Genomic DNA, 113,583 nt, shown 5'->3' on the forward strand with positions numbered 1-113,583 from the left:
ACGTCATCCTGATCGCCACCGGCTCCGAAGTGGGCATCACGGTGGAGGCGGCGGACAAACTGACCGCGGCGGGCCGCAAGGTGCGCGTGGTGTCGATGCCGTCGACCGACGCGTTCGACAAGCAGGATGCGGCGTACCGCGAGTCGGTGCTGCCGGCGGCGGTAACGGCGCGCGTGGCGGTGGAAGCGGGTATCGCGGACTACTGGTACAAGTACGTGGGCCTGAACGGCGCCATCGTGGGCATGACCACCTTCGGTGAGTCGGCGCCGGCGGAGCAGCTGTTCGCCGAGTTCGGCTTCACCGTGGACAACGTGGTGGCGAAGGCGCAGGCGCTGCTGAAGTAAGCCGCCGGGCGCAAGCCGATAAAAAAGCCGGTCATCATGACCGGCTTTTTTTATGGGCGGAAATCGCGCTTACGACGCGGCCTTGACGCTTTCGGCGCTGCGCAACCGGTCGTAAGCCGCCGCCAGCAACAGCACCAACAGCGTAGGCTGCAGCCAGACCAGACCCTGCTCGGCCAGCGGCAGCTTATCGAACCAGGCGGGCAGCAGGCCGCTGAAGCTTGAAGCCTTCAGGCCATCGGCCAGGCCGAACACCAGGCTGGTGGCGATCACCGGCGCGAAGACGCGCCTGGCGCTGCGCCAGCGGTTCTGGCTGAAGCTGAGCAACACCAGCGCGATGCAGGGCGGGTAGATCGCCGTCAGCACCGGCAGTGAGACGCGGATCAGATTGGCCAGCCCCATGTTGGAAACCAGCATGGCGAAGAGGGCGAGGATGACCACCAGCGCGCGATAAGAGAGCGGCAGGTAGCGTGAGAAAAAGTCCGCGCAGGCGCAGGTCATGCCAACCGCCGTTACCAGGCAGGCGATGAACATCAGCACCGCCATAAAGACGCTGCCCAGATCGCCGAAGGTGTGCTGTACATAGGCGTGCAGGATTGCCGCGCCATCCTGAGCGCCATTCTCGATCAGGCTGCCGCTGCCGGCGCCGAGTTTGAACATGCAGATATAGACCAGCGTCAGGCCGACGCCGGCGATCAGGCTGGCCCACAGCGTATAACGCAGCAGCAACCCGCTGTCGCTGACGCCGCGCGAGCGGGCGGCGGTAACGATAATCGAACCGAACATCAGCGCCGACAGCGTGTCCATGGTTTGATAACCCTGCACGAAGCCGGTGGAAAACGCCGCGGCCTGATAGCTGCCGACGGCGGAGAGCGGCGCGCCTGCGGGCCAGATCAGGGCGGCGATGCCGAGCGCGGCCAGCGCCAGAATTTTCAGCGGCGCCAGAATATGGCCGACGTTATCGAGCAAGCGGCCGGGATACAGCGACACGAGCATCGCCAGGGTAAAGAACAGCAGGCTGTAGATGAACTGCGGCAGGGCGCCGTCGCCGGTGAAAGGCGCAATGCCGAGGGCGAAAGAGACATTGGCGGTTCGCGGCGTGGCGAACAGCGGGCCGAGCGCCAGATAGCAGACGGTCGCCAGCAGCAGGCCGGCGGTGCGGCCGATGGGGCCGGTAAGCAGGCTGATGCTGCCGCCGACGCGCGCCAACGCGATCACGGCGATCACCGGCAGGGCGACGGCGGTCACCATAAACCCGAGGGCGGCCGGCCACAGATGTTCGCCGGACTGCAGCCCCACCAGCGGCGGGAAAATGATGTTGCCGGCGCCGACAAACAGGGCAAAGGTCATAAAGCCCAGGGCGATAATGTCTTTCGGGGATAAACTCTTGGTCATAACGGTATGGCACTGCCTGTATTCATGAAATAAACGGCCCGCCTGCAGAGGGCTGGCGCGTGGGGCAGCGAGCGCCCGCAAAAATTTTCGTCCGGCAGGATATAATAATTCGGCGACAAAAACCTGATTAATCCAGCGCTGTTTATCCTGGCGTGAACCGGCCGCACAGAGGGATCATGGCGGCCGGCCCGGCAGCGCGTTAGCTCGCGCGCGCCACCATGTCTATCGACAGCGGGATTTCGATATGCGGCTTGAAAGAGTCATACGCGAAGGAGACGTGGCCGTCTTCGACCGGTTTGCGGGTGAAAAAGATCAGCATATCGCGGGTTGAATCCTTACGTTTGTCCTGCGCTTTCACCGGAGAGAGGCTGTGTTTGCGCTCGTGGTCGACAATCAGCAGGGTGTCGAGGAAATGCCGATGCTGTATTTCGCCCAAAATCCATTCCGGCCGGGCCCGATCGAATTTGATCCCGCTGGTTTCGCGCATATCGTGAATAAAGGTCTTGGCGCTGTCGTCGGTCATGTTGTCGCAGCCGAGGAAGGTTGTCATGGTGTGGTCGACGCCGTCGCTGTGCACGCCTTCCAGCGCCGGTTCGCCCAGCATCTGCGGCGTGGTGACGGTGCGCAGGTTGAATACGGTGCAGACGAACTTGTTGATCTTCTGATTAAGCCGGGGGCGCGGCGTCACGCCCACGCCATCGATCACGTAGGCTTTGAATTTCATCAGCGCCTGAAAGGCCGTATTCAACTGCAGATCGTCGTTGATGCCGCGGAAATGGCGCACCTTTCCTGAATCGTAGCGGATGAAGTCTTCCTCGACCGAGAGCACGAAAGGTTGGAACTCCAGCCGCTCAATCCGGGCGCGATCGAAGTCGAAACAGAAGCGGCCGTTTCTGGACTTGCGGAAAGGCAGCGTGGGATCATCCGCCAGATTGGCGCTGACCTGCTGCAGCCTGGCGAAATCTTCCGGCCGCGCGCCCAGCGCCAGCAGGATTGCCTGCATGGTAGCGCCGGGGATAAAGGCTGAACGGTGTTCCTGGTATGCCTTCTTAACTTCATCAAGCAGAGATAACTGTCGCATTTCTCGGTGGCCTCACGAATGATGGGGCGGTTATAAAATCTTGCTGCCGATCTCCACGTCGAAATCGGGTTTCAGCAAGACGGTGCCTTGATCCCTGGTGACCGCGGCAAGAACCAGCACTTCGGATTTAAATCCGGCAACCCGCCTGGCGGGGAAATTAACGACGGAGATGACTTTTCTGCCAAGCAGGTCATCTTCCTGATAGTTTTCGCATAATTGTGCCGAGCTGTTTTTAATGCCAATTTCCTCGCCGAAATCAATGCGCAGCTTATAGGCGGGTTTTAACGCCTTGTCGTTATATTCCACGGAAATAATTTCGCCAATACGCATATCCAGTTTCATAAAGTCAGTGATTTCGGCCATGAGTCAGTCCCGTTAATTAAATGGCTTCAGAAAGGCTAGCAAAGGGGAATTATCCCGACAATGTCGCCAAGAGGGGAATATTTACACCCGATGTAGCAATTAATTTACATTGTCGTAACGTAGCGTAATTAATTATAAGCTTGATGAATTATATGAAATTGAAACTTCATTATTCACCGGTAATTATGTGCACCATCTGAACTTGGGCGTCCGCTCGGCACTGTTAAGCCCGTGTTAAATTGGTTAGTATGCCTTTATTCATCAACCGCATTTTTTCAGGTAGTGATATGGAAATAACCCCGCGTGAAAAACGCGATCGGCGAAAGGCATTTATCGCGCCGTTTTTCCTGATATTAATTTGGTCGACGGGTTTTATTGCCGCGCGGGCGGTGGCGGATCATGCCGATCCCAACCTTTTCCTGACCTTTCGCTTTTTGATCGCCGCCGCGGTATTCGCTTTGCTGGCATTGCATTGCGCCTGGCCCAAGGGGCGGCAGTTCGTGATGCACCTGCTGACCGGCATGTTGATGAATGGCGTTTATCTCGCTGCAAGCTGGTGGGCGGTAGCGAACGGCCTGGCGGCCGGGGTGATGTCGCTGATCGGCGGCTTGCAGCCGCTGTTCACCGCGCTGATTTTCGCGTTGGTGCTGCGCAAATCGATAGGGTTGCGCTCCTGGGCCGGGCTGGCGATCGGCTTTATCGGCGTTGCGCTGGTGCTTTCTCCCCGGCTGACCGGCATTGATGTCGGCAATATGGCGCTGTTGCCGATCCTGATGGGGTTTGGCAGCATCGTCGCGCTGACGATCGGCATCATGGTGCAGAAGTCTTCGCTGGCGGCGGCCGATCTGCGGGCGGCGGGCGCCATTCAGCACCTCGGCGCGGCGATCGTGACCGGCGCGTTGGCGGCCGTGATGGGCTCCGGCGCCTGGGACAATTCGCCGACGCTGTGGTTCTCGCTGCTGTGGTCGGCCGGCGTGTTGTCGCTGGGCGGCACCGCGCTGTTCATCTGGATGGTGCGCCACGGCGATTTGACTCGCATTACCGCGCTGATGCTGCTGGTGCCGCCGGCGGCAGCGCTGCAGGCTTATGCGCTGTTTGGCGAGGCGCTGTCGCTGGTGCAGTTGGCGGGGTTTGCCCTGACCCTGCTGGGGGTCGCCATCGTACAGCGAATTCGCCTGCTGCGGCGTTCTCGCCTGGCCGAATAGTTTGCGACTGGAAGCGCCGTAAAGCCCGCGCTGCCGGGCTTTTTATTGGCTGAAAAACGTCCAACCTCACAAAACCGAAAGATAACAAAGCAACGCCGTTGCCTCGTCACAGTTATTAACTATATGTTAATTTTTAGTTTATTAAATGTGATCAGGGGATGGATGATGATGATGAAAAAAATCAGCGCGACCGTAGCGGCAATCACCTTGCTGGGCTCCGTTTCCGCCTATGCGGCCTTCCCGGCGGGCTACCCCGCCGACTATCAGAAACTGGTCGACGGCGCGAAGAAAGAAGGCAAGGTGGTGATTTACTCGACCACCGACACCAAGGCGGCGGCGCCGTTGATCCAGGGGTTTGAGGCGTTGTATCCGGGCATCAAGGTCGAATACAACGACATGAACAGCACCGAACTGTATAACCGCTTTATCAGCGAGCAGGCGGCCGGCGGCACCAGTGGCGACGTGGTGTGGAGCTCGTCGATGGACACCATTTTGAAACTGGCGGGCGATTACGCGCAGGAATATGCCTCCCCCGAGCAGGCTCAGCTGCCGAAATGGGCGGTATGGCAAGAGAAGGTGTATGGCACCACCTACGAGCCGGTGGTGTTTATCTATAACAAACGCCTGATCCCGCAAGGCGATGTGCCGGATTCGCATGCGGCGCTGGCCAAGCTGATCGCCGGCCAGACGGACAAATTCAAGAAGAAAGTCACCACCTACGACATCGAAAAATCCGGCGTCGGCTTCATGCTGTCGGTGCAGGACTTCAAGGCCGATCCTAACTACTTCAAAACGCTGGCCGATGTGGCCAAGGGCGGGTTGGCGGTGCAATCCTCCACCGGCACCATGATGGAACGCGTTTCCTCCGGTGAAAACCTGATCGGCTTCAATATCCTCGGTTCATACGCCGAGGCCCGCGCCAAGAGCGACCCGTCGCTCGGCATTGTCTATCCGAAAGACTATACCCTGGTGCTGTCGCGCGTGAGCTTCATCAGCAAAGAGGCCGGCAACCCTAACGCCGCCAAGCTGTGGTTCGACTACGTGCTGTCGGAGAAAGGGCAAAATATTCTCGCCAATCAGGCGGATATCCCCTCGATCCGCAACGACATCGAAGGCAAGAACGACATCGATGGCATGACCAAGCTGTTGGGTAACGCGCTCAAGCCGATCCCGGTCGATGACAGCCTGCTGGAATATCTGCAGCCGGCCAAGCGTCTCGACTACATCAAACAATGGCGCGCCGCCGCGGCGAAATAACAGGGACTGCATTCGGACGCGCGCCTGTCGCACGGGCGTGCGCCCTTTGGTCGTCGTTTACAACCATAGGGAGCATTTATGCAAGCATGGCGCAGAAAGTGGCAGAGCCTGCCGCGCGGCCTGGTGGTGTTGATAACCGCGCTGGTTATCTATGTCCCCCTGTCGTTTATCATCATTCAAAGCTTCCTCTCGGCACCGTTTTTCTCTCCTTCCAAGGTCTTCAGCCTTGAGGCCTTCGAGTTCATCTTTACCGACCCGGATTTCTACAAGGCGCTGAAAAGCGGTTTTATTCTGGCATTCGGCCTGGTGATTATCGCCATCCCGCTCGGTGGTATTTTGGCCTTCCTGATGGTGCGCACCGATCTGCCGGGGCGGCGAATCATCGAACCGCTGATTCTGGTGCCGATCTTCGTGTCGCCGATGGTGCTGGGTTTCGGTTACGTGGTGGCGGCGGGGCCGGTAGGCTTCTTCTCGCTGTGGGCGGAGGCGCTGCTGGGCTTCGTGCCGTGGAACATCTACTCAATGGCCAGCATCGTGGTGATAGCCGGATTGACGCACGTGCCCCACGCGTATCTGTACATCTCCTCGGCGCTGCGCAGCGTGGGCTCCGACGTTGAAGAAGCGGCGCGCACCGCCGGCGCCACGCCGCTGCAGGTGATGACCGCCGTCAGTCTGCCGATGGTGCGGCCGTCTATCTTGTACGCCGGGGTGCTGCTGTTCTTCCTCGGGCTGGAAGTGTTCGGCCTGATGCTGGTGCTGGGCGATCCGGAAGGCAACCTGGTGCTGGCGACCTACCTGTACCAGTTGACCAACAAGCTGGGCACGCCGTCTTACCATCTGATGGCGGCGGTGGCGGTGGTGCTGATTTGCATCACTATTCCGTTGGTGATGCTGCAGCGCCGGCTGATGCGCACTGCCAACCGCTTTGTCACCGTCAAGGGCAAAGCCTCGCAGGCCCGCGCTCTGCCGCTGGGTAAATGGCGCTGGGTGGCCGGCGCGGTGGTGGTGTTCTGGCTGACCGTGACCATCGGCGTGCCGCTGATCGGCGTGGTGCTGCGCGCCTTTATCTCCAACTGGGGCGTGGGCGTGTCTGTCTGGGACGAACTGTCGATCAACACCTTTCGCACTATCTGGGCGCAGCCCAACCTGCTGCGCGCCATCGTCAACTCGATGGCGATCGGGGTGATCGGCGGAGCGCTGGCGGTGGCGTGCTACCTGTTTATCGGCATCGCGATGCACCGCAAGCCGGATGGCGCCACGCGCTTCCTCGACTACAGCGTGCTGGTGCCGCGCGCGGTGCCGGGGCTGCTGGCCGGTCTGGCATTCCTGTGGGTGTTCCTGTTCCTGCCGATGTGGCTGGACAAATCGCTCAAGGAAGGCTGGCTGTCGGCGTTGCCGATGGCCGAATGGCTGCGTGCTAACTGGATTGTCTGGCTGCGTTCGCTGCGCAGCACCATATTCAGCGTCTGGCTGGCCTACACCGTGGTGTGGATGGCCTACGGCCTGCGGCTGATCTCTTCCACGTTGCTGCAGGTGGGGCCGGAGCTGGAAGAGGCGGCGCGCAGCGCCGGCGCCAGCCGCGGCCAGATCACCCGCCACGTCACCATTCCGCTGTCGCGCTATGGCCTGATCGGCTCCTGGCTGCTGATGTTCCTGATTTTTGAACGCGAATATTCCACCGGGGTGTATCTGCTGTCTCCGGGCACGGAAACCATCGGCTCGATGCTGGTTTCTCTGTGGGCCGCGGGCGCTATCGATATCGTCGCCGCGCTGTCGTTCATCAATATTCTGCTGGTGGTGCTGGGGCTGGGGATCGCCTTGCGCTTTGGAGTGAAATTACATGATTGAACTTTCGGTAGAGAATCTGCATTTGACCTATGGCGACAACCCGGTGCTGAAAGGGGTGTCGATGGATCTGAAACGGGGCGAAGTGGTCTCGCTGCTGGGCCCGTCGGGCAGTGGCAAAACCACGCTGCTGCGGGCGGTGGCCGGGCTGGAGAAACCGAGCCAGGGGCGGATCGTCATCGGCAACAGCGCGGTGTACAACGGCAGCGCGCGCAGCGAAATTCCCGCCGAAGAGCGCAACCTGGGGCTGGTGTTTCAGTCCTATGCCCTGTGGCCGCATAAAACGGTGTTTGAGAACGTCGCTTACCCGCTGAAGCTGCGTAAGACCGGCTCGGCGGAAATCGCCCAGCGGGTACAGGCGGTGCTGGATCAGCTCGGGCTGGGGCATTTAGCCAAGCGGCACCCGCACCAGCTTTCCGGCGGCCAGCAGCAGCGCGTGGCGATCGGGCGTGCGCTGGTCTACAACCCGCCGGTGATCCTGCTGGATGAGCCGCTGTCCAATCTCGACGCCAAGCTGCGCGAAGAGGCACGGGTATTCCTGCGCGAGCTGATCATCAAGCTCGGTCTGTCGGCGCTGATGGTGACCCACGATCAGAACGAGGCGATGGCCATTTCCGATCGCATCCTGCTGCTCAATAACGGCAAAATCGAACAGCAGGGCACGCCGCAGGAGATGTACGGCTCGCCCACCACGCTGTTCACCGCCGAGTTCATGGGCAGCAACAACCGCTTGCCGGGCAAGGTTGTCGCGCTGGAAGGCGACCGGGCGCGCATCGAAGGCAAGGATTGGGCTCTGTGGGGCAAAGCGGGCGCAGGCGTGCAGGTCGGGCAGGAGGGCACGGCGGTGATCCGCGTGGAGCGCGTGCAGTTGGGCGAAGATCCGCAGGGCAACCAGCTTGAGCTGCCGTTGTTGACCAGCATGTATCTCGGCGATCGCTGGGAATACCTGTTCCGCACCGTGGCCGAAGACTTCGTGGTACGCGCCTATGGCCACGAGGCGCGCGATCGGGCGCTGTGCCGGCTCTCCCTGCCGGCCGAGCATCTGTGGATATTCCCGAAAGCCTAACCAGGACGCCCGCCGATGCGGGCGCTTCGTTTACAGAGTTAAACCGCTAGCGGTATACGTTTCCCGGCTGGCAACGTCGGCGAAAGTGCGGGTGACGGTCGAATTTTTGCGCGACTATTTTCGTGAGCACTATGGCGAAACGGGGCCGGCGAGCGAAAATCCGTCGCGGTCTTGAGGCCAAAAATGTGCGCCAGATCATCTTATGCTCGTAAAACTCCCCTCCGTTACCTGAGGAACTGTTGCACCTGTTCCTTTTGCCAAAACTTTGGTTTATGCTCAGCTGAAGCGTTTCAGTTGGAGCACTCTTCAACAGAAATGCCGATGTGACGGCGGTGAAAAACCGCTGAAGCGCGGGAATAATGCAAACTCGGCGATTCACAGCGGGCGGTACGATCCACTACTCTATGCGGGTTAGTGAGACAACCAGTCAGCGCCGGGCGGCGCCGGTGAGTCACCCGGCGTGGACGGCCCTTTTTCAGGAGCAGCATGACCATCCGCATAGCGATAAACGGCTTTGGCCGCATCGGCCGCAGCGTATTGCGCGCACTGTACGAATCGGGACGACGGGCGGAAATCTCCGTGGTGGCGATCAACGAGCTGGCGAACGCCGAAGGCATGGCCCATCTGCTGAAGTACGATTCCAGCCACGGCCGCTTCGCCTGGGATGTGCGGCAGGAGTGCGACACGCTGAGCGTCGGAGACGACGCGATTCGCCTGTTGCACCAGCCGGCGGTGGAGCAGTTGCCCTGGGGCGAGCTGGGCGTCGACGTGGTGCTGGACTGCAGCGGCGTGTACGGCAGCCGGGCGGATGGCGAAGCCCATCTGGCGGCGGGGGCGAAGAAAGTGCTGTTCGCCCACCCGGGCGGCAACGATCTGGACGCCACCATCGTGTTCGGCGTCAACCATCAGACGCTGCTGGCGGAACATCGCATCGTGTCCAACGCCTCGTGCACCACCAACTGCATTATTCCGGTGATCAAGCTGCTGGATGACGCCTACAGCATCGAATCCGGCACCGTGACCACCATTCACTCGGCGATGAACGATCAGCCGGTGATCGACGCGTATCACGCGGATTTGCGGCGCACCCGCGCGGCGAGCCAGTCGATCATTCCGGTCGATACCAAGCTGGCCGCGGGCATCACCCGTATCTTCCCGCAGTTTTGCGATCGCTTCGAGGCTATCTCGGTGCGCGTGCCGACCATCAACGTGACGGCTATCGATCTGAGCGTCAGCGTGAGCGCCGCGGTGAAGGTGGCGGAGGTCAACCAGCTGTTGCAAAAGGCCGCACGGGAATCATTTCGTGGTATAGTTGACTACACGGAATTACCATTGGTCTCGATCGATTTTAACCATGACCCGCACAGCGCTATCGTCGACGGTACGCAGACCCGGGTCAGCGGGCAGCACCTGATAAAGACCTTGGTCTGGTGCGACAATGAATGGGGCTTTGCCAATCGGATGTTGGATACAACACGGGCAATGGCCGCCAGCGGTTTCTAGTACGGCGGCGCCGGCGTGATTGGCGCGCTGCTCAGGCAATTTTATAGAGATTCAATAAAGAGGGTTCACCATGTCTGTAATTAAGATGACCGATCTGGATCTGGCGGGTAAACGCGTACTGATCCGCTCCGATCTGAACGTGCCGGTAAAAGACGGTAAAGTGACTTCCGACGCGCGTATCCGCGCTTCCCTGCCGACTATCGAAGCTGCGCTGAAGCAAGGCGCCCGCGTGATGGTAACCTCCCACCTGGGTCGTCCTACCGAAGGCGAGTACAACGAAGAATTCTCCCTGCTGCCTGTGGTCAACTACCTGAAAGACCACCTGAAATCCCCAGTGCGTCTGGCGAAGGATTATCTGGATGGCGTCGACGTCGCCGAAGGCGAACTGGTGGTGCTGGAAAACGTCCGCTTCAATAAGGGCGAGAAGAAAGACGACGAAACCCTGTCCAAGAAATACGCGGCGCTGTGCGACGTGTACGTGATGGACGCATTCGGCACCGCGCACCGCGCGCAGGCTTCCACCCACGGCGTGGGCAAGTTCGCGCCTGTCGCCTGTGCCGGCCCGCTGCTGTCCGCCGAACTGGAAGCGCTGGGCAAAGCGCTGGGCAACCCGGCCCGTCCGATGGTCGCCATCGTGGGCGGTTCTAAAGTGTCCACCAAACTGACCGTGCTGGATTCCCTGTCCAAAATCGCCGATCAGCTGATCGTCGGCGGCGGCATCGCCAACACCTTCGTGGCGGCGCAGGGCAACAACGTGGGCCAGTCCCTGTACGAACCTGACCTGATCCCGAACGCGCAGAAACTGCTGGAAACCTGCGACATTCCGGTGCCGACCGATGTGCGCGTAGCGACCGAGTTCTCCGAAACCGCAACCGCGACCGTGAAGCCGGCGAGCGAGATCCAGGACAACGAGCAAATTCTGGATATGGGCGACGTCTCTGCCGAGCGTCTGGCTGTTATCCTGAAGAACGCCAAGACCATTCTGTGGAATGGCCCGGTTGGCGTATTCGAGTTCCCTAACTTCCGTAAGGGCACCGAAATTGTCGCCCGCGCGATCGCCGATAGCGACGCTTTCTCTATCGCTGGCGGCGGCGACACTCTGGCAGCCATCGATCTGTTCGGTATCGCTGACAAAATTTCCTACATCTCCACCGGCGGTGGCGCATTCCTGGAATTCGTTGAAGGGAAACCGCTGCCTGCAGTCGTGATGCTGGAAGAGCGCGCTAAGCAGTAATTCAGACAACGGGAGGCGAAAGCCGCCCGTTTGTTTTATACCGCGCGGCTAACGCTGCGCGGCGTGAAAACATCGATTTACATCCATCTACGGCCGACGAAACAGGACAAAGTAACATGTCTAAAATTTTTGATTTCGTAAAACCGGGTGTCATCACGGGTGATGACGTTCAGAAAGTCTTCGCAGTTGCTAAAGAGAACAACTTTGCGCTGCCAGCGGTAAACTGCGTGGGTACCGACTCCATCAACGCAGTGCTGGAAGCCGCGGCTAAAGTGCGCGCGCCGGTCATCGTTCAGTTCTCCAACGGCGGCGCAGCGTTTATCGCCGGCAAAGGCGTGAAGACCGATGTGCCTCAGGGCGCTGCGATTCTGGGCGCTATCTCCGGCGCACACCACGTTCACCAGATGGCTGAACACTACGGCGTGCCGGTGATCCTGCACACCGACCACTGCGCGAAGAAACTGCTGCCATGGCTGGACGGCCTGCTGGACGCCGGCGAGAAGCACTTCGCCGCTACCGGCAAACCGCTGTTCTCTTCCCACATGATCGATCTGTCTGAAGAATCTCTGGAAGAAAACATCGAGATCTGCAGCGCCTACCTGAAGCGCATGGCCAAAATCGGCATGACGCTGGAAATCGAACTGGGCTGCACCGGCGGTGAAGAAGACGGCGTGGACAACAGCCATATGGACGCTTCCGCGCTGTACACCCAGCCGGAAGACGTGGCTTACGCGTACGAAAAACTGAACGCCATCAGCCCACGCTTCACCATCGCAGCCTCGTTCGGTAACGTGCACGGCGTGTACAAGCCAGGTAACGTTAAGCTGACTCCGACCATCCTGCGCGATTCTCAGAAATACGTTTCCGAGAAATTCAACCTGCCGCATAACAGCCTGAACTTCGTGTTCCACGGCGGTTCCGGTTCCAGCGATGCGGAAATCAAAGAGTCCGTCAGCTACGGCGTGATCAAGATGAACATCGACACCGACACCCAATGGGCGACCTGGGACGGCATCCTGCAGTACTACAAAGCGAACGAAGCTTACCTGCAGGGCCAGCTGGGCAACCCGAAAGGCGCCGATCAGCCGAACAAGAAATACTACGATCCACGCGTCTGGCTGCGCGCAGCGCAGACCAGTATGGTGACGCGTCTGGAGCAGGCCTTCAAAGATCTGAACGCGGTAGACGTTCTGTAATCTTCGCCAGCTGTTGCACTATGCAAAAGGCTCCCTGCGGGGAGCCTTGTTGTTTATGACAAGCCTGATGGCGTTGCCTGGCTCGCCGTTGGCAAAATATAAAAAATAAGGAAAATCAATTTATTGATTTTCGGCTGATGATCACAAAGGAGGAAAAACCACGTTTTTTCCTCCTTTGTTTGTGATTAACAGGCTCCCTGCGGGGAGCCTTTTTCGTTTTCAGCTCAGCAAGCCGGCGCCGACGTTGATAGACAGGCCCAGGATCAGCATGTTGAACGCGAAGGAGATCACCGACTGCAACAGGGTGATCTTGCGCACCTCTGCCGCGCCGACCGCCACATCGGCGGTCTGCGACGCGACCGCGATAGTGAAGGAGAAGTAGGCGAAGTCCAGATAGGTCGGCTCGGTAAGGTTGCCGGGGAACAGCAGCGGCAAAGGATCCTGCTGTGCGCCCTGGCGATAAAACTGATGAGCATAGTGCATGGTGAAGGCGGTCGGCAGCAGCAGCCAGGAAACCGCCAGCGTTCCGCCGGTTAGTGCCAGATGCAGGGTTTTCAGCGAGTCGCTGGCCTGTTTGGCGCTGCTCAATTCGAACAGGATCGCCAGAATGCTCACCAGACAACCGAAACTGACCAGCGCCAACACCGTGCTGGCGCTTTCGTCCTGCCGCCGGGCGATCTGGCGAATGTGCTGCGGCGTGCTGACCAACATCAGCCGCCAGAGAAACAGCAGATAGAGCCAGGCCAGCGTATTCCAGCCGATCATCAAACGCTGCAACAACGAGAGCTGGGCGGGCAGCAGCAGGAAGCACAACAGCCCGGCGCCGACGGAAAACAGCAGCCTGGGCCGCACTTGCCAATAGTGTTTAAGCGAAGAGCGAATGTGCATGAAGAACGGATCTCTTGTCGTGAAATGGCCAACGCGCTGTTTTCAGCATAGAAGAAGCGGCGGGCGGTTTCGGCTATTTTTAACGCTGACGGTTGGCATGAGCCTTTAATGTTGGTTACCCTTAGGCGGTGGTTTCCTACTGGCTGCCGAAGCCAGTGTATTTTTGCGAGTTTCTCCCGTTAGGGACTGAGTTAGGACGACACGAATGAAAGATTTGAATGTAGTAGACGGCATCAACGGTGCCGGCGACTGGTTGGTGAAGAACCAGGATCTGTTGATCCAGTATGCGGTGAATATTGTCGCCGCCATCGTTATCCTGATCATCGGTTCGATCGTGGCCCGCGTGGTCGGCAATGCGCTGAACCGCGTAATGAAGCTGCGCGGCATCGACGCCACGGTGGCGGACTTCCTGTCGGCGATCGTACGTTACGGCGTGCTGGCGTTCACCTTCATCGCGGTGCTGGGGCGCGTCGGCGTGCAGACCACCTCGGTGATCGCCGTGCTGGGTGCCGCCGGTTTGGCCGTCGGCCTGGCGCTGCAAGGCTCGCTGTCCAACTTCGCCGCCGGCGTGCTGCTGGTGATCTTCCGCCCGCTGCGCGTGGGTGAGTATGTCGATCTGGGCGGCGTGGCCGGTACCGTCGATCAGGTGCAGATTTTCTCCACCACCCTGCGTACCGCAGACAACAAAACCATCGTGGTGCCGAACGGTAAAATCATCGCCGGCAACATCATCAACTATTCCCGCGAACCGAACCGCCGCGTGGACATCGTGGTAGGCGTGGCCTACAACGCCGATATCGACGTGGTGAAGAAGGTGTTGGGCGACGTGATCGCCGCCGACAAGCGCATCATGCACGCCAAAGGCGTAACCGTGCGTCTGAACGAGATGGCGCCGTCCTCTCTGAACTTCGTGACCCGTTCCTGGACCACCAACGCGGAATACTGGAATGTGTACTTCGATCTGATGGAAAACTTCAAGCGCGCGCTGGATGCCCACAACATCGGCATTCCGTTCCCGCAAATGGACGTGCACCTGTATCGCACCGAAGACGCTTCCGCCAAGGCGGAATAACGCAGAAGGGGGCCTTGGCCCCCTTTTTGATTGCAGGCCGAGACGTCACTGATGGCGTCTCGGCCTTTTATTTTCCGCGAGTTCAGATGCCGGCCGCCGGTTCGGTGAGCGGCGCGCGGCGGCGCAGGCTGAGGCGATAAAGCAGGAAGATGGCGGCTGCGCCCAGCAGCGCCGGCAGCGCCAGCCAGAGGAAGAACACTTCCGGCGAACCGGCGGCGGTCATCATCCAGGCGCCGAGCATCGAGCCGACGATCGAGCCGAAGCGGCCATTGGCCATGGCCCAGCTGACGCCGGTCACGCGGGCTGCGGTCGGGTAAAGGGTGGCGGAAACCAGATTCAGGCCGTTTTGCGCGCCGGCCACGCCGAAGCCTATCAGGAACACGACGGCGGCCAGCGTGTATGCGTCGCCCATCAGGTAACCGGTAGCGCCGATCACCAGCGCGGCGCCCAGGTAGGAGAAGGCCAGCACGCGATAGGGCCCGACCCGATCCATCAGCAGCGCCATCAGGATGGCGCCCAGGGTGCCGCCGAGCGGCACCATCGCGCCGATGCGCGAGGCGTGGGCGATATCGAAACCGGCGTCTTTGAGGATCGTCGGCAGCCAACTGGTGAGCAGGTAGAACACGAACAGCGAACAGAAGAATGCCGCCCACAGCAGCAGGGTGCGCACGGCGCGCCCTTCGATAAACAGGTGCGAGATCGGCGACCTGGCCTGCGCCGGGCGCTCGTCATCGACAATGGGTCCCCCCGTCCAACGCTGGCCGGTGATACGCTCGACCACCCGGCGCAGCCGATCGGCATGTTTGGCGCTGGCGGCCATAAAGCGCACCGACTCGGGCATCTGCCAGGCCAACAGCGGCAGCAGCGCCAACGGTGCAATGCCGCCGACCAGCAGCAGGCCGCGCCAGCCGAACGCCGGGATGATCTGCCCGGCCAGCAGGCCGCCCAGGGCCAGCCCGGCGGTAAAGCCGCTCCAGCTGAGGGTGACCAGCAGCATGCGCCGGCGCGCCGGTGAGTACTCAGAGCTGAGGGTGATGCAGGTCGGTATCGCGCCCCCGAGGCCAATGCCGGTGATAAAGCGCAACCAGGTCAGGGATTCGATCGAATGCGCATAGGCTGAAGCCAGGGTGCAGCCGCCAAACACCAGCACCGCGACGAGCAGCACGCGTTTGCGGCCGATGGCGTCGGCGATCGGCCCGAACAGCAGGCTGCCGATCAGCAGACCGAACAATCCCGCACCGAAGGCGGGGGAGAGCTGCGCTGGCTGCAGACCCCACTCTTCGCGCAGCGCCGGGGCGATATAGCCGATGATGGCGGTATCGAACCCGTCCAGCAGGGCGATCAGGAAACACAGGGCGAGGATGAGGATTTGATAAGGCGAGATCTTGGCGCGATCGATAATTTCGCTGATGCGAGCGGTATCTGGGCTCATGAGGGTTCCACTGTTATTAAGCTGGTGTGGGCTGGCTGAGGGGCCGTTCAGGCCGCTGTGGCTGGCATCGCGTAGAAATCCGAGTATACACCAGCGCGGGGGCGTTGCGGGGAGGAGGAGTCGATTGATAATCGCCCGCCGCAGGAGGCTACTGCGGCGGGCGCTGGCGCGGTTATTTGGCCAACAGTTCCCGGCGCACGATCTCGGCGCCTGCACTTAAGGCATTCAGCTTGCCGCGGGCGACCTGACGGGGCAGAGGAGCCATGCCGCAGTTGGTCGACGGATAGAGCTTGTCGGCATCGACAAACTGCAGCGCTTTGCGCAGCGTAGCGGCCACTTCTTCCGGCGTCTCAACGGCATGATTCGCCACATCAATGGCGCCGACCATCACTTTCTTACCGCGAATCAGTTCAAGCAGATCCATCGGCACGTGCGAGTTATGGCACTCCAACGAGATAATATCGATAGTCGACGTTTGCAGCTTGGGAAACGCCTCTTCATATTGCCGCCACTCAGAGCCCAGCGTCTTTTTCCAGTCGGTATTGGCCTTAATGCCGTATCCATAGCAGATATGTACGGCCGTTTCACACTTAAGCCCTTCAACGGCTCTTTCCAGGGCGGCGATGCCCCAGTCATTCACCTCGTCAAAGAACACGTTAAATGCGGGCTCATCAAACTGAATAATGTCGACGCCGGCGGCCTCAAGCTCTTTGGCTTCCTGATTGAGGATCTTGGCGAACTCCCAGGCCAATTTCTCGCGGCTTTTATAGTGGTTGTCATAGAGCGTGTCGATCATGGTCATCGGCCCCGGCAGGGCCCATTTAATCGGCTGCTGGGTCAGCTGGCGTAAAAATTTGGCGTCTTCAACGAAAACGGGCTTTTGACGCGAGACCGCCCCCACCACGGTTGGCACGCTCGCCTCATAGCGATTGCGGATTTTAACCACTTCGCGTTTCTCGAAATCGACGCCGCTGAGGTGCTCGATAAACGTCGTGACGAAGTGCTGGCGCGTTTGCTCGCCATCGCTGACGATATCGATGCCGGCCTGTTGTTGCTCTGCCAGCGACAAACGCAGAGCGTCCTGTTTCCCTTCGATTAATTCTTCATTCTGCAATTTCCAGGGCGACCACAGGGTTTCCGGCTGGGCCAGCCAGGAAGGTTTAGGCAAGCTGCCGGCGGTCGAGGTAGGGAGCAATATTTTCATAATAGATGACCTGTATTTAAGTGAATCAAAGCGCGTAGTGAGCAGACCATTGCTCAAGAATGGGCTTGTAGGGCTTGATAAATTGCTCTTCCGTAAATTTCCCCTGCTCAATCGCTAACCGGCTACGCTCTTCGCGATCGTAAACAATCTTGGTTAATGAATGATCCTGGTTATTCAGGCTTGGCTGATAGCATTGCCCTGCCGCCGAGTTGGCATTGTAAATTTCAGGCCGATAGATTTTTTGGAAGGTCTCCATCGTGCTGATGGTGCCAATCAGCTCCAGATCGGTGTAATCGCTCAGCAAATCCCCAGGGAAATAAAACGCCAGGGGCGCGACGCTATTTTTCGGCATGAAATAGCGCACCTGCAGGCCCATTTTTTTAAAATACCGGTCGGTCAGCGAAGCGCCGTCTTGCCGATACTCGTCGCCCAAGACCGGGTGTTGATTGCCCGTCCGATGATAGGTGTCTTTGCTGGACACGCTGAGGCAGATCACCGGCGGTTTGCTGAAATTCTCATGGTATTCGTTTGAATTGACGAAGTGCTTAAAGATATTGCCGTGCAAATCGCCGAAATCATCCGGAATGGTAAATTCCGCCGTGTTTTTATTGTGCGCCGGCAGCAAGACGCTAAAGTCGTAATCGCGCACGTAAGAGGAGAAATTGTTCCCGACGATGCCCTCGATACGCGTTTGCGTTTTTTTATCAAGGATGTTGGTTTTCAGGATTTCTATTACCGGGAAGCTGGCGCTGTGATCTTCAATGCGCATCTCAACCGAAATGATTTCAAGCTCGACCGCATAGCGATCGGCCTTGGGGTTATCCCAATGCGCCAACGAATTGAAGCGGTTGTTAATCATCACCAGCGTGTTGCGCAGGTTCTCCCGGCGGTTTTCCCCTCTGGCCAAATTGGCGAAGTTGGTGGTGATACGCGTATTTTCAGAAGGGTTATAATCTTCATCGAAAGAACTGCTCTTAATCGTAAAGGTAAAGTCTCTATTCATCGTCTTATAGCATCCTGTTATATGATATGAGGGCTGGGTTTATCCATTTATTTCAATGGCTTGTTTTTCTATTTTTTCATTCAGCCGATTTCATATTGTCTGTCGTTAATGAGGTCTATTTTTGCCAGAGTCTCGGTGGGAGTGAAAGAGACTTAATTTCATTACCACATGAGCCACATTCATGATCTGGGGTTCAGGTGGGGTTGCCGCCGTTGCCCTGCGTTGCAAGCCGCCCGGCAAGCTGGTGCAGCCTGAAAAATTACGGGTATAATCCCACCATGACCCCACGGCTTCAGACACGAACATGACAAAACTCACCTTACAAGAGCAGATGCTCAAAGCGGGCTTGGTAACCAGCAAGAAAATGGCCAAAGTCCAGAGAACGGCTAAAAAATCACGCGTTCAGGCGCGCGAGGCCAGAGAGGCGGTGGAAGAGAATAAAAAGGCGCAGCTTGAGCGCGATAAGCAATTGAGCGAGCAGCAAAAGCAGGCCGCGCTGTCCAAAGAATACAAGGCGCAGGTGAAGCAACTGATCGAGATGAACCGCATCGTCCTGGCGAAAGGCGATATCGGTTTCAACTTCACCGACGGTAACCTGATCAAGAAAATCCTGGTGGATAAAGCGACCCAGACGCAGCTGATCAATGGCCGCCTCGCCATTGCCCGCTTGGTTGTCGAGAGCCGCGAAGAGTGTGAATACGCGATTATCCCCGCGAGCGTCGCCGATAAAATCGCGCAGCGCGATGCGGCCAGCATAGTGCTGCACAGTGCGCTGAGTCAGGAAGAGCAGGATGAAGACGATCCGTACGCCGACTTTAAAGTGCCCGACGATTTGATGTGGTAAGCCGCGTTCAGAACGGCGCGGCGTGACGAGCGGCTATCCGCTCTCCGCTGATGGGGTGCACAAAGTCCAGCTCGCTGGCGTGCAGCATCAGCCGCGGCGTCTGCTCGGTACCCGGCAGCAGGCGCCCGCCATACAGATCGCAACCTAAAATAGGATGGCCCAATTGCCGGCTGTGAATACGCAGCTGGTGGGTGCGTCCGGTCTCCGGGGTGAGCTGCACCCGCGTCAGCGGCAGCGAGATCCCGCCTTCCGTTTCACGATAAAAACGTTCGACGACCCGATAGCGGGAGCGGGCGGGCTTGCCGTGGAGGGCGCAAATCGACATCAGCGGGAACAGCGCCGGGTTTTTGGCGATCGCCGCGTCTATTACCCCTTCGTTATCCGCCAGATGGCCGCAGAGCAGCGCGCTGTACACTTTGCCGACGGTGCGTTCGCTGAACTGCCGGCAGAGCGCGGCGTTGACGGCCTTGTTGCGGGCCACCACCATCAAACCGGACGTGCCGAAATCCAGGCGGTGCGCCAGGGCGCAGCCGGGTAACAGCTGTACCAGCCGGTGGTGTACCGAATCGAGATTCTGCGGATTCTTGCCCGAGAGACTGAGCAGCCCGGCCGGCTTATTGATCAGCGCCAGATGATCGTCCTGATAGAGGATCTCTATCTGGTCATGGCATGGCGGGGCGATAAAGGTATCGGTGATCGTAGACATCGGGTGGCCGGCTGGAGGGTGGGGGCGGATGATAGCGAATTTCGCGTCGATGAGCGAATTTGACGGCGCAATCCCGCCGCTTGGAGTATTAGTGCTTCTGATACTGGATTAGAAACATCAATTTCACCTAATGATCGCTTCCTCGTATGATGCGCGTGTTGACCGATACGCGCCCACGTCCGGCGCCTTTTATCATTCGAGGAATTTCCCATGTTAGCCGTCTTCCTGCAGGGTTTTGCCCTGAGCGCCGCCATGATCCTGCCGCTGGGCCCGCAGAACGTATTCGTGATGAATCAGGGCATTCGCCGTCAGTACCATTTGATGATCGCCTCATTGTGCGCACTGAGCGATATCGTGCTGATCTGCGCCGGTATTTTCGGCGGCAGCGCGTTGCTGACCCGCTCGCCGCTGCTGTTGGCGTTAGTCACCTGGGGCGGTGTGGCGTTTCTGCTTTGGTACGGCTGGGGCGCGTTCCGTTCCGCCTTCAGCCCGCAACCGGCGCAGGCCGCGGCGCAGGAGCTGGCGCAGAGCCGCTGGCGCATCGTGGTCACCATGCTGGCGGTCACCTGGCTGAATCCGCACGTCTATCTGGACACTTTCGTGGTGCTCGGCAGCCTGGGCGGACAGCTGACGGCGGACGTGCGTTCCTGGTTCGCGCTTGGCGCGGTCAGCGCGTCGGCGGTGTGGTTCTTCGGCCTGGCGCTGCTGGCCTCCTGGCTGGCGCCGTGGCTGAATACGCAGCGGGCGCAGCGCATCATCAATGCGCTGGTCGGTCTGGTGATGTGGGGCATCGCGCTGCAGCTGGCCTGGCAGGGGGCAAATTTATAAGAATTTGTCACTAATCCGAATTCAAAACGCCGTGCGATATGCTACGTTTGATGCCAGGAATCCGGCGGTTCTCGCAGGGAAAAGCCGGCGATCAGAGACAGCCTGTCATTAAGGAGACACTGTGAAGCTAAAAGCATTGGCTATGGCCGCAATGGTCGGATTAGGGACGCTACCGATGGCGCTGCAGGCGGCTGAATTGCCTGAAGGGCCGCACGTCGTCACCTCCGGCACCGCCAGCGTGGACGCCACGCCGGATATCGCCACCCTGGCGATCGAGGTAAGCGTTTCCTCCAAAGACGCCGCCCAGGCGAAGAAGCAGGTAGACGAGCGCGTGGCGCAGTACTTTGATTTCCTGCAGAAAAACAACATCGAGAAGAAAGACATCAGCGCCGCCAACCTGCGCACTCAGCCGGAATACGACTACCTGAAAACCGGCGAGTCGGTGCTGAAGGGCTACCGGGCGGTGCGCCAGGTGCAGGTCACCCTGCGCCAGTTGGACAAGCTGAACGAGCTGCTGGACGGCGCGCTGAAATCCGGCCTGAACGAGATCCGCGCGGTGGAGCTGGGCGTCGCCAAGCCGGACGTGTATCGCGAGCAGGCGCGGCAAAAAGCGATCGAGAACGCGACTCAGCAGGCAGAATCCCTGGCCAAGGGCTTCCACGCCAAGCTGGGGCCGGTGTACAGCATTCGCTACCGGGTCGCCAACTACCAGCCGATGCCGGTGGCGCGGATGTATAAGGCGGCCGGCGCGGCGGCGGAAAACGACGCGGCGCAAACCTATGAACAGCAAAGCATTCACTTCGACGATCAGGTGGATGTGGTGTTCGAGCTGCAGCGTAACGCCGCGCAGTAAGGGTGTGGTATTGAAGAAAAGGTTCGCCGCGGGCGAACCTTTTTTCGTTTTAATCCTGGCGCAGCACCTGGTGACCGTGCTCCAGCAACGCGTCGGTCACTTTACGCATCATGCGGCTCTCCGGCGCGAAGCGGTGCCAGTACAGCATGCGGCGCTGGTACAGCCCCGGCGTCAGATCGATCAGTTCACCGGATGCCAGCTCCTTTTCGATCTGCAGATGCGGGATCATACAGCAGGTGGTGCCCTGACGCGCCAGCTGCACGAAGGCTTCCGATGAGTTCACGATGTGGCAGGGCACGCTGCCCGGCGACAGATCGAAGTTCTGCTGCAGGAATGCCTGGTGCATGTCGTCGAGATGGTCGAAGGCCACCGCCGGCGCTTTCAGCAGTGCGGAACGGGTGACGCCGTTCGGGAAATAGCGCTCGGCGAAGCCGCTGGAGGCCACAAACAGGTAGTCCAGCGCCCCCAGCCGATCCACCAGGCAGCTCGGCAGCGGCTGCGGCTGAATACTCACCGCGCCCACCACTTCACCGCGGCGCAGCCGCTCCTGGGTGCGGGTTTCATCTTCCACCTGCAGATTCAGGCGAATGGGGGAGTCCGCCAGCACCGGTTTCAGCGCCGGCAGCAGCCAGGTCGCCAGACTGTCGGCGTTGACCGCCAGCGACAGCAGCAGCGGCGTATCGACGCCGGTGTCGTTGCCCAGCCACTCTTCTTCCAGCAGCTCCACCTGATGCAGCAACGCCAGCAGCTTTTGCCCCTGTTCGGTCGGGCGCGGCGGCACGGTGCGGACCAGCAGCGGTTGGCCGAACAGGTTTTCCAGCTGTTTGATGCGTTGGGATACCGCCGATTGCGTGATGCAGAGTTTTTGCGCGGCGCGCTCGAAGCCGCGCTCACGGATCACCGCGTCCAGCGCTTGCAGCGTACGATAGTCTGGGCGTTTCATCGGAAAGATATCCCTTAAATTAGAATGATACCGGCACTATGCCACATTTTGCGCGCGGCGCAGGTGGAAAAATCACGCCACCAACTCGCCGCCAAGCGGGTAAAAATGCGGGCTGCGGTAAATAAGTGTGATCCTGCCGGCGTGAAAAACAGCGTTTTACCCTATAATACGCACACGTTTTCGTACAGAGGCAAGGGACATATTATGACGCAGGACGAACTGAAAAAAGCGGTAGGCTGGGCGGCGCTGGAATACGTGACGCCGGGCACCATCGTCGGGGTCGGCACCGGCTCTACCGCTGCCCACTTTATTGACGCGCTGGGCTCCATCAAGCACCAGATTGAAGGCGCGGTGTCCAGCTCCGACGCCTCCACCGCCAAGCTGAAAAGCCTCGGCATCCATGTGTTCGACAGCAACGAAGTGGACTCGCTCGATATCTACGTGGACGGCGCGGACGAAATCAACGGCCACATGCAGATGATCAAAGGCGGCGGCGCGGCGCTGACGCGCGAGAAGATCATCGCCGCCATCGCCAAGAAATTCATCTGCATCGTCGACGCCAGCAAGCAGGTGGATGTGCTGGGCAAGTTCCCGCTGCCGGTGGAAGTGATCCCGATGGCCCGCTCCTATGTGGCGCGCGAGCTGGTGAAACTCGGCGGCCTGCCGGAGTATCGCCAGAACGTGGTGACCGACAACGGCAACGTGATCCTCGATGTGCATAACCTGAGCATCACCGACGCCATCGCTTTGGAGAACAAGATCAACGGCATCGCCGGCGTGGTGACCGTGGGGCTGTTCGCCAACCGTGGCGCGGACGTGGCGCTGGTCGGCACCCCGGAAGGCGTGAAAGTGGTCAAATAAGCTTCTGCCGTTTGTGGCCCGGCGGTGCCGGGCCGCATAATTCTTCGGTTAAAATATCTTTTCTGAAAAACGGCAAATTTGGTGACTTATGTCACATTGTGAAAACTGACTCCCCAAAGCTTCTGCCGAAAACTTTCCCTATGGCATTTTCTGCCGTAAACCGCCATCAACGCTGCGCCTTGTCCTGCCGGGCAGGCAATCGTTTGTATTGCCGCCCGCGTTATTTTTGTTATGTTGGATGGGAGCTGTGTCGTCACAGCCGCTTCTGAAGTCTGAACATAGGGTCGGGTAAATGGCAAAAGTATCATTGGAGAAAGACAGGATTAAATTCCTGTTGGTGGAAGGGGTTCATCAGAGCACGGTCGATAATTTGCGTGCCGCCGGTTATACCAACATCGAATACCACAAGGGTGCGTTAGACACCGAATCGTTGAAGGCATCCATCCGCGATGCACACTTCGTCGGCATCCGATCGCGTACGCATCTGACTGAAGAGGTGTTCGCCGCCGCAGAAAAACTGGTGGCGGTGGGCTGCTTCTGCATCGGCACCAACCAGGTTGATCTGAAAGCGGCGACCAAACGCGGTATTCCGGTCTTCAACGCCCCCTTCTCCAATACCCGATCCGTGGCCGAAATGGTGCTGGGCGAGCTGCTGTTGATGCTGCGCGGCATTCCGGCCGCCAACGCCAAGGCGCACCGCGGCGTGTGGCACAAACTGGCCGTGGGCTCCTATGAGGCGCGCGGCAAAAAGCTGGGCATCATCGGCTACGGCCATATCGGCACCCAACTGGGCATTCTGGCCGAAGGGCTGGGCATGAAGGTGTTCTTCTACGACATCGAGAACAAGCTGCCGCTGGGCAATGCGCAGCAGGTGCGCCATCTGTCCGATCTGCTCAATATGAGCGACGTGGTGACGCTGCACGTGCCGGAAACGCCATCGACCAAAAATATGATGGGGGCGGAAGAACTGGCGCTGATGAAACCGGGCGCCATTCTGATCAACGCCTCGCGCGGCACCGTGGTGGATATTCCCGCGCTGTGCGACGCGCTGGCCAGCAATCACCTGGCGGGCGCGGCGATCGACGTCTTCCCGGAAGAGCCGGCGACCAACAGCGATCCGTTCAACTCGCCGCTGTGTGAGTTCGACAACGTGCTGCTGACGCCGCACATCGGCGGTTCCACTCAGGAAGCGCAAGAGAACATCGGCGACGAAGTGGCCGGCAAGCTGGCGAAATACTCCGACAACGGATCGACTCTGTCCGCCGTCAACTTCCCGGAAGTGTCGCTGCCGGCGCATGGCCCGAACGCCAGCCGCCTGCTGCACATCCACGAAAACCGTCCGGGCGTGCTGACGCAGATTAACCAGATCTTTGCCGAAGAGGGAGTTAACATCGCCGCACAGTATCTGCAAACCGGGCCGGAAATCGGCTATGTGGTGATCGACATCGAAGCGGAAACCGCGCGCGCCGACGCCGCGCTGCAGCGTATGAAAGCCATCGACGGCACCATCCGCGCCCGCCTGCTGTTCTGATTCGGCGGCATGCCGCAACGAAAAAGGCCGGAGCGATCCGGCCTTTTGCTATTTTGGCTCGTGCCACGCCCAGCTGCAGAGCGGGGTGAGGATTTCCGGCAGCGGGATATCCCAGTGTTCGGTCGGCAGATGCTCCACCTGCTGGCAATCATGGGCCAGGCCGATGGGATAGGGGCCGCCGCTGCGCCAGTTTTGCAGGGTGCGATCGTAAAAGCCGCCGCCCATGCCCAGACGCTGCCCGGTATGATCGAACGCCACCAGCGGTGTCAGCACCACCTCCAGTTCACCCTGCGGCAACACCTTGCGCACATCGAGGCGCGGTTCGAGAATATTGAAGCGATTGCGCACCAGCGGCGTTTCCGGCGCATAGCGCAGGAACAGCAGGTGGCCCGGGCTGAACGGATGCAGCACCGGCAGGTAAACCCGTTTGCCGAGCGTCCACAGCCGCTCGATCAGCGGTCCGGTATCGAGTTCGCCGTCAAACGACAAAAACACCGCGATGCTGTGCGCCGCCTGAATGCGTTCATGCGTGACGAGGCGTTCGGCTATCTTTTCTGCGGCAAAGCGTTGCTGGCCCGGCGTAAGCTCGCGCCGACGTTGGCGAATGAGTTGACGAATGGTTTGGCGCTGCTGCGCGAATTGGGGTTGAAAAGGCATCGTATCAGGCTTGCTCTGTGTGGTGTTCAGCACACATAAACCGCTGAGAAGGGGAATCTCCGAGATGCCGTCGCAGGCTGTAACCCTTGAACCCATGGTTCAAGGTGAACGTGCCGTCGCAATCTTAAGGCTTCTCGGCGCACCGAGCGTGCTCACCGATCGCGGAGCAACACATTCTGTTTGTACTAAATATCGGCTCAGGGGACTGGCCCGCTGGCGAACATCTCAGAGAAATTTTGTACTCGTTGCCGAAACTTTGATTTCAACAACTTAAGTTATTCGAATTGTGCATCCTGACGTTCAGAGATGCGACCTTGTTCAAGCAGCGCTTGTTCAATGGTCTGCTGCAGCATCCGTATGCGTTGTTCCATATTGGACGCGTAGTCACGGGTTTTCAACCGTTCTTGAGCAAGTTCGTGACAGACGTTCAATGCCGCGATGAAAACCAGTTGCTCAGTATTGGAGACTCTAGTGCGAACTTTAAGATCTTGCAACCGTTGGTTAAGATCGTCCGCCGCCATATTCAACGCATCTTGTTGTTCTGGCGGGCAATTGACTCTTAACGAGCGGCCAAAAATTTGAATATCTACCGGTTGTGCAGACATGCCACCTTCCTGCCTAAATTTCGCGCCAGCCTTGTCCGCCCTGGCCGGGCCGTCAAAGCGGGCGCCACTATATATACCTCGGTACCAAGATACAACCCCTTTTTCAGTACCTGGTTGTAATCTACTGTGGCGCACATTGCCAGTCAAAAAAGGGTTTCAAAATGCGTATTTACCGCACTTCCGTCACCCGCCGGCGCAGTGTGAAACCTGCCACATCGCGATTATAACTAGCCACTGAGGTGTCGCGCTTATCTGGTATAGCGACGGACCTTGGTGGTAGCATAACACGAACTTATCCTGCCAACGATGACGAATGCGCATGTCTATACAGAATACATTTCCAAGTTACCAATCTTTAACCGTGGCCCTCAACCAGCAGTCGGTGGCGTTGACCGCGGCAGAAATGCACGGCCTGATCAGCGGCCTGCTGTGTGGCGGCAGCCGTGACGCCGGCTGGCAGGCGCTGGTGCACGATCTGACCAACGAAGGCGTCGCCTTCCCACAGGCGCTCAGCCAACCGTTGCAGCAGCTGTATGAAGCGACGCGTGACACGCTGGAAGATGACGAATTCCTGTTCCAACTGATGCTGCCTGAAGGGGAGATCGTCAGCGTGTTCGATCGCGCCGACGCGCTGGCCGGTTGGGTCAACCACTTCCTGCTCGGTCTGGGCATGATGCAGCCGAAGCTGGCTCAGGTGAAAGACGAAGTCGGTGAAGCGATCGACGATCTGCGCAACATCGCGCAACTGGGCTACGACGAAGACGAAGATCAGGAAGAATTGGAACAGTCGTTGGAAGAAGTGGCGGAGTATGTGCGGGTCGCCGCCATCATGTGCCACGGCGAATTCACCCGTCACAAACCGACGGCGCCGGAAAATATCAAACCGACGCTGCACTAAACGTTCTATCGCCCCTCCGCCGGCGGTGCGGATGGCAATGATTTCAGGAGAAGGTAATGACTCAGCAGGAATTCAACAACCGCCGCCAGGCGCTGTTGGCGAAAATGGCGCCGGCCAGCGCGGCGGTTATTTTCTCTGCGCCGGAAACGACGCGCAGTGCAGATTCAGACTATCCCTACCGGCAGAACAGTGATTTTTGGTACCTGACCGGCTTCAATGAGCCGGAAGCGGTGCTGGTGCTGATTAAAAGCGACGAAACGCACAACCACAGCGTGTTGTTCAACCGGGTGCGCGATTTGACGGCGGAAATCTGGTTTGGCCGCCGCCTGGGGCAAGACGCCGCACCGGCAAAGCTGGGTGTGGATCGCGCGCTGCCGTTCGATGAAATCAATGACCAACTGCACCTGCTGCTCAACGGCCTGGATGTGGTCTACCACGCGGAGGGCGAATACGCCTATGCCGATCAGATCCTGTTCGGCGCGTTGGACAAGCTGCGCAAGGGGTTCCGCCAGAACCTGCAGGCGCCTGCCACCGTGACCGACTGGCGGCCGTGGCTGCACGATATGCGCCTGTTCAAATCGCCGGAAGAGCTGGCGGTGATGCGCCGCGCCGGCGAGATCAGCGCGTTGGCGCATACTCGCGCGATGGAAAAATGCCGCCCGGGCATGTTCGAATACCAGCTGGAAGCGGAAATTCATCATGAGTTCACCCGCCTCGGCGCCCGTTACCCGTCTTACAACACCATCGTCGGCAGCGGCGAAAACGGCTGTATCCTGCACTACACCGAGAACGAGAGCCAGATGCGCGACGGCGATCTGGTGTTGATCGACGCCGGTTGCGAGTACCAGGGGTACGCCGGCGACATCACCCGCACCTTCCCGGTCAACGGCAAGTTCAGCCGGCCGCAGCGCGCGGTGTACGACATTGTGCTGGCGTCGCTGCAGCGCGCTTTGGAACTGTTCAAACCCGGCACCAGCATTCGCGAAGTCAATGACGAAGTGGTGCGCATCATGGTGGTCGGGCTGGTGGAGCTGGGCGTATTGAAAGGTGAAGTCGACCAGTTGATCGCCGAGCAGGCCCACCGTCAGTTCTTTATGCACGGGCTGAGCCACTGGCTGGGTCTCGACGTGCACGACGTTGGCCACTACGGCACGCCGAGCCGCGATCGGCTGCTGGAGCCGGGCATGGTGCTGACCGTGGAACCGGGGCTGTATATCGCGCCGGATGCGGACGTGCCGGCGGAGTACCGCGGCATCGGCATCCGCATCGAGGACGACATCGTGATCACCGCCGACGGCAATGAAAACCTGACCGCCACCGTGGTGAAAGACGCCGATGCCATCGAGGCCTTGATGGCGGCGGCAAGGTCATAGCATGAGCGTCATTATCGTTGGTGGCGGTATGGCGGGCGCGACGCTGGCGCTGGCTATCTCGTCGCTTACTCAGGGAAGAATGGCGGTGGATTTGGTCGAGGCGACCCGGCCGGACGACCGCAGCCATCCTGGCTTTGACGCCCGCGCCATCGCTTTGGCGCAGGGCACCTGCCAACAGCTGGCGCGCATCGGCGTTTGGCCGGCGCTGCGCGACTGCGCCACGCCGATCACTCAGGTGCACGTCAGCGATCGCGGTCACGCCGGTTTCGTTAATCTGCAGGCGCAGGATTATCAGGTCGATGCGCTCGGCCAGGTGATCGAACTGCACGACGCCGGGCAGCGGCTGTTCGCGCTGCTGGCGAAGGCGCCGGGCGTCACGCTGCACTGCCCCGCGCGGGTGGTGGACGTGATTCGCACCGCGGAGCGGGCGGAAGTGCTGCTGGACAACGGCCAGCGTCTGCGCGGGCAGCTGCTGGTGGCGGCCGACGGCTCGCGTTCGGCGCTGGCGCAGGCCTGCAACGTGCAGTGGCGGCAGGAGGACTATCCGCAGTTCGCCACCATCGCCAACGTCACCACGGCGGAAGATCCGCAGGGGCGCGCCTTTGAACGCTTTACCCGTTATGGGCCGCTGGCGCTGTTGCCGATGTCGCAGGGGCGCAGTTCGCTGGTGTGGTGCCATGCGCGCGAAGATCGCGCCCGGGTGGATGCCTGGGACGACGCGCGTTTTATCGCCGAGCTGCAACAGGCCTTCGGCTGGCGGCTGGGGCGCTTCCTCAAGGCCGGTAAGCGGCACAGTTATCCACTTAGCCTGCTAACCGCCGATCGTCATGTCAGCCACCGGCTGGCGCTGGTGGGCAACGCGGCGCAGACGCTGCATCCGATCGCCGGGCAGGGGTTCAACCTTGGTCTGCGCGATGTGATGTCGCTGGCGGAAACGCTGGCGGAAGCGATGAACAGCGGCGAAGACGCCGGCGGTTATGCGCTGCTGAGCCGCTATCAGCAGCGGCGGCAAAACGATCAGCAGGCGACGATCGGCGTGACCGACGGATTGATTCGCCTGTTCGCCAACCGTTATGCCCCGCTGGTGGTCGGCCGCAATCTGGGGCTGATGGCGATGGCGCGTTTGCCGGCGGTGCGCGACGCCTTCGCCAAGCGCACATTGGGCTGGGTGGAACGTTAGACACAGAATCGGGCGCCCTGTGGCGCGCCCAAAAACGCGGCGTGGCAAGGCGTCGCGCGTTATTTAAGGAAATCGAGCAGCATGCAATCATTTGACGTGATTATCGCCGGTGGCGGTATGGTGGGGCTGGCGTTGGCCTGCGGCCTGCAGGGCAGCGGGCTGCGCGTGGCGGTGTTGGAGCAGCGCCAGCCGGATATGGCGCCGCCGTCGGAGCAGCCTGCGCTGCGCGTTTCCGCCATCAATGCCGCCAGCGAGCGTTTGCTGCAGCATATCGGCGTGTGGGACGACATCCTCCAGCAGCGCGCCAGCGCCTACAACGCGATGGAAGTGTGGGATCGCGACAGCTTCGGCAAAATCGCCTTCCGCGGCGACGAGTGCGGTTTCAGCCATCTCGGCCACATCATCGAAAATTCGGTGATCCAGAAGGCGCTGTGGAAGCGCGCCGAAAGCCTGTCGGACATCACGCTGATTACCCCGGCCGCGCTCAAGCAGGTGGCGTGGGGCGAGAATGACGCCTTCATCACGCTGGAGGACGGCCGTATGCTGACCGCCCGGTTGGTGATTGGCGCCGACGGCGCCCAGTCGTGGCTGCGCCAGCATGCCGATATCCCGCTGACCTTCTGGGACTATCGCCACCACGCGTTGGTGGCCACCATCCGCACCGAAGAGCCGCATCAGGCCACGGCGCGGCAAATTTTCCACGGCGACGGCATTCTGGCGTTCCTGCCGTTCAGCGATCCGCATTTGAGCTCCATCGTCTGGTCGGTCGCGCCGGAAGACGCTGAGCGTCTCAAGCAGCAGGAGCCGGAACAATTCAACCGCGAACTGGCGATGGCCTTCGATATGCGTCTGGGCGCCTGCAGCCTGGAAAGCGAACGGCTGGCGTTCCCGCTGACCGGCCGCTATGCGCGCAGCTTCGCGGCGCACCGCCTGGCGCTGGTGGGCGATGCGGCGCATACCGTGCATCCGCTGGCCGGACAGGGCGTGAATCTGGGCTTTATGGACGCCGCCGAGCTGATTTCCGAACTGCGCCGCCTGCAGCGGCAGGGCAAGGATATTGGCCAGCACCTCTATCTGCGCCGCTATGAGCGCCGCCGCAAACACGGCGCGGCGGTGATGTTGGCCAGCATGCAGGGGTTCCGCGAACTGTTCGACGGCAACCACCCGGCCAAAAAGCTGCTGCGCGACGTGGGGCTGCGGCTGGCGGACAGCCTGCCTGGCGTCAAGCCTAAGCTGGTGCGTCAGGCGATGGGCCTGAACGATCTGCCCGAGTGGCTTGCCTGACACCTGCCTTCTGCGAGCCCGCAGCGGGCTCGCGCTTCTCGCCTTATGCCATCGCGTTTCCTTATATAACCCTTCATTTGAAATAATCTAATTTCAGCCGCTTTTTATCATTACTTTTTCTAATTCCATGTTCGGTTATCAAAAGTCCGGATCCCATGTGCGGCCATAGGTTTGTTATATAAGTTCGGCATTTTGCCGCTTTAATTGTTAATTTTGTGCCTTAAGGCGCATTTTTCCAGTGAAAAACTCTGCAAACTAGCCCGGCATTTTACCGCCCCGGAACAGCAATGAGCCTATTTTAACTTATGGTTAATGTGGTCGTTCGGTGATAAGTTCGGGGGAAAGGTATCGTTTGCGTCACGGCGGTTGCACGCAGTTTTCGCCCGTCCCGGCGCAGCATTTGTGTTGAGCAGTCAGTGCGCCATGGCGATCGGGCCGCGAGCCAGGCTCCGCCGCATTGCGTGGCAGCACCCTAACTTCTAGCGACGAGTGGAAAGAGGGAAAAGATGGCAAAGCAAACCCCACTGTACGACCAGCACGTGGCGTGCGGTGCGCGCATGGTAGACTTTCACGGCTGGATGATGCCGCTGCACTACGGCTCGCAGCTCGATGAGCACCACGCGGTGCGTCAGGATGCCGGCATGTTCGACGTGTCTCACATGACCATCGTGGATCTGCACGGCGCTCGCACCCGCGAGTTCCTGCGCTACCTGCTGGCGAACGACGTCGCCAAACTGACCCAACCCGGCAAGGCGCTGTACACCGGCATGCTGAATGCTTCCGGCGGCGTGATCGACGACCTGATCGTTTATTTCCTCACTGAAGACTATTTCCGCCTGGTGGTGAATTCCGCCACCCGCGACAAAGACCTGGCCTGGATCGAAGAGCACGCCGCGCCGTATGGCGTCGCGCTGACGGTGCGCGACGATCTGGCGCTGATCGCGGTGCAGGGCCCGCAGGCCAAAGAGCGCGCCGGCACCCTGTTCACCCCGGAACAAAAAAGCGCGGTCGAAGGCATGAAGCCATTCTTCGGCGTGCAGGCCGGCGAGCTGTTCATCGCCACCACCGGTTACACCGGCGAGGCCGGCTATGAGATCGCGCTGCCGAAAGAGCAGGCGGCGGATTTCTGGCAAAAATTGCTGGCAGCGGGCGTCAAGCCGGCCGGTCTGGGCGCGCGCGACACCCTGCGCCTGGAAGCGGGCATGAACCTCTACGGGCAAGAGATGGATGAAGGCGTTTCGCCGCTGGCCGCCAATATGGGCTGGACCATCGCCTGGCAGCCGGAAGATCGCCGTTTCATCGGCCGCGAAGCGCTGGAACAACAGCGCGAGCAGGGCACCGAGCAACTGGTCGGCTTGATCATGACGGAAAAAGGCGTATTACGTAATGAGCTGCCGGTGCGTTTCACCGACGCGGCGGGGCAAACCCACGAAGGCGTGATCACCAGCGGTTCGTTCTCCCCGACGCTGGGCTTCAGCATCGCGCTGGCGCGCGTGCCGGCGGGCATCGGCGAGCAGGCCATCGTGCAGATCCGCAACCGCGAGATGCCGGTCAAAGTGACCAAGCCCGGTTTCGTTCGCGCCGGCAAGCCGCTGACAAATTGATTTTTTATTGATTGATTCTTTTATTTCTTCGAAGGAGTAACCGGCGATGAGCAATGTGCCAACAGAATTGAAATACGCATCCTCTCACGAGTGGGTTCGCGCAGAAGGTAACGGCGTTTACACCGTAGGCATCACCGAACACGCGCAGGAACTGCTGGGCGATATGGTGTTTGTCGATCTGCCGGAAGTGGGCCGCACAGTCGCCGCCGGTGAAGACTGCGCCGTGGCGGAATCCGTCAAGGCGGCGTCGGACATCTACGCGCCAATCAGCGGTGAAATCGTGGCGGTGAACGCCGAGCTGGAAAGCTCCCCGGAGCTGGTGAACAGCGAACCTTACGGTGACGGCTTCCTGTTCCAGATTAAAGCCTCCGACGAAGGCGAGCTGGCGAACCTGCTGGACGCCGCGGCTTATCAGGCCTCGATCGACGAGTAATCGTGCCCACGCCCCAGGCCTTTCGGCCGGGGCGTTTTAGTTACCGTTCAAGCTATATCCCGTATCACGCAAGCATTCAGGAATTTGTAGCAATGACTCAGACACTCAGCCAACTCGAACACAGCGAAGCGTTCATCGAACGCCACATCGGCTCTTCTGCGGAACAACGCCAGGAGTTGCTGGCAGCGGTGGGCGCTCGCTCGCTCAGCGCGCTGATCCAACAGATCGTGCCGGCGGACATTCAGCTGCCGGGGCCGCCGCCGGTTGGCGACGCGGCGACCGAACACCAGGCGCTGGCTGAGCTGAAGGCGATCGCCTCGCAGAATCAGCGCTACAAATCCTACATCGGCATGGGCTACAGCGCCGTGCTGACGCCGCCGGTGATCCTGCGCAACATGCTGGAAAATCCGGGCTGGTACACCGCTTACACCCCCTATCAGCCGGAAGTGTCGCAGGGCCGTCTGGAAGCGCTGCTGAACTTCCAGACTGTGACCCTCGATCTGACCGGCCTGGATCTGGCCTCCGCATCGCTGCTGGATGAAGCCACCGCCGCCGCTGAGGCGATGGCGTTGGCCAAACGCGCCAGCAAGCTGAAAGACGCCAACCGCTTCTTCGTGGCTGACGACGTGCATCCACAGACGCTGGACGTGGTGCGCACCCGCGCCGAAACCTTCGGCTTCGACGTCATCGTCGATAAAGCGGAAAAAGTGCTGGAGCTGGACGGCGTGTTCGGCGTGTTGCTGCAGCAGGTGGGCACCACCGGTGAACTGCACGACTACAGCGCGCTGCTGGCCGAACTGAAATCGCGCAAAATCATCACCAGCGTGGCTGCCGACATCATGGCCCTGGTGCTGCTGACCGCGCCGGGCAAGCAGGGCGCCGACGTGGTGTTCGGCTCCGCGCAACGCTTCGGCGTGCCGATGGGCTACGGCGGCCCGCACGCCACCTTCTTCGCCTGCCGCGACGAGTTCAAGCGCTCGATGCCGGGCCGCATCATCGGCGTTTCCCGCGATGCCGCCGGCAACACCGCGCTGCGCATGGCGATGCAGACCCGCGAGCAGCATATCCGCCGCGAGAAGGCCAACTCGAATATCTGTACTTCGCAGGTGCTGCTGGCCAACATCGCCAGCCTGTATGCGGTGTATCACGGCCCGCAAGGGCTGCAGCGCATCGCCGGGCGCATCCATCGCCTGACCGACATCCTGGCTGCCGGGCTGCAGAAGGCCGGCCTGACGCTGCGCCACAACACCTGGTTCGACACCCTGACCGTTGAAGTGAAAGACAAGGCCGCCGTGCTGGAACGTGCGCTGAGCTTCGGCATCAACCTGCGTACCGACATCCACGGCGCCGTGGGCATCACGCTGGATGAAGCCACCTCGCGTGAAGACGTGCAAACGCTGTTCGCACTGCTGGCGGGCGACAATCACGGTCTGGACATCGACGCGCTGGACGCGGCGGTGAGCAAAAACAGCCAATCGATCCCGGCCGCCATGCTGCGCCAGGATCCGATCCTGACCCACCCGGTATTCAACCGCTATCACAGCGAAACCGAGATGATGCGTTACATGCATCGCTTGGAGCGTAAGGATCTGGCGCTGAACCAGGCGATGATCCCGCTGGGTTCCTGTACCATGAAATTGAACGCCGCGGCGGAAATGATCCCGATCACCTGGCCTGAATTCTCCGAACTGCACCCGTTCTGCCCGCCGGAGCAGGCTGCCGGTTACCAGCAGATGATCGGCCAACTGTCCCAGTGGCTGGTGCAGCTGACCGGCTATGATGCGGTGTGCATGCAGCCGAACTCCGGCGCGCAGGGCGAATACGCCGGCCTGCTGGCGATCCGCCGCTACCACGAAAGCCGCAACGAAGCGGGCCGTCACGTCTGCCTGATCCCGAGCTCGGCGCACGGCACCAACCCGGCCTCCGCCCAGATGGCGGGCATGAGCGTGGTCGTGGTGGCCTGCGACAAGAACGGCAACATCGATCTGCACGATCTGCGCGTCAAGGCGGAGCAGGCAGGCGAAGAACTCTCTTGCATCATGGTGACCTACCCGTCGACCCACGGCGTGTATGAAGAAACCATCCGTGAAGTGTGCCAGATCGTGCACCAGTTCGGCGGTCAGGTGTATCTGGACGGCGCCAACATGAATGCCCAGGTGGGCATCACCACGCCGGGCTACATCGGCGCGGATGTTTCGCACCTCAACCTGCATAAAACCTTCTGCATCCCGCACGGCGGCGGCGGCCCGGGCATGGGCCCTATCGGCGTGAAAGCGCACCTGGCGCCGTTTGTACCGGGCCACAGCGTGGTGCAGATCGACGGCGTAACCACCCAGCAGGGCGCGGTCTCCGCGGCGCCGTTCGGCAGCGCCTCCATCCTGCCTATCAGTTGGATGTACATCCGCATGATGGGCGCGGAAGGCCTGAAGCAGGCCAGCCAGATGGCGATCCTGAACGCCAACTACATCGCCACCCGTCTGAAAGACGCGTATCCGATTCTGTATACCGGCCGCGATCACCGCGTGGCGCACGAATGTATCCTCGACATTCGTCCGCTGAAGGAAGAGACCGGCATCAGCGAAATGGACATCGCCAAGCGCCTGATCGACTTCGGCTTCCACGCGCCGACCATGTCGTTCCCGGTAGCGGGCACGCTGATGGTCGAGCCGACCGAGTCGGAAAGCAAGGTGGAGCTGGATCGCTTTATCGATGCGATGCTGGCGATCCGCAGCGAGATCGACCGCGTCGCCAAAGGCGAATGGCCGCTGGAAGACAACCCGCTGGTGAATGCGCCGCACGTGCAGGCGGAGCTGGTCAACGACTGGCAGCACCCGTACAGCCGCGAGCTGGCGGTGTTCCCGGTGGCCGGCGTACGCGAGAACAAGTACTGGCCGAGCGTTAAGCGTCTGGACGACGTGTATGGCGACCGTAACCTGTTCTGCTCTTGCGTGCCGATGAGCGATTACGAATAACACGTTCGGCAAAGTTTGTGTTTGGGGGACACCGCATGATGCGGTGTCCCTTTTTATTTTATCGCGGCCTATTCTTTCCGGTACGTTCCCACGATTTGAGGAGTCATCATGCAAGCGGCAATCGTAACAGCGCTGGGGCAACCCCCGGTTTTCGGCACCTTTGAGGAGCCTCAGGCGCAGGCGAATGAAGTGCCGATCGACGTTCTGGCGGCCGGCATCAAGCAGCTGGATCGCGCCACCGTCGCCGGCACTCATTATTCCAGCCCGAAGCAATTGCCGATCGTGCCTGGCACCGACGGCGTAGGCCGTACGGCGGACGGGCAACGGGTGTACTTCGCCTCTTTCCGTCGCCCTTACGGCGCGATGGCAGAGCGTAGCGTCGCGTCCTGGACGGTGCCGGTGCCGGAGGCGGTGGACGACGCCACGGCGGCGGCGCTGATCAATCCGGCCTTCGCCGCCTGGCTGCCGCTGCGCTGGCGGGCGGATCTGCAGCCCGGAGAAACGGTGCTGATCATTGGCGCCACCGGCACCTCGGGCAAGCTGGCGGTCGCGGCGGCGCGTCAGGCGGGGGCCGGGCGCATCGTTGCCGCCGGTCGGCGCCTGAGCGTGCTGGAGGCGTTGGGTGTGGACGCCACGGTGGATCTGAGCCTGCAGGGCGAGGCGCTGGCGCAGGCCTTCGCGGCGGCGGCGGGGCCGGGTGGTTATCAGGTGATTGTCGATTACATCTGGGGCCCGGCGACCGAAGCGCTGCTGGCGACGCTCAATAATCACGATCTCTCGTCTTACGCCGGGGGGCGCGGCATTCGCTTGGTCAACGTCGGCTCGATGGCCGCGCCGGACATCCGGCTGCCGGCGGCGGTGCTGCGCAGCAATCAGCTGCAGATCCTCGGCAGCGGCACCGGCAACTTCCCGCCGATCCCGGAGATGCAGCGCTACGCGACCGAGATTTTGGCGCTGGCGGCGACCGGAGCGCTCACTATCGAGACGCAAGAGCACGCGCTGGCGGATATCAACGAGGTGTGGGATCTGAACAAGAAAAGCGACGTGCGTTCGGTGATACGCATCGCCCGCTAAGCCCTGGCCGCTAGCGGCAGAGGCAGACCAGGTGAATGTCCTCCGGCTCACGGGCGAACAATTCGGTATCCGGATGTTCGATGAGCCGGCAACCCTGCGCCAGATAGAAGTCTACGGTGCTTTTGTTGGGAATGGAGGAGACGTACAGCCCGGCGGCGCCTTCTTGCGCCGCCTGCCGCAGACAGAGCTGGAACAGCTGCTTGCCTAACCCCTGGCCGCGTTGGTGCGCGCTGACGTAAAAGAACAGCAGCTGGCGCAGATCTTGCCGCGGGCCGCGCGGTTCGGTGTCCAGCGCCGCCGCTGCCACGATCTCCTCGCCTTCGAACAGCGCGAAGAACGCGCCGCCGCGATCGAAGCACGCTTCGTGGATCGGCGTATAGGTTTCCCGATCGTGCGGATCCCAGCCGCGCACATCGTAGTAGTCCGGGTAGGGGTGCAGCTTGCCATCCTGCAGGCGATACAGGGTGTCGATAATTTCGCTGCGGTCGATATCCCACAGCCGGTCGAGTTGCTGCCGTTGCAGCAGTACAGGGGCGATCATGCTCGTGGTTAACTCTCAATCTGTGGCCGGTAACTTTCCGGCAAATCGATGATAAAGCCGATGCCGCGATCGTCGAGGCCTTCGGTGACGCGCAGCTGCGCGCCGATTTTGTCGGCCAGGTTGCGGGCGATGGCCAATCCCAGCCCGCTGCCGGTCTGCTGCGTGCCGGGCACGCGGTAAAAGCGCTCAAACAGGCGCGGAAGGTGCTCTTCGCTCACCCCGGGGCCGTTGTCGCGCAACGTAATATAGCAGCCGAGCGGCGCCAGCGAGCGGATATTGGCTTCGATGCGGCTGCCGGGCGGCGCGTATTTGAGCGCATTGTCCAGCAGATTGGTGAAGATGGCGATCAGCGCATGGCGGTCGGTACTCACCACCACCTCCTCGCTGCCGTCGAGCGACAGTTCGACATCTTTTTCCAGCGCATAGGGGACGTGCTGCGCGATGCATTTTCCAATTTCGGCGTAGATGTCCACCGCCTCAATCTTCAGCGGAAAATCTTCCGCCTCCAGCTTGGCCAGGTTGATCAGCTGGCGCGACAGCGACGCCGCCCGATCCAGCCCTTGCTGCATGTCGCCGATGATTTCCCGGCGCTCCTGCTGCTCGCTGACCTGGGTCAGCAAATGCAGCTGCGCCAGCACGGCGGCGATCGGCGTGCGCAGCTCATGCGCGGCGTCGGCCATAAATCGTTTCTCGCGCTGATTGGCGGCGTCGATGCGCGCCATCAGTTTGTTAACCTCCATCACCACCGGCCGGATTTCCTGATACTGCTCGCTGACGTTGATCGGCGACAGATTGCCGGGCTGACGATCGGAAATGGTTCGGGCGATCTGGCGCAGCGGCCGCAGGCTGAAATAGGCCGTAAACAGCAAAGTGATGATGATGGCCGCCAGAATGCCCAGCAGCGGTACGGCGGTGCTCTCCGCCGGGTTGCCGAACAGCGTGGTGCGATCGTTGAACGATTCGCCGACGATCACCCGGTACTGGCGATTCTCGCTCCAGCTGCCGGCGAGATGCCAGTTGGCGCCGGCGTAATTGACCGAGCCGGACAGCACCGAAGGCGGCAGGCGCAGCGGCTCTCCCTGCGTTTGCGAACTGTAAAGCACCCGGTTGTCTCGATCGTAAACCACAAACAGCGGGTGATAGTCGATTTCATCCTGCATGCCGTTATTGATGGAATCAATGTACATGCCTTCAATGGTCTTGATGATGCCGCGGTAATCGATATGGTCAGTGCCGGTTTCGTCGAGAATATTGGCGATGCCTGCAGCGACGATGCGTTGCTGGTTATCGAAATATTTCTCCATGTCGGGGTAATACCAATATTTCACCCAGGCGACGAGGATCCCCCACAATAATAAAATGGCCAGCACCTGGAAAATAATGGTGCGCATAAAGAAGGATTTGAAACCGATCATTTCGCTACTCTTTCTTCAGCAAATAACCAATGCCGCGTACGGTAATAATTCTTTCTTTACCGATCTTGCGCCGTAAATTATGCATGTGCACTTCCAGCGAGTTGCTTTCCACGCTGTCGCCGTGGCCGAACAGCCGCTGTTCCAACACCGCTTTGCGCACCACGGTGCCGGCGCAGCGCATCAGTTCGTGCAGCAGGTGATACTCTTTTTTCGACAGCATCAGCAGTTCGTTATCCAGCATGACCTGATGGTTGACCGGATCGAGATACAGCGCGCCGAGGCTCCAGGTTTGTGACGCGAAGCCCGCCATGCGCCGGTTGACCGCCTTGACGCGCGAGATGAGTTCGGGCAGCGCAAAGGGTTTGGCCAGAAAGTCGTCCGCGCCGGAATCCAGGCTGTTCACCAGGCTTTCAATGCGGTCGCGGGCGGTCAGGATGATGATCGGGATATTTTGCCCGGCGGCGCGCCAGGCGATCAGCCTCTGCAAACCGTCACCGTCCGGCAGCGTGAGATCCAGCAGCATCAAATCGAACCCGCCGGATGAAAGTTTATTTTCCGCGTCGACGAGCAGGCGCACCCAGCACAAATTAAAGCCGGCCAGCTCCAATGCTCGGCACAGCGCCTTGCCTAATTGCAGGTCGTCTTCCACCAACAGTATGTTCACGTTATTTCCGCTGAGATCCTTGAGTCGCGCTTATCTAACTATAACGCTGACGGGAAGACAACGGGGAAACCTGCGCTGCCTGCACGTTCTTAAGCAAACCTTAATCTGGCTTTAATCTCGCGTTAAGGGAACGAGGGGGGATTTCAGTTATTTTGCTGCCATTCGAAATCATGGTTGAGGGAGCGAAACATGCAGACTGACGGTTCCCCGCTCGCGGGCGCCTCGCGGCGGCTGATGTATTCAGGCGTGGCGATGCTGCTCGTGCTGTTGATGCTGTCGTTTCGCGGCGATGTGCACAGCCCTGCTCACAAAGGCCTGCATGCTTCCGGTTTGCAGCGGGGCCATCAGGTGGCGGTAACGGACGCCTCCGGCTGCGCGAAATATCGGATTAAAAAGCTGCTGCGCCGCCTGGCTCAGCTCTGAAGCGTTTTCTAGAGCGCCGCTCTATACTCTGACTGGCAAACGGGGAGCCTGTGCGCAGGCCGTTATTTTTATATCGCCAACCAGAGAAAAAATACGATGACGAAAGTGGCATTGGTGACTGGCGCAAGCCGGGGAATTGGCCGCGCGACCGCTTTGCTGCTGGCCCGGCAGGGCTATGCGGTGGGCGTGAATTACCTGCGTGACGAAAGTGCGGCGCGGCAGGTGGTGGCGGAGATTGAGACGCAGGGCGGTAAGGCGCTGGCATTGCAGGCTGACGTGGCCGACGAAGCGCAGGTGATGGCGATGTTCGGCGCACTGGATGCCGGGCTGGGCACGCTCAGTGCGCTGGTCAACAACGCCGGCATTCTGTTCCAGCAGGCGAACATTGAACAGTTGACCGCCGAGCGCATCAATCAGGTGCTCGGCACCAACGTTACCGGTTACTTCCTGTGTTGCCGCGAGGCGGTGAAGCGCATGGCGCTGCGCTATGGCGGGCGGGGCGGCGCCATCGTCAACGTTTCCTCCGCGGCGTCCCGACTGGGGGCGGCGGGAGAGTACGTCGACTATGCCGCCTCGAAAGGCGCCGTCGATACGCTGACCATCGGGTTATCGCGGGAAGTGGCGGCGCAGAGCATTCGCGTCAACGGCGTGCGGCCCGGATTCATCTATACCGAGATGCACGCCAGCGGCGGCGAGCCTGGCCGGGTGGATCGCGTGAAGGACAGTTTGCCGATGCAGCGCGGCGGCCAGCCGCAGGAAGTGGCGGAGGCGATCGCCTGGTTGCTGTCTGACGCCGCATCTTACGTGACCGGCACCTTTATCGAGGCCGCAGGCGGGCGTTGAACGCATCCGTAGGGTTTTGACATCCCTCCGGATGCGAGGTATTTTGATTAAATAACAATCAAAATGTAGTTACAAAAATGTATGTTTATTTTGAATGGAATCAGGATAAAAATCACAGTAACCAGCGCAAACACCGTGTCAGTTTTGAGATTGCGCAACGGGTTTTTCTGGATCCCAACCATTTGGCTGTGTTGGAAAGGATCGAGGTGGAGAAGAACGTTGGCAAACGATCGGCATGGTCGGATCCTGCTTGCTGTTGCTGGTGGCACATACGACGATCGAAACGGATGTCGAAGGCGATACAGTAGAGATCGTGCGTATCATTTCAGCACGCAAGGCCGATGCCAAAGAGAGGGGAAGATATGAAGCGCAAAAATTCCGCCAAAAATCTGGCCCATAGCGTACTCCCGCCGTTGACGGAGGAGCAGAAAGCGCAAATTGCTTCACTGAGTGCGTTGCCGGACGAGGACATCGATTATGCCGATGCGCCGGCACTGGATGAGGAAAAGTGGCAGGCTGCGGTTCAGGGGCGTTTTTATAAACCGATGAAAGTATCGAAAACCATCCGCATCGATGCGGATGTGTTGGCCTGGCTTCAGCGGCCAGGCAAAGGCTATCAGAAACGCCTGAACGCCGTGTTGCGTGAGGCGATGTTGAAAGAGCATGAACACGGGGAATAATGTGTGCCAGGCGGCTAACGATCCGGTGAGGTTCTCACCGGATTTTTTTTTGCTGTTTTTTCAGGTAATGCGTTATCAACGCCGGCGGTCTAATTGCGGCGCTCGGTCAAAACCACACAAACGGTCATTAACGGTCATGCTGCGGAGCGTGGAATTGTGACCGTTTACCGTTTCTCTCCTGTTTACCTCAGGCGTACGCGCATCATAACTGCCTGTTACTCCACACTTTCGTAATTATTCATTTCATTTCCTTCCCGATTTTTTTGACAACTATCACATCGCGATCGTTGACCGATCGCAGGGCGATGCGCTTTGCGTCCGCGCGCAAAACGCGACGCGGCAAATCGATATCGTAATCAACGTTGTGGAGGAGAAAAGAAACATGCTGCCTGTAGAACGTCATCGCTTTATCACCGAAGTCTTGAGCCAGCGCGGCCGCGTGATGGTGCAGGAGGTGGCGCAGCTGTGCCACATCTCTATCGAGACGGCGCGGCGTGATCTGGCCTTGCTTGAACGGCGCGGCCTGCTGCTGCGCAGCCACGGTGGCGCGGTGTTCGTCGAGCCGCCGGCGGTGGAGAAAACCTATGTGCCCGCCGAGATAGACCAGGGGGAATCTTTCCGCCAGCGCAGCAACGAGGCGCCGGAACAGAAGACGCGCATTGCCAAACGCGCGCTGGAATTTATCGCGCCGGGGGACTGCCTGCTGCTGGACAGCAGTTCCACCAGTTGGTTTTTGGCGCGCCAACTGCCGGATATCTCGCTGGTGGTGCTGACCAACTCGCTGCACATCATCCAGACGCTGGCCTGCAAGGCCAACGTGCGCACCATCGGCCTGGGGGGCGAGTATTCCGCCAAGTACGAGGATTTTATCGGCGTGCTGGCGGAGCAGATGCTGAAGGAGTTCGTGATCAACAAGCTGTTTTTCTCCTGCCACGGCATCTGCCAGGACGGCGGCATCCGCGAAAGCAATGAGCACCATGCGCGGCTGAAGCAGCAGATGCTGCTGGCGTCGGAACGCAAGTTCCTGCTGGTGGACAGCAACAAGTTCGGCCGCCGCTCGTTCGCCCGCATTTGCCATTACCGGGAAATAGACACGCTGATCACCGACAGGCTCAGCGACGACGAATTTCGTCAGGAACTGGCCTGGAACAACGTCGACGTGATTGAAGTTTCACCCGCCGCGAAAAGGGCGGCGCGATAACAACAATGAAAACCCTTATTACAGCCAACACTTGTGGAGAGAGAACAATGAAAAAATCCGTACTGGTCGGTCTGTTTGCCTCGCTGCTGCTGTCGGTCTCCGCGCAGGCGGCGGACAAGCTGAAAATGGGCGTGGTGGTGAAGATCGGCGGCATTCCCTGGTTCAACGCCATGGAGGCCGGCATCAAAAGCGAGAGCGCCAAACGCGGCATCGACGCCTGGATGGTTGGGCCGACGGCGGCGGATCCGGCGCTGCAAGTGCGCGCCATCGAGGATCTGATCGCGCAGAAGGTGGACATCATCGGCGTGGTGCCGAACGACGCCCGGGTGCTGGAGCCGGTGCTCAAGCGCGCGCAGGAGGCGGGCATCAAGGTGATCGTGCACGAATCCCCCGGCCAGAAGTACGCCGACTGGGATTTTGAGCTGGTGGACGCCTCGCAGCACGGGGTCAACCACATGAAAGCACTGGCCGCCTGCATGAAAGAGCAGGGCAAGTACGCGGTATACGTCGGCAGCCTGACGGTGCCGCTGCACATCACCTGGTCGGACTCGGCCATCAACTACCAGAAGCAGCACTACCCGAACATGCAACTGGTGGGCGACAAGTTCGGCGTGGGGGAATCGCTGGATGACAGCGTGCGCACCACCAACGATCTGATGGCCAAGTATCCCGATCTGAAAGGCGTGCTGGCGTTCGGCTCGCAGGGGCCGATCGGCGCCGGGCGCGCGGTGCTCAACCGCGGCAAAAGCAACGATATCTGCGTCATCGGGCCGTTCAGCCCGGGCCAGGGCGCTTCGCTGGTCAATCGCGGCGCCATCAAGGGCGGTTATATCTGGAATCCGATGGTGGCCGGCGAAGTGTTCGTGCGCATCGCCGACATGATGCACAAGGGGGAGAAAATCACCGACGGCATGACCATCGAAGGCATGGGCAAGGTGCAGGTGGATGCGCAGCAGCACACCATTCTCGGCAACGCCACCGAAAGCCTGGATAAGCAAAACCTGCCGAAGCTGGTGAAGATGGGGCTGTAATCATGGCGATTTCCGGCAATACGGCAACGCAGGGCGCGCCGCTTATCGAACTGCAACAGCTGTCGATGACCTTTGGCGGGCAGCGTGCGCTGAACGATATTTCATTGGCGCTGATGCCGGGGGAGGTGCACTGTCTGGCCGGCACCAACGGCTGCGGCAAGAGCACGCTGATCAAGGCGATCGCCGGCGTCTATCAACCGGACGACGGCAGCCGCATTACCCTCGATGGGCAAACCTTCGGCCGGCTGTCGCCGGATCAGGCGCGCGCCTTCGGCATTCAGGTGATCTATCAGGATCTGTCGCTGTTTCCCAACCTGACGGTGGCGGAAAACATCGCCTTCGAACACAACCTGCGCGGGTTGCTGGGTTGGCACCGCCCGGCGCGGCTGCGGCGCGCCGCCGAACGCCAGCTGCAATCGCTGAGTTTCAATCTGGATCTCGACAAACGGGTGGCGGAGCTGCCGATCGCGCAGCGCCAACAGGTGGCGATCTGCCGCGCGCTGGTGGCGCAGGCGCGGCTGGTGATCATGGACGAACCGACCGCTTCGCTGACCCGCACCGAGGTCAACCAACTGCTGCGCACGGTGGACTATCTGAAAGCGCAGGGCATCTGCGTGGTGTTCGTCAGCCACCGGCTGGACGAGGTGCTGGAGATCTCGGATCGCGTCACGGTGATCCGCGACGGCAACAAAGTCGGCACCTGGCCGGCGGCGGAGATCACCGGCGATCGTCTGACCGAGCTGATGACCGGTCTGAAGCTGGACTATCACCTGAAAGCGCCCAGCCTGAATAAGGAGCGGGTGATGCTGGAGGCGGATCGCCTGAGCCGCGCAGGGCAGTATCAGGATGTGAGCTTCCGTCTGCATCAGGGGGAGGTGCTCGGTCTGTGCGGGCTGCTCGGCTCCGGGCGTACCGAGCTGGCGCTGAGCCTGTTCGGCATGACCCGGCCGGACAGCGGCAAACTCTACCTCGACAGCAAACCGGTGCGCTTTCGCGGCCATGAGGACGCGATCAAGGCCGGCATCGGCTACGTCTCGGAGGATCGCCTGACGCTGGGTCTGGTGCAGCAACAGTCGGTGGCGGATAACGCGGTGCTGACCATTCTCGATAAGCTGCGCGGGCGTTTTCGCCTGATCGACGACTACCGCAAGAATCGCATCGTCGCGGAGTGGATCGCCAAGCTCGGCGTGCGGGTGGCGGATCCGGATCAGGCGGTTTCGACGCTGTCCGGCGGCAATCAGCAAAAGATCGTGCTGGCCAAGTGGGTGCTGACCCAGCCGCGGATCTTGATCCTCGACTCGCCGACCGTCGGTGTCGACGTCGGTGCCAAGGCCAGCATCTACCAACTGATCCATCTGCTGGCGCAGGAGGGGATCGCCATTTTGCTGATCTCCGACGAGGTGCCGGAGGTGTATTACAACTGCGATCGGGTGCTGCACTTCAGCGGCGGCAGCGTGATCGGCGAATACCTGCCGGGGCAGGTGAGCCAGCAACAGCTGGCGGAGGCGGTCAATGCGTAGATTCAGTTTGAAACCGCGCGGCAACGAAGGCTATCTGGCCTGGGTGTTGCTGCTGACGGTCATGGTCTTTTCACTGCTCAGCGATCGGTTTTTAACGGTGCAAAACCTGCTCGATCTCAGCGAAAGCTATGCGGTGAGCGGTATTTTCGCCCTCGGCCTGTTTGTAGTGCTGGTGACCGGCGGCATCGATATCTCCTTCGCCGCAGTCGCCTCGGTGGTGCAGTACCTGATCGCCACGCTGGCGACCCACTACGGCCTGGCCAGCCCGGCGGGCAGCATTCTGCTGGCGTTGGCGATCGGCGCCGTGCTGGGCATGGTCAACGCGCTGTTGATCTACTGCCTGCGCATCGTCTCGATCATCGTCACCATCAGCATGCAGGCGTTGTTGTTCGGCATGCTGATGTGGCTGACCAACGGCCGCAGCCTGTACGCATTGCCGGACTGGTGGACGCTGCCGCGCAGCGTGCTGCCGTTCCAGCTGGGTGAACAGAGCTATCAGCTCGGTTTGCCGACGCTGGTGATGCTGGCGGTGGCGCTGTTGACCTGGCTGCTGCTGAACAAAACGCACCTCGGGCGCCAGCTGTTTGCCGTGGGCGGTGATGCGGAATCGGCGCGGCGCATCGGCATCCGCGTTGGCCTGCTGCATTTGTTCGCCTATGGCTATCTGGGCGCGATGGCGGCGATCGGCGGCCTGGTGCAGGTGTATCGCATGGGGGAAGTGGTGCCCAACGCGCTGGTGGGCGGGGAGCTCGACGTGCTGGCGGCGGCGGTGCTGGGCGGCGCCAGCCTGAACGGCGGCAAGGGCAGCGTGGTCGGCACGCTGATGGGCGTCTTCCTGATCGGCGTGCTGAAAAACGGCCTCAACCTGATCGGCGTGTCCAGCTACTTCATGAACGTGGTGATCGGTCTGGTGATCGTCGCGGCGATCACCGTCACCCACTACAAAAAACGCAAAGAAACCGACGTCGGTTTCGCCTGAGGAGCGCCTGATGGGCAACAACCTGAAATTTCGTCCGGACGGGGTCGCCGTCGGTCTGCTGGCATTGCTGCTGGCGGTGGTGCTGGCCTTTAGCCTGCTGATGCCGGGACGCTTCTTCAGCGGCGCCACCTTCACCAGTGTGGCCTTCCAGCTGCCGGAGCTGGGCTTGCTGACGCTGGCGATGTTCATCCCGATCCTCAGCGGTGGCCTGAACCTGTGCATTATCGCCAGCGCCAACCTGACCAGCCTGCTGATGGCCTGGCTGTTCATCAGCTACCTGCCGGCGGATGCCGGGCTGGGTTTGCAGGCGCTGTGGCTGGCATTGGCGCTGGCGGCGGCGATGCTGTTGGCCGGGCTTATCGGCGCGGCGACCGGCGCGCTGGTGGCCTACGTCGGCGCGCATCCGATTCTGGTGACGCTGGCCACCATGACCACGGTCAACGGCATCGGCATTTACCTGACGCGCGGCGCGGCCCTGAGCGGCATGCCGGAGATCGTGCGGTTTATCGGCGCCGAGCGCGTGCTGGGCGTGCCGGTACCGCTGTGGATCTTCCTGGTGGTCGCCGCCTTGCTGGCGCTGTTCTTGCAGAAAACCCGGCTCGGCAAATGCATCTACATGAGCGGCAGCAACATCAACGCCACCCACTTCAGCGGCGTGAATACCCATCGGGTGTTGATCGCCATTTACACCCTCTCCAGCCTGCTGTGCGTCATTGCCGGGCTGGTGATGATGGCGCGCTTCAACTCGGCGCGCATGGGTTACGGCGACTCCTACCTGCTGCTCACGGTGCTGGCGATCATTCTGGGCGGCACCGATCCGTTCGGCGGTTTTGGCCGGGTCAGCGGCGTGGTGTTGGCGCTGATCGTGCTGCAGGCGATCGCGACCGGTTTGAACCTGATGAACGTCAGCCCGCATTTCAGTCTGGCGATGTGGGGCGCGGTGCTGATCGCGGTGCTGGCGCTGAAGTTTTTCCGCCATCGCTATCAGCAGCGGCGGGCGATGCGCCGCAGCGCGGCCCAGGCCAGAATCGCGGCGGGCCACTGATCCCTTTTCCCTTTTGCGCAGGATAACGCTAATGAAATACCAGATTTCACCTTCACTGATGTGCATGAACCTGATGGATATCCGGCAGCAATTGGCGGTGCTGAATCGCCGCGCCGATATGCTGCATATCGACATCATGGACGGGCACTACGTTAAAAACATCACGCTGTCGCCGTTCTTTATCGAACAGATCCGCCCGCATACCTCGTTGTTGCTGGACGTGCATTTGATGGTGGAGAACCCAACCGATTTTATTGAGCCGATCGCCCGCGCCGGGGCGGACTTTATCTGCCCGCACGCCGAAACCATCAACCGCGACGCGTTCCGTGTGATCAATCAAATCCGCGCGCTGGGCAAAAAAGTGGGGGTGGTGCTGAACCCGGCCACGCCGGTGGAGTTTATTCGCCACTACCTTCACCTGCTGGACAAGGTCACCGTCATGACCGTCGATCCGGGCTATGCCGGGCAGCCGTTCATTCCCGAAATGCTGGACAAGATCCGCCAGTTGCGCGATCTGAAAAACCAACAAAATCTGCGCTATCTGATCGAGATCGACGGATCCTGCAACCAGCGTACTTATCGCGATCTGCTGGGCGCCGGCGCGGAAGTGTTGATCGTCGGCAGCTCCGGGTTGTTCAATCTCGATCCGGATCTGGAGGCGGCATGGGAAAAAATGCTGGATCAGATGCGGCAGGCGGCCTGAGGCGGGGGACATGATGCGGCATTTTCTTGGCGTTGACGTCGGCGGCACCAATACCCGCCTGCTGTTGATGGATGATGAAGGCGAGTTTAGCGGTTACCGCAAGATGGCGACCGCCGATTGGGCACGGCAGGCCGATCCGCTGGCGGCGCTGGGCGATCTTATCGCCCGGCATTGCGAGGATCGTCAGGTGGCGCAGGTGATGCTCGGGTTGCCGGGGAGCCTCAGCCGCGATCGCTCGCGGGTGCTGTCGCTGCCGTTCATTCCGGCGCTGGATGCCCAGCCGGTGGCGGCGCTGTTGGCCGATTTGCTGGCGCTGCCGGTGCGAATGGACAAGGACGTCAACCATCTGCTGTGGTGGGATTTGCAGCAGCTGCCGGCGCTGCCGCAGGTGGCGGTAGGGCTGTATCTGGGCACCGGCATGGGCAACAGCCTGTGGCTGAACGGCGATTTTTACCACGGGGCGCATGGCGCCGCCGGCGAGTTGGGTCACATTCCCTGGCCGGGCCATCTGGGCGAGTGCCCGTGCGGCAAACGGGGCTGCGTCGAGAGTTTGACCTCCGGCCATTGGCTGACCGGCTGGGCGCGCGCCAACGCGGCGCAAACGCCGTTCGACCGGCTGTTCGAACGCCATGGCGATCATCCGGATTTGCAGCGTTTCGTTGAACGATTGGCGCAGACCATCGCCATCGAAATGAACGTGATCGACCCCCAACGGCTGATCCTGGGCGGCGGCGTGATCGCCATGAGCGGTTTTCCGTTGGCGCGGCTGGAGCAAGAGATCCGCCGTCATCTGCGCGGGCCGCAGCCGGCACAGGGATTGGCGATCTCCATCAGCCGCCTGACCGATGAAACCGGCAGCAAAGGCGCCTGTCTGGCAGCCCGGCGCCACCTCCAATTGAGCAGGGAGTACCAGCAATGAAAGGCAAAGTCTGCGTGTTCGGTTCGTTCAACCTGGATATCGTCGCCGGCATGGCGCGGTTTCCGCAGCCCGGCGAATCGCTGATCGCCCGTAACAGTATGATGGGGGCGGGCGGCAAGGGCGCCAACCAGGCCACCGCCGCGCTGCGCGCCGGGGCGCGGGTGCATTATATCGGCAAGGTGGGGCGCGACGACTTCGGCACCTTCGCCCGGCGTCATCTCGCTGCCGCCGGTTTCGATGCGGTGACGCTGTTCTCGACCGGCGATTGCCCGACCGGCAATGCGCTTATCTACGTTGCCGGCGAGGATGCGGAGAACATGATCGCCGTCGATCCCGGCGCCAACCTGACGGTCAGCGAGGACGAGGTGCGCCAGTGCCGCCCGGCGATCGCCGCGGCGGATATTCTGTTGACCCAGCTGGAGAACAACCTGCCAGCGATCGAACAAGTGATCGCCATCGCCCGCGAGGCGCGGACGTTCATCATTCTCAACCCGGCGCCGTTTCAGCCGGTGCCGGACAGCCTGCTGGCGCAGGTCGATCTGCTGACGCCCAACGCCACCGAATGCACGTTGCTGACCGGCGTGCCGGTGCGGGATGTGGCTTCGGCGCGTCAGGCGGCGCAGGTGCTGCACGCCAAGGGCATTCGTTTGCTGATCGTGACCTTGGGCACGCAGGGGGCGTTGTTCTCGGACGGGGAACACAGTGAGCTGATCCCGGCGTTTCCGGCGCAGCCGAAAGACACCACCGGCGCGGGGGATGCGTTTAACGGCGCTCTGGCGGCGCAGCTGGCGAATCAGGTGCCGTTAGCCGATGCGGCGCGCTTCGCCGCCGCCTACGCGGCGGTCTGCGTGGAACGCGCCGGGGCGGCGGGATCGATGCCGAGTTATGAGGAGGCGTTGGAACGCCAGCAGGCGTTCGCTTGACGTTGACGGGCTGCGGCGCAGAGGCGGCAGCCCGGCTCCCTTACTTCAACCAGCCTTTGCGCTGCGCGTCCCGCAGATGTTGCTCCATATGGTGCCACAGCTCGGGGTGTACGTCGGCGATCGACGCATTGCGCGCCAGCACCTGCTCCAGGCTGATGCCGTTTTCTACCCAGCTCTGGCCTTCATTGTGCAGATTCATCAGCATCGGCATGGTGCGATCCAGCAGTAAGGCAAAGCGCGCATCGGCGCTTTCGCCGTCTTCATATTCCTGCCATAAAGCGGTGAAATACTCGCGCTGAGCCTCCGGCAACATGCCGAACAGACGGCGCGCCGCCGCCACTTCCTGATCGTGGATCGCCGCGCGGGCCGCCAGATCGTAGACCAGCACGTCGCCGGCGTCGATTTCCACGATGTCATGCAGCAGCGCCATCTGGATCACGCGCTGAATGTCTACGTCATCACCGGCGTAGGGCGCCAGGCTCATGGCGGCGATGGCGAAATGCCAGCTGTGTTCGGCGGAGTTTTCCTGGCGCTGGGTGCCCAGTACCTTGGTGCGGCGTTGCACGCCTTTCAACTTATCGATTTCCATCAGGAACTGGATGGCCTGGGTCATTGAACCGAAATCTAACGCGGGTACAGCGGATGACATGGTGTAAACCTCAAGGTGGGTGGGTTGAAGCCTGACGATTGTAGACCAGCGGGCGGGGGATTTCGATGGTTACACGCGTTCACATTTTTATTTTAGCGTACACGTGTACACTGGAATTATTCTCAGTTAAGCTGCTTTGCGTTAATTTCGCACAAAGCAGGGCATTTTGAGGGGTTGCGCGTTATGGGGAAAACGGACGTAGTGAAAGCCGGGAACAATAAGATTGTCACCGCGGCTTATCCGTGGGCGGAAGAGATCGCCAACAGCATCAGCCACGGCATCGGGCTGGTGTTCGGTATTGTCGGCCTGGTGTTGCTGCTGGTGCAGGCGGTGAATACCGGCGCCGATGCGACGGCCATCACCAGTTACAGCCTGTACGGCGGCAGCATGATCCTGCTGTTTCTCGCTTCTACGCTGTACCATGCGATCCCGCATCAAAAGGCCAAGCATTGGCTGAAAAAATTTGACCACTGTGCCATTTATCTCCTGATTGCCGGCACTTACACGCCGTTCTTGCTGGTAGGGCTGGATTCGCCGCTGGCGAAGGGCTTGATGGCGGTAATCTGGGGGTTGGCGCTGCTTGGCGTACTGTTCAAGCTGGCCTTCGCCCACCGTTTTGAAGCCCTGTCGCTGGTGACCTACCTGACGATGGGCTGGCTGTCGCTGATCGTGATTTATCAGCTGGTTACGCGGCTGGAGGCCGGCGGCGTCACGCTGCTGGCGATCGGCGGGGTGGTCTACACCCTGGGCGTGATTTTCTATGCCTCCAAGCGCATTCGCTTTGGCCACGCCATCTGGCACGGCTTCGTGCTCGGCGGCAGCGCCTGCCACTTCATGGCGATCTACCTGTACGTCTAAGCGTTGCCGCTACATCTGAATGCGTATTGAACAGGCGCCTCTTTTGTTTTAAAAAAGAGGCGCTTGCTTCTTTCGGGTATCCAGCAAGCCCTGTCTTTCATTTCTGAGCCCGCATACCGTTTCTCTAACCTCTGTTCAGGACTCATCAAGATGATCGTTCGCTTATCCAAAGCGCTGCTGGTCTGCGCTATCGCCTTGTTCGCTTCGCTGGTGGCCTTCGGTAACCTCACCGACTATGGCTCCAATTTCGCCTTCGTGCGCCACGTCTTTATGATGGATACCCTTTTCCCCGACGCCACCATTGGCTACCGCTCGATACAGACGCCATGGCTGCATCACGCCGGTTATATTTTCATCATTGTGTTGGAGAGTCTGACCGCGCTGCTGTGCTGGATTGGTGGCCTGCGCCTGCTGTGCGGCCTGAAACTGCCCGCCAACGCTTTCAACGGCCGCAAAAAATGGGCGGTAGCGGGGCTGACGCTGGGCTTCCTTACCTGGCAGGTCGGTTTTATGTCGATTGGGGGGGAGTGGTTCGGCATGTGGATGTCGCAGCAATGGAACGGCGTGCCGAGCGCGTTTCGCTTCTTCGTCACCATCATCTTGGTGCTGATCTATCTGGTGCAGCGCGACGGGGAGTTGGACGAGTAACGAAGATGGCCGCAGGCAGGGGGCCTGCGGCCGACGGATTATTTCTCTTCGGCCAGCGAGTAGGGCAACGGTTTGATCGCCAGCTGGCTGGCGGCATCGTCGCGCACCCGCAGCTTGCTGTCGGCATCCAGATCGTTGTTCATCACCACCTGCACCCACAGCGTACCGTCGGCTAACTGGCTCGACGCCAGTACGGTGCCGGTGCGACGCCAGTTTTCCCCCAGCTGCAGCTCCAGATCTTCCGCCGCCTGCGGGGCGCGAGCCGCTTTACCTTCCAGCCAGTAGAGCGCACGTTTGTTGGCGCCGCGGAACTTGGCGCGCGCCACCATCTCCTGACCGGTATAGCAGCCCTTGCTGAAACTGATGCCTTCCAGCGCCTGGAGGTTGGTGGCCTGCGGGATCAGCTGCGCGCTGTTGGCGGCGTCGATAACCGGATAACCGGCTTCGATCTCCAGCGCCAGCCACTGGTTGCTGTCATTCCGTTCCGCCTGGTCATGCAGTTTGCCGATCAGCTGTTCGGCCACGGCGGGGCGGGTCACCAGCAGAAAACGCTCCGCCGGCGCATTGAAGTGCAGAATCGTGGTCTCGCCGTCCTGCACCACCGGGTGCTCAGCGCTTGGCAGCGTGGCGAACAGGCCCGCCAGCGCGGCGCGCGCCTGGAAACCGGCGACACCCAGCAATACCGCGTCATTATCGGCGGCGATGGTGACTTTGGAGAACACCGCGTATTTTTTGATTTCCGCCAGTTGGCTGTCCAGCACGCTGCGGCGCTCCAGATAGGCGAAGCCTTCGCCACGGTGGAACAGACGCAGGTTGCTCCACATTTTGCCCTTGGCGTCGCAGTGGGCGCACAGCACGTGTTGATCGGCCGCCAGCGCGTCGATGTCCGCCGTCACCTGGCCCTGGAGATATTTCACCGTGTCCGGCCCGTTCAGCGTCACCAGCGCCCAATCTTCCAGCGAGATCAGCGTCAGGGGCAGATGGGTGGAAGCGGAGGGCTGACGGGGTGGGAATGAAATGTTATGCGCCATAGTAAGTTCCTGCTCAACGTTTAGCTTACCTGAAGGGTATTGGACCCATGGTAAAAGAGGCGGCGGGCTTTGCAAACTGTTATTCGCGCCGCGGCGCCGGGGGGCGCTTTTTTTGGCATTTTGCGCTTTATTGCGTTTTCCGCCACAAAGCGCCTTCCCGGCGTGTATGTCAAATTGTTACTCTATAGACTTGCGGCCAGGGCACCCTTGCACACAGACCCCCGGCTGATGGAATTATATTGCGACGGCGTTGCCATACAGTGTGTCATTTGAACCCTGCGCTGGCGCTGCCGTGCTGAAAAGAGGTGAGTCATAACAACATGGATATTAACAACAAAGCACGTATTCACTGGGCTTGCCGCCGTGGCATGCGCGAGCTGGACATCTCCATCATGCCGTTCTTCGAATACGAATACGACAGCCTGAATGACGCGGACAAGGCGCTGTTCATCCGCCTGCTGGAGTGCGACGATCCCGACTTGTTCAACTGGCTGATGAATCATGGCGCGCCGCAGGACGGCGAGCTGCAGAGAATGGTGACCCTGATCCAAACGCGAAATAAAGACCGTGGCCCAGTGGCGATGTGATATCCGCATTTCCTGGCGCACCCAGCTGTTTTCACTGTTGACCCACGGCGTTTTGATCCTGCTGATCCTGATTTCGCCCTGGCCGGAAGGCTTTGGCCCGCTCTGGCTGGTGCTGCTGACGCTGGTGGTGTTTCAGTGCATTCGCAGCCAGAAGCGCATCGCCGCGGTGCAGGGCGAGCTGCGGCTGCTGGCGGATCGGCGTTTCAGCTGGCACGGCCGCGAGTGGCGGCTGGCGAAAAAACCGTGGATGCCGGGTTACGGCATGCTGCTGACGCTACAGCCTATGGGGGGCAAAAAGCGCCGCCGGCTGTGGCTGGCTTCCGACTGCATGAGCAAAGAGGAATGGCGCCACCTGCGGCAGCTGTTGCTGTATCCGCCGGCGGGTGACGGTGAACAAGATTGATAGGGGGCGCCGGCGCGAATCATGCCGCCGGCGCTCGGCGTTGGGGGGAACGCCCGATAGCGGCTACAGCAGCGGCTCCATTTCCAACAGGATCTGTTCGCACCATTGCTGCAGGCGCTCTTCGCTCAGATCGTATTGGTTGACCTCATCGAGCGCCAGGCCGACGAAGTGTTTGCCGTCGGCGCTCAGCGGTTTGGGGCTGGTGAACTCGAAACCCTCAGTGGGCCAGAAGCCGATGAACTGTACGCCCAGCGGCGCGATGTGATCGTGCAGCATGCCCAGCGCGTCGAGGAACCACTCACCGTAACCGAGCTGATCGCCCATGCCGTACATGGCGACGATTTTGCCTTTCAGATCCAGCGCCGCCAGCTGCGGCCAGATCGCTTCCCAATCTTCCTGCAGTTCGCCGAAATCCCAGGTCGGGATGCCGAGGATCAGAATGGAATAGTCCTCCATCAGCTTGGGCGAGACGTCTTTCAGGTTGTGCAGGTCGACCAGGTCTTCACCCAGAATCTCACGGATTTTTTCTGCCGCCATTTCGGTGTAGCAGGTGCTGGAGCCGTAAAACAGACCAATCTTCATGTGTAAACCGTTACGTTGCTGTTTAGAGAATTGCAGCGAGTATACCTGATTTGCGCCGGCTTAAGGCATAATGGCGCGGGTGGAAATGCAACAAAGAGAGGACCGCGTGCAACAGCAAGACAATGCGCTGATTGAACAATTCCTGGATGCGCTGTGGCTTGAGCGCAATCTGGCGGAAAATACGCTGGCCTCCTATCGGCTGGATTTGCAGGCCCTGGGCGCCTGGCTTGGCCAGCAGAAGACCGATTTGCTGCAGGCGCAGGCGCTGGATCTGCAGGCGTTTCTCGCCGAGCGGGTGGATGGCGGTTACAAGGCCACCAGCTCCGCGCGTTTGTTGAGCGCCATGAGGCGCCTGTTTCAATATCTGTACCGCGAAAAGCTGCGCGCCGACGATCCCACCGCGCAGCTGGCGTCTCCCAAACTGCCGCAGCGCTTGCCGAAAGATCTGAGCGAGGCGCAGGTCGATGCGTTGCTGCAGGCGCCCTGCGTCGATCAGCCGCTGGAGCTGCGCGACAAGGCGATGCTCGAAGTGTTGTACGCCACCGGGCTGCGGGTTTCCGAACTGGTGGGGCTGCACATCAGCGACGTCAGCCTGCGTCAGGGCGTGGTGCGGGTGATCGGCAAGGGCAACAAGGAGCGACTGGTGCCGCTGGGCGAAGAGGCGGTCTACTGGATCGAAAACTATCTGGAGCACGGCCGCCCATGGCTGGTCAACGGCCAGACGCTGGATGTGCTGTTCCCCAGCACCCGCTGCCAGCAAATGACCCGACAGACGTTCTGGCATCGCATCAAACACTATGCCATCCTTGCGGGCATCGACAGCGAGCGTCTGTCGCCGCACGTGTTGCGGCACGCGTTCGCTACCCATTTGCTGAACCATGGGGCCGATCTCCGTGTCGTACAGATGTTGTTAGGGCACAGCGATCTCTCGACCACGCAAATTTATACTCATGTAGCGACCGAACGACTGAAACAGCTACATCAACAGCATCACCCGCGCGCCTGAGCGGCGGGTTCGAAAGGATTGGAATAATGAAAAAAGGTTTAATGCTGCTTTCACTGCTGGTGGCCTCGGTGGCCGGCGCCGCCCATGCCGATGACGCGGCGATCAAAAAAGCGCTCGCCAGCCTGGGCATCCAGCAGGCGGACGTGCAGCCTTCACCGGTCAACGGCCTGAAAACCGTGCTGACCGACAGCGGCGTGCTGTACGCCTCCGAAGACGGCAAGCACATCCTGCAGGGCCCGCTGTTCGACGTCAGCGGCAAAGAGCCGGTCAACGTGACCAACCAACTGCTGAGCAGCAAGATGGACGCGCTGAAAGATCAGATGATCGTGTACAAGGCGCCGAAAGAGAAACACGTGATCACCGTGTTCACCGACATCACCTGCGGTTACTGTCACAAGCTGCATCAGCAGATGAAAGAGTACAACGATCTGGGTATTACCGTGCGTTACCTGGCATTCCCGCGCCAGGGGCTGGCATCCCAGGCTGAAAAAGACATGCAGTCGATCTGGTGCACCGCCGACAAGGCCAAGGCGTTCGACGCCGCCATGAAGGGCGACGCCGTTTCTCCGGCGACCTGTAAAACCGACATCAGCAAGCATTACGAGCTGGGCGTACAGTTCGGCATTCAGGGCACGCCGGCCATCATCCTGGAAAACGGCATGATGATCCCGGGCTATCAGGGGCCAAAAGAGATGGCCGCCATGCTGGATGCGCACCAGGCCGCCACCAAAGCCGGTGGTTAATCGCCGGTGAGTATCAAAACGCAACTACGCCGCCGCCCGGCGGCGGACGACACGCATCTGCCCGCCAGTTTGCCGCCGCTGCTGCGCCGGCTTTACGCCCTGCGCGGCGTGCAGGCTGAGCAAGAGCTGGAACGCAGCGTCAAGGGCATGCTGCCCTGGCAACAGCTGGACGGTATCGACGACGCCGTCAGCCTGCTGCAACAGGCGCTGGCCGACGGCCGCCGCATCATGGTGGTGGGCGATTTCGACGCCGATGGCGCCACCAGCACCGCGCTGACGGTGTTGGCGCTGCGCAGCATGGGCGGCGCAGCCGTCGATTATCTGGTGCCAAACCGCTTCGAAGACGGCTACGGCCTGAGCCCTGAAGTGGTGGAGCAGGCGGCGGCGCGCGGCGCAGAACTCATTGTCACCGTCGATAACGGCATCTCCTCCCACGCCGGCGTCGACGTGGCGCACGCCAAAGGCATGCAGGTGCTGGTGACCGATCACCACCTGCCGGGTGAGACCCTGCCGGCGGCTGAAGCGATCGTCAATCCCAACCTGCGCGGCTGCGCCTTCCCGTCCAAATCGCTGGCGGGGGTAGGCGTGGCGTTCTACCTGATGCTGGCGCTGCGCGCCCGGCTGCGGGACAGCGGCTGGTTCGAGCAGCGCGCGCTGGCGATGCCGAATCTGGCGGAACTGCTGGATCTGGTGGCGCTCGGCACCGTGGCCGACGTGGTGCCGCTGGACGCCAACAACCGCATTCTGGTGTATCAGGGGTTAAACCGCATCCGCGCCGGCAAATGCCGACCGGGCATCCGCGCGCTGCTTGAGGTGGCCAACCGCGACGCCCGCCAGCTGGCGGCCAACGATCTCGGTTTCGCCCTCGGCCCGCGCCTCAACGCCGCCGGCCGGCTGGACGACATGTCTATCGGCGTGGCGCTGCTGCTGAGCGACGACATTGCGCAGGCGCGCATGCTGGCCAACGATCTCGATGCGCTGAACCAGACGCGCCGCGAGATCGAGCAGGGCATGCAGGTGGAGGCCCTGCAGCTGTGCGATCAGCTGGAGCGCACCAGCACCGAGCTGCCTTATGGGTTGGCGATGTATCACCCGGAATGGCATCAGGGCGTGGTGGGCATCCTCGCTTCGCGCATCAAAGAGCGTTTCCACCGCCCGGTGATCGCGTTCGCGCCGGCGGGCGACGGCATCCTGAAGGGCTCCGGCCGTTCGGTGCCCGGCTTGCACATGCGCGACGCGCTGGAGCGGCTGGATATGCTGAACCCCGGGCTGATGATGAAGTTCGGCGGCCACGCAATGGCGGCCGGGCTGTCGCTGGAAGAGGCCAAATTCGACGAGTTCCGCCAGCGTTTCGGCGAGCTGGTGGGGGAATGGCTCGATCCGGCGATGCTGGAAGGGGTTATCTGGTCCGACGGCGAACTGGCGATGCAGGAGCTGTCGCTGACCACGGCGGAGCTGCTGCGCGAGGGCGGCCCGTGGGGTCAGGCGTTCCCTGAACCGACCTTCGACGGCAAGTTCCGCATTCTGCAGCAGCGGCTGGTGGGCGAGAAACACCTGAAGCTGATGGTGGAACCGCTCGGCGGCGGCCCGCTGCTCGACGGCATCGCGTTTAACGTGGATACCACGCTGTGGCCGGACAGCAGCGTGCGCGAAGTGGAACTGGCCTACAAGCTCGACGTCAACGAGTTTCGCGGCAACCGCAACGTGCAACTGCTGATCCAGCATCTTTGGCCGCGCTGAAGTGAAATTGAACACAATTCGGGGATTGGGCTCTCCAATCCCCGGCATCCTTCCCGATCGCCACAAAAACTGACCAACTCGCTATAAACTGCCGCCCGGATCCGTTAGAATTAGCGGTTCCAATGGCATTCCGCCATCGACGACATCAACGTAAAAGAACGAAACCATGTTTGAAATTAACCCGGTAAAAAACCGAATTCAGGACCTGTCCGAGCGGACTGCGGTTCTTAGGGGGTATCTTTGACTATGATGCCAAGAAGGAACGCCTAGAAGAAGTCAACGCCGAGCTGGAACAGCCGGACGTCTGGAACGAGCCGGAGCGCGCGCAGGCGCTCGGCAAAGAGCGCGCCGCGCTGGAAGCCATCGTTGAAACCATCGATCAGCTGGAGCAGGGCGGCGAAGACGTCGGCGGGCTGCTGGAACTGGCGGTGGAAGCCGACGATGAAGAGACCTTCAACGAAGCGGTCGCCGAACTGGATCAACTGATGAGCAAGCTGGATCAGTTGGAATTCCGCCGCATGTTCTCCGGCGAATACGACAGCGCCGACTGCTACCTGGATATCCAGGCCGGCTCCGGCGGCACCGAAGCGCAGGACTGGGCCAGCATGCTGCTGCGCATGTACCTGCGCTGGGCCGAAGCCAAGGGCTTCAAGACCGAAGTGATCGAAGAGTCCGACGGCGACGTCGCGGGCCTGAAATCGGCCACCATCAAGATCATCGGCGACTACGCGTTCGGCTGGTTGCGCACTGAAACCGGCGTTCATCGCCTGGTGCGCAAGAGCCCGTTCGACTCCGGCGGCCGTCGCCACACCTCGTTCAGCTCGGTGTTCATCTACCCGGAAGTCGACGACGATATCGATATCGAAATCAACCCGGCGGATCTGCGTATCGACGTGTACCGCGCCTCCGGTGCGGGCGGTCAGCACGTCAACAAAACCGAATCCGCCGTACGTATTACTCACCTGCCAACCAACATCGTGGTGCAGTGCCAGAACGATCGTTCTCAGCATAAGAACAAGGATCAAGCGTTTAAACAGCTGCGAGCCAAGCTGTACGAGTTTGAGATGCAAAAGAAAAATGCTGATAAGCAGACGATGGAAGACAACAAGTCCGACATCGGCTGGGGCAGCCAAATCCGTTCTTACGTGCTGGATGACTCCCGCATCAAGGATTTGCGCACCAACGTCGAAACGCGTAACACGCAGGCCGTACTGGATGGCGACCTGGATAAATTCATTGAGGCAAGTTTGAAAGCCGGGTTATGAGGAATAGAAATGTCTGAACAACAAGTACAGGGCGCCGATCAGGCGCTGGATCTCAATAACGAACTGCAGTCCCGCCGCGAGAAACTGGCCGGCCTGCGTGAGAACGGCATTGCGTTCCCGAACGACTTCCGTCGCGACTCCACCTCCGACAAACTGCACGCCGCGTACGGCGATAAAGACAACGAAGAGCTGGAAGCGCTGGGCGCAGAAGTGACCGTCGCCGGCCGCATGATGACCCGCCGCATTATGGGCAAGGCATCCTTCGTTACGCTGCAGGACGTGGGCGGCCGCATTCAGCTGTACGTCGCGCGCGACGATCTGGCTGAAGGCGTGTACAACGAGCAGTTCAAGAAGTGGGACCTGGGCGATATCCTCGGCGCGCGCGGCAAGCTGTTCAAAACCAAGACCGGCGAACTGTCGATCCACTGCACCGAACTGCGTCTGCTGACCAAAGCGCTGCGCCCGCTGCCGGACAAATTCCACGGCCTGGCGGATCAGGAAACCCGTTACCGCCAGCGTTACCTGGATCTGATCGCCAACGAAGAATCGCGCAACACCTTCAAGGTGCGTTCGCAGGTGATGTCCGCTATCCGTAACTTCATGGTGGAACGCGGCTTCATGGAAGTCGAAACCCCGATGATGCAGGTGATCCCGGGTGGCGCGTCCGCGCGTCCGTTCATCACCCACCACAATGCGCTGGATATCGACATGTACCTGCGCATCGCGCCGGAACTGTATCTGAAGCGTCTGGTGGTCGGCGGCTTCGAACGCGTGTTCGAAATCAACCGCAACTTCCGCAACGAAGGCGTTTCTCCGCGTCATAACCCAGAGTTCACCATGATGGAACTCTACATGGCTTACGCGGATTACAAAGACCTGATCGAGCTGACCGAGACCCTGTTCCGCACCCTGACCGAGAAAGTGCTGGGCACCTCTCAGGTGCAGTACGGCGACGAAGTGTTCGACTTCGGCAAGCCGTTCGAGAAGCTGACCATGACCGAGGCGATCAAGAAATACCGTCCGGAAACCGATTTGGCTGACCTGGCCGACATGGGCAAAGCGGTGGCCATCGCCGAATCCATCGGCGTCAAGGTTGAGAAGAGCTGGGGCCTGGGCCGCGTCGTGACCGAGATCTTCGAAGAAGTGGCGGAAAGCCATCTGATTCAGCCGACCTTCATCACCGAGTACCCGGCTGAAGTGTCGCCGCTGGCGCGCCGCAACGACGTGAACCCGGAAATCACCGACCGCTTCGAGTTCTTCATCGGCGGCCGTGAAATCGGCAACGGCTTCTCCGAGCTGAACGACGCCGAAGACCAGGCGCAACGCTTCGCCGACCAGGTGAACGCCAAAGACGCCGGCGACGACGAAGCGATGTTCTACGACGAAGACTACGTCACCGCGCTGGAGCACGGCCTGCCGCCGACCGCCGGTCTGGGCATCGGCATCGACCGCATGGTGATGCTGTTCACCAACAGCCACACCATCCGCGACGTGATTCTGTTCCCGGCGATGCGCCCACAGAAATAATCCCGTTTAGCGTGCAACAACCGGTGCAGGCAACTGCGCCGGTTTTTTTTCGTCTACGGGACTTAACCGCTTAAAACATCGACAGTTACGCGCCATCTCCGCTTGCCCGCCGCCGATAACCGGTTATAATGCCTGTCGCACACCGATGCGGGTGTAGTTCAATGGTAGAACGGCAGCTTCCCAAGCTGCATACGAGGGTTCGATTCCCTTCACCCGCTCCAATCTCCCTATGCATCACCCCATTGAGTTATAACCGTTTTTAGAAAAGCTGATTCTCAACGATTGCATCACCGTTTGGTGCGGGTTGGCTTGTGAGTCGCTCAAGCCATTGGCCTGGCATTTAACCGCGATAACACAACACGCCGCCCAATCCTGATGCGGGTGTGAGCCGCCGTTGCTGCCCACAGCGCGCCATTGCCGTTTAACTCCACTTCTGTTTAGCCCCGGATGGCAGGCGGTTGTCCGTTTCTTCGCAGGAGCGGTCGCATTCTTTCGGCAGCAGGAAGGTGATACTTCCTGCCAGCAACAGCGATGCCGCCAGCGCGCAAACCGCGACGTTCTGTCCGTACAGATAAATCATGACGCCTACCAGATAGGGGCCGCAGAACCCACCGAGGTTGCCCAGCCCGTTGATCACCCCGCGTGCGCTGCCCGCCACTTCCGCCGCCGCAATGCGTCCGGGAATTGACCAGAAGGGGCTGGTCGCCGCTTTAAGGAAGAAGCCGCACACCACCAGCGCGATATAGGCGGCCACCACGTGCTCATGCAGGATCACCGAGGCTATCAGCGCCGCCGCAAAACAGTACAGGGAGATCCTGACCCACAAACGGCGTTTACCGCTGCGATCGCTGAACATCGAAATCACATAAATCCCCGCCAGAGTGGCAACAAACGGCAGGATCGCCAATACCCCAACATTGGCCATGCTGCCACCGGCCAGGTTTTTCAAGATGGTGGGCAGCCACAACGTATACCCATAGTCTCCGGTCTGGTAAAAGAAATTCAGCACGACCAGGCGCATCAATCCCTTGTTGCGAAACACCGCTTTTAACGGCGCCTTCGCTGCCGGCACCCTCCCTTCCCGCGCTTTGCGCTCCCGGGCCAGTTCGGTCAATAAATAGTCGCGTTCCTTCGCCGGTAGCCAACGCGCCTCTTCCGGACGGTCACTGATTACCAGCCACCAAATGGTCAACACCACGACCGACAACAAGCCTTCGATAATGAACAGCCAGCGCCAGTCGAGAGTGGCAATAATCGCGCCGGAAACCGGGGCGGTCAGCATCCCCCCTAGTGGGGCAAACATCATGACGAAGGCATTGGCGCGCCCCAGTTCTTTTTCCGGGAACCAATTGCTTACCATGGTCAGCACGACGGGCAACATTCCTCCTTCGGAGATCCCGAGAATAAAACGCAGCACGAGCAGTTGATATTCATGGGTGACGAACCCGGTGGCGATAGAGACAATCGCCCAGGCCACGAGCGACCAGGCTATAAAACGTTTTCCGCTACCGTAAACCGCAAGTCGTCCGCCAGGGATTTGCAGAAATAAATAACCAATAAAAAAGATACCGCTGGCCACGCCAGCCATCTGGCTGGTAATACCTAAATCCTGTTCCATGCCACCCGGCAGAGCAAAGCTGATATTAACGCGATCCATAAATGAAATAATACAGGTGATAAGGATCGGCGCGATAACCCGCAGCCAGCGAGTTCCTGGTATTTTATCGGTCATAATAGCGTCTCGATGATATCCGCCATTCACAGAGAATATTGTGTTGGCGGATAAAAATGATTATTCGTAACTCAAACGATCATTTTTATTGAATTAACCCAGGAATATCCTGATGTGAAAAATAACCTGCCAGATTATCCAAAACGGATTGGCTCATTCCCTGACGAGTTTCTACGGTAGCGCTGGCCACATGGGGTTGAAGCAGAACATTCTCGAGAGCAAAGAACGCTGTCGGGACATGGGGTTCGTTTTCAAAGACATCCAGAGCGGCCCCGGCGATAACATGATTTTGTAACGCCTTTATCAGCGCCGCCTCATCGACCAGGCTGCCGCGGGCAATATTGATAAGCCAGGCGCGTTCGGGCATGGCGTTAAATACACTGGCATCAATAATCCCGCGGTTTTCCGCACTGCCGGATGCCGCGATCACCAGGAAATCACTCTGTGCTGCGAGCGTGTGCAGATCGGCGCACCACTGGTAATCCAGGCCGTCTTTGCGCTGGCGGTCAGTATACAGGATGGTCATATCGAAGCCTTTCGCCCGGCGGGCGATGGCTTGGCCAATATTCCCCATGCCGAAAATACCGATGCGTTTACCGCTCACTTTAGTCGCCAGCGGTGGCGGCGTCGTTTCCCAGCGGCCTTCGCGTACAAATCGGTCCCCTTGGCAGAGGCGGCGGCTGGCGGACAGCATTAGCCCCAGAGCCAGATCTGCCACATCATCGGTCAGCACGCCGGCGGTGATCCCGACGCTGATATGGCGTTCCCGGGTGTAGTTGAGGTCGATAGCGTCGGTTCCCACGCCAAAGACAGCAATCATGCCCACCTGCGGCAACTGCTCCAGCGTCTCTCGGGTTACCCCCACATCACCACGGGTGACCACCGCCTGAACGTCTGCGCCATGGCGAACCAGAAAGGCTGGAATATCTGATTGTTCATAGAGACGGAATACCCGGTAGCGGGCGTCCAACGCGGCTTGCAAAGCATCCATCACCGGCGCGATAAGTAAAATGGTAGGTTGAGTGTCAGTGTGCATCGTTGCGATCCTGTCTGAAAAATAGGGGATACCCTGTATCAGACGTTTTTTTACCGCTTATTTTTGCGATCTGCATCACGCCAAAGAGTGTTAAAAAAGCATGTTACTGCTGGCGTGATCTCGTGTGCAATTTCGTGGTTTCTGTCAGTGACTATCGGGGAAAATAACTCATTATGCCCGTAGGGGGAGAAGGCTAAATCGATCGATTTTGGTGAAAGCGGTGAATATCCAGTGATTTTCTGCCGTGGATCACAGGATAAGTAACGTCGTTTCGTAACACTTAATTAAGTGACTTTTGTCACAGTTTTAAGCGGCTAAAAACCGTGAGATAGGTCATGACTTATTTCACCATGCCGAATAGCCTTTCAGGTGGAGTTTACTCACAGTGGTGATAGGTTGTAAATATTAACAACAAAGCGGTTTGCTTTGTTGCTTATTCATAGTGGCGCCCGTAGAACGATCGAATAGCGATTCTACCGTAATTACGCCGAGATTGCCTGTTGCCATAAAAATACCCAGCCATTGTTCTTGTCGGTGAAATACCGAATCGATATCTACCAGAGAAAATATTATGATTATTGATGCCTTAACCACTGCCGTAAATAATAAATTCTATCCGGCAGCCATTCGAAAAATGCTGGCCAGCATTATTGAAAGTGAGCCGTACAATTTACCTGTCGGCCACTATCAGGTGCAGGGTAAACAGATGTTCTTTAACGTCGTTGAAGGAGAAACCAAACTGTTGGCCGACCAGAAGCCGGAGTTTCATCGCCAGTATCTGGATATCCATCTTGTCCTGGAAGGGCGAGAAGTGATTGGCGCCGGAGTTCTGGGGCTGCCTTTGCCCCTGAGTGAGCCATTTAACGAGGCGCACGACCTTGGGTTTAGCCCGGCGATCCCCGGTGAGACTCTCATCCACCTGCAACCCGGTGAACTGGCCGTTATCTTCCCGGGGGAGCTGCATCGCCCGATGAGTACCTGCACAACGCCGGCAGTTCTGCGTAAAATTGTGGCGAAAATCGACGGCGCCCTGCTGACGTAGCAAGACGTTCAGCGGCGGCTGGTATCGCTACTTCAGGCTGCCCGGCGGAAAGCCTCGTTCATCCGCCGTCTGCAGCGATTCCGAAGAATACGCCTTTCCCGTCAAAGCCATAGCCCCTAACTTTTAAAAATTGAGTTGGGTTGAATAAATTTACGGCAGAGATTACGCCGTATTATTTACAGGGATATTTGCTTCAGGTTCAGATTACATCATTAAGGCCGGAGTTTACCTCTGTAGTCGATGTAGCCAATCTCATAACGCCTTGATCTTTTAATGCGGTTCCTCCCCATTAGCACAATTTTTTATTTTGGTTTGCCTGCGTTCTGATAGATATTAAAAAAACTATATAAAAATAAATTATTTCGGAGCTAATAATGTCGTTGCAAATCGTGCTTACCCGCAGGGAGGCGCTGGGGAAAATGGTGGGCGTCATCGTCGCCGCCAGCCTGTTGCCTTATTCAAATATAACCTATGCCGAACGGACGCAAATTGCCGCCTCGCCCGTTGAATACGCGCAATTTTTGCAAATTTCGAGAAAAATTACCGAGTTTGACGATTTGGACGTCACACTCTCCGCCCGCTATTTTTCCGCACTGCGCGAACATTTTCCGCAGTTGAACTCGCAACTCAACGCCCTGTTCATCCTGAGCCAGCAAGCCACCGATGCGGAAACCTTGAACCGACATGCGATTGAACAGGGGCAGAGGGAGCTTATCCAGGCGATCGTGACCGCGTGGTATACCGGAACCGTAGATCCTTCAAACGCTGAGCAGGGTCAGTTGATTAGTTATAAAGAGGCGCTGATGTATCGCACGGTTCAGGATGCCCTGATTGTGCCGACCTGGTGCAATTTTGGCCCGCTGTGGTGGACCGGCTTGCCGCCGGGCGTTACCCGCCAACCTTCCATTCCCGCAACAGATTTGCCTGCCGTAGCCGATAAAAAATATGAGGACCGCGTGTGAAAAGCCCAATAATTAATGCTTCCGGCGATGCAGAGGCCGATGTCGTCATTGTCGGTTCCGGTATTGTGGGCGGTCTGATGGCGGATGCTTTGGTGAGCCAGGGCTACTCGGTGCTGGTGCTTGAGGCAGGCCCGCGCATTGAGCGCGCACAGGCTGTGGAAAACTGGCGCAATATGCCACTGCACAATCGTGCGGGGTCGGATTTTCAGGGGCTTTACCCGCAATCGGAGTACGCCACCGCGCCGCTCTATTTCCCGGAGAACGACTATATCAAACTGACCGGCCCCAATGGCTCAGGCTTTAAACAGGGCTATTTGCGTGTGGTGGGGGGAACTACCTGGCACTGGGCCGCTTCTTGCTGGCGCAACCATCCCAATGATTTTCGCATGAAATCCCTCTATGGCGTGGGGAGAGACTGGCCTATTTCCTACGAAGATATCGAACCGTGGTACGCGAAAGCCGAAGAGGAAATAGGCGTTGCCGGCCCGAATAATCCGGAGTGGCAGTCCCCTGCGGAACGCAGCGGGCCTTACCCGATGGACATGGTGCCCTGGGCCTACGGCGACAGACGCATTGCTGAGATTGTTAATCCTCACGGTTTTAAATCGGTGCCCATTCCGCAAGGCCGCAGCACCCGCCCCTGGAACGGACGACCCACCTGCTGCGGCAATAACAATTGCCAGCCGATTTGCCCTATAGGGGCGATGTACAACGGCATTCACCACGTTGAACGGGCCGAACACAAGGGGGCGAAGGTGATCCCCGAGGCGGTGGTGTACAAAATTGACACCGACGACAATAACCGCGTCACCGCCGTTCACTGGTACGACACGGCGCATAACTCCCATCGGGCGATCGGTAAAACGTTCGTTCTGGCCTGCAATGGGATTGAGAACCCGCGCTTGCTGCTGCTGGCGGCCAACGAAAAGAACCCGAACGGCATTGCGAACAGCTCGGATCAGGTGGGGCGCAACATGATGGATCACTCTGGCCTGCACTGCTCCTTCCTGGCGCGAGAGGCCCTGTGGGTTGGCCGCGGCCCGGCGCAGAGCAGCTGCATGGTGGGGTATCGTGACGGTGCGTTCCGCAGCGACCACTCTGCCAACAAGATCATCATCAACAACATCAACCGGGTGATCCCCTCCGCCCTTGAAGTCCTGAAAACGGGCAAGGTCGGCAAGGCGCTGCAGGATGAAGTGCGCGATCGCGCCAGCCGCTCGGTGGATCTCTCCATCAGCCTGGAACCGCTGCCGGACCCGAACAACCGTCTGACCCTGAGCCCTACCCGCAAAGACAAGCATGGCCTGGCCTGCCCGGACATCCACTACGACGTTGGCGATTACGTGCGCAAAGGGCTGGAAGTGGTCAAAACCCAGCTACGGCAGATTGGCGACTTGTTCGATGCGCAAGAGTTTGTGATTAACGACAAGCTGAATGCCAACAACCACATTATGGGCGGCACGATCATGGGCAGCGATCCCACGAACTCGGTGGTGAACGGCAATTGCCGCGCCCACGATCATGACAACCTTTGGATCCCGGGTGGAGGCGCCATGGTTTCAGCCAGCGTTGTCAACACCACGTTGACGATGGCGGCGCTTGGACTCAAGGCGGCCAATGACGTACTGCGCGCCCTGGAGAGCAAATGAATAAAATCACCCACTCGCTGGCAGCGACGCTGCTGCTGGGAAGCGGCTTCGCGGCGCATGCCCAGGACGGCGATCTGATCGCTAGAGGGCAAGCGCTGGCTATTGCCTCGGACTGCATGGCCTGCCATACGAATACGCAGCAGCAGGGCAAGCCTTTTGCCGGGGGGTACGGCATTGCTTCTCCCATGGGCACTATCTACGCCACCAATATAACCCCATCGGTAAAATACGGCATCGGCGGCTATTCTGAAGCGGCGTTTGCCGAGGTTCTGCGCTCTGGGATCCGGCAAGATGGGACGTATCTCTATCCGGCAATGCCTTACACCGCCTATACCCGTCTGAGTGATGACGAGATCCACGCGTTGTATACCTATTTCATGCATGGCGTTGCCCCGGTCGATGAGCCGGCCAAGCGCCAAACCGATCTGCCGTTTCCGTTCAACATCCGCCTCTCCATGGCGGTGTGGAACATGCTTTATTTGGACGATCGGCGTTTCACCCCGGATGTGACGAAAGGTGAGGCGTGGAACGAGGGGGCTGCGCTGGTGCAGGGCCCGGCTCACTGCGGAACCTGTCATACGCCGCGTAATGTGCTGATGGCGGAAGACAATTCGCGCTTCCTGATGGGGGCATCGTTGGGTTCTTGGTACGCGCCGAATATCACCGCCGATCGCCAGGAAGGGATCGGCGACTGGAGCGAGCAGGAGTTAGTGGACTACCTGAAAACCGGTCGGGCGGAAGGGCGCGCACAAGCTGCGGGGCCAATGGCTGAAGCCGTTGAGCACAGCTTCCAATACCTGACCGACCGGCAGCTGCGGGCGATTGCAACTTACCTGAAGACCGTGCCGTCACAGGGCGAGGGGCGCCAGGGCAATGGCCTTGGCCAGGCGCACTACAACGTTGAGCCCCATCTCCGCGGCATGAATTCGCCCAACGCCAACCACACGCTCAATAGCGGCGAGGCGCTCTACAGCGGCTACTGCGCCAGTTGCCATCAGCCGGACGGCAGCGGCAGTTTGAACCAGGCCTACCCTTCGCTATTCAACAACTCCACCACGGCCGCGAGCAATCCGTCAAACCTGATTGCCGCCATTTTGCAGGGGGTTGATCGCCGGGTTGACGGCAAGCACGTACTGATGCCGAGCTTTGGCGCCGGTTCCTATGTCGGAGAGCTGACGGATAAGCAGGTTGCCGATATCGCTAACTTCGTGCTGCAGAAATACGGCAACAGCACGCTGAGCGTGACTGAGGAGGACGTGAGTGAGGTGCGCGCCGGGGGCCCGAAACCGCTGTTGGCGCGCGCACAGCCGATGATTCTGCCTGGCATGGCCGTCGCGGCGGTCGTCATTATTCTGCTGGTCCTATTCTGGCTCCGGCGCCGCAAGGCACGTTAAGGGGGCGTTCGGTCAGGTGGGTGGCGCCATCTGGCCGAATTTCTGGTCGGGATAGCGAGTGATGTTCTTCTGGCGAAGCGGGCAATTATGGCCAGTGCTGAAGTGACTGGCGAGGAAAGCTATATTGTCTCCCCCATTGACAGGCGGAAGTGGAGATCGACACGTTCAATGGTCGGCAGCCCTTTAATTTTTTTTATTATGATTTCTGTCGCCACTTTCCCCATCTCATAGCGTGGCGTCAGTACGCTGGCTAACCGAGGGGTGATGATCTGCCCGATCTCAAGACCGTGAAATCCGGCAATGGCAATTTGCGCTGGAACGCTGATACCGTTTGCCAGGCATTCCTGTAACACGCCCACGGCCAGATCGTCGTTGGTACAGAGAATTCCATCCATATCCGGATACATTTGGCTCGCAAGCGTCATCATGCCTGTCCCAATTGAAATGGAAGAGATCTTATTGGGGGAAATACGACCGGTAGGTAAATCATGGTTAGCCATTGCCTGACAGTATCCCGTGTAACGCTGTTCATCGCGGATATCAGACATTGAACCAAAATAGATAATGCGTTTTTTACCGCTGGCCAGCAACATGGTGGTCATATCGTAGCCGGCTTTCACATTATCAAAACCCACGTTAATTCGATCTGCATTGCCTGACAGCCCCATGATTTCAGCAACGGGTATTTTTGCCGTCTTCAGGAATTTTTCCGCCCGCAGACTATGAACTGACTCGGTCAGCAGCAGCCCTTTTATCTTAAAAGCCAGGATCGCGGCAATTTGCTCCTCTTCGCGTTTGCTGTTGTAGTCATAATTGACGACCAGCGTCTGATAACCCTGTACAGACGTCACGGATTCAATGCCGGCGAGGACATCAGCAAATATCAGATTGTTAAAAGAAGGAACCAGAACGCCGATGAGGGGAGGGCTATTGGAATAGAGGGCGGGATTGTCAGGATCGGCCTGATAGCCGACTTCCTCGATCACGGCGGCGATGCGCGCAGCGGTTTCCGGTTTAACCCTGTCCGGCGTGCGCAGATAGCGGCTGACCGTCATTTTGGTGACACCAGCCAGTACAGCAATGTCATTTAACGTAATGCGCTGCGACTTCACCATTCATACTCATCTGATCCAGACCGTGTTTGTCATTATGCCCACTGCCGAGTCAAAAGAGAATGCGCGCAATGTGCTGCCTCCGTCGTATCCGGTGACAACCGCACGATGCGCCGATCCAGGTCTTTTTTCCCGTTCTGGCATTATATGTTCTTTATCTTCGCATTTCGTAACGCGGGGAAAGAAAGGCATGCATCTGTGCGCCGTGGACGCGGTGGAAGAAAAGACCGGCAGTTTGATACCTTATTCGGCCCGCCCAATAAGATGAACGGGCCGATATGGCCGGGTTAACTGAGAATATCTTCGGCGATCACGTTGAACAGCGTATCGATCTCGCCCCGAGTGTTGTAGTGCATCATGCCGATGCGCAGCACGCCGCCGTCCTGCAGCCCCAGCTGTTGTACCAAACCCAACGCATAGAAATGCCCGCTGCCGGCGCAGATGTTGTGCTGCCCCAGGCGGCGGGCGATCGCGTCAGGCGTATGGCCGCTGAAGGTCAGGGCGAAGGTCGGCGTGCGGCGCGCGCTGTCCGCCCGGGGGTTGCCATAAAGCCGCACGCCGTCGAGTTGTTGCAGCCGCTGCAGGAAGTGGCTGCACAACGCCTCTTCATGCTGGTGGTAGGCGGCGAAGCTCTCCTGCAGACGCTGCCTTAACGGCGCACCGGGCGTGCCCCACTGCGCCAGATACTCGATAGCGGCCGCGACGCCGGCCAGCGCTTCGAAGCTTTGCGTGCCGGTCTCGAAACGGCCGGGGCCGACGTCGGTGGCCGGCTCGACCTTGTAAGGGCGCAGGCGCTGCAACCACTGCGGCGCGATGTAGGCCATGCCGACGTGCGGGCCAAAGAACTTGTAGGCGGAGCACACCAGGAAGTCACAGCCCAGCGCCTGCACGTCAATCAGGTTGTGCGGCGCATAGTGCACGGCGTCGACATACACCTGCGCGCCGACCCGATGCGCGGCTTCGACGATGGTTTTGATATCGACGATGCTGCCGGTGACGTTGGAGGCGTAGCTGACCGCCACCAGACGGGTGTTGGCGTTGATGCGCTCGCACACTTTCGCGGCATCCAATGCGCAGTCGGCGCTCTCCAGCGGTATCTGATGCACCGCGGCTCCTTTGTCAGCGGCAGCCTGCTGCCAACTGGAGACGTTGGCGTAGTGATCCAGTGCGGTGACGATGACTTCATCGCCGGCCTGCCAGTCGCGGCTGATGATGCGGCTGAGATGGAAAGTCAGCGTGGTCATGTTCATGCCGAAGACGATGTTGTCGGGCGACGGCGCATTTAACAAGGCGCGCACCGATTCCCGCGCCTGGCCCATCACCTCGCCGGTGACCCGGCTCGAGAAATAGTGGCCGCCCAGGTTGGCGTTGTACCTTCCCAGGTAGTCGGTCATTTTTTCCAGCACGCCCCGTGAAACCTGCGCACCGCCGGGGCCGTCGAAAAAGATGGCCGGTTTGCCGTCGATCTGCTGTGACAGCGCGCTGAACTGGGCGCGGGCGAGCTCGGGGGTAAAGGTCATGCTTTCTCCCCCCGCGCGGTGAGGACAAAGAGATCCAAATGACCTTCTTCTTCCGGGCTCACGGCGTTGATCGGCGTGGCGTTGTGCCACAGTTTGCTGTCCGCCAGCAGCACGGCTTCACCGTCCGCCAGCGCTTTTTTAAAGAAAGGGTCGTGGTGGCTGTCGTCATACAGCATGATTTCACCGCCGACGATGTTGTGCCGGTGAATGGCGATCATCGCGATATGGTCGAAACCGTCCTGGTGAATGCCTTCCGGCGCCACCTGGGTGTCTTTCTCGATGGCGACCACGCGCATCTGGTGGATCTCTATCTCGGCGCCTTCCGGCAGTTCGTTGCTTTCTGCAAACAGGTTGCACATCTCCGCCATGCCGGCGCTCTGCAACACGGCGCTGTCGATAGGTTCGAAGCGGCGAACCACATTGCCCTGGAAGTGGTTGATCTGATCCGACTGCATGAAGGTGCGCGGCCCCACTTCGACGACGTTGGGGTTGAGGTATTTAACGACCGAATAACGGCGCAGGCGATATTTGCCGTCGGCGTGTTGCGTGTGGGGCAAGGAGGAGAACGATGGCATCAGCTGTTGGGTGGCTTGCGGGCTTAGTACAGTCATACTTATTACGTTTTCGTGTTTCTGTAACATAATCACCTCTAATAATAATAATTTCTGATGTTGTAGGGGGTAATTCGATTGAATTGTAGACGACTCTATAACCAACGCAATTTAGCGGTGGCGAGGTGTGACGGCGGTCGTAAAGTGGGGTGAACAGCAGAGAGATAAAATAGCGAAAAGTCGGCTGGCTCTACGATGAAACGGCGCGGCAGCTTGCCCGCACCGACAGGTATGAAGCGATGAGCGCGCGGCCCTTATGCTTAGAACGTCTCGAAATACAGCTCGCGCAACAGCCAGGATATTTCGTTATTGGTGCGGTTCAGGACGTCAATTCTGTGAACCCCTATCGCTTCTGCGCGCAGATCGAGCAGCAAGTTGCGAATCTGCCGGAATAACGGGGTTTGCGGGTTGGGTTTGGCCAACTGCTGGCCGCACAGTTTGATACCGGCGTCGCAACCGGTGGCGATGTCCGTCAGGCAGCACGAGCAGGTGGTATTTTGGCGCGCCATATTGCGGCATTGTTGCCCGATTACCTGATTGAAATGGCGTAATTGCAGGCAGACTTCCCGCGAGTTCAACGGGTTGGAATGGGTTGTCATCGGTTTCAGCTCCCTTGTCTGCGCCTATATTGGCACTTACCGATGAAGATAACCACGGACAAGCCGAGGGGGTATCGCCTTGTTTTGTCTGGAAGCGACAAAAACGATGAGGCCCGCGATGGCGGGCCGGTAGCGTCAGGCGCGTTTAAACAGATTCGCCGCCTGGAACAGCGCAAAGGAGCTGACCAGCATCTCGATGCCGACGATCGCCGTCACCAGCGTGACCGACGCCGCCGGGCCTGAGCCGATCAGCATCCAGGCGATGATCAAATCGAGTACGCCAATGACGAACTGCAGCCAGTTGCCCGGCAATCCGCGGCGCATATAGCCGGCCGCCAGGCGCGCGATGCCGCCGAGCGCGAACAGCACGGCAAGGTAGACCGCCAGCGCCAGAATGCCCGCCAGCGGGCTGGTGATGAACACATAACCGATAATCAGGTAGGCCACGCCCAGCAGAATGCCGCCGATCATCGGCCAGGTATTCTGCGCCCGGTTGGCGATCATGGCGATAATCAGCCCGGCGCCGCTCAACAGCAGCAGGACGCCGACCACGATGCTCAACGCCGCGCCGGAGGCGAAAGGGTTGACCAGGCACAGTATGCCGCCCGCCAGCAGCAGGAAGGCGATGATCAGCAGGGTGGTGCGTTGCTTTTTGAGCAGTTCTTCGCTCAGGAGGGGGAGATTATTGCGGTCGAGGTTCAACATGACAGTACTCCATTTCGTCGTTGGGTAATTAATCAGTCATCCTTACCTGTTTAGCATAGACCGTCTGGGGGTTTTTGACTGACCCGGCGCAAATGTTACACTGTGCGGCTGACGCGTATCAGAACCGAAAAGACGATTGGGGACAGGATTTGAGCACAGGAAGCAAGCTGGCGAGGTGGCGCCGCATCGCGGTGTGTCTGACATTGGGGCTGCTGTTGGCCGGATGTTCGGGTAAAAACACCTACAACCGCGACTACGACAAACTGCCGAAGGGCAGCTACACCGGTAAGTCCTACACCGTCAAACGGGGCGATACGCTGTATTACATCGCCTGGATCACCGACAGCGAAGTCAGCGATCTGGCCAGAATCAACAAGATACGCCCGCCTTATAGCCTGGAAGTGGGGCAAAAGCTGCGGCTGAGCGGCAGCGCGCCGACCAAAACCGCCGCCACGCGCCGTAAAACATCTTCCTCCGCGATCGCCAAGCAAACGCCGCCGCCGGGCGCCGCACGTTGCTGGCGCTGGCCGACCAGCGGCCGGATCGTGCAGGCGTACTCCAATGCCGATGGCGGCAACAAGGGCATCGACATCGCCGGTAAACGCGGCCAGCCGATCTATGCTTCCGCCAAGGGCAAAGTGGTGTACGTCGGCAACCAACTGCGCGGCTACGGCAACCTGATCATGATTAAGCACGGCGAAGACTTTATTACCGCCTACGCGCACAACGACACTACGTTGGTGCGCAACGGCCAGGATGTGAAAGCGGGGCAGAAGATTGGCACTATGGGCAGCACCGGCACCGATTCGGTGTTCCTGCATTTCCAGATCCGCTATCGCGCCACCGCGCTAGATCCGCAGCGCTATCTGCCGCCGCAGGGTTCGTCGCCATCCTGTTAACGTCAATCCGGCTCCTTGCAGAGCCGGATGTCAGCTATTTCAGCGGCAGATAAAGATCGGTCACCAGTTCATATTCCGCCACCTCGTGCACGAAGTTGTGGTAGTGGAAATAGAGCGGGAAATCGCGCAGCTCCTCGCCGCTGGCCGGCAACCACTCGCTGTAAAGATAGCGGGCGCTTTCCGAGAGCCCATCCAGCGATCCGAGATGGCGCAGCACCGCGCAGCGCCCGGCCGGCAGCGTGCCGTTCACCACGCCGAAGGCGTTGTCCTCCGGGATCGGCGCAGTGACCTCTCCGCAGATGTAGAAGCGGAAGTCCTGCGCTTCGGTGGTGGCCGGATCGTGCGGCGCGATACCGTAAGTGCGGCTGCTTCTGACCGGCGACAGGCCGCTGGTTTTGCGCCACTCGATAAAGCGTGCGGCGGTTTCGTTGACCAGCGCGGATGGGCCGCGATGTTCGATCATCGCCACCGGCGTGGCCGGGAAGTCGAGAATGTCTACCTTCATGGGTTGTTTCCTTTTGTGTTTCGGCTCGGGAAAGCGCTGTTGCCAATCGATCCAGGCCGGCCGTTTGCGAAACTGGCTTGGCGTTTGGCTGAACGCCTGTTTGAAGGCGCGGCTGAAGGACTCCGGGTTTTGAAAACCGGCGTCCAGCGCGATGTCAATCACCGGCTCCAGCGGGTTATACGCCAGGCGGTACGAGGCGCGTTTGAGCCTCATCCACTGGATATAACGCCACACCGAGATGCCACAATACGCGCTAAACTGGCGTTGAAAGTGAAAACGCGAAAAGTGGGCCACTTCGCTCAGTTTTTCGACGGTGAGCGCCTCGTCCAGGTGGCGGTCGATATAGTCAAAGACCAGCGCAAAGCGCTTTGCATACGTCTGGGTCATGTGATTGTCTCCTCCATGCCTGAACTTTGCCCGAGCCGCCGCCGCTTCTCCTGACGGATGATGCTGAGTTATCGCTGCAGGAAAAGGGAATGGTGCGGCGTTCGCCGCCGGCCAGGCCAAACTCATAACCCCCGCGCGGCTGTGCGCCGCGATCCCGACCGAGAAGATGAATATTACATGATGGATCGTTCCCGTTTGCTGAAATTCCTGCTGCCCTATCTGTGGCCGAAAGATAACCCGCGGCTGCGTTGGTATCTGGTGGTGGCCTTCGTGTTCATGGTGGCGGCCAAGGTCAGCACCACGCTGGTGCCGCTGGCCTACAAAGCGATGGTTGATGCGCTGAGCGGCGAGACGGCGAAAATGCTGGCGGTGCCGCTGGGGCTGATCGTCGCCTACGGCGTGGCGCGGGTGGGCGGCGCGCTGTTTGAGGAACTGCGCAACGTGATGTTTATCCACGTCAGCCAGAACGCCACGCGCCTGTTGGGCGTGCGGGTGTTCCGCCAGCTGCATGCGCTGAGCCTGCGTTTCCATCTGGAGCGCCAGACCGGCGGATTGTCGCTGTCCATCGAGCGCGGCACTCAGGCGGTGTCCACGGTGCTGTCGCGGCTGCTGTTCTCCATCGTGCCGATCCTGTTCGAGCTCTCGCTGGTCACGGCGATCATGTGGCATATGCTGAACGGCTGGTTCGCGCTGGCGATCCTGACGACGGTCGGCTGCTACATCTTGTTCACCGTGTTGGCGGTCAGCTGGCGCACCCGCTTTCGTCGCGAGCTCAACAAGGCCAACGCCGACGCCAACAGCAAATCCATCGACAGCCTGCTGAACTATGAGACCGTGAAGTACTTCGGCAATGAAGAGTTCGAGGCCGAGCGTTTCGACCTCTCGCGCCGGCTGTACGAATACGCCGCCATCAAGAACCAATTCAGTTTTACGGCGATCAACCTGGGGCAAACCGCCATTATCTCGATCGGACTGATCGTGATGATGACCATGGCGGCGCGGGGCATTACGCAGGGGACGATGACGGTCGGCGACTTCGTGCTGGTCAATGCCTATCTGCTGCAGCTGTATCAGCCGCTGAACTTCTTCGGCTTTATTTATTCCGAGGTGCGCCAGGCGCTGATCGACATGGAGAACATGTTCGATCTGCTGCAGGAACCGCGTGAGATCGTCGATAGCCCGGATGCGCAGCCGCTGCGCCTCGATCGCGGCGAAGTGAGGTTCGACGCGGTCAGCTTCGGTTACGACACGCGCCGGCCGATCCTCAAGCAGGTGAGTTTTACCATTCCGGCGGGCCACACGGTGGCGGTGGTCGGCGCCTCCGGCGCGGGCAAGTCCACGCTGTCGCGCCTGCTGTTCCGCTTTTACGACGTGCAGGGGGGCGCCATTACCCTCGACGGCCAGGACATTCGCCAACTGACCCAGGCCAGCCTGCGGCAGGCGATCGGCATCGTGCCGCAGGATACGGTGCTGTTCAACGATACGTTGCGTTATAACATCGGTTACGGCAAAACCGGCTCCAGCGATGAAGAAATCGAGCGGGCGGCGCGGCTGGCGCATATCCATGATTTTATCGTCGGTCTGCCCGACGGTTACGACACCCGGGTGGGCGAGCGCGGGCTGAAGCTGTCGGGCGGGGAAAAGCAGCGGGTGGCGATTGCGCGCACCATTCTGAAAAATCCGGCCATCCTGGTGTTTGACGAGGCGACCAGCGCGTTGGATACCCAGACCGAGCGCGAAATCCAGGGGCACCTGCGCGAGGTGAGCCGCAACCACACCACGCTGGTGATCGCTCATCGGCTCTCCACCGTGGTGGACGCCGATGAAATTATCGTGCTGGAGGCGGGGGAGATCGTCGAGCGCGGGGGGCACGAGGCGTTGCTGGCCGCGAACGGCCGCTACGCCGCCATGTGGCAAACCCAGTACAGTGAAGAGCAGGAACCGCACTGACGGAGCCGCCGTTCACGTTCACCCCTGCTGCTGAGCGGCGTTGAGCCGCTGAGCCACGTAGTCGCAGGCGATGCGGCAGTCCCGCTTTAGGTCGGTCTCGTCGCCGGCCAGGCTGCCGCGCAGCCAAAGCCCATCGATCATCGCCGCCAGCCCGCGCGCCGCGTCGCGCGCCTGCTGCAGCGGCAGCTCGCGGCGGAACTGGCTGCAAATATTGGAATAGAGCCGCCGATCGTTGGCGCGCTGCAGGCGGCGCAACACCGGCTGATGCATGCTGGCGGCCCAGAAGTCGAGCCAGGCGCGCATGGACACGGCGTTGGTTTGGCTGGGGTGGAAGTTGCCCTGAATGATGGCGCACAGCTGCGATTGGCTGTCGCTCGCCGCTTGCGCGCGGCACTCGGCCACCGCGTCACGCAGATCGCGCAGGATCTTGCGCATGGTGGCGCTCAGCAACCCCTCTTTATCGCCAAAATAGTGGCTGACGATGCCGGTCGACAGCCCGGCTTCTTTCGCGACCTGAGACAGGGTGACGCCGGCCAGCCCGACGACGTTTATGGTCTCGAAGGCGGCGTTAATCAACTGCTCCTTACGCTGCTCCGGAATGTCTCTTCGGTACATATTTTCCTCAACTGATAGGCCAATCACACTTTGGATTTGATTGATTGAACGGTCAATCAATACTCTATATGCTGCGAAAATGTCAAATAAATGACGATAGAATGTTAATTAAAAGTTGCATTTAAATCGTCTGTCTTTCGCATCATGGAAGCCTGCCAATGACAACAAAAACTCCTCCATCGCTTGACGAAGAACCTGTCAGATTGAATGTCCCGGTATTTTTCGGCTCGGCGGCGGTGATCTTGCTGCTGGGATCGCTGGTCGTGCTGTTTCCCGCAGCCAGCAAACAGTGGTTGAACGTCGCGCAAAGTTGGGTCGCCGACGTGTTCGGTTGGTACTACATGCTGTTGATGGTCGCCTGCATGGTGTTCGTCTTCTGGCTGGCGCTGTCGCGCTTCGGTCAGATTCGCCTCAGCCAGGATGACGAACCGCCGCAGTTCAGCTATCCCTCGTGGGTGGCGATGCTGTTCTCATCGGGCATCGGCATTGCGCTGGTGTACTACGGCGCCTATGAGCCGTTGGATCATTTTTTGTCGCCACCGGAAGGCAGCGGCGGCACCGTGCAGGCGGCGCGGCAGGCGATGGCGCTGACCTTTTTGCACTGGGGGCTGCACGGCTGGGCGCTGTATGCGCTGATCGCCACCGCGCTGGCCTATTTCGCCTATTGCCGCGGCCTGCCGCTGGCGCTGCGCTCTGCGTTATACCCGATCTTCGGCGAGCGCACCCACGGCGGCGCCGGCCATCTGGTGGACAGCTTCGGCATTCTGGTGACGGTGATTTCGATGGTAACCAACCTGGGGATCGGCGCGCTGCTGGTGAACTCGGGGCTGTTTTATCTGTTCGATATTCCGCAAAGCACCGGCGTGCTGCTGGCGCTGATCGTGGTGATGATGGTGGTGGCCACGCTGGCGGCGGTCACCGGCGTCGAGAAGGGCATTGCGATGCTGTCGAACATCAACGTCGGCTTCCTGTGCCTGTTGCTGCTGTTCGTGTTTCTGGCCGGCCCGACGCTGAATCTGCTCAACGGCATGTTGCAGAACCTCGGCGATTATCTCACTTCGCTGGTCAGCCGCAGCTTCGATATGTATCTGTACGGCAAGGCGCGCCAGTGGCAGGGCGCCTGGACGTTGTTCTATTGGGCCTGGTGGGTGGCGTGGGCGCCGTTTGTCGGGCTGTTCATCGCGCGCATTTCCAAAGGGCGCACCATTCGTGAATTGATCTTCGGCGTGTTGCTGATCCCGCTGGGCTTCACGCTGGCGTGGCTGTCGATCTTCGGCAATACCGCCATCAGCCTGGTGTTGGAAGGCGGGCAGGCGATCCTCGGGCAGGTGGCGCAAAGCGATCCGCCGATGGCGGTGTTCAAGCTGTTCGAATACCTGCCCTATACCCAGCTGACCGCCGGTTTTGTGGTGGTGATCAGTTTCGTGCTGTTCCTGACGCCGGTTGATTCCGGTACGCTGATGATAGCGAACCTCTCCTGCCAGGGCGGTTCCGCCCACGATGACGCGCCGGCCTGGCTGCGGGTATTTTGGGCGGCGGTCACCACGTTGATCTGCGCCGGGTTGCTGTACGCCGGCAGTTTCAGCGCGATGCAGACCGCGGTGGTGCTGTGCGGCCTGCCGTTCTCGGCGGTGATCGTGTTGTACATGGTCAGCCTGCGCAAGGATCTGCGCGGTTACGCCATGACGCCGGCGCTCCCTTGAGGCGGCTTATTCGTCCGCGCGCGGCCGGTGATGCACGTATTCGATAATCGTGCCGTCCGGCAGGCGCGCATTGAAACAGGCGCCGGTGGGCACTTCCACCGGGCCAAAGAAGATATCGGCCCCGGCGGCCAGCAGCCGCTGGTGGTAAGGATAAATGTCATCGACCAGCAACGTGCCGACGGTGCTGCGGAAAGGACGCAGGCTTTCTTCCGAGCCTTCCAGGATCAGAAACGGCCCCACCGCCGCCAGCACCAGCCGATGTTCGGGAAAGTCGAAACGCATATCCGCTTCCACGCCGTGCAGCCGCTCGTAAAACGCAATGACGCGGTCAATCTCGCCTTCGTCGACGTAGACCCGGATCAGCACGCGCGGCTCGCGCAGCGATGAAGAGTCGGCGGTTTTGCGCCAAAAGCCCGCTTCTGTCAGTTTTGCCGTCATTGCTCATTCCTCATGGTGGCTCGTTTCCCCGTCATCATGCCGCCGTTTGGCCGCAGGGATTAGACTGAGTTGTTATGAACTAGCAGCGGCGGAAATAAAAAAGCCCCGGTAACGGGGCAAAGACCCGCTCAGGTCGGAATAGCGGGCTAAAGCGGGCGTCAGGCGCGATGGAATTCCGGCAACACCAGTTGACCGATCTCCTGCATCGTCTCTTTCAGCGGCCGCTGGTTGCGGCGGAAATGCAGGCCGATGTGGTTGACCCCGGCGTCACGCATGGCGCTCAGTTCCTGAATCAATCCATTGCGGCCGCTCTTGATGCCGAAGCGATGGCGCTGAATCGGCGCGTCGGCGTTATCGGTGAGGTCGAGATGAATAAAGCTGACGTAGGGCTTGTCACCGGCTACGTTACGCCAGAGTTTGACTCGCGAAACGTGGTCCGCAGGCGTGCCGGGATATGACAGCCAGCCATCCATATTTTTGCCCACCCACTCGGGCGTTTGTTGCGCCAGCCCGGCGACCAGCAGCGGCGGCGGCGGCGTGGCCGGCAGCAGGCGCAATCCGGGCTGTAGCGCGCTGTCGGCTTCACCTTTGAGAATGCCGACGCTGGTGCGGAAGTTTTCACCGCGCGCGGCGTAATCGGCGCCGAACAGCGGGTACTCCACGGGGCGATCGCCGCTGGCGACGCCGAGCAGCAGACGATCGCCGCTCAGCGTTTGCAGCGTGGAAGCCGCTTTGCGCACCAGCCAAGGCTGGCGCAGCGGCAGCACCACGGCAGCGGTGCCCAGCAGAATATTACGCGTCAGGCTGGACAGGTAGCCGAGGTAGGTAAAGGTCTCAAACACCTGCGCGGCGTCGCCGAAGTCAGGATCGTACAGCGGCACGTCGCGAACCCAGGCGGCGCGAAAGCCGAGCTCATCGGCCAGCTTGATGCGCGCAGCGTGTTCACTCATGTCCGGCACGCCGAACGGCCGCCCGTCCTGCTGGCGTTTCAGCTGCCCGCTGGTGGACCAATCATTGTCCAACGGCAGCTCAATGCCGATGGAAAGCGGCTCCCGGGTTAGTCTTTCGATGCTCATGTGTCACTCCGTCTCAGGCCTTGCGGCGCGGTGTCGAACGATGGCACGAAGTGTTGCATGGCGATTAATTGAGATAAACAGCCCTAATCGCAATAGATAATTGCTGTTGCGAGCATAATTACCTTGCAGGATACGGCATGATTGCCGTGATTTACGTCACGCTCTGCGCTTTTGCTATTGTCCAGATGAAATTATGTAACCCTGCCAATAGCCTTTCCCTCATAAGAGTTAGTTTGTTGTGCGGCAATAAAATAAAACCAAATGATTCAATAGATAAAGTTCAAACTGAATATTCCCCAGCGTTCATTCAATACGGGTAAAAAATTAATAAGCCTGAAGAGTGATCGTTGAGATTATTCGCAAATGGCGTGGGAATAGGCGTTTTTAACCGAAGAAAAATACCCGTTATTATTTTATTGTCTGTAAAAACAGAGAGGTAAAATATCTTTTTGTGATAATGCGATTTTAAAATAGTACCGAACAAAAACTTCATTCGTCTCTAAGAAAGCGCCGGTTGACAGACCGCCGGCTTGCGATAATTTTATGTCATTAACATGTTAATGAGTTGTTGTCGTGACGGAGGGCCAATTTCTCTCTTGGCCGAGCGCTTAACACACTTATGCCATGGCGGGTCGCCATTCATAAGTTAACTTATGGACAAATGACGCTATGAATACATCGCCAGAGCCTCGCAGCGCATTAAGTGAAGAGAACCGGTTGCTGATTATTTTATTTTTCGTTTTCGGCTGCGTGTTTGTCGACCGTCTGACCATCTCGTTTCTGTTTCCGATGATTGCCGCCGACCTCAAGCTCAGCAACGTGCATCTCGGCACCCTGTCGGCGGTGCTGGCGTTAACCTGGGCGCTGTCTGGCGCCGGGCTGGGGGCGATAGCCGATCGTTTTAATATCCGTAAACCGATGCTGATCCTGTCGATCCTGGTGTTTTCGCTGTTCTCCGCGCTGTCGGGGTTGGTCAGCGGCTTTGCCATGCTATTGATCTTCCGGGCGTTGATGGGGATCGCCGAAGGGCCGGTATTGCCGATCGCACAGTCGTTGATGGTGGAAAAATCGCAGCCGCAGCGCCGCGGTTTCAACATGGGATTGATCCAGGGCGCGGCGCCGGGATTGTTGGGCGGTATTATCGCGCCGCCGCTGATCATCTATCTGGCGCAGAAGTGGGGCTGGAGCATGGCGTTTCACCTGACCGCCGTGCCGGGCATCATTCTGGCGTGGCTGATCTATCGCTATGTGAACGGCAAGAAGGATCCCGATTTCAGCGCCGCGCCGGCGGCCGACAAGGGGGCGAACAAAGGTGCTTACGGCGAGCTGTTCAAAATCAAGAACGTGGCGCTGTGCATTCTGATCTCCTGTGTGTTCGTCACCTGGTTCATGATCATCATTACCTTCACCCCCAACTTTTTGGTGACCGACCGCGGCTTCGGCGAAGGCACGATGGGCGGCATCATGAGCGCCATCGGCGCCGCCTGGGTGTTCTGGGGCGTGGCGGTGCCGGCGATTTCCGATCGCTTCGGCCGCAAGCCGACGCTGATCTTCTTTTCGCTGCTGGCGGTGTGCTGCCCGCTGTTTTTGAGCTACGTCGATAACCCGTGGCTGCTGGGCGTGCTGGTGTTCCTGTCTTATACCGGCCTTGGCTGTTTCACGCTGTTTATGGCCACCATCCCGTCTGAAACGGTGTCGCCGGCGCGCATCGCTACCGCGTTGGGGCTGGTGATGGGGATTGGCGAGGTGATTGGCGGCTGCCTGGCGCCGTTTATCGCCGGGCTGATCGCCGATCGCTACGGGCTGGTCAGCGTGATGTGGCTGGCGGCCGCCGGCGCCGTGTGCGCCGGCGTACTAAGTTGTTTTCTCGATGAAACTGCTCCTGCCGTGGTGAACCGCCGAGCGGTGAAACCGGCGGGCGTCGCCGATGTCTGAGGCGGTTTTCATCCCATTCAATCAAGGAGAGCGAAGATGTCAGCAGAACCATCCGTACTGAATCAAAATGCCGAACCGGACTGGAAGAATTACGACGATTTCGCGCGCGGCATCGACACCAACCGGCTGCCGGGCACTCAGGACTGGCGCGGCAAAACGTTGCAGATCGCCTTTGAAGACGGCGGGGAAATCACGCTGCGTTTCAGCGCCGATCGGCAGCGGGTGCTGTGGGCCTGGGGCGGGGAGAGCGGCGAGGACGCTTACGAAGAGGTGCAAACCTCCGCCGCGCGCTATTTCTTCAATATTCCGCTGCAGACGCCGGGCAACGAATGCCTGACGCTGGTGCTCAACCGCGACAGCGGCCGGGCGCTGCTGGTGCGCAGCACGTTGCTGCCCGAGCAAACGGTGGAAAAGGGATCCCGCCTTAAGCAAAGCTTCCACGTTGGGCAGATTGCCGGCGTCACGCCGGGCGGCGTCGCGCCGCATCTGACCCGCGAGCTGATCGGTTATCGCACGCTGAATGTCTACAGCCCCAACCACTATTACGAACACTTCTACGTCAACACCGAGCGCTACGCCTGGCAAAACCTGCGCGGCGAACAATTCGGCCACGGCGACATGGACTACGCCACTTACTACAAGTTTGAGGACGAGATGTTCCTGTTCACCTTCCGGGAAAAGATTATCCCGGTGTGCTCGGTGTTCTTCTTCGACTTTGTCTCCGGGCGCTGCACCGGCACCTTCCTCGGGTTGGACGCCGCCGGCCGGGTGTTGGTGTCACCGGCCGGGGCGTTCATCAGCAAGATGAGCTACAACGCCTACCCGGAAGGGGTACAGCCGCTTTGATTCAGGCGTTTCTGACCAGCGATCCGGCGTTGATCTCCGCAATGGTTTTCGCGCCGGTGAGCGTCATGGCGACGCGCATCTCTTTGTCGATCAGATCCAGCAAGTTAGCCACCCCGGCTTCGCCGGCCGCCGCCAGTGCATAGACGAAGGCGCGCCCCAGCAGCACGCTGTCGGCGCCCAGCGCGATCATGCGCACCACGTCCAGGCCGCTGCGGATGCCGGAGTCGGCCAGCAGAGTGATGTCGCCTTTCACCGCGTCGGCGATCGCCGGCATGGCGCGCGCGGTCGACAGCACGCCGTCCAGTTGGCGGCCGCCGTGGTTGGAGACGATGATGCCGTCGGCGCCGAAGCGCACCGCGTCTTTGGCGTCTTCCGGATCAAGAATGCCTTTGATGATCATCGGGCCGTCCCAGAATTCGCGGATCCACTCCAGATCTTTCCAGGAAATCGACGGATCGAAGTTGGCGCCCAGCCAGCCGATGTAGTCTTCCAGGCTGGTCGGTTTGCCGCGGTAGGCCGAGACGTTGCCCAGATCGTGCGGCTTGCCGAACAGGCCGACATCCCAGGCCCACTGCGGATGGGTAAACGCCTGCAGCACGCGGCGCAGGGCGGCGTTAGGGCCACTCATCCCCGAATGGGCGTCGCGATAACGGGCGCCCGGCACCGGCATGTCGACGGTGAACACCAGCGTTTTCACGCCGGCGGCCTTGGCGCGCTCCAGCGCGTTGCGCATAAAGCCGCGATCTTTCAGCACGTAGAGCTGGAACCACATCGGCCGATCGATCGCCGGCGCCACCTCTTCGATCGGGCAGACCGACACGGTGGACAACGTGAACGGAATGCCTTTTTTGGCCGCAGCGCGCGCGGCCTGCACTTCGCCGCGGCGGGCGTACATGCCGGTCAGCCCCACCGGCCCCAGCGCCACCGGCATCGCCAGCTGCTCGCCGAACAGCGTGGTCTCCAGGCTGAGTTCGGACATATTGCGCAGCACGCGCTGGCGCAAGGCAATATCGGCCAGATCCGCGGTATTGCGCTTCAGCGTATGCTCCGCGTAGGCCCCGCCGTCGATGTAGTGAAACAGAAACGGCGGCAGTTTGGCCTGGGCGGCGGCCCGGTAGTCGGTTGACGCTGAGATGATCATAGTGTTTACCTTCTTGTCTTGCTTGCGATAACGAGTTGTCGGTCAGAGCGTGAGGATCGCCGCCATACCGGCCGCAATCCCGCCGTACGCCAGCATCGGCAGTACGGTCTTTCTGATGATTTTGCCTTCGGCGTTGCCGATCCCGAGGATCGAACAGACCGCGATAATGTTGTTCAGGCACACCATGTTGCCCATGGCGCCGCCGACGGACTGCAAGGCCAGCGTCAGGTTGACGTCGAGGCCGCTGCTCTGGGCGATCGACTGCTGAATACCGCCGAACGTCAGGTTCGAAACGGTATTGGAGCCGGAGAAGAACGAGCCCAGCGCGCCGAGGAACGACGAGAACAGCAGCCAGCTGCCGCCGGTCAGCGCTGCCAGCGCTTTACCGATCAGGATCACCGGCGCGTTGTCGCCGCCCTGCATCATCAGGTTGACCATCACCAGCGCGCCGAACAGGGCGATAAAGGGCCGCGCGATGCGCCCGCCGGTTTCGCTGAACATTTGCCGCACCTGGCCGCCATTCAGACGGAACAACGGAATGCACAGCAGCACCACCAACAGGAACGGGATCAGCGCCGGGACATACAGCGTTTTGTAGCCGGCGGCGGCGGAGGTGCCCAGCACCTGCTGCAGTTCGACGATCAGCGCCCGGCTGATGCGCAGCTCTCCGAGCCAGCCGAGGTTTTCCCGCCACAGCAGCGCGGTGTTGTTGAGCAGCGCTTTGAGGCCCAGCTGGTGGACGCGCGTCACTATCAGAATAGCAATCAGCAGCAGGGTCGGGGTCATGGCCTTGACCACCTGCATGAACGGCACCGCCTGCCCGGCGCTCTGCGGTTTGTCGCCGCGGGCGAGGCCGATTCCGCCGCGCGCCAGCAGCACCGAGAGCGCCAGGCCGATTGCACCGCCGACCAGCGCCGGGAACTCATAGTTCACCTGGGCCAGCAACAGATAGGGCACAGTGCAGCTCAGCACGCTGAGCAGGATAAACGGCAGGTTGCGGCGGATATCCCGCCAGGAAACGATAAAGCGCAGCGCCAGCAGAGGAATGACGAAGCCGGCGACGAAGTGGATCAGCGCGGTTTGCCGGCCGATCTCCAGCAGGCTGGCGTCCGACAGGCCGAGATTGGCAAAGCCGAACCAGGTAGGGGTGCCCACGGCGCCGAAGGAAACCGGTACCGAGTTCATCACCAGCGTCAGCAGGGCGACGCGCAGCGGGTTGAAGCCCAGCCCGATCAGAATCGGCGCGGCGATGGCGGCCGGGGTGCCGAAGCCGCTGGCGCCCTCGATCATAAAGGCGAACGCCCAGCCGATAATCATCAGTTGGGCCACGGGATTGGGGCTGATGGTTTCCAGCCAGCGGCGCACCACGTTTTCCGCGCCGCTTACCTGCATCAGTTTGTTGAGCAGGATGGCGCCGGCAATGATGGTGATCGGCGTCAGCGTCGACACCAGCGCGGTGATGATATTGGCATGCAGCAGCCGCAGCGAGGCATCGAACCATAGGAGCTGTACGACATACACCACGGCGGCCGTCAGCGGCAGGGCGAGGTAAGAGGGCACGCCATTCCTTTTGGTCATCATCCAAATCAGCAGGACGATGGGCGCAATACTGAAAAGCAGGGGCATAAGATCCTCAGGGTTATTATTTTTATGGGCAGAGATATGTAGCTGAAAGGTTAATTACCGCAACATTTTCATTCTAATCACAACGTTGGCGACGATGCCATGCGGTAATTTTTTAACATCGGCGAACGGCGCCGGCGGTGGGAAACTGGCCGGCAGGAGGCGTTAAATTAACTGCTTTAAAATCAGTTTGATAGGAAGTAATTTTGTGTGATGAATGCGTGAGTTCACATTAATTAAGCGGTAATGTTCAATAGTTCATGTCCAAAAATGCGGTAATCCCCGCGTCTTTTTACGGCCGCAGGGAAATAATCAGAGCAGGGAACTCAAAAATAATGGCTGATATTTTGGTAGGAACCGATGATATGTTCGATCAGCAGACGGGTTTTTAACGGCAGATTGCGGGTGTAAGGATAAACGGCGTAAATGCCCAGCACTTTGCCGCAGTGGCCGGCCAGGATCTCCATCAGTTTACCGTCCTGCAAATCTTCATACACCATGCATCGCGGCACCATGGCGATGCCGTGGCCGCCGATCACCGCTTTGCGGATCGCCCGCGCATTGTTGGCCGACAGGTTGCCGTTAACCTGCAGCTCGTAGATGTCGTTGCGCCCCGGCCGCTTCATCAGCCAGTTGGCGGTGCCGCTCTCCTGGTAGGTGTAGGTCAGGCAGTTGTGGCTCAGCAGATCGTCGGCGCTGCGCGGTTCCGGGTGGCTTTCCAGGTAGCCCGGTGAGCAGACGATCACCCAGCGGGAATCGAAGATCGGCCGGGCAATCAGGCTGGAATCCGGCATGGTGCCGGTACGGATCGCCAGATCGATGCCTTCTTCCACCAGATCGACGAAGCGGTTTTCCAGCCGCATTTCGACCTTCAGGCTGGGATGCTGGGCGCAAAATTCCGCCACGCTTTCGCTCAGCAACAGCTCGCCCGAAATGGTCGGCACCGACATACGGATGGTGCCGGTCAACTCTTCGCTCTTTTCGCTGACGGCGTACAGCGCCTCCTGCACTTTGGCGCCGATCTCTTTGGCCTGCTGGTAGAGCGCCTGGCCGCTTTCGGTCAGCGTCAGGCTGCGGGTGGTGCGGTACAGCAGGCGGGCACCCAGCGATTTTTCCAGCCGCCCGATGCGTTTGCTGACCACCGAGCTGGTGATGCCGGCGCTCTCCGCGGCCTTGCTGAACGAGCCGCAGTCGACAATCAGGGCAAACAGAATCAGGTCGTTGGCGTATTCGTGAGTGGCGAGCATAATCGGCTGTTCCCTTCAGCGGCAAGTGGCGCCAGTGTAAGTCTCTCGTTTCAATAAGCAATCATCAAAATGCCCTTGGCGTCGAATTCAGAGGCTGCGCGAGCAATGAGAATTCGTCTTGATCTCATTCTCGCGCCGCTTACAATGCCTGCCAGATCGCGACTTCAGAGGTTTTTTCATGGAACTGCTACGGGTGGTTTATCACCAGTATCGTTGGCCATTTCTGGCGGTTATGGCATTGACCATGACCAGCGCCGGCTTGGGTATCGGTATCATTGCGTTTATCAATCAATACCTGATGGACGCCGGCGGCGATGCATTGGCTGTGCTGCCGATGTTTCTCGCTCTGCTGGCATTGCTGATGGCGGTCACGCTGGGATCGCAATTGGCGCTGACGACATTGGGCCATTACTTCGTCTACCGCCTGCGCGGGCAGTTAGTGAAGCGCATCCTGGATACCGATATTGAACGCCTTGAACAGTTAGGCAGCGCCTCATTGTTGGCCAGTCTCTCCAGCGATGTCCGCAATATCACCGTCGCCTTCGTGCGCTTGCCCGAACTGGTGCAAGGGGTGATTTTAACTCTGGGATCGGCGGCCTATCTGGGGTGGCTATCACCGAAAATGCTGGCGGTGACGGCGGTGTGGGTCGCGGTCACCGTGGTGGGCAGCGGTTGCCTGGTCTCGCGGGTTTATCGCCATATGGCCAGTTTGCGCGAGTCGGAAGAGCGCCTCTATCATCATTACGAATCGGTGATTGACGGTCGCAAGGAACTGACGTTAAACCGCAAGCGAGCGCAGGCGCTGTACGAACAGACCTATCAACCCGATGCGCAAGCTTACCGCCACCATATCATTCGCGCCGATACCTTCCATCTGAGTGCGCTCAACTGGTCAAATATCATGATGTTGGGGGCGATCGGACTGGTGTTCTTTATGGCTAACAGCCTGGGATGGGCGAACTCGGCGGTGGCCGCCACGTATTCCCTGACGCTGCTGTTCTTGCGCACGCCATTACTGCAGGCGGTCGGGGCGTTTCCGACGCTGGTCAGCGCCGAAGTCGCTTTCAACAAGCTGAAGACGCTGCGCCTGGCCGAGTACCAACCGGCGTTCCCTGCCGCCGTCGGCCGTTCCTGGCAGACGCTGGAGCTGCGCGACGTGGTTTTTCACTATGCCGATACGGAGCAACAGCCCGGTTTTGCCGTCGGGCCGCTTAATCTGACGCTGCGGCGTGGCGAGCTGATCTTTTTGATCGGCGGCAACGGCAGCGGCAAGTCAACGCTGGCGATGCTGTTGACCGGGTTGTACCGGCCGGTGAGCGGGCACATCGTTCTGGATGGCGTCGCGCAGAGCGCGGCGGATATGCCGGACTATCGTCGGCTGTTTTCGGCGATTTTCACCGATTTTCATCAGTTCGATCGTTTGCAAGGGCCGGAAGGCGGCGAACCCGATGCGGAACTGGTCGCCGGCTGGCTCGAGCGGTTGAATATGAAAAGCAAGCTGCAGTTCGACGGCGCCAGGGTGACCAACCCGCAACTGTCGCAGGGGCAGCGCAAGCGTCTGGCTTTGCTGCTGGCCGTGGCGGAACAGCGCGATATCTTGCTGTTGGATGAATGGGCCGCGGATCAGGATCCGCAATTCCGGCGCATTTTCTATCGCGAGCTGTTGCCAGAACTGCGCGCGCTGGGCAAAACGGTGTTTGCCATCAGCCATGACGATCACTATTTCGAACATGCCGATCGGCTGCTTGAGATGCGCTCGGGTCATTTACGTGAGCTGACCGGCAGCGAGCGTGAACACGCCAGCCGGGATTCCGTCAGCAGAATCGGTTAACTCGCGCCGGCCCGAGCGAGACCAACGCGGGCCGGTGCTTCTCTCCGTATGATCCCAGTGCGTCGCTTCATTTTATCCCCCGCCTTCAGCGCTGTCTGTTGCCGATTTGGCTTATGACCAGTCAAATAATTGATAGTTGAATTATTTACCAGTGGTTTAATTTTGACCTTTCAAGGTATGGCACATTGCACGTTCGTTCGCCTATCAATTCAAGTTATCGCCTGCCGATAACAGTGATATCCACGGTGCCGTTCTTACTGAGGCGGTGATGCAGGTCTATGGTTATCAGCTATTTTTTAAATTTCCATAGGAAAAAATGACTTTATCGATCGTTAAAACAGATCAATAATTGTTATTTGAATGGTTTAATCTATTAGTTGAGGGCGCTGTGGTGAGCAAGGATGGATCGGATATCAAACGTAGAGCATGGCTGTGTGTGTTTATCGGTAGCGGGCTGTTCTGGCTGTTAACCGTCGCCGTGATTTACTGGTTACTGAGTTAGCAGGTTAAGCAGGAAGGCGATTCGTGAACAAAAAGCAGGCTAAAAACCGTGAGGGCGCTGAGCGTCGCGCACAGTCCAAAATTCCGCCGTCATGGGAGCTTAGCGATGAGCAGTGGGCCTTTATTGAAGAATTGTGGCAGGATGCCGACTCTGAGCAGGCGCGACCCCATCGCCCAGCGGCGTTAGCCGATCACGCGGCTGCGGCCGGCCAGCGCGCCGAACAGCATTTGCAAGACGGTCAGGCCCAGCAGGGCGATCAACGGCAAGCGCCAGCCTTCCGTCAGATCGTGCAGCAGGCCGAATAGGGTGGGCCCCAGCGCCGCCAACAGATAACCGACGGATTGCGCCATACCCGACAGCAGCGTCGCCTGATGATGATGCTGACTGCGCAATCCAAAGAACGACAGCGCCAGCACCAGCGAACTCCCCGCCCCCAACCCGGCAAACGTCAGCCACACCAGTGAACTGGCGGGTTGCACCAATAATCCCCCGACGCCGATGAAGATCAGCAGCGAACTGCCCAACGCTATCGCTCGCTGATCGCGCGCCCGCGGCAAAATCACCACCATGACAAAGTTGGCGACGATCGCCACCACCTGGTAAACGAACAGTTCGAAACCCGCCTGCTGAGCGGAGGTGCCGTGGCTGGCGGCAAAAGCGCTGAACCAGCCGATGATGGTGTAGAAGGCGATCGATTGCAGCCCCATGAACATCGCCACTTGCCAACCCAGCGCGCTGCCCCAGGGAGAGCGATAGCGTTGCGGATCCGTCGGCTGCGGCCCTTTAGTGGCGGGTGTGGCGGAGCGCCGCAGCTGCGGCAACCACACCAGCAGCGCCAACAGCGCAGGCAAGCCCCAGCATAACAAGGAGAACCGCCAGCCAAGGTCGGCCAGCGAAGCCAGTGGCACGGCTAAACCGGAAGCGATGGCGGCAACCAGCGACATCACCGCCGCATAGGCGGCGATCATCGCGGCGGCGCGATGTGGGAAATCTCTTTTCACCAGCGTTGGCAGCACCACGTTGGCGAAGGCGATGGCGGCGCCGATCAGGATGCTGCCCGGCCATAGCATGACGTCTTGCGGCAGGGAGCGCAGGGCGATGCCGCAGATCAGCAGCGCGAGGGCGAGGCCCAGGGTGCGCTCGATACCGAGGCGTTTCGCCAGCGCCGGGGTCAATGGCGAGAGGATGGCGAACAGGATCAGCGGCAGCGAATTGATCAGGCCGGCGGCGGTGGCGGACAACGCCAGCTGTTGCTGGATCTGCTCCAGCAGCGGGCCGACGCTGGTCAGGGCGGCGCGCAAATTGGCCGCGATCAGCATAATGCCGACGATCAGCAGAATAGGGCGGTGTAACCGGCGACGCGGGGTCGCGGTGGACGCTGGGGGTGAAGCGGGTTGCGGCATGGGTTCCTCGCACCAGGGCATGCAGTCAATCAGTGCTGCATGGCGTGATGCGTTGATTGACGTTAACGCTTACGTACCGAAAATCGACGGTATCCGTTCGCCAGTGTAGGGAAGATGTCTCGTGCTGACAAGGGGACGGCCCGGCGGGATGGTGGCGGTTAATCCCCGCCGGCCGACGGATAATTGCCATTATGTGATCCTGGTCACTGAGTGAACTAAAAGTCATGGCGCGGGGCGCACCATGCGCCGCTTTCGCTTTCCGTGCAGCCCACGCCTCAGCGCTCCGGGGGTTATCGCCCGTCATGGCATTTCACTTTTTCCCCCTTCCGCTTTTAGGCTTTTCGATCCGTTTCGATTCGAAAGGTTTTTTGGCGGTTTTTTTGCTAAAACGGGGCTGTAAGCCCGATCACAATTTCATTGCTTTCGCTTTGCTGTAATGCCAGCGCAGTAGAGCGAAAGCCATCTTCTCCCCGGCGATGCCGGAAACCTGAGGACCGCAGCTCATGCCAGTGAATACCGCAAAGCGACGTGAACACATTATCGATCTGTTATGCGAACACGGCAGCGTGCGCGTGGAGCAGCTCAGCAAACAGTTTGCGGTATCCACGGTGACGATCCGCAACGATCTGCGCTTTCTGGAACGAAAAGGGTGTGCGCTGCGCGCTTACGGCGGCGCGATGCTCAATCAGCAATTCGCTTTCGATCGGCCGCTGCGGGACAAAGGGCGGTTGAATCGCGACGTCAAAACGCTGATCGCCAACGCGGCGGCCGGCTATGTGCGCGACGGCGATGCGCTGATCCTCGATTCCGGTTCAACCACCGCGCAGATCGTGCCGTTTCTGAAGGGACGGCGCGATCTGGTGGTGATGACCAATGCGCTGAACATTGCCTACGAGCTTTCGGGAAACGACGGGGTGGAGGTCATGGTGCTGGGGGGCAGCGTGCGCCGCAACTCTTACTCGCTCTACGGTCCGGCTGCCGAGCAGCAATTGCGTCAGTACCGCTTCGACAAACTGTTTTTGGGCGTCGACGGGTTCGATCTGAGCGCCGGCATCACCACGCCTCACCCCGGTGAGGCGCACCTCAATCGCGTAATGTGCGAGGTGGCGCGCGAGATTATCGCGGTGGCGGATGCCAGCAAATTCGGTCGCAAGAGCTTTTGCATGATTCGCGAAGCCGGACAAATCCATCGGCTGATCACCGACAGCCGTCTTCCGGACGATTACGAGCGGGCGTTAACCGAGCTGGGCGTTGAGGTCATCATCGCCGATCGGTAGCACGGCGCCTGCATGGGGGCTTCATGCAGCAGTTGTTACAGCTTGTCGAGCAGCACAAGGCCGGTATGCCGGTCGGGATTTTTTCCGTCTGTTCCGCCCATCCCTGGGTTCTGAAGGCCGCGCTGCGGCAGGCTAAAAGCCGCGGCACGCCGGTATTGGTGGAGGCGACCTCCAACCAGGTCAATCAGTTCGGCGGCTATACCGGCCAAACGGCGGCCCAGTTCCGCGATGCGCTCTGGCGTCTGGCGGATGAGGTTGGCCTGGCGCGCGAGCGCGTGTGGCTGGGCGGCGACCATCTGGGGCCCAACGCCTGGCAAGATCGTCCGGCTCAGGAAGCGATGACGCTGGCGGAAACCTTGATCGACGATTACGTTCGCGCCGGATTTCGCAAAATTCACCTCGATTGTTCCATGTCGTGCGCCGATGATCCCTCGCCCCTGGGAGATGCGGCGGTCGCCGAGCGGGCGGCGCGTTTGTGCGCGGTAGCGGAACGCGCCTGGGCGCAGAGCGGCGGCGAAGCGCCGGTCTATGTGATCGGCACCGAGGTGCCGGTGCCGGGCGGCGCGCAGGAGGCGTTGGCGGGCCTGCAGGTCACCACGCCGCAGGCGGTGGCGCAAACCCTGGAAACACACCGTATCGCCTGGCAAAAGGCCGAGCTGAACGATGCCTGGCAGCGAACCATCGCGCTGGTGGTGCAGCCGGGCGTCGAGTTCGATCACCACAGCGTCGAACGTTACCAGCCGCAGCGCGCCGACGCACTGAGCCATTTCATCGAACGGCAGCCGGGCATGATCTATGAAGCGCACTCCACGGACTACCAACCGCCGCAGGCCTATCGCCAGCTGGTGCGCGATCATTTCGCCATTCTGAAGGTGGGGCCGGCGCTGACCTTTGCGCTGCGCGAAGCGCTGTTCGCTCTCGATCGCATCGAGCGCGAATGGCTGGGGGAACGCCAGTCGGCGCAGCTGTGCGCCACGCTGGAACAGGTGATGCGCGAGCAGCCGCAGCAGTGGAGCCGCTATTACCACGGCACGCCGCACCAACAGTACCTCGATCGCCACTACAGCCTGAGCGATCGGGTGCGTTACTACTGGCCGCAGCCGCAGGTGCAGCAGGCGGTCGACGGTTTGCTGGACAACCTGCGGCGCAGCCCGGTGCCGCTGGCGCTGCTCAGCCAGTACCTGCCGGAGCAGGCGCGGGCGCTGAACGCCGGCGAATTGAGCGCCGATCCGCAGGAGTGGGTGCTGCACAAAGTGACGCAGGTGCTCGACGATTACCACGCCGCCTGCTATCCGGAGGGCCGCTGATATGCCGAACATTTTAATGACCCGCATCGATAATCGCCTGGTACATGGCCAGGTGGGCGTGACCTGGACCAACACCCTTGGTGCCAACCTGGTGGTGGTGGCCAACGACGAGGCCGCCGCCGATCCGGTGCAGCAGAACCTGATGGACATGGTGGTGGCGGAAGGGGTGCAGACTCGTTATTTCACGCTGCAGAAAACCATTGACGTGATCCACAAGGCGGCGGATCGGCAGAAGATCTTTCTGGTGTGCAAAACGCCGCAGGACGTGTTGACGCTGGTGCGCGGCGGGGTGCCGATCCGTTTCGTCAACGTCGGCAATATGCACTTCGCCGAGGGAAAGCGGCAGGTGCACAAAACGGTGTCGCTGGACGGCGGCGACGTGGCCGCGTTCCGCGCGCTGGCTGAACTGGGCGTGGAGTGCGAAGTGCGTCGGGTGCCTGATGAAGCGGGCGAGGCGATCGGCAAACTGCTCTTTTGAGCCAGGGGGAAAGCATGTTGACGGATGCGTTATTGATTGCGCTGTTGGCGGGGTTGGCGGGTGTTGACCTGTTCGACGGTCTGACCCACTTCCACCGGCCGGTAGTGATGGGGCCGCTGGTGGGGCTGATTTTGGGCGATGTCTATACCGGGTTGCTGGTGGGCGGCACGCTGGAGCTGGTGTGGATGGGGATGGTGCCGCTGGCGGGCGCCCAACCGCCGAACGTGGTGATCGGCGGGGTGATCGGCACTGCATTCGCCATTCTGACCAAAGCCGATCCTAAAGTGGCGATCGGCGTGGCGGTGCCTTTCTCGATCGCGGTGCAGGGCTGCATCACGCTGCTGTTTACACTGTTCTCGCCGATGATGCACCGCTGCGATCGCATGGTGAAAGCGCTGAACTGGCGCGGCATCGAACGGGTGAACTATCTCGGCATCGGCATTCTGTTCATCTTCTATTTCGTGGTGGCGTTCCTGCCGATTTACTTCGGCGCCGATGCGGCCAGCGCCATGGTGCAGAAAGCGCCGGGCTGGCTGCTGGACGGGCTGGCGGTGGCGGGCGGCATGATGCCGGCGATCGGTTTCTCGCTGCTGATGAAGGTGATGATGAAAAAAACCTACGTGGCCTATTTTATCCTCGGTTTCATCTCGGTCACGTTTCTCAAGCTGCCGATCCTGGCGGTGGCGCTGGGGGCTCTGGCGATCGCTCTGATCGACTTCTTCAACACGCAACGCGGCGCGGCAGAGGCGACGGCCCGGCTCGCTCCGCAGGAGGACGCCGAAGATGGCATTTAACGATTCCGACGATCTGCTGGCGCAAAAGGCCGAGCAGCGTATGGCGCAGGCGCTGGCCACCAGCCAGGTGGAGCAGGACGACTATCTGGACAGCCGGCCCGCCGAAGCGCTGACGCGCGGCGACATTAACCGCATGGCCTGGCGTTCGCTGCTGTTGCAGGCGTCGTTCAACTACGAGCGCATGCAGGCGGGCGGCTGGCTGTATCAGCTGATCCCCGCGCTGCGCAAGATCCACCGCAACCCGCAGGATCTGGCCAACTCGATGAAGATGCACATGGAATTTATCAACGTGCACCCGTTCGACGTCACCTTCCTGTCCGGTTTGGTGTTGGCGATGGAGCAGAACAAGGAGAAGATCTCCACCATTCGCGCAGTGAAAGTGGCGCTGATGGGGCCGCTCGGCGGTATCGGCGACGCGCTGTTTTGGTTGACGCTGCTGCCGATCTGCGCCGGTATAGGCGCTTCGCTGGCATTGGAGGGCAGCCTGTTCGGGCCGATCGTCTTCCTGCTGCTGTTTAACCTGTTCCACTTCGGCCTGCGCTTCGGGCTGGCGCACTACGGCTATCAGGCCGGCACCAGCGCGCTGGCGCTGTTGAAGACCCATACCCGGCGTATTTCTCACGCCGCTTCCATTGTCGGCATGACGGTGATTGGCGCGCTGGTGGCCTCGTATGTGCATCTGTCCACGCCGCTGGTGATGCATGCCGGCAAGGCCAGCGTGGCGCTGCAGACCGACGTGCTGGACAAGCTGATGCCCAACTTGTTGCCGCTGTGTTTCACGCTGCTCATTTTCTTCCTGATGAAGCGCGGATTCTCGCCGGTGAAGCTGATTGGCGTCACCGTAGTCATCGGCGTGGCGGGCAAATTTATCGGTATTCTGTGAGGAGCGGGCTATGCCAGGCATTGTGATTACCGGCCACGGCGGCTTTGCCACCGGGCTGTTGCAGGCGGTGGAACAGGTGGTGGGGCCGCAGCCGCACTGCGCGGCGGTCGATTTCCCCGAACAGATGAGTACCGCGCAGCTCAACGACGCCCTACGCTCGGCGCTGGCGGCGGTGGCGCAGCCGGACGGCGTGGTGTTCCTGACCGATATGCTCGGTGGTTCGCCGTTTCGCAGCGCCTGCGAGCTGGCGGATGCGCAGGGCGATTGTGAAGTGCTCACCGGCGTCAATATGCAGCTGGCGGCGGAAATGATGCTGGAGCGCGATGGACTGAACCTGGATGAATTTCGCGAGGTGGCGCTGGCGTGCGGTAAACGCGGCCTGACCAGCCTGTGGCATGAGCGTCGCCGGGTGAAATGCGAAGACGTGCAAACCGACGGCATCTGAACGAACGCCGTCGGTCTGCGGGTTATACCGGCAGCGGGCTCAGCGCCAGGCGCGCCGGTTGATCTTCGCTGCGGCTGAAGCGCCAACAGGTCTGGTGGTACTTCGCCACGCTGTTGCGATGCGCCACGCTGATCAGCGTCACGTCCGGCAGTTCATCCACCAGCAGGCAGTACATCAACTGTTCGGTTTCGTCGTCCAGCGCGCTGGTGGCCTCGTCGAGGAACAGGATGCTCGGGCGAATCAACAGGGCGCGGGCGAACGCCAGCCGCTGTTGCTCACCCGGCGACAGGCGATGGCTCCAGTTGGCGGCGGTATCCAGCCAGCGCTGCAGATGTTTCAGGCGGCAATTTTCCAGCACCCGCATCAGCTGCGCGTCGCTGTATTGTGTCGCCTGGCTCGGGTAGCTCAACGCTTCGCGCAGCGTGCCGATCGGAATGTAGCTGCGCTGCGGCAGGAACAGCGTGTTGGCGTTGGCCGGCAGCCCGATGACGCCCGCGCCATAAGGCCAGATACCGGCGATGGCCCGCAGCAGCGTTGACTTGCCACAGCCGGAAGGGCCGACAATCAGCAGGCGATCGCCGCGTTGCAGCGTCATCTCGGCGCCGGCCAGCAGCGGCTGGCCGTCGGGCAAGTGCAGGCTGAGGTTGCTCAGCGTCAACGGATGGGCGGCGTCTTCCCGCAGCTGAATGCCGCGCGGCTGATGATGCACCTGATCGACGGCGGCGTTGAAGCCGGCCAGACGGTTGACGCAGGCTTTCCAGGTCGCCAGATCGCTGAAGGCGTCGATAAACCACGACAGCGCACCCTGCACCTGACCGAAGGCCGAGGAGATTTGCATCAGGCCGCCCATCTGAATGGCGCCGGAGAAGTAGCGTGGCGCCGCCACCAGCAGGGGAAACACGATGGCGAACTGGCTGTAGAAGTTGGTGGCGATGTTCAGCCGCCGGGTGATGCGCATAATTGCCCACCAGTTGTTGCGAATGGTGTCGAAACGATCGCCCAGCTGCTGTGCCTCGCGAGGTTCGCCGTGGTACAGCGCGATGGCGTCGTTGTTTTCGCGGATGCGGATCAGGCCGAAACGGAAGTTCGCCTCGTACCGTTCCTGATTGAAGCCCAGCATGACCAGCGGTTTGCCGACCCACCAGATCAGCAGCGATCCCAGCACCGCATACAGCAGCGCGAACCACACCATATAACCGGGCAGCGTGATGGCGTGCTGGCCGAGCGCGAAGGTCATCGGCCCGCTGACGTGCCACAAGATGTCGATAAAGGAAAACAGCGTCACCAGGCTGGAGAGCAGCCCGAGCGACAGCGACAGGGTATATTGGGTCAATACGTTGAGATCTTCGGCGATACGCTGATCGGGGTTATCGACGATCTGCTGCTGCTCGGTGTGATAATACGCCTGGTGCGCCAGCCATTTCCCCATGAACTTTTCCGTCATCCAGCGCCGCCAGCGCATCTGCAGCCCCTGAGTCAGGTAGATCTTGTAGACCGCCAGCACGATGAAGATCAGCGCCAAATAGGTAAATCGCCACAGCTGTGCCTTGAATACCGGGTAGTTTTTGTTCTGCAGCGCATCGTAGAACACCTGGTTCCACTGGTTGATCTGCACGCTGATATAGACCAGACCGAGCGACAGGATGACGATGGCGATCAGCATCATCCAGGCGCGCCATCGCTCCTCAGACACCCAAAAGGGTTTGATCAGCTGCCACACGGCGTGTTTCTGCAAGGGGGTTGCGTTCATAACGGCTCGATAATTGCGGTATTTTGTTCAGCATGGGCTGCGGGCCGGTAACAAACAAACCGCGACTGTAAGCAGTTTTGACTCCGCTAACCGTTTGAAATAAGGCGGCTGAATCGCCAGCGGCACGCTGGCGGGCGCAATTGCGGCATACACTCCGGCGCCGGGCGGTTATACTGGCGCCGAATTTTTGCAGAAAGGATAAACGATGAAGGCTTGGTTTCCCCTGTTGCTGACCTGCGGCGTCTTCGCCAGCGCCCGGGCCTGGGCGCACATTGACGAGCCGGACATCGCCGCCGATTGCCAAAAGGTGGCGAGCTACGCCGAACTGGGAAAAAAGGCCTATCAGCGGCAAGATTACGCCAAAGCCGCCGACATCTTTCGCGATCAGGCGGCCTGGAGCGAGTTTTGCGGCCTGAGCGAGCAGGCGGTCGCCACGGCTTACAACAACGTGGCGCTGTCGCTGATGCACGCCGGCGAATTGCTCAAGGCGCAGGCCTATCTGGCGCTGGCGCCGCACGATGACAAATCGCAGCACAACCTGAGCCTGTTGCGCCAACGGCTGGCGCAGCGGCCGCAGCCGCAGGGGCCGGGCGGCGTGTACTGGCAATACGCCGGGCGAGGCGTGTGGAGCGAAGTGGCGGTGAAGCCGCAGGGCGAGCGCTGGTTGATCGATTTCTCCGGCTACGCCATGCCGCAGATGGGGCTGTATTACGGGCCGAACATGGGGGACTTCTCCGCCGAGCTGCCGATCGAACACGGCAAGGCTGTCTACCACCAGCATGAAGCGGAAAGCGCGCAGGTCTGCGACGTGACGATGGAGTTTGGCGAGCAAGCGTTGGAAATGCACACGCGGGGCGATTGCGGGTTCGGTCACAACGTGCGGGCGGAAGGGCGGTTCGTGCGGGTAGAATGACCCGCCCCGACGATCGGGGCGAGCAGGGTTATGCCAGCGCGGCGGCGCCCAGCAGGTTCTTCCAGGCTTCCACATTGCCCAGATAATTGCCGGCCGGCAGCAGATGCAGGCGGCCATCACTATCCTGCAGCGCAAAGGTCGGGAAGCCCTGGCCTTGCACTTTGGCCAGCAGCGCCCGGCTTTCCGCGATGTGTTGCGCGGTCGGCGCACCGCTGTTGAAACGCATTTCGGCGATAAACGCCGCCGAAGGCAACCCCAGCTCTTTCGCCAACGCTTCCAGCACCGGTGTATCGGCGATGCGCCGGCCTTCCTGATAGTGCGCCTGCTGAATGCGGTGCAGCATGTCCAGCCCGCGTCCCGCCAGCTTTTCCGCCGCCAGGATAGCGGTGATCGGCGGTTCGGAATCCATCACCGCCGTGGTGTCGCGCAGCAGGCCGTTGAAATAGGCTTCGCCGAACGGCTGGCCCGTCATTTCGGCGATGCGTTTGTCGTGTGGAATGACGTAGTTGCGCCATTCATCGGTGATTTGGCGGCGGTTGTTACCGGTCATCATGCCGCCAGCGTGCGGCACAACCTTCAACCCGGGGAGACTTTGAGCCGCTTTCACCAGCGGCGCGGCGCCGTAGCACCAGCCGCACAGCGGATCGAAAATGTAATGCAGAGTGGTTTCGGTCATTTTTACTCCTCGCCTGGCGCGCGGCAGTTCACCGCGGCGCCAGGGCTGGTTCAATCACGCACGGGCGCTTATTGCGGCCACTTCATCTCGCCTTTCAGCACTTTCGCGCTCAGTTCCAGGCTCGATTCGTCTTTCAGCATCGGGTAGTGCTTTTTCATCGCTTCAATCAGCGCGGCGGAATCCTTGGCTTTCGGCAGTTCGGCTTCCAGCGTGGTCAGGTATTTTTGGGTAAAGTGCACCGATGCCAGCGTCTGTGCGGCGCCCGGCAGGAAGTGGCCCGGCACGACGACCTGCGGCTTCAGCGCTTCGATGTTTTTCAGCGTCTGCTGCCAGTGCTGGCGCGATTCCACGGTCTGGTTATCGGCGATCCACGGATGGATATTGTCACCGGCGACCGCGACGCCGCCCACGACCGCTTTCAGCGCCGGGATCCAGACGAAGGTGCGATCGGGGGTCGGGCCGTTCAGGCCTTTCACTTCCACTTTCTGGCCGTCGATGGTGAAGCTGTCGCCCTGCAGCGGCTGCGGCACGATCACGGTTTTCGGCGCGTTGTCTTTCAGGATCGGGCCCCAATAGGCGACTTTGCCGTCTTTGGTGGCGTTGATGTCCTTGATGGTGCCTGGCGAAGCGATGATTTTCGCCTCCGGGAAAGCGGCCTTAATCACGTCCAGACCGAAGTAGAAATCCGGGTCTGAGTGGCTGATATAAACGGTGGTCAGCTTCTTGCCGGTCGCCTTGATCTTTTTCACCAGCTCTTCGGCATCGTTGCGCTGGAACTGTGCGTCGATCAGCGCCACTTCGTGTTGGCCGCTGATGATTTCGGAAGACACCGGGAACACGCTTTTCTCGCCCGGGTTATACACTTCCATGGTCAGGGTATCGGCAGCGGTGGCGTAGGTGCTCAGGGTGGCGACGCCGGTGAAGGCCAGAGTTAACAGTGATTTCTTAAACATGGGCAGAGGTCCTTAGGTATCGGTTAATGTTGTAATGATGTTAGGTTGCATAAAGCGATAGAAAAACCGGATAATAAGCAATTATTCGTTGCATAAATCGGACTAATCATGGATCGCATTACCGCCGCTGAGGTTTTTGTCACCATCGTCGATCGCGGCAGCATGATCGCCGCTGCGGAAACGCTGGAGATGTCGCGCGCGATGGTCACTCGCTACCTGGCGCAGATGGAGCAATGGGCCGGAGCGCGTTTACTGCACCGCACTACCCGTAAGCTTAGTCTGACCGACGCCGGTGAGCGTACTCTGGAACGTTGCCGACAAATGCTGGCGCTGGCGGGGGAGATCGACCTGGTGGAGGAAGGGCAGAGCGACGAACTGCGCGGCCTGCTGCGCATTACCTGTTCGCAGTCGCTCGGGCAAACGGCGCTGGTGGGGGCGGTCGCTCAGTATCTGAAGCGTCACCCGCAGGTGGCGGTCGATCTGCAGATGAACAACCGGGCGGTGAACCTGGTGGAAGAGCGCATCGATCTGGCGCTGCGCATCACCAACGAGCTGGATCCCAACCTGATCGCCCGTCCGCTGTCCACCTGCGCATCGGTGGTGTGCGCCGCGCCGGTGTATCTGGCGGCACACGGCACCCCGCGCCAACCGCAGGATCTGGCGTTGCACAACTGCCTGACCTACTCCTATTTCGGCAAAAGCCTGTGGCACTTCGATGCTCAGGGGGTGAAATCGGCGGTGGCGGTCAGCGGCAACCTGAGCGCCAACGAGTCGGTGGTGTTGATGGCCGGCACGGTGCAGGGCGCGGGCATTTCCATGCAGCCCTATTATTCGGCGGCCCCGCTGCTGGCCAGCGGCGAACTGGTCGAATTGTTGCCGGATTACCGGCCGCAGTCGATGGGCATCTACGGCATCTACACCTCGCGTCGCCAGATGCCCGCCACCTTACGCACCATGCTGGACTTTCTGGTGGAGTGGTTCGCCACCGATCCGCAGTGGCAGGCGACGCTGCGCTAAGGTCTCGGCAATATTCCCTGGCCGCTTTCAGCGCCTGACAGCGGCGGCCAGCCGGGCGGAGAAGCGTGCCGCCTGCTGATGCAGATGGTCGACAAAGGCCGTGACCAGCGCCGATGAAGGGCGGTGCAGCGGCCGGATCAGGCTGACGGTGAACGGCACGTCGATGCTGAACGGCCGCACGTGCACGCCGCTGCCGGCATAGTCGAGCGCCGTCAGCGGGTTAACGATCGACACCCCCACGCCGGCTCTCACCATGGCGCACACCGACGCCGCACTGTGCGTTTCCATCACCATGCGGCGCTCGACGCCCTGTTCGCCGAACAGCGCATCCAGCAAGTGACGATAGCTGTCGGTGCTCGACAGGCTGATAAAGTTCTGCCCGGCGAAGTCCTGCGGCGTCAGCTGGTCTTTTACCAGCAGCGGGTGGCCCGTCGGCAGCACGCACACTTCGTTCAACGTCATCAGCGTCACCCGTTCGGTGCCCGCCGGCGTGAGGGTGGTTTCCGTCAGCCCGAGATCGTGGCGCTGGGCAGACAGCCACTCTTCCAACAGCGGCGACTCTTGCGGGATCACGCTGAAGCTGACTTCCGGATAACGTTCGATAAAGGGCTGGCACACCGCCGGCAGCAGCGATTGGGAGAATACCGGCAGGCACACGATCGACAGCTGCGCCTGCTGAAACTGGCGGATGCCGGCGGCGGCGTTGACGATGCGATCGAGGCCGTAATAGGAGCGCTGTACCTCTTCGAACAGCCGTAACCCTTGCACGGTGGGGGACAAACGCCCGCGCACCCGGTCGAACAGCTGCAGCCGAATCAGCTTTTCAAAGCGCGCCAGCTCGCGGCTGGCGGTCGGTTGCGAGGTTTGCAGCAGGGCTGCCGCCTCGGTCAGGTTGCCGGTGGTCATCACCGCCCGAAAGATTTCGATCTGCCGCAAAGAGATACTGTGCATGGCGAGGCCGCTCGACTGTAGAGAAAGCCATATCATAAATGAATAGACTACGGCTAAATAGATATTTTCCACTCGATTCAGCGTGCGGCACTATGGCGTTATCTGCCGTCATTTTCGAATTGGGAATATCGCCATGCCACGCCCGTTGCACGACACCTCCACCGCGTTGAACGCCGCTAACCTGCTGGCCTTGCCGCAGCGTTTCGGTTGCCCGGTCTGGGCCTATGATGCCGACATCATCAGCCAGCGCATCGCTCAGCTGCGCCACTTCGACACCATTCGTTTCGCGCAGAAGGCCTGTTCGAACATTCATATTTTGCGCTTGATGCGCGAGCAGGGCGTGAAGGTGGATTCGGTGTCGCTGGGCGAGATCGAACGGGCGCTGCAGGCCGGTTTTCAACCGGGCGGCGAACCGAGCGAGATCGTGTTTACCGCGGACGTGTTGGATCATGCCACGCTGGCGCGCGTCAGCGAATTGAAGATCCCGGTTAACGCCGGTTCCATCGACATGCTGGATCAGCTCGGCCAGGTTTCTGCAGGGCACCCGGTGTGGCTGCGCGTTAACCCGGGATTTGGCCACGGCCACAGCCAGAAAACCAACACCGGCGGCGAGAACAGCAAGCACGGCATCTGGTATGCCGACCTGCCGCAGGCGGTGGAGAAAATTCGCCGCTACGGCCTGAAGCTGATCGGCGTGCATATGCATATCGGCTCCGGCGTCGATTACCAGCATCTGGAGCGCGTCTGCGATGCGATGGTGCAGCAGGTGATCGATCTCGGTCATGACATCAGCGCCATTTCCGCTGGCGGCGGCCTGTCTATCCCGTATCAGTACGGCGAAGAGGCGATCGATACCGAACATTATTTCGGTTTGTGGAACCGGGCGCGTGAACGCATCGCCGCGCATCTGGGGCATCCGGTGCAGTTGGAGATTGAACCGGGGCGTTTCCTGATGGCGGAAGCGGGCGTCTTGGTGGCCGAAGTGCGGGCGGTAAAAGACATGGGCAGCCGCCACTTCGTGCTGGTGGACGCCGGTTTTAACGATCTGATGCGCCCGGCGATGTACGGCAGTTACCACCATATTTCGCTGTTGCCGGCCGATGGGCGCGATACCTCGGGGCAAGCGCTGCGCGACACGGTGATCGCCGGGCCGCTGTGCGAATCCGGCGACGTGTTTACCCAGCAGGCGGGCGGCGGCGTGGAAACCCGTGAGCTGCCGCCGGTGCAGATCGGCGATTATCTGGTGTTCCACGATACCGGCGCCTACGGCGCGTCGATGTCCTCCAACTACAACAGCCGTCCGCTGTTGCCCGAAGTGCTGTTCGAAAACGGCGAGCCGCGTTTGATCCGCCGCCGCCAAACCATCGAAGAGCTGATCGCGCTGGAGCTTATCTGATCAGCGGGCGGGCGCCCGGCGCCCGCTTCACAGCGTCATGCGGCGGTGCTGGCCATTGGGCAATTGCACATCCAGCGACAGCGTGCCGCCCATCGCCTCGATATAGCGTTTGAGCGACGACAGTTTGATTTCGCTGCCGCGCTTTTCCAAATTGGCGACGGAGGGTTGGCTGATGCCGAGCCGCTTCGCCAATTCAACCTGAGAAACCGCCAACTCTTCCCTCAGCATCGCCAGCCGCAGCTCGAAAATCTCCTGGTCCGCTTTTTGCCTGGCGGCGGCAACGACGGCGGGATCGAGTTTATCGATCAGTTGGGATAAAGGTTTGGCCATCTGCACTACCTCCGGGTTGCCAGATAATGTGAAAACTCCATGGCGGCGATGGGCAACATGCGCTGGTAAAAGCGTTTGTCGCCGGTTTTATCGCCGCCGCACAGCAATACCGCTTGCCGCTGTGGATCAAAGGCGAAAAACACCCTGAAAGGGCGCCCGCGATGTTGAATGCGCAGCTCCTTCAACTGCCGGACTGCGTCGGAAAAATGCAGCGTATCGGCATGCGGCCGCGCCAATTGCGGGCCGAACGTCTGCAATTTGTAGATCGCCGCCAGGATGCTTGTTTGCTGGGCGTTGTTCAGCGCTAAAAACCAGTCGTCAAACCGTTCGACGGTCACCACTTGCCACATGACGCGCTCCGAATATAGCGTTTATGCTATATAGTGTAAAGGTTATTGTGCCAACAATATGCACGAACGCTGGGAGCGGAAAAAATCCAAAAGCGGGAAATGCGGCGGGTTGCGCAATCTGAGCGCATGGGTGATGGCTCACCCATGCGGCGGTGCGAATTACGGTTGTTCGTGCGCGTTGTTGAGGGTGGCGACAGAGTGGCGGCGCACCAGCGTCGGGCTGAACATGTTGGTGATTTCCGGCAGCGGTTGGCGATTGGCCAAGGCTAGGGCCAGCTCCGCCGCCTGGGTCGCCATCGCCACGATCGGGTAGCGAATGGTGGTCAGGCGCGGCCGAAGATAGCGCGAAATCAGCACGTCGTCGAAACCGATCAGCGAAATTTCCCCCGGTACGTCGACGCTGTTATCGCTCAGCACCGAAAGCGCGCCGGCGGCCATCGGATCGTTGTAGCAGGTAATGGCGGAGAACGAACGGCCGCGGCCGAGCAATTCGGTCATCGCCTGTTCGCCGCCGATCTCGTCCGGTTCGCCATAGGCGATCAGCTTTTCATCCACCGCAATGCCGTGTTCCCGCAGCGCGTCGAGATAGCCCTGCAGCCGGTCGGTGGCGTCGGAAATCTGGTGGGTGGAGCAGATGATGGCGATGCGCTGATGCCCTTGCTGGATCAGATGACGGGTTGCCAGCCAGGCGCCGTAGCGATCGTCGAGCGCCACGCAGCGCGTTTCGAAGCCCGGCAGCGTGCGGTTGATCAGCACCATGCCCGGGATCTGTTGCATCCAGCCGCAAAGTTCCTGATCGCTCAGCCTTTTGGCGTGCACCACCAGCGCTTCGCAGCGGTGCCGCACCAGCTGTTCAATCGCCTGACGCTCTTTTTCGGCGTCGTGGTAACCGTTGCCAATCAGCAGAAAATTGTGGGTGGCGTAGGCCACCTGCTCGACCGCTTTGACCATCGCGCCGAAGAAGGGATCGGAAACGTCGGAGACGATCAGCCCCAGCGTCTCGGTGGATTGCTGCGCCAGCGCCCGAGCGTTGGCGTTAGGGTGATACTGCAGCTGTTCCATCGCGGCCTGCACCGCGGTGCGCGACCCTTCGCTGGCCTTGGGGGAATTGTTTATCACGCGGGATACCGTGGCCACGGAAACCCCCGCCAGCCTGGCAACATCCTTTATCGTAGCCATATCAGTCAACACATCCTGGGTAATCGCTTACATCCCCCAGTTTTGCGGAAAAAAACCGGGGCTGCAAGCGGTCTCGTGCGCAACTTGTGGCGGCGGTTGCAGAATCTCTTCGAGTCTGTACGCATAACCAACTGCTACCGAACGATAGCGCAATTTGTACGTTGGCACCGGCGGTGGGCTTGAGGTAACGTCTGTGCATTCCGATTTGCGCCGAGAACGCCATGTCCATTAAACGCTATCCGCAGCTCGCCCATTGGGGCGCTTATACCGCCGTGGTTGAAGACGGCCGGCTTATCCGTTGTGAACCCTTCGTCGACGATCCCGACCCTTCGCCGCTGCTCGATTCCATCGCGCCGATGGTTTACTCCGACAAACGCATTCGCAAGCCGGCGGTGCGCCGCTCGTGGCTGCAAAAGCGCGAGGGCAGCGACCGTACGCTGCGCGGCAGGGAAGATTTCGTCGAGGTGGACTGGGAATTGGCGCTCGATTTGGTGGCGCAGGAGAATCGCCGGGTGCGCGAGCGCTACGGCGCCTCCGGGTTGTTTACCGGCTCTTATGGCTGGTCGTCGGCCGGGCGGCTGCACCATGCCCGCTCGCTGGTGCGGCGATTCTATTTCAGCGGCGGCGGCGGGGTCGATCAGCAGGGCAACTACAGCTGGGGCGCAGCGCAGTTCTTTCTGCCGTATGTGATCGGCACTTTCTCGCCGTTGACCGGGCGCGTCACCAGTTGGCCGAGCGTGGTGGAGCATTGCGAGCTGTTTGTGGCGTTTGGTGGGTTGGCGCTGAAAAACGCTCAGGTCTCTTCCGGCGGCGCGGCGGAACATGCGCTCAAGCCCTGGCTGCAAAAGCTGGCGCGCAAGGGCACGCCGGTGGTCAACATCAGCCCGATGCGCGATGATTGCCCCGAGTTCGTCAATGCGGAATGGATCCCGATCCGGCCGAATACCGACGTGGCGCTGATGCTGGCGCTGGCTTACGAAATCCAGCGGCTGGGCGCGCAGGATGAAGCCTTCCTGCACAGCCACTGCGTGGGTTATCAACAGTTGGCGGATTACCTGAACGGCGTGAGCGACGGCGTGGCGAAAACGCCGGCTTGGGCCAGCGCCATCACCGGCATTCCGACGGCGCGCATAGCGTTGCTGGCGCGGCAGCTGATCGGCGTGCGCAGTTTTATCACCTGTTCCTACTCCGTGCAGCGCGCGCATCGTGGCGAGCAACCGTACTGGATGATGATCGCGCTGTCGTCGATGCTGGGTCAGGTGGGGCTGCCGGGCGGCGGTTTTTCGTTCGGCCACGGCTCAATGAACGGCGTCGGCAACCCGCGCGTGGATACCCCCGCGCCGACCATGCCGGTAGGGGATAACCCGGCCGGGCTGGCGATCCCGGTGGCGCGCATCTGCGACATGCTGCTGCACCCCGGCGAAGCCTATCAATTTTGCGGCGAGACGCGGCATTATCCGGATATCCATCTGGTGCACTGGGCCGGCGGCAACCCGTTCCATCACCATCAGCAGTTGAACCGACTGGTGGAAGGTTGGCAGAAGCCGGATACGGTGATCGTCCAAGATATCTGGTGGACGGCGGCGGCCAAAATGGCGGATATCGTGCTGCCGGTCACCAGTTCGCTGGAGCGCAACGACATCGGCGGCTCGTCGCGCGATCGCTACGTGCTGGCGATGCACCAGGCCATTGCGCCGCAGCATCAGGCGCGCAACGATTTCGATATCTTCGCCGATCTGGCGGAGCGTCTCGGTTATCGCGAGCGCTTTACCGAAAACCGCGATGAGCGGGCCTGGATCGAAGCTATCTACCGGCAATGCGGCGCGGCGCAGCAGCGCGCCGGCGTCGCCTGGCCCGAGTTTGAGGCGTTCTGGCAACGGGGCTATGTCGAGCTGCCCGCGCCGGCCAAAGAGTTTGTATTTTTTGACGCATTCCGCGCCGATCCCCAGGTTAACCCGCTGCAAACGCCCAGCGGCAAGATCGAATTGTTCAGCGAGCGGATCGCCGGCTATCGCTACGAAGATTTCGCTCCGCATCCGCAGTGGCGGCCGCCGGTGGAGTGGCTGGGTGCGCCGCAGGCCAAAAACTGGCCGCTGCACCTGATCTCCATTCAGCCGAGCGATCGCCTGCATAGCCAGATGGATCCGGCGCCGCTGGCGCAGGGCAACAAGACCGCCGGGCGCGAAACCCTGTATATGCATCCGGACGATGCGGCGCCGCGCGGCGTGGCGGACGGCGCCGAAGTGCTGGTCAGCAATGCGCGCGGCAGCTGTCTGGCGGGGGTATTGCTCACCGATGGTGTGACGCGCGGCGTGGTGTTGATGGCGACCGGTGCCTGGTTCGAGCCGGGTTTCGACGCGCAGCGCCGGCCGGTCGAGCAGGCGGGCAACCCGAACGTGCTGACGCTGGATATCGGCACCTCGCCGCTGACGCAGGGGCCGAACGCCATGAGCTGCCTGGTCGAGGTCAGCGCGCGATGAGTGAAGATTTCACGTCTGGGTCACTGGCTCGTCGTTGTTATATTTATTTTCGTCGCTGTGGGAAGGTTTAAGTTTCATTGAGTTATTACAGCAGATCGCGGGAAATTTACAGCTGGTTGCATTTGGAGCAGAACTCTTGCGATTCGGCGGTAGTTTCCTGCACGCCATCTCTCTAGAGTAGGTGATCCCAGAGGTATTGATTGGTGAGAAATCAGCATACTCTGTATGTTGAAGCCATTTTCAATTGCACCAACCTACGCGGATGCGTAGGTTTTTTTTTGCCTGCCATATAGTATTCTTTTCCCTACAACGATTTACGCCTCCATGGCCAAGGGAGAAGGGCATGATCTTTTCACTGCTGCGCGCGCTGTTTCGCCTGTTGTTTCGGGTACGGGTCGAAGGGGACGTCCAGCACTTCGAACGGCAAAAACTGCTGATTACGCCGAACCACGTCTCTTTCCTCGACGGCGTACTGCTGGCGCTGTTCCTGCCGATAAAACCGGTGTTTGCGGTCTATGCCAGCATCGGCGAGAGCTGGTTTATGCGCTGGCTGCGGCCTTACATCGATTTCGTCTCGCTCGATCCCACCAAGCCGATGGCCATCAAGCAGCTGGTGCGCATGGTCGAACAGGGGCGGCCGATCGTGGTGTTCCCTGAAGGGCGCATCACCGTAACCGGCGCGCTGATGAAAATCTACGACGGCGCGGCGTTTATCGCCGCCAAATCGGGCGCCACCGTGGTGCCGGTGCGGATCGACGGCCCCGAATTCAGCCCGTTCGGCCGCATGGCCGGGGTGTTCAAGATCCGCTGGTTTCCGCAAATCAGCATCCGCATCTTGCCGCCGACCACGCTGCCGATGCCGGAGGCTCCGCGTGCGCGCGAGCGGCGGGCGCTGGCGGGCGATCGGCTGATGCAGATCATGATGCGGGCGCGCATGGAGACGCGCGAACCGCAGACGCTGTTCCATGCCTTGCTGGCGGCGCAGCAGCGCTATGGGCGGCGCAAGCCCTGCATCGAAGACATCGCTTTCAAAGAGGACAGCTACCAAACGCTGATCAAGAAATCGCTGGGCGTCAGCCGCATTCTGCAGCGCTTTACCGCCGAAGGGGAGCACGTCGGGCTGCTGTTGCCCAACGCCACCATCACCGCGGCGGCGATCTTCGGCGCTTCGCTGCGCAACCGCATTCCGGCGATGCTCAACTACACCGCCGGCGCCAACGGCCTGAACAGCGCGATGACCGCCGCCGGCATCAAGACCATCGTCACCTCGCGCCAGTTCCTGGAGAAGGGCAAGCTGACCCATCTGCCGGAGCAGGTGACGCAGGCCAACTGGGTGTATCTGGAGGATCTGAAAGACACCGTCACGCTGGCGGACAAGCTGTGGATCCTGCGGCACTTGCTGCAACCGCAGCGCGCGGCGTTGCCGCAACGCCCGGAGGATGCGGCGCTGATCTTGTTCACGTCCGGCTCCGAAGGCCACCCCAAGGGCGTGGTGCACTCGCATGCCAGCCTGCTGGCCAACGTAGAACAAATTCGCACCATCGCCGATTTCACGCCGCGCGACCGTTTCATGTCATCGCTGCCATTATTCCACTCGTTCGGCCTGACGGTGGGGCTGCTGACGCCGCTTCTCACCGGCAGCCGCATTTTCCTCTACCCCAGCCCGCTGCACTATCGCGTGGTGCCGGAGTTGGTGTATGACCGTAACTGCACGGTGCTGTTCGGCACGGCGACCTTCCTCAACAACTATGCGCGCTTCGCGCATCCGTATGATTTTGCCCGCCTGCGCTATGTCGTGGCCGGCGCGGAGAAACTGGCGGACAGCACCAAACAGATCTATCAGGATAAATACGGCATCCGCATTCTGGAAGGCTATGGCGTGACCGAGTGCGCGCCGGTGGTGTCGATCAACGTGCCGCTGGCGACCAAGGTGGGCACCGTTGGCCGCATCATGCCGCAGATGGAGGCGCGCTTGATCGCGGTGCCGGGCATCGATAACGGCGGCCGCCTGCAGCTGAAGGGGCCGAATATCATGAAAGGCTATCTGCGGGTTGAACGTCCCGGTGAGCTGGAACCGCCGGCGGCGGAAGATGCGAACGGTGTGCTGCAGCCGGGTTGGTATGATACCGGCGATATCGTCAGCCTGGATGAGCAGGGTTACTGCACCATTCGCGGGCGCGTGAAGCGCTTCGCCAAGCTGGCGGGCGAGATGGTGTCGCTGGAGAGCGTCGAACTGCTGGCGCAACGGCTGTCGCCGGAAAAACTGCATGCCGCCACGGTCAAAAGCGACAGCAGCAAAGGCGAGGCGCTGGTGCTGTTCACCACCGATCCCGCCATTACCCGCGAGGCATTGCTGCGGGTGGCGCGCGAGCTGGGCAGCCCGGAGCTGGCGGTGCCGCGCGATATTCGCCTGTTGAAAACGCTGCCGGTGCTCGGCAGCGGCAAACCTGATTTCGTCACCCTGCGTCATATGGCCGAACAGCCGGAGAGTGCCTGATGAATCCTTCGACCGAATCCCCTTTGTTGTCACGCGGCATGATCGCGGTGATCAGCGCGCAGTTCCTCTCGGCGTTCGGCGACAATGCGTTGCTGTTCGCCACGCTGGCGCTGATCAAGCAGCAGCTGTATCCGGACTGGAGCCAGCCGATCCTGCAGATGGCCTTCGTCGCCACCTACATCATCCTGGCGCCGTTTGTCGGCCAGGTGGCCGACAGCTTCGCCAAAGGGCGGGTGATGATGTTCGCCAACGCGCTGAAGCTGGCGGGGGCGTTGGTGATCTGTTTTGGGGGGAACCCGTTTCTGGGTTACAGCCTGGTCGGCGTGGGAGCCGCCGCGTATTCTCCGGCCAAATACGGCATTCTGGGCGAGATCACCAGCGGCGAGAAGCTGGTCAAGGCTAACGGCCTGATGGAGGCCTCGACCATCGCCGCCATTCTGACCGGTTCGGTGGCCGGCGGTATTCTGGCGGACTGGCACGTGGTCGCGGCGCTGGCGGCCTGCGCGTTGGTTTACGCGGGGGCGGTGGTCGCCAACCTGTATATTCCACGTCTGGCGGCGGCGCGCCCAGGGGCTTCATGGCGGCCGCGGGCCATGACGCACAGTTTCTTTACCGCCTGCGTCACATTATGGCGCGATGGGCAGACGCGTTTCTCATTGATTGGCACCAGCCTGTTTTGGGGGGCCGGCGTGACGCTGCGTTTTCTGTTGGTGCTGTGGGTGCCGGTGGCGCTTGGCATCGCCGATAACGCCACGCCGACGCTGCTGAACGCCATGGTGGCCGTCGGCATCGTGGTGGGCGCCGGCGCCGCCGCGCGCTTCGTCACGCTGAAGACGGTGAAGCGCTGCATGCCGGCCGGGATCCTTATCGGCGTCGCGGTCGCGGTGTTTGCGTTGCAAACGACCATGCTCAATGCCTACGTCTTGCTGGCGATCATCGGCATGCTGGGGGGCTTCTTCGTGGTGCCGCTCAATGCGTTGCTGCAGGAGCGGGGCAAACATTCGGTCGGCGCCGGCAATGCGATCGCGGTGCAAAACCTGGGTGAAAACGCCGCCATGTTGCTGATGCTGGGCCTGTATTCTTTGGTCGTGAAGCTGGGCGTGCCGGTGGTGGGCGTCGGCGTAGGGTTTGGCGTGGTGTTTGCGCTGGCGATTAGCGCGTTGTGGTGGTCGCAGCGGCGGTGAAACGGGGCGCAGCCTGGCTGCGCCCTCAGGGGGATTAAGGCGCCGGAATGGTAAACCGGGTGTGGATTTCTTCGAGCGCCTGCAGCACGTCCTCATCCAGAATCACGTCGAGGCTGTCGAGGTTGATTTTCAACTGCTCCACCGAGGTGGCGCCCAGCAGAGTGCTGGCGACGAACGGCTGCTGACGCACGAAGGCCAAGGCCATCTGCGAAGGATCCAGCCCGTGTTTTTTGGCCAGCGTCACGTATTCGGCGATCGCCAACTGGGTTTGCTGCCCTGAATAACGGTTGAAACGTGTGAACAGCGTATTGCGCGCGCCGGCCGGTTTTGCGCCGTTGAGGTATTTACCGCTCAGGGTGCCGAACGCCAGGCTGGAATAGGCCAGCAGTTCCACCCCTTCGTGCTGGCTGATCTCGGCCAGGCCAATCTCAAAGCTGCGGTTCAGCAGGCTGTACGGGTTTTGAATCGACACGATGCGCGGCAGCTCATGTTTCTCCGCCAGCTGCAGGTAGCGCATCACGCCCCAAGGCGTTTCATTGGAAACCCCGATATAGCGGATCTTGCCGGCGCGCACCTGCTCGGTCAGCGCTTCCAGCGTTTCCAACAGCGTGACCGTAGCTTTGTCCTCGGTGTATTGATAGTTGAGTTTGCCAAAGCAGTTGGTAGCGCGCTGCGGCCAGTGCAATTGATAAAGATCGAGATAATCGGTGTTCAGCCGCTTGAGGCTGGCGTCGAGCGCAGCGCGGATGTTTTTGCGATCCAGCGCCTGCTGCGGACGGATGCTGCTGTCGGTGCCGCGCACCGGGCCCGAAACTTTGCTGGCCAGGACGATTTTTTCGCGATTGCCGCGCGCCTTGATCCAACTGCCGATATAGCTCTCGGTCAGGCCCTGGGTTTCCGGACGAGGCGGCACCGGGTATAGTTCGGCGGTATCTATCAGGTTCACGCCTGCGGCCAATGCATAGTCCAGTTGCGCATGGGCGTCGGCTTCGCTGTTCTGTTCGCCAAAGGTCATGGTGCCCAGTCCCAGCACGCTCACTTCTAAAGAACTGTGGGGAATACGGTGGTATTGCATTAACGGCCTTCCTTTCTTGTTAGCGCTGACGGGCCGCGCGGCCCGGTGAAACAGGAGCCCAATTCAGAAGACGGCGCAAAGTCCGTCGGGCGGCGATGTCGCCTTTCCTGACTATAACCAAGCGGTGAAGATGGGGGAAGCGGATTCAGTGCGGAGACGAATGAGGGCTATCGCGCTTGAACGGGCGATAGCCGGCGAGCGGTGATTAGCGTTCGATAACCTGGGAAACCTGATCGCCGTTGATCTGGCGGTGGTTGCCTTTCTCGTCTTTATAACTGATGAGTCCGGTGTCTTCGTCGATCTCTGGCTTGCCTTGCGTCAGGATCATGTTGCCGTCTTTGGTCGCCATGACGTAGTCGCTGGAACATCCCGCCAAACCGGCCGCCATCACCAGCGCAGACACTGCCATTACCCACTTTTTCATCCTGCGGATCCTCGATTATGCAAAAACAATGTTCTTTCAAGATTAGCAAACTCTTGGCCGGGGGCGTCTCAGATAAGTCTTTATCTGATAAGAAGAAGTGAAAT

The 113,583-nt window shown here is 60.2% G+C and carries 106 protein-coding genes, 1 tRNA gene, 1 other RNA gene and 2 pseudogenes; 68 read left to right on the plus strand and 42 right to left on the minus strand.

Annotation, left to right across the window (positions count from 1 at the left end):
• A partial coding sequence (locus ACOWVD_RS20360) for a transketolase-like TK C-terminal-containing protein (protein ID WP_421105754.1) occupies positions 1-344 on the plus strand: 344 nt, incomplete at its 5' end.
• Between the two features lie 69 nt (positions 345-413).
• On the opposite strand, the gene brnQ is transcribed toward ACOWVD_RS20360, so the two are convergent.
• The 3 genes from brnQ to ACOWVD_RS20375 form a co-directional block, all read right to left on the minus strand.
• Positions 414-1,736 carry a branched-chain amino acid transport system II carrier protein gene (gene brnQ, locus ACOWVD_RS20365; protein ID WP_164095826.1) on the minus strand — a complete coding sequence of 441 codons (1,323 nt, stop codon included), beginning with the start codon at positions 1,734-1,736 and terminating at the stop codon, positions 414-416.
• 199 nt (positions 1,737-1,935) lie between these two features.
• A complete protein-coding gene (locus ACOWVD_RS20370) occupies positions 1,936-2,817 on the minus strand; it encodes a 2OG-Fe dioxygenase family protein (RefSeq protein ID WP_015379003.1) in 882 nt (293 codons plus the stop codon).
• 30 nt (positions 2,818-2,847) lie between these two features.
• Complete coding sequence (locus tag ACOWVD_RS20375; protein ID WP_004931561.1) at positions 2,848-3,180, minus strand: tRNA-binding protein; 333 nt, start codon at positions 3,178-3,180, stop codon at positions 2,848-2,850.
• A gap of 287 nt (positions 3,181-3,467) precedes the next feature.
• On the opposite strand from ACOWVD_RS20375, the gene ACOWVD_RS20380 reads away from it, so the two are divergent.
• From ACOWVD_RS20380 to fbaA, 8 genes and pseudogenes are all read left to right on the plus strand, one after another.
• Complete coding sequence (locus ACOWVD_RS20380) at positions 3,468-4,385, plus strand: DMT family transporter (protein ID WP_004931563.1); 918 nt, start codon at positions 3,468-3,470, stop codon at positions 4,383-4,385.
• A gap of 168 nt (positions 4,386-4,553) precedes the next feature.
• Positions 4,554-5,642: an ABC transporter substrate-binding protein gene (locus tag ACOWVD_RS20385; protein WP_041922370.1), complete on the plus strand. Its 1,089-nt coding sequence runs from the start codon at positions 4,554-4,556 to the stop codon at positions 5,640-5,642.
• Positions 5,643-5,720: 78 nt separating this feature from the next.
• Positions 5,721-7,490 (plus strand): ABC transporter permease, encoded by a 1,770-nt coding sequence (locus ACOWVD_RS20390; RefSeq protein WP_004931567.1) that lies wholly within the window; start codon positions 5,721-5,723, stop codon positions 7,488-7,490.
• Positions 7,483-8,553, plus strand: coding sequence for an ABC transporter ATP-binding protein (locus ACOWVD_RS20395; RefSeq protein ID WP_049240099.1), 1,071 nt, complete (start codon positions 7,483-7,485; stop codon positions 8,551-8,553). Before ACOWVD_RS20390 ends, ACOWVD_RS20395 begins: the two co-directional genes overlap by 8 nt.
• Positions 8,554-8,602: 49 nt before the next feature.
• Positions 8,603-8,728: pseudogene (locus ACOWVD_RS20400) on the plus strand (LysR family transcriptional regulator); the annotation flags it as partial.
• Positions 8,729-9,039: 311 nt separating this feature from the next.
• Complete coding sequence (gene epd / locus ACOWVD_RS20405; RefSeq protein WP_004931582.1) at positions 9,040-10,056, plus strand: erythrose-4-phosphate dehydrogenase; 1,017 nt, start codon at positions 9,040-9,042, stop codon at positions 10,054-10,056.
• Positions 10,057-10,126: 70 nt separating this feature from the next.
• Entirely contained in the window at positions 10,127-11,290 is a 1,164-nt protein-coding gene (pgk, locus tag ACOWVD_RS20410; RefSeq protein ID WP_015378994.1) for a phosphoglycerate kinase, read from the plus strand.
• A gap of 116 nt (positions 11,291-11,406) precedes the next feature.
• On the plus strand, positions 11,407-12,486 hold the full coding sequence (gene fbaA, locus ACOWVD_RS20415) for a class II fructose-bisphosphate aldolase (RefSeq protein WP_004931586.1): 1,080 nt from the start codon (positions 11,407-11,409) through the stop codon (positions 12,484-12,486).
• 219 nt (positions 12,487-12,705) lie between these two features.
• On the opposite strand, the gene ACOWVD_RS20420 is transcribed toward fbaA, so the two are convergent.
• On the minus strand, positions 12,706-13,374 hold the full coding sequence (locus tag ACOWVD_RS20420) for a DUF1345 domain-containing protein (protein WP_044030526.1): 669 nt from the start codon (positions 13,372-13,374) through the stop codon (positions 12,706-12,708).
• 205 nt (positions 13,375-13,579) lie between these two features.
• Here ACOWVD_RS20420 and mscS point away from each other — a divergent pair, with 205 nt between their 5' ends.
• On the plus strand, positions 13,580-14,446 hold the full coding sequence (mscS, locus tag ACOWVD_RS20425) for a small-conductance mechanosensitive channel MscS (RefSeq protein ID WP_015378992.1): 867 nt from the start codon (positions 13,580-13,582) through the stop codon (positions 14,444-14,446).
• A gap of 82 nt (positions 14,447-14,528) precedes the next feature.
• Here the strand turns inward: mscS and ACOWVD_RS20430 are convergent, their stop codons facing one another.
• From ACOWVD_RS20430 to ACOWVD_RS20440, 3 genes are all read right to left on the minus strand, one after another.
• Positions 14,529-15,878, minus strand: a complete 1,350-nt coding sequence (locus ACOWVD_RS20430) for an MFS transporter (RefSeq protein WP_306377670.1) — start codon at positions 15,876-15,878, stop codon at positions 14,529-14,531.
• Positions 15,879-16,050: 172 nt separating this feature from the next.
• On the minus strand, positions 16,051-17,082 hold the full coding sequence (locus ACOWVD_RS20435; protein ID WP_049240093.1) for a methionine synthase: 1,032 nt from the start codon (positions 17,080-17,082) through the stop codon (positions 16,051-16,053).
• A 25-nt stretch (positions 17,083-17,107) separates the two neighbouring features.
• Positions 17,108-18,085, minus strand: a complete 978-nt coding sequence (locus ACOWVD_RS20440; RefSeq protein ID WP_049240092.1) for a DUF1852 domain-containing protein — start codon at positions 18,083-18,085, stop codon at positions 17,108-17,110.
• A gap of 304 nt (positions 18,086-18,389) precedes the next feature.
• Here ACOWVD_RS20440 and ACOWVD_RS20445 point away from each other — a divergent pair, with 304 nt between their 5' ends.
• The gene (locus tag ACOWVD_RS20445; RefSeq protein ID WP_004931599.1) at positions 18,390-18,929 is read left to right on the plus strand and encodes a DUF2058 domain-containing protein; all 540 of its coding nucleotides are present in this window, start codon (positions 18,390-18,392) and stop codon (positions 18,927-18,929) included.
• Positions 18,930-18,936: 7 nt separating this feature from the next.
• Here the strand turns inward: ACOWVD_RS20445 and ACOWVD_RS20450 are convergent, their stop codons facing one another.
• Complete coding sequence (locus tag ACOWVD_RS20450; RefSeq protein WP_049240091.1) at positions 18,937-19,635, minus strand: RluA family pseudouridine synthase; 699 nt, start codon at positions 19,633-19,635, stop codon at positions 18,937-18,939.
• A gap of 210 nt (positions 19,636-19,845) precedes the next feature.
• On the opposite strand from ACOWVD_RS20450, the gene argO reads away from it, so the two are divergent.
• Both argO and ACOWVD_RS20460 read left to right on the plus strand, forming a co-directional pair.
• The gene (gene argO / locus ACOWVD_RS20455) at positions 19,846-20,463 is read left to right on the plus strand and encodes an arginine exporter ArgO (RefSeq protein ID WP_004931603.1); all 618 of its coding nucleotides are present in this window, start codon (positions 19,846-19,848) and stop codon (positions 20,461-20,463) included.
• A gap of 121 nt (positions 20,464-20,584) precedes the next feature.
• Complete coding sequence (locus ACOWVD_RS20460; RefSeq protein ID WP_031300626.1) at positions 20,585-21,316, plus strand: oxidative stress defense protein; 732 nt, start codon at positions 20,585-20,587, stop codon at positions 21,314-21,316.
• 49 nt (positions 21,317-21,365) lie between these two features.
• On the opposite strand, the gene ACOWVD_RS20465 is transcribed toward ACOWVD_RS20460, so the two are convergent.
• Positions 21,366-22,259 carry a LysR family transcriptional regulator ArgP gene (locus ACOWVD_RS20465; protein ID WP_004931613.1) on the minus strand — a complete coding sequence of 298 codons (894 nt, stop codon included), beginning with the start codon at positions 22,257-22,259 and terminating at the stop codon, positions 21,366-21,368.
• A gap of 204 nt (positions 22,260-22,463) precedes the next feature.
• Between ACOWVD_RS20465 and rpiA the strand changes: the two genes are divergently transcribed.
• Together rpiA and serA are read left to right on the plus strand one after the other, a co-directional pair.
• Positions 22,464-23,120 (plus strand): ribose-5-phosphate isomerase RpiA, encoded by a 657-nt coding sequence (gene rpiA, locus ACOWVD_RS20470; RefSeq protein ID WP_025304157.1) that lies wholly within the window; start codon positions 22,464-22,466, stop codon positions 23,118-23,120.
• Positions 23,121-23,412: 292 nt separating this feature from the next.
• Positions 23,413-24,651, plus strand: a complete 1,239-nt coding sequence (gene serA / locus ACOWVD_RS20475) for a phosphoglycerate dehydrogenase (RefSeq protein WP_004931617.1) — start codon at positions 23,413-23,415, stop codon at positions 24,649-24,651.
• Between the two features lie 48 nt (positions 24,652-24,699).
• Here the strand turns inward: serA and ACOWVD_RS20480 are convergent, their stop codons facing one another.
• The 3 genes from ACOWVD_RS20480 to zapA all read right to left on the minus strand — a co-directional run bounded on the left by ACOWVD_RS20480 (position 24,700) and on the right by zapA (position 25,913).
• A complete protein-coding gene (locus tag ACOWVD_RS20480; protein WP_044030530.1) occupies positions 24,700-25,308 on the minus strand; it encodes a 5-formyltetrahydrofolate cyclo-ligase in 609 nt (202 codons plus the stop codon).
• Positions 25,309-25,360: 52 nt separating this feature from the next.
• Positions 25,361-25,543, minus strand: a non-coding RNA gene (gene ssrS, locus ACOWVD_RS20485) — 6S RNA.
• Between the two features lie 40 nt (positions 25,544-25,583).
• Complete coding sequence (zapA, locus tag ACOWVD_RS20490; protein WP_004931621.1) at positions 25,584-25,913, minus strand: cell division protein ZapA; 330 nt, start codon at positions 25,911-25,913, stop codon at positions 25,584-25,586.
• Positions 25,914-26,232: 319 nt separating this feature from the next.
• Here zapA and ACOWVD_RS20495 point away from each other — a divergent pair, with 319 nt between their 5' ends.
• The 8 genes from ACOWVD_RS20495 (at position 26,233) to ACOWVD_RS20530 (ending at position 36,731) form a co-directional block, all read left to right on the plus strand.
• Positions 26,233-26,811: a YecA family protein gene (locus ACOWVD_RS20495; RefSeq protein WP_004931622.1), complete on the plus strand. Its 579-nt coding sequence runs from the start codon at positions 26,233-26,235 to the stop codon at positions 26,809-26,811.
• A gap of 56 nt (positions 26,812-26,867) precedes the next feature.
• Positions 26,868-28,184: a Xaa-Pro aminopeptidase gene (gene pepP / locus ACOWVD_RS20500; RefSeq protein WP_421105755.1), complete on the plus strand. Its 1,317-nt coding sequence runs from the start codon at positions 26,868-26,870 to the stop codon at positions 28,182-28,184.
• Between the two features lies 1 nt (position 28,185).
• Complete coding sequence (gene ubiH, locus ACOWVD_RS20505; RefSeq protein WP_421105756.1) at positions 28,186-29,364, plus strand: 2-octaprenyl-6-methoxyphenyl hydroxylase; 1,179 nt, start codon at positions 28,186-28,188, stop codon at positions 29,362-29,364.
• Between the two features lie 81 nt (positions 29,365-29,445).
• Positions 29,446-30,648, plus strand: coding sequence for an FAD-dependent 2-octaprenylphenol hydroxylase (gene ubiI, locus ACOWVD_RS20510; protein ID WP_306377667.1), 1,203 nt, complete (start codon positions 29,446-29,448; stop codon positions 30,646-30,648).
• A gap of 506 nt (positions 30,649-31,154) precedes the next feature.
• Complete coding sequence (gene gcvT / locus ACOWVD_RS20515; protein ID WP_004931631.1) at positions 31,155-32,252, plus strand: glycine cleavage system aminomethyltransferase GcvT; 1,098 nt, start codon at positions 31,155-31,157, stop codon at positions 32,250-32,252.
• Between the two features lie 46 nt (positions 32,253-32,298).
• The gene (gcvH, locus tag ACOWVD_RS20520) at positions 32,299-32,685 is read left to right on the plus strand and encodes a glycine cleavage system protein GcvH (protein WP_004931633.1); all 387 of its coding nucleotides are present in this window, start codon (positions 32,299-32,301) and stop codon (positions 32,683-32,685) included.
• 92 nt (positions 32,686-32,777) lie between these two features.
• Positions 32,778-35,657: an aminomethyl-transferring glycine dehydrogenase gene (gene gcvP, locus ACOWVD_RS20525; protein WP_421105757.1), complete on the plus strand. Its 2,880-nt coding sequence runs from the start codon at positions 32,778-32,780 to the stop codon at positions 35,655-35,657.
• Between the two features lie 108 nt (positions 35,658-35,765).
• On the plus strand, positions 35,766-36,731 hold the full coding sequence (locus ACOWVD_RS20530; RefSeq protein WP_049240088.1) for a quinone oxidoreductase family protein: 966 nt from the start codon (positions 35,766-35,768) through the stop codon (positions 36,729-36,731).
• A gap of 10 nt (positions 36,732-36,741) precedes the next feature.
• On the opposite strand, the gene ACOWVD_RS20535 is transcribed toward ACOWVD_RS20530, so the two are convergent.
• From ACOWVD_RS20535 to ACOWVD_RS20545, 3 genes are read right to left on the minus strand one after another with little or no spacing between them, the layout of a single operon-like run.
• Positions 36,742-37,269, minus strand: coding sequence for a GNAT family N-acetyltransferase (locus tag ACOWVD_RS20535; RefSeq protein ID WP_049240107.1), 528 nt, complete (start codon positions 37,267-37,269; stop codon positions 36,742-36,744).
• An 11-nt stretch (positions 37,270-37,280) separates the two neighbouring features.
• A complete protein-coding gene (locus ACOWVD_RS20540) occupies positions 37,281-38,687 on the minus strand; it encodes an ATP-binding protein (RefSeq protein ID WP_021505718.1) in 1,407 nt (468 codons plus the stop codon).
• Positions 38,688-38,691: 4 nt separating this feature from the next.
• Positions 38,692-39,351, minus strand: a complete 660-nt coding sequence (locus ACOWVD_RS20545; protein ID WP_004931642.1) for a response regulator — start codon at positions 39,349-39,351, stop codon at positions 38,692-38,694.
• Positions 39,352-39,540: 189 nt separating this feature from the next.
• Here ACOWVD_RS20545 and ACOWVD_RS20550 point away from each other — a divergent pair, with 189 nt between their 5' ends.
• The 12 genes and pseudogenes from ACOWVD_RS20550 (at position 39,541) to rbsK (ending at position 49,618) form a co-directional block, all read left to right on the plus strand.
• The gene (locus ACOWVD_RS20550; protein WP_004931645.1) at positions 39,541-39,774 is read left to right on the plus strand and encodes a hypothetical protein; all 234 of its coding nucleotides are present in this window, start codon (positions 39,541-39,543) and stop codon (positions 39,772-39,774) included.
• Positions 39,775-39,870: 96 nt separating this feature from the next.
• Positions 39,871-40,617 (plus strand): SDR family oxidoreductase, encoded by a 747-nt coding sequence (locus tag ACOWVD_RS20555; protein WP_421105759.1) that lies wholly within the window; start codon positions 39,871-39,873, stop codon positions 40,615-40,617.
• A 77-nt stretch (positions 40,618-40,694) separates the two neighbouring features.
• A pseudogene (locus ACOWVD_RS20560) lies at positions 40,695-41,017 on the plus strand (BrnT family toxin).
• Positions 40,980-41,297: a BrnA antitoxin family protein gene (locus ACOWVD_RS20565; RefSeq protein ID WP_004931651.1), complete on the plus strand. Its 318-nt coding sequence runs from the start codon at positions 40,980-40,982 to the stop codon at positions 41,295-41,297. The pseudogene ACOWVD_RS20560 and the gene ACOWVD_RS20565 overlap by 38 nt, the downstream one beginning before the upstream one ends.
• A 382-nt stretch (positions 41,298-41,679) precedes the next feature.
• The gene (locus tag ACOWVD_RS20570) at positions 41,680-42,498 is read left to right on the plus strand and encodes a DeoR/GlpR family DNA-binding transcription regulator (protein WP_004931653.1); all 819 of its coding nucleotides are present in this window, start codon (positions 41,680-41,682) and stop codon (positions 42,496-42,498) included.
• 47 nt (positions 42,499-42,545) lie between these two features.
• A complete protein-coding gene (locus ACOWVD_RS20575; protein WP_025304134.1) occupies positions 42,546-43,529 on the plus strand; it encodes a substrate-binding domain-containing protein in 984 nt (327 codons plus the stop codon).
• 2 nt (positions 43,530-43,531) lie between these two features.
• A complete protein-coding gene (locus tag ACOWVD_RS20580; RefSeq protein ID WP_049240087.1) occupies positions 43,532-45,049 on the plus strand; it encodes a sugar ABC transporter ATP-binding protein in 1,518 nt (505 codons plus the stop codon).
• On the plus strand, positions 45,042-46,028 hold the full coding sequence (locus ACOWVD_RS20585) for an ABC transporter permease (protein ID WP_021505710.1): 987 nt from the start codon (positions 45,042-45,044) through the stop codon (positions 46,026-46,028). The genes ACOWVD_RS20580 and ACOWVD_RS20585 overlap by 8 nt, the downstream gene beginning before the upstream one ends.
• A gap of 10 nt (positions 46,029-46,038) precedes the next feature.
• Positions 46,039-47,073 carry an ABC transporter permease gene (locus ACOWVD_RS20590; protein WP_049240086.1) on the plus strand — a complete coding sequence of 345 codons (1,035 nt, stop codon included), beginning with the start codon at positions 46,039-46,041 and terminating at the stop codon, positions 47,071-47,073.
• 31 nt (positions 47,074-47,104) lie between these two features.
• Positions 47,105-47,776 (plus strand): D-allulose 6-phosphate 3-epimerase, encoded by a 672-nt coding sequence (gene alsE / locus ACOWVD_RS20595; protein ID WP_049240085.1) that lies wholly within the window; start codon positions 47,105-47,107, stop codon positions 47,774-47,776.
• Between the two features lie 10 nt (positions 47,777-47,786).
• A complete protein-coding gene (gene alsK / locus ACOWVD_RS20600; RefSeq protein ID WP_421105760.1) occupies positions 47,787-48,695 on the plus strand; it encodes an allose kinase in 909 nt (302 codons plus the stop codon).
• A complete protein-coding gene (gene rbsK / locus ACOWVD_RS20605; protein WP_021505706.1) occupies positions 48,692-49,618 on the plus strand; it encodes a ribokinase in 927 nt (308 codons plus the stop codon). The genes alsK and rbsK overlap by 4 nt, the downstream gene beginning before the upstream one ends.
• A gap of 40 nt (positions 49,619-49,658) precedes the next feature.
• Here rbsK and ACOWVD_RS20610 read toward each other — a convergent pair whose 3' ends face one another.
• Positions 49,659-50,267 carry an HD domain-containing protein gene (locus tag ACOWVD_RS20610; RefSeq protein ID WP_033632167.1) on the minus strand — a complete coding sequence of 203 codons (609 nt, stop codon included), beginning with the start codon at positions 50,265-50,267 and terminating at the stop codon, positions 49,659-49,661.
• A gap of 183 nt (positions 50,268-50,450) precedes the next feature.
• Between ACOWVD_RS20610 and trhA the strand changes: the two genes are divergently transcribed.
• Complete coding sequence (gene trhA / locus ACOWVD_RS20615) at positions 50,451-51,125, plus strand: PAQR family membrane homeostasis protein TrhA (RefSeq protein ID WP_021505704.1); 675 nt, start codon at positions 50,451-50,453, stop codon at positions 51,123-51,125.
• Between the two features lie 150 nt (positions 51,126-51,275).
• Complete coding sequence (locus tag ACOWVD_RS20620; RefSeq protein ID WP_421105761.1) at positions 51,276-51,773, plus strand: DUF2165 family protein; 498 nt, start codon at positions 51,276-51,278, stop codon at positions 51,771-51,773.
• A 38-nt stretch (positions 51,774-51,811) separates the two neighbouring features.
• Here the strand turns inward: ACOWVD_RS20620 and ygfZ are convergent, their stop codons facing one another.
• Positions 51,812-52,804 (minus strand): tRNA-modifying protein YgfZ, encoded by a 993-nt coding sequence (ygfZ, locus tag ACOWVD_RS20625; protein ID WP_197799254.1) that lies wholly within the window; start codon positions 52,802-52,804, stop codon positions 51,812-51,814.
• A 320-nt stretch (positions 52,805-53,124) separates the two neighbouring features.
• On the opposite strand from ygfZ, the gene sdhE reads away from it, so the two are divergent.
• Both sdhE and ACOWVD_RS20635 read left to right on the plus strand, forming a co-directional pair.
• Positions 53,125-53,391: an FAD assembly factor SdhE gene (gene sdhE / locus ACOWVD_RS20630; protein ID WP_004931679.1), complete on the plus strand. Its 267-nt coding sequence runs from the start codon at positions 53,125-53,127 to the stop codon at positions 53,389-53,391.
• Positions 53,372-53,794: a protein YgfX gene (locus ACOWVD_RS20635; protein WP_049240083.1), complete on the plus strand. Its 423-nt coding sequence runs from the start codon at positions 53,372-53,374 to the stop codon at positions 53,792-53,794. Before sdhE ends, ACOWVD_RS20635 begins: the two co-directional genes overlap by 20 nt.
• Positions 53,795-53,857: 63 nt before the next feature.
• On the opposite strand, the gene fldB is transcribed toward ACOWVD_RS20635, so the two are convergent.
• Positions 53,858-54,376 (minus strand): flavodoxin FldB, encoded by a 519-nt coding sequence (gene fldB, locus ACOWVD_RS20640; protein WP_004931683.1) that lies wholly within the window; start codon positions 54,374-54,376, stop codon positions 53,858-53,860.
• 106 nt (positions 54,377-54,482) lie between these two features.
• Here fldB and xerD point away from each other — a divergent pair, with 106 nt between their 5' ends.
• From xerD to ACOWVD_RS20670, 6 genes are all read left to right on the plus strand, one after another.
• Positions 54,483-55,382, plus strand: a complete 900-nt coding sequence (xerD, locus tag ACOWVD_RS20645) for a site-specific tyrosine recombinase XerD (protein ID WP_049240106.1) — start codon at positions 54,483-54,485, stop codon at positions 55,380-55,382.
• Between the two features lie 26 nt (positions 55,383-55,408).
• Positions 55,409-56,125: a bifunctional protein-disulfide isomerase/oxidoreductase DsbC gene (gene dsbC, locus ACOWVD_RS20650; RefSeq protein ID WP_004931688.1), complete on the plus strand. Its 717-nt coding sequence runs from the start codon at positions 55,409-55,411 to the stop codon at positions 56,123-56,125.
• Between the two features lie 6 nt (positions 56,126-56,131).
• Positions 56,132-57,865, plus strand: a complete 1,734-nt coding sequence (gene recJ / locus ACOWVD_RS20655; protein ID WP_015378966.1) for a single-stranded-DNA-specific exonuclease RecJ — start codon at positions 56,132-56,134, stop codon at positions 57,863-57,865.
• Positions 57,866-58,031: 166 nt separating this feature from the next.
• A protein-coding gene (prfB, locus tag ACOWVD_RS20660) for a peptide chain release factor 2 (protein ID WP_096242572.1) occupies positions 58,032-59,130 on the plus strand; the annotation gives its coding sequence in 2 pieces (ribosomal slippage) (positions 58,032-58,106 and positions 58,108-59,130; 1,098 coding nt in all).
• Between the two features lie 9 nt (positions 59,131-59,139).
• Positions 59,140-60,657, plus strand: a complete 1,518-nt coding sequence (gene lysS / locus ACOWVD_RS20665) for a lysine--tRNA ligase (RefSeq protein ID WP_421105762.1) — start codon at positions 59,140-59,142, stop codon at positions 60,655-60,657.
• Between the two features lie 147 nt (positions 60,658-60,804).
• Positions 60,805-60,878 (plus strand) — tRNA-Gly (locus ACOWVD_RS20670).
• Between the two features lie 200 nt (positions 60,879-61,078).
• Here ACOWVD_RS20670 and ACOWVD_RS20675 read toward each other — a convergent pair.
• Both ACOWVD_RS20675 and ACOWVD_RS20680 read right to left on the minus strand, forming a co-directional pair.
• Positions 61,079-62,389 (minus strand): MFS transporter, encoded by a 1,311-nt coding sequence (locus tag ACOWVD_RS20675; protein ID WP_421105763.1) that lies wholly within the window; start codon positions 62,387-62,389, stop codon positions 61,079-61,081.
• Positions 62,390-62,474: 85 nt separating this feature from the next.
• Positions 62,475-63,425 carry a 2-hydroxyacid dehydrogenase gene (locus tag ACOWVD_RS20680; protein ID WP_015378963.1) on the minus strand — a complete coding sequence of 317 codons (951 nt, stop codon included), beginning with the start codon at positions 63,423-63,425 and terminating at the stop codon, positions 62,475-62,477.
• 571 nt (positions 63,426-63,996) lie between these two features.
• On the opposite strand from ACOWVD_RS20680, the gene ACOWVD_RS20685 reads away from it, so the two are divergent.
• The 4 genes from ACOWVD_RS20685 (at position 63,997) to ACOWVD_RS20700 (ending at position 68,472) form a co-directional block, all read left to right on the plus strand.
• Complete coding sequence (locus tag ACOWVD_RS20685; protein WP_015378962.1) at positions 63,997-64,467, plus strand: YhcH/YjgK/YiaL family protein; 471 nt, start codon at positions 63,997-63,999, stop codon at positions 64,465-64,467.
• Between the two features lie 374 nt (positions 64,468-64,841).
• Positions 64,842-65,429, plus strand: a complete 588-nt coding sequence (locus tag ACOWVD_RS20690) for a sugar dehydrogenase complex small subunit (protein WP_342140150.1) — start codon at positions 64,842-64,844, stop codon at positions 65,427-65,429.
• Entirely contained in the window at positions 65,426-67,078 is a 1,653-nt protein-coding gene (locus ACOWVD_RS20695; RefSeq protein WP_025304112.1) for a GMC family oxidoreductase, read from the plus strand. The genes ACOWVD_RS20690 and ACOWVD_RS20695 overlap by 4 nt, the downstream gene beginning before the upstream one ends.
• A complete protein-coding gene (locus ACOWVD_RS20700; RefSeq protein ID WP_274852011.1) occupies positions 67,075-68,472 on the plus strand; it encodes a c-type cytochrome in 1,398 nt (465 codons plus the stop codon). The genes ACOWVD_RS20695 and ACOWVD_RS20700 overlap by 4 nt, the downstream gene beginning before the upstream one ends.
• Before the next feature lie 119 nt (positions 68,473-68,591).
• Here the strand turns inward: ACOWVD_RS20700 and ACOWVD_RS20705 are convergent, their stop codons facing one another.
• The 5 genes from ACOWVD_RS20705 to ACOWVD_RS20725 all read right to left on the minus strand — a co-directional run bounded on the left by ACOWVD_RS20705 (position 68,592) and on the right by ACOWVD_RS20725 (position 73,019).
• Positions 68,592-69,584, minus strand: a complete 993-nt coding sequence (locus tag ACOWVD_RS20705) for a LacI family DNA-binding transcriptional regulator (RefSeq protein WP_031300612.1) — start codon at positions 69,582-69,584, stop codon at positions 68,592-68,594.
• Positions 69,585-69,871: 287 nt separating this feature from the next.
• Positions 69,872-71,104, minus strand: coding sequence for a cysteine desulfurase-like protein (locus tag ACOWVD_RS20710; RefSeq protein WP_021505696.1), 1,233 nt, complete (start codon positions 71,102-71,104; stop codon positions 69,872-69,874).
• On the minus strand, positions 71,101-71,715 hold the full coding sequence (locus tag ACOWVD_RS20715) for a 2OG-Fe dioxygenase family protein (protein ID WP_239504348.1): 615 nt from the start codon (positions 71,713-71,715) through the stop codon (positions 71,101-71,103). Before ACOWVD_RS20715 ends, ACOWVD_RS20710 begins: the two co-directional genes overlap by 4 nt.
• Before the next feature lie 260 nt (positions 71,716-71,975).
• Positions 71,976-72,314 (minus strand): hypothetical protein, encoded by a 339-nt coding sequence (locus ACOWVD_RS20720; RefSeq protein ID WP_048324755.1) that lies wholly within the window; start codon positions 72,312-72,314, stop codon positions 71,976-71,978.
• Between the two features lie 135 nt (positions 72,315-72,449).
• Positions 72,450-73,019: an HdeD family acid-resistance protein gene (locus tag ACOWVD_RS20725; RefSeq protein WP_004931723.1), complete on the minus strand. Its 570-nt coding sequence runs from the start codon at positions 73,017-73,019 to the stop codon at positions 72,450-72,452.
• A gap of 149 nt (positions 73,020-73,168) precedes the next feature.
• Between ACOWVD_RS20725 and actS the strand changes: the two genes are divergently transcribed.
• Positions 73,169-73,918 carry an amidase activator ActS gene (actS, locus tag ACOWVD_RS20730; RefSeq protein WP_025304102.1) on the plus strand — a complete coding sequence of 250 codons (750 nt, stop codon included), beginning with the start codon at positions 73,169-73,171 and terminating at the stop codon, positions 73,916-73,918.
• A gap of 34 nt (positions 73,919-73,952) precedes the next feature.
• Here actS and ACOWVD_RS20735 read toward each other — a convergent pair whose 3' ends face one another.
• A complete protein-coding gene (locus ACOWVD_RS20735; RefSeq protein ID WP_049240075.1) occupies positions 73,953-74,810 on the minus strand; it encodes an AraC family transcriptional regulator in 858 nt (285 codons plus the stop codon).
• A gap of 180 nt (positions 74,811-74,990) precedes the next feature.
• Between ACOWVD_RS20735 and ACOWVD_RS20740 the strand changes: the two genes are divergently transcribed.
• The gene (locus tag ACOWVD_RS20740; RefSeq protein WP_033633586.1) at positions 74,991-76,760 is read left to right on the plus strand and encodes an ABCB family ABC transporter ATP-binding protein/permease; all 1,770 of its coding nucleotides are present in this window, start codon (positions 74,991-74,993) and stop codon (positions 76,758-76,760) included.
• Positions 76,761-76,778: 18 nt separating this feature from the next.
• On the opposite strand, the gene betI is transcribed toward ACOWVD_RS20740, so the two are convergent.
• Positions 76,779-77,375, minus strand: a complete 597-nt coding sequence (betI, locus tag ACOWVD_RS20745; RefSeq protein WP_273890404.1) for a transcriptional regulator BetI — start codon at positions 77,373-77,375, stop codon at positions 76,779-76,781.
• Positions 77,376-77,533: 158 nt separating this feature from the next.
• Here betI and ACOWVD_RS20750 point away from each other — a divergent pair, with 158 nt between their 5' ends.
• Positions 77,534-79,078, plus strand: coding sequence for a BCCT family transporter (locus ACOWVD_RS20750; protein ID WP_031300606.1), 1,545 nt, complete (start codon positions 77,534-77,536; stop codon positions 79,076-79,078).
• A 6-nt stretch (positions 79,079-79,084) separates the two neighbouring features.
• Here the strand turns inward: ACOWVD_RS20750 and ACOWVD_RS20755 are convergent, their stop codons facing one another.
• Together ACOWVD_RS20755 and ACOWVD_RS20760 are read right to left on the minus strand one after the other, a co-directional pair.
• The gene (locus ACOWVD_RS20755) at positions 79,085-79,516 is read right to left on the minus strand and encodes a VOC family protein (protein WP_164095820.1); all 432 of its coding nucleotides are present in this window, start codon (positions 79,514-79,516) and stop codon (positions 79,085-79,087) included.
• Between the two features lie 158 nt (positions 79,517-79,674).
• Positions 79,675-80,592: a TIGR03571 family LLM class oxidoreductase gene (locus tag ACOWVD_RS20760; protein WP_049240072.1), complete on the minus strand. Its 918-nt coding sequence runs from the start codon at positions 80,590-80,592 to the stop codon at positions 79,675-79,677.
• A gap of 669 nt (positions 80,593-81,261) precedes the next feature.
• Here ACOWVD_RS20760 and ACOWVD_RS20765 point away from each other — a divergent pair.
• Both ACOWVD_RS20765 and ACOWVD_RS20770 read left to right on the plus strand, forming a co-directional pair.
• Entirely contained in the window at positions 81,262-82,527 is a 1,266-nt protein-coding gene (locus ACOWVD_RS20765; RefSeq protein ID WP_049240071.1) for an MFS transporter, read from the plus strand.
• Between the two features lie 36 nt (positions 82,528-82,563).
• Positions 82,564-83,373, plus strand: coding sequence for a MoaF C-terminal domain-containing protein (locus tag ACOWVD_RS20770; protein WP_049240070.1), 810 nt, complete (start codon positions 82,564-82,566; stop codon positions 83,371-83,373).
• A gap of 1 nt (position 83,374) precedes the next feature.
• On the opposite strand, the gene lldD is transcribed toward ACOWVD_RS20770, so the two are convergent.
• The 3 genes from lldD to ACOWVD_RS20785 form a co-directional block, all read right to left on the minus strand.
• Positions 83,375-84,514 (minus strand): FMN-dependent L-lactate dehydrogenase LldD, encoded by a 1,140-nt coding sequence (gene lldD / locus ACOWVD_RS20775; RefSeq protein ID WP_033632193.1) that lies wholly within the window; start codon positions 84,512-84,514, stop codon positions 83,375-83,377.
• 42 nt (positions 84,515-84,556) lie between these two features.
• On the minus strand, positions 84,557-86,140 hold the full coding sequence (locus tag ACOWVD_RS20780; RefSeq protein ID WP_406889052.1) for an L-lactate permease: 1,584 nt from the start codon (positions 86,138-86,140) through the stop codon (positions 84,557-84,559).
• Positions 86,141-86,463: 323 nt separating this feature from the next.
• On the minus strand, positions 86,464-87,384 hold the full coding sequence (locus ACOWVD_RS20785) for a LysR family transcriptional regulator (RefSeq protein ID WP_049240068.1): 921 nt from the start codon (positions 87,382-87,384) through the stop codon (positions 86,464-86,466).
• A gap of 178 nt (positions 87,385-87,562) precedes the next feature.
• Between ACOWVD_RS20785 and ACOWVD_RS20790 the strand changes: the two genes are divergently transcribed.
• Together ACOWVD_RS20790 and ACOWVD_RS20795 are read left to right on the plus strand one after the other, a co-directional pair.
• On the plus strand, positions 87,563-89,215 hold the full coding sequence (locus tag ACOWVD_RS20790; RefSeq protein WP_049240104.1) for a multidrug ABC transporter permease/ATP-binding protein: 1,653 nt from the start codon (positions 87,563-87,565) through the stop codon (positions 89,213-89,215).
• A 391-nt stretch (positions 89,216-89,606) separates the two neighbouring features.
• On the plus strand, positions 89,607-89,717 hold the full coding sequence (locus ACOWVD_RS20795; RefSeq protein ID WP_405050898.1) for a YmiA family putative membrane protein: 111 nt from the start codon (positions 89,607-89,609) through the stop codon (positions 89,715-89,717).
• 182 nt (positions 89,718-89,899) lie between these two features.
• On the opposite strand, the gene ACOWVD_RS20800 is transcribed toward ACOWVD_RS20795, so the two are convergent.
• Entirely contained in the window at positions 89,900-91,120 is a 1,221-nt protein-coding gene (locus ACOWVD_RS20800) for a CynX/NimT family MFS transporter (protein ID WP_049240067.1), read from the minus strand.
• A 503-nt stretch (positions 91,121-91,623) separates the two neighbouring features.
• On the opposite strand from ACOWVD_RS20800, the gene agaR reads away from it, so the two are divergent.
• Genes agaR through agaF form a run of 6 tightly spaced genes read left to right on the plus strand, consistent with a single transcriptional unit; the run spans position 91,624 to position 96,304 of the window.
• Positions 91,624-92,397 (plus strand): transcriptional repressor AgaR, encoded by a 774-nt coding sequence (agaR, locus tag ACOWVD_RS20805; RefSeq protein ID WP_004931804.1) that lies wholly within the window; start codon positions 91,624-91,626, stop codon positions 92,395-92,397.
• Positions 92,398-92,420: 23 nt separating this feature from the next.
• On the plus strand, positions 92,421-93,704 hold the full coding sequence (locus ACOWVD_RS20810; protein ID WP_049240066.1) for a D-tagatose-bisphosphate aldolase, class II, non-catalytic subunit: 1,284 nt from the start codon (positions 92,421-92,423) through the stop codon (positions 93,702-93,704).
• A 1-nt stretch (position 93,705) separates the two neighbouring features.
• Positions 93,706-94,182, plus strand: coding sequence for a PTS N-acetylgalactosamine transporter subunit IIB (gene agaV, locus ACOWVD_RS20815; protein ID WP_049240065.1), 477 nt, complete (start codon positions 93,706-93,708; stop codon positions 94,180-94,182).
• Positions 94,183-94,196: 14 nt separating this feature from the next.
• Positions 94,197-94,976, plus strand: coding sequence for a PTS N-acetylgalactosamine transporter subunit IIC (agaW, locus tag ACOWVD_RS20820; RefSeq protein WP_421105764.1), 780 nt, complete (start codon positions 94,197-94,199; stop codon positions 94,974-94,976).
• Positions 94,966-95,859 carry a PTS system mannose/fructose/sorbose family transporter subunit IID gene (locus ACOWVD_RS20825; protein ID WP_049240064.1) on the plus strand — a complete coding sequence of 298 codons (894 nt, stop codon included), beginning with the start codon at positions 94,966-94,968 and terminating at the stop codon, positions 95,857-95,859. Before agaW ends, ACOWVD_RS20825 begins: the two co-directional genes overlap by 11 nt.
• A 10-nt stretch (positions 95,860-95,869) precedes the next feature.
• Complete coding sequence (agaF, locus tag ACOWVD_RS20830) at positions 95,870-96,304, plus strand: PTS galactosamine/N-acetylgalactosamine transporter subunit IIA (protein ID WP_049240063.1); 435 nt, start codon at positions 95,870-95,872, stop codon at positions 96,302-96,304.
• Positions 96,305-96,326: 22 nt separating this feature from the next.
• Here the strand turns inward: agaF and ACOWVD_RS20835 are convergent, their stop codons facing one another.
• Positions 96,327-98,054 carry an ABC transporter ATP-binding protein/permease gene (locus tag ACOWVD_RS20835; protein WP_049240062.1) on the minus strand — a complete coding sequence of 576 codons (1,728 nt, stop codon included), beginning with the start codon at positions 98,052-98,054 and terminating at the stop codon, positions 96,327-96,329.
• Between the two features lie 205 nt (positions 98,055-98,259).
• On the opposite strand from ACOWVD_RS20835, the gene ACOWVD_RS20840 reads away from it, so the two are divergent.
• Positions 98,260-98,967, plus strand: coding sequence for a hypothetical protein (locus ACOWVD_RS20840; protein WP_021505679.1), 708 nt, complete (start codon positions 98,260-98,262; stop codon positions 98,965-98,967).
• A 28-nt stretch (positions 98,968-98,995) separates the two neighbouring features.
• On the opposite strand, the gene ACOWVD_RS20845 is transcribed toward ACOWVD_RS20840, so the two are convergent.
• Together ACOWVD_RS20845 and ACOWVD_RS20850 are read right to left on the minus strand one after the other, a co-directional pair.
• On the minus strand, positions 98,996-99,643 hold the full coding sequence (locus tag ACOWVD_RS20845) for a DsbA family protein (RefSeq protein ID WP_015378930.1): 648 nt from the start codon (positions 99,641-99,643) through the stop codon (positions 98,996-98,998).
• A gap of 68 nt (positions 99,644-99,711) precedes the next feature.
• Positions 99,712-100,596 carry an MBL fold metallo-hydrolase gene (locus ACOWVD_RS20850; RefSeq protein ID WP_015378929.1) on the minus strand — a complete coding sequence of 295 codons (885 nt, stop codon included), beginning with the start codon at positions 100,594-100,596 and terminating at the stop codon, positions 99,712-99,714.
• A 108-nt stretch (positions 100,597-100,704) separates the two neighbouring features.
• Between ACOWVD_RS20850 and ACOWVD_RS20855 the strand changes: the two genes are divergently transcribed.
• Positions 100,705-101,613, plus strand: a complete 909-nt coding sequence (locus ACOWVD_RS20855; protein ID WP_049240061.1) for a LysR family transcriptional regulator — start codon at positions 100,705-100,707, stop codon at positions 101,611-101,613.
• Positions 101,614-101,640: 27 nt separating this feature from the next.
• On the opposite strand, the gene ACOWVD_RS20860 is transcribed toward ACOWVD_RS20855, so the two are convergent.
• Positions 101,641-102,564 carry a LysR family transcriptional regulator gene (locus tag ACOWVD_RS20860; RefSeq protein WP_049240060.1) on the minus strand — a complete coding sequence of 308 codons (924 nt, stop codon included), beginning with the start codon at positions 102,562-102,564 and terminating at the stop codon, positions 101,641-101,643.
• Positions 102,565-102,697: 133 nt separating this feature from the next.
• On the opposite strand from ACOWVD_RS20860, the gene lysA reads away from it, so the two are divergent.
• Complete coding sequence (gene lysA / locus ACOWVD_RS20865; protein WP_004931826.1) at positions 102,698-103,960, plus strand: diaminopimelate decarboxylase; 1,263 nt, start codon at positions 102,698-102,700, stop codon at positions 103,958-103,960.
• A gap of 27 nt (positions 103,961-103,987) precedes the next feature.
• Here the strand turns inward: lysA and ACOWVD_RS20870 are convergent, their stop codons facing one another.
• From ACOWVD_RS20870 to galR, 3 genes are all read right to left on the minus strand, one after another.
• Entirely contained in the window at positions 103,988-104,290 is a 303-nt protein-coding gene (locus tag ACOWVD_RS20870) for a helix-turn-helix domain-containing protein (protein ID WP_004931828.1), read from the minus strand.
• A 5-nt stretch (positions 104,291-104,295) separates the two neighbouring features.
• Positions 104,296-104,640, minus strand: coding sequence for a type II toxin-antitoxin system RelE/ParE family toxin (locus ACOWVD_RS20875; protein ID WP_004931830.1), 345 nt, complete (start codon positions 104,638-104,640; stop codon positions 104,296-104,298).
• 159 nt (positions 104,641-104,799) lie between these two features.
• Entirely contained in the window at positions 104,800-105,819 is a 1,020-nt protein-coding gene (gene galR, locus ACOWVD_RS20880; protein WP_004931832.1) for an HTH-type transcriptional regulator GalR, read from the minus strand.
• 221 nt (positions 105,820-106,040) lie between these two features.
• On the opposite strand from galR, the gene ACOWVD_RS20885 reads away from it, so the two are divergent.
• From ACOWVD_RS20885 to lplT, 3 genes are all read left to right on the plus strand, one after another.
• A complete protein-coding gene (locus ACOWVD_RS20885) occupies positions 106,041-108,299 on the plus strand; it encodes a molybdopterin guanine dinucleotide-containing S/N-oxide reductase (RefSeq protein ID WP_049240059.1) in 2,259 nt (752 codons plus the stop codon).
• 343 nt (positions 108,300-108,642) lie between these two features.
• Positions 108,643-110,796 (plus strand): bifunctional acyl-ACP--phospholipid O-acyltransferase/long-chain-fatty-acid--ACP ligase, encoded by a 2,154-nt coding sequence (gene aas / locus ACOWVD_RS20890; protein ID WP_197753860.1) that lies wholly within the window; start codon positions 108,643-108,645, stop codon positions 110,794-110,796.
• Positions 110,796-111,980 (plus strand): lysophospholipid transporter LplT, encoded by a 1,185-nt coding sequence (lplT, locus tag ACOWVD_RS20895; RefSeq protein WP_033632223.1) that lies wholly within the window; start codon positions 110,796-110,798, stop codon positions 111,978-111,980. The genes aas and lplT overlap by 1 nt, the downstream gene beginning before the upstream one ends.
• Positions 111,981-112,014: 34 nt before the next feature.
• On the opposite strand, the gene ACOWVD_RS20900 is transcribed toward lplT, so the two are convergent.
• Together ACOWVD_RS20900 and ACOWVD_RS20905 are read right to left on the minus strand one after the other, a co-directional pair.
• Positions 112,015-113,055, minus strand: a complete 1,041-nt coding sequence (locus tag ACOWVD_RS20900) for an NADP(H)-dependent aldo-keto reductase (RefSeq protein ID WP_421105765.1) — start codon at positions 113,053-113,055, stop codon at positions 112,015-112,017.
• Between the two features lie 205 nt (positions 113,056-113,260).
• Positions 113,261-113,479, minus strand: a complete 219-nt coding sequence (locus ACOWVD_RS20905) for a YgdI/YgdR family lipoprotein (RefSeq protein WP_004931843.1) — start codon at positions 113,477-113,479, stop codon at positions 113,261-113,263.
• Positions 113,480-113,583: the final 104 nt, after the last annotated feature.

Origin of the sequence: Serratia sp. SA088 (assembly GCF_049065515.1) — a bacterium.
Classification (GTDB): domain Bacteria; phylum Pseudomonadota; class Gammaproteobacteria; order Enterobacterales; family Enterobacteriaceae; genus Serratia; species Serratia nematodiphila.

Coding starts and splice junctions, on each gene's coding strand:
- brnQ (WP_164095826.1), bottom strand. CDS start 1,736: ATGACCAAGAGTTTATCCCCGAAAGACATTATCGCCCTGGGCTTTATG.
- ACOWVD_RS20370 (WP_015379003.1), bottom strand. CDS start 2,817: ATGCGACAGTTATCTCTGCTTGATGAAGTTAAGAAGGCATACCAGGAA.
- ACOWVD_RS20375 (WP_004931561.1), bottom strand. CDS start 3,180: ATGGCCGAAATCACTGACTTTATGAAACTGGATATGCGTATTGGCGAA.
- ACOWVD_RS20380 (WP_004931563.1), top strand. CDS start 3,468: ATGGAAATAACCCCGCGTGAAAAACGCGATCGGCGAAAGGCATTTATC.
- ACOWVD_RS20385 (WP_041922370.1), top strand. CDS start 4,554: ATGATGAAAAAAATCAGCGCGACCGTAGCGGCAATCACCTTGCTGGGC.
- ACOWVD_RS20390 (WP_004931567.1), top strand. CDS start 5,721: ATGCAAGCATGGCGCAGAAAGTGGCAGAGCCTGCCGCGCGGCCTGGTG.
- ACOWVD_RS20395 (WP_049240099.1), top strand. CDS start 7,483: ATGATTGAACTTTCGGTAGAGAATCTGCATTTGACCTATGGCGACAAC.
- epd (WP_004931582.1), top strand. CDS start 9,040: ATGACCATCCGCATAGCGATAAACGGCTTTGGCCGCATCGGCCGCAGC.
- pgk (WP_015378994.1), top strand. CDS start 10,127: ATGTCTGTAATTAAGATGACCGATCTGGATCTGGCGGGTAAACGCGTA.
- fbaA (WP_004931586.1), top strand. CDS start 11,407: ATGTCTAAAATTTTTGATTTCGTAAAACCGGGTGTCATCACGGGTGAT.
- ACOWVD_RS20420 (WP_044030526.1), bottom strand. CDS start 13,374: ATGCACATTCGCTCTTCGCTTAAACACTATTGGCAAGTGCGGCCCAGG.
- mscS (WP_015378992.1), top strand. CDS start 13,580: ATGAAAGATTTGAATGTAGTAGACGGCATCAACGGTGCCGGCGACTGG.
- ACOWVD_RS20430 (WP_306377670.1), bottom strand. CDS start 15,878: ATGAGCCCAGATACCGCTCGCATCAGCGAAATTATCGATCGCGCCAAG.
- ACOWVD_RS20435 (WP_049240093.1), bottom strand. CDS start 17,082: ATGAAAATATTGCTCCCTACCTCGACCGCCGGCAGCTTGCCTAAACCT.
- ACOWVD_RS20440 (WP_049240092.1), bottom strand. CDS start 18,085: ATGAATAGAGACTTTACCTTTACGATTAAGAGCAGTTCTTTCGATGAA.
- ACOWVD_RS20445 (WP_004931599.1), top strand. CDS start 18,390: ATGACAAAACTCACCTTACAAGAGCAGATGCTCAAAGCGGGCTTGGTA.
- ACOWVD_RS20450 (WP_049240091.1), bottom strand. CDS start 19,635: ATGTCTACGATCACCGATACCTTTATCGCCCCGCCATGCCATGACCAG.
- argO (WP_004931603.1), top strand. CDS start 19,846: ATGTTAGCCGTCTTCCTGCAGGGTTTTGCCCTGAGCGCCGCCATGATC.
- ACOWVD_RS20465 (WP_004931613.1), bottom strand. CDS start 22,259: ATGAAACGCCCAGACTATCGTACGCTGCAAGCGCTGGACGCGGTGATC.
- rpiA (WP_025304157.1), top strand. CDS start 22,464: ATGACGCAGGACGAACTGAAAAAAGCGGTAGGCTGGGCGGCGCTGGAA.
- serA (WP_004931617.1), top strand. CDS start 23,413: ATGGCAAAAGTATCATTGGAGAAAGACAGGATTAAATTCCTGTTGGTG.
- ACOWVD_RS20480 (WP_044030530.1), bottom strand. CDS start 25,308: ATGCCTTTTCAACCCCAATTCGCGCAGCAGCGCCAAACCATTCGTCAA.
- zapA (WP_004931621.1), bottom strand. CDS start 25,913: ATGTCTGCACAACCGGTAGATATTCAAATTTTTGGCCGCTCGTTAAGA.
- ACOWVD_RS20495 (WP_004931622.1), top strand. CDS start 26,233: ATGTCTATACAGAATACATTTCCAAGTTACCAATCTTTAACCGTGGCC.
- pepP (WP_421105755.1), top strand. CDS start 26,868: ATGACTCAGCAGGAATTCAACAACCGCCGCCAGGCGCTGTTGGCGAAA.
- ubiH (WP_421105756.1), top strand. CDS start 28,186: ATGAGCGTCATTATCGTTGGTGGCGGTATGGCGGGCGCGACGCTGGCG.
- ubiI (WP_306377667.1), top strand. CDS start 29,446: ATGCAATCATTTGACGTGATTATCGCCGGTGGCGGTATGGTGGGGCTG.
- gcvT (WP_004931631.1), top strand. CDS start 31,155: ATGGCAAAGCAAACCCCACTGTACGACCAGCACGTGGCGTGCGGTGCG.
- gcvH (WP_004931633.1), top strand. CDS start 32,299: ATGAGCAATGTGCCAACAGAATTGAAATACGCATCCTCTCACGAGTGG.
- gcvP (WP_421105757.1), top strand. CDS start 32,778: ATGACTCAGACACTCAGCCAACTCGAACACAGCGAAGCGTTCATCGAA.
- ACOWVD_RS20530 (WP_049240088.1), top strand. CDS start 35,766: ATGCAAGCGGCAATCGTAACAGCGCTGGGGCAACCCCCGGTTTTCGGC.
- ACOWVD_RS20540 (WP_021505718.1), bottom strand. CDS start 38,687: ATGATCGGTTTCAAATCCTTCTTTATGCGCACCATTATTTTCCAGGTG.
- ACOWVD_RS20550 (WP_004931645.1), top strand. CDS start 39,541: ATGCAGACTGACGGTTCCCCGCTCGCGGGCGCCTCGCGGCGGCTGATG.
- ACOWVD_RS20555 (WP_421105759.1), top strand. CDS start 39,871: ATGACGAAAGTGGCATTGGTGACTGGCGCAAGCCGGGGAATTGGCCGC.
- ACOWVD_RS20565 (WP_004931651.1), top strand. CDS start 40,980: ATGAAGCGCAAAAATTCCGCCAAAAATCTGGCCCATAGCGTACTCCCG.
- ACOWVD_RS20570 (WP_004931653.1), top strand. CDS start 41,680: ATGCTGCCTGTAGAACGTCATCGCTTTATCACCGAAGTCTTGAGCCAG.
- ACOWVD_RS20575 (WP_025304134.1), top strand. CDS start 42,546: ATGAAAAAATCCGTACTGGTCGGTCTGTTTGCCTCGCTGCTGCTGTCG.
- ACOWVD_RS20580 (WP_049240087.1), top strand. CDS start 43,532: ATGGCGATTTCCGGCAATACGGCAACGCAGGGCGCGCCGCTTATCGAA.
- ACOWVD_RS20585 (WP_021505710.1), top strand. CDS start 45,042: ATGCGTAGATTCAGTTTGAAACCGCGCGGCAACGAAGGCTATCTGGCC.
- ACOWVD_RS20590 (WP_049240086.1), top strand. CDS start 46,039: ATGGGCAACAACCTGAAATTTCGTCCGGACGGGGTCGCCGTCGGTCTG.
- alsE (WP_049240085.1), top strand. CDS start 47,105: ATGAAATACCAGATTTCACCTTCACTGATGTGCATGAACCTGATGGAT.
- alsK (WP_421105760.1), top strand. CDS start 47,787: ATGATGCGGCATTTTCTTGGCGTTGACGTCGGCGGCACCAATACCCGC.
- rbsK (WP_021505706.1), top strand. CDS start 48,692: ATGAAAGGCAAAGTCTGCGTGTTCGGTTCGTTCAACCTGGATATCGTC.
- ACOWVD_RS20610 (WP_033632167.1), bottom strand. CDS start 50,267: ATGTCATCCGCTGTACCCGCGTTAGATTTCGGTTCAATGACCCAGGCC.
- trhA (WP_021505704.1), top strand. CDS start 50,451: ATGGGGAAAACGGACGTAGTGAAAGCCGGGAACAATAAGATTGTCACC.
- ACOWVD_RS20620 (WP_421105761.1), top strand. CDS start 51,276: ATGATCGTTCGCTTATCCAAAGCGCTGCTGGTCTGCGCTATCGCCTTG.
- ygfZ (WP_197799254.1), bottom strand. CDS start 52,804: ATGGCGCATAACATTTCATTCCCACCCCGTCAGCCCTCCGCTTCCACC.
- sdhE (WP_004931679.1), top strand. CDS start 53,125: ATGGATATTAACAACAAAGCACGTATTCACTGGGCTTGCCGCCGTGGC.
- fldB (WP_004931683.1), bottom strand. CDS start 54,376: ATGAAGATTGGTCTGTTTTACGGCTCCAGCACCTGCTACACCGAAATG.
- dsbC (WP_004931688.1), top strand. CDS start 55,409: ATGAAAAAAGGTTTAATGCTGCTTTCACTGCTGGTGGCCTCGGTGGCC.
- lysS (WP_421105762.1), top strand. CDS start 59,140: ATGTCTGAACAACAAGTACAGGGCGCCGATCAGGCGCTGGATCTCAAT.
- ACOWVD_RS20675 (WP_421105763.1), bottom strand. CDS start 62,389: ATGACCGATAAAATACCAGGAACTCGCTGGCTGCGGGTTATCGCGCCG.
- ACOWVD_RS20680 (WP_015378963.1), bottom strand. CDS start 63,425: ATGCACACTGACACTCAACCTACCATTTTACTTATCGCGCCGGTGATG.
- ACOWVD_RS20685 (WP_015378962.1), top strand. CDS start 63,997: ATGATTATTGATGCCTTAACCACTGCCGTAAATAATAAATTCTATCCG.
- ACOWVD_RS20690 (WP_342140150.1), top strand. CDS start 64,842: ATGTCGTTGCAAATCGTGCTTACCCGCAGGGAGGCGCTGGGGAAAATG.
- ACOWVD_RS20700 (WP_274852011.1), top strand. CDS start 67,075: ATGAATAAAATCACCCACTCGCTGGCAGCGACGCTGCTGCTGGGAAGC.
- ACOWVD_RS20710 (WP_021505696.1), bottom strand. CDS start 71,104: ATGACCTTTACCCCCGAGCTCGCCCGCGCCCAGTTCAGCGCGCTGTCA.
- ACOWVD_RS20715 (WP_239504348.1), bottom strand. CDS start 71,715: ATGACTGTACTAAGCCCGCAAGCCACCCAACAGCTGATGCCATCGTTC.
- ACOWVD_RS20720 (WP_048324755.1), bottom strand. CDS start 72,314: ATGACAACCCATTCCAACCCGTTGAACTCGCGGGAAGTCTGCCTGCAA.
- ACOWVD_RS20725 (WP_004931723.1), bottom strand. CDS start 73,019: ATGTTGAACCTCGACCGCAATAATCTCCCCCTCCTGAGCGAAGAACTG.
- ACOWVD_RS20735 (WP_049240075.1), bottom strand. CDS start 74,810: ATGACCCAGACGTATGCAAAGCGCTTTGCGCTGGTCTTTGACTATATC.
- ACOWVD_RS20740 (WP_033633586.1), top strand. CDS start 74,991: ATGGATCGTTCCCGTTTGCTGAAATTCCTGCTGCCCTATCTGTGGCCG.
- betI (WP_273890404.1), bottom strand. CDS start 77,375: ATGTACCGAAGAGACATTCCGGAGCAGCGTAAGGAGCAGTTGATTAAC.
- ACOWVD_RS20750 (WP_031300606.1), top strand. CDS start 77,534: ATGACAACAAAAACTCCTCCATCGCTTGACGAAGAACCTGTCAGATTG.
- ACOWVD_RS20755 (WP_164095820.1), bottom strand. CDS start 79,516: ATGACGGCAAAACTGACAGAAGCGGGCTTTTGGCGCAAAACCGCCGAC.
- ACOWVD_RS20760 (WP_049240072.1), bottom strand. CDS start 80,592: ATGAGCATCGAAAGACTAACCCGGGAGCCGCTTTCCATCGGCATTGAG.
- ACOWVD_RS20765 (WP_049240071.1), top strand. CDS start 81,262: ATGAATACATCGCCAGAGCCTCGCAGCGCATTAAGTGAAGAGAACCGG.
- ACOWVD_RS20770 (WP_049240070.1), top strand. CDS start 82,564: ATGTCAGCAGAACCATCCGTACTGAATCAAAATGCCGAACCGGACTGG.
- lldD (WP_033632193.1), bottom strand. CDS start 84,514: ATGATCATCTCAGCGTCAACCGACTACCGGGCCGCCGCCCAGGCCAAA.
- ACOWVD_RS20780 (WP_406889052.1), bottom strand. CDS start 86,140: ATGCCCCTGCTTTTCAGTATTGCGCCCATCGTCCTGCTGATTTGGATG.
- ACOWVD_RS20785 (WP_049240068.1), bottom strand. CDS start 87,384: ATGCTCGCCACTCACGAATACGCCAACGACCTGATTCTGTTTGCCCTG.
- ACOWVD_RS20790 (WP_049240104.1), top strand. CDS start 87,563: ATGGAACTGCTACGGGTGGTTTATCACCAGTATCGTTGGCCATTTCTG.
- ACOWVD_RS20800 (WP_049240067.1), bottom strand. CDS start 91,120: ATGCCGCAACCCGCTTCACCCCCAGCGTCCACCGCGACCCCGCGTCGC.
- agaR (WP_004931804.1), top strand. CDS start 91,624: ATGCCAGTGAATACCGCAAAGCGACGTGAACACATTATCGATCTGTTA.
- ACOWVD_RS20810 (WP_049240066.1), top strand. CDS start 92,421: ATGCAGCAGTTGTTACAGCTTGTCGAGCAGCACAAGGCCGGTATGCCG.
- agaV (WP_049240065.1), top strand. CDS start 93,706: ATGCCGAACATTTTAATGACCCGCATCGATAATCGCCTGGTACATGGC.
- agaW (WP_421105764.1), top strand. CDS start 94,197: ATGTTGACGGATGCGTTATTGATTGCGCTGTTGGCGGGGTTGGCGGGT.
- ACOWVD_RS20825 (WP_049240064.1), top strand. CDS start 94,966: ATGGCATTTAACGATTCCGACGATCTGCTGGCGCAAAAGGCCGAGCAG.
- agaF (WP_049240063.1), top strand. CDS start 95,870: ATGCCAGGCATTGTGATTACCGGCCACGGCGGCTTTGCCACCGGGCTG.
- ACOWVD_RS20835 (WP_049240062.1), bottom strand. CDS start 98,054: ATGAACGCAACCCCCTTGCAGAAACACGCCGTGTGGCAGCTGATCAAA.
- ACOWVD_RS20840 (WP_021505679.1), top strand. CDS start 98,260: ATGAAGGCTTGGTTTCCCCTGTTGCTGACCTGCGGCGTCTTCGCCAGC.
- ACOWVD_RS20845 (WP_015378930.1), bottom strand. CDS start 99,643: ATGACCGAAACCACTCTGCATTACATTTTCGATCCGCTGTGCGGCTGG.
- ACOWVD_RS20850 (WP_015378929.1), bottom strand. CDS start 100,596: ATGTTTAAGAAATCACTGTTAACTCTGGCCTTCACCGGCGTCGCCACC.
- ACOWVD_RS20855 (WP_049240061.1), top strand. CDS start 100,705: ATGGATCGCATTACCGCCGCTGAGGTTTTTGTCACCATCGTCGATCGC.
- ACOWVD_RS20860 (WP_049240060.1), bottom strand. CDS start 102,564: ATGCACAGTATCTCTTTGCGGCAGATCGAAATCTTTCGGGCGGTGATG.
- lysA (WP_004931826.1), top strand. CDS start 102,698: ATGCCACGCCCGTTGCACGACACCTCCACCGCGTTGAACGCCGCTAAC.
- ACOWVD_RS20870 (WP_004931828.1), bottom strand. CDS start 104,290: ATGGCCAAACCTTTATCCCAACTGATCGATAAACTCGATCCCGCCGTC.
- ACOWVD_RS20875 (WP_004931830.1), bottom strand. CDS start 104,640: ATGTGGCAAGTGGTGACCGTCGAACGGTTTGACGACTGGTTTTTAGCG.
- galR (WP_004931832.1), bottom strand. CDS start 105,819: ATGGCTACGATAAAGGATGTTGCCAGGCTGGCGGGGGTTTCCGTGGCC.
- ACOWVD_RS20885 (WP_049240059.1), top strand. CDS start 106,041: ATGTCCATTAAACGCTATCCGCAGCTCGCCCATTGGGGCGCTTATACC.
- aas (WP_197753860.1), top strand. CDS start 108,643: ATGATCTTTTCACTGCTGCGCGCGCTGTTTCGCCTGTTGTTTCGGGTA.
- lplT (WP_033632223.1), top strand. CDS start 110,796: ATGAATCCTTCGACCGAATCCCCTTTGTTGTCACGCGGCATGATCGCG.
- ACOWVD_RS20900 (WP_421105765.1), bottom strand. CDS start 113,055: ATGCAATACCACCGTATTCCCCACAGTTCTTTAGAAGTGAGCGTGCTG.
- ACOWVD_RS20905 (WP_004931843.1), bottom strand. CDS start 113,479: ATGAAAAAGTGGGTAATGGCAGTGTCTGCGCTGGTGATGGCGGCCGGT.